The 115343-nt window shown below is 40.3% G+C and carries 92 protein-coding genes and 1 pseudogene (2 of these 93 cut by a window edge); 35 read left to right on the top strand and 58 right to left on the bottom strand.

What is annotated here, in order from left to right:
• Nucleotides 1–1569: the beginning of a SusC/RagA family TonB-linked outer membrane protein gene (locus ABEG20_RS13750; protein WP_406823896.1), read on the bottom strand. Its footprint begins 1662 nt before the window's first position; 1569 of the gene's 3231 nt are visible here — the first part of the coding sequence; its start codon is at nt 1567–1569; its stop codon lies off the left edge, out of view.
• A 584-nt stretch (nt 1570–2153) separates the two neighbouring features.
• Here ABEG20_RS13750 and ABEG20_RS13755 point away from each other — a divergent pair.
• Nucleotides 2154–3449, top strand: coding sequence for a DEAD/DEAH box helicase (locus tag ABEG20_RS13755; protein ID WP_406823897.1), 1296 nt, complete (start codon nt 2154–2156; stop codon nt 3447–3449).
• Between the two features lie 289 nt (nt 3450–3738).
• Here the strand turns inward: ABEG20_RS13755 and leuS are convergent, their stop codons facing one another.
• Both leuS and ABEG20_RS13765 read right to left on the bottom strand, forming a co-directional pair.
• On the bottom strand, nt 3739–6567 hold the full coding sequence (gene leuS / locus ABEG20_RS13760; protein WP_406823898.1) for a leucine--tRNA ligase: 2829 nt from the start codon (nt 6565–6567) through the stop codon (nt 3739–3741).
• Between the two features lie 540 nt (nt 6568–7107).
• Nucleotides 7108–7536, bottom strand: a complete 429-nt coding sequence (locus tag ABEG20_RS13765) for a hypothetical protein (RefSeq protein ID WP_406823899.1) — start codon at nt 7534–7536, stop codon at nt 7108–7110.
• Nucleotides 7537–7736: 200 nt separating this feature from the next.
• Between ABEG20_RS13765 and ABEG20_RS13770 the strand changes: the two genes are divergently transcribed.
• From ABEG20_RS13770 to ABEG20_RS13825, 12 genes are all read left to right on the top strand, one after another.
• Nucleotides 7737–8615, top strand: a complete 879-nt coding sequence (locus ABEG20_RS13770) for an ABC transporter permease (RefSeq protein ID WP_090499014.1) — start codon at nt 7737–7739, stop codon at nt 8613–8615.
• Complete coding sequence (locus ABEG20_RS13775; protein WP_406823900.1) at nt 8615–8842, top strand: DUF3098 domain-containing protein; 228 nt, start codon at nt 8615–8617, stop codon at nt 8840–8842. The genes ABEG20_RS13770 and ABEG20_RS13775 overlap by 1 nt, the downstream gene beginning before the upstream one ends.
• 39 nt (nt 8843–8881) lie before the next feature.
• Nucleotides 8882–9085, top strand: a complete 204-nt coding sequence (locus ABEG20_RS13780) for a DUF2281 domain-containing protein (RefSeq protein WP_406823901.1) — start codon at nt 8882–8884, stop codon at nt 9083–9085.
• Complete coding sequence (locus tag ABEG20_RS13785) at nt 9085–9471, top strand: type II toxin-antitoxin system VapC family toxin (protein ID WP_406823902.1); 387 nt, start codon at nt 9085–9087, stop codon at nt 9469–9471. Before ABEG20_RS13780 ends, ABEG20_RS13785 begins: the two co-directional genes overlap by 1 nt.
• Nucleotides 9472–9488: 17 nt before the next feature.
• The gene (locus tag ABEG20_RS13790; RefSeq protein ID WP_406823903.1) at nt 9489–10283 is read left to right on the top strand and encodes an undecaprenyl-diphosphate phosphatase; all 795 of its coding nucleotides are present in this window, start codon (nt 9489–9491) and stop codon (nt 10281–10283) included.
• Between the two features lie 119 nt (nt 10284–10402).
• Nucleotides 10403–11134, top strand: coding sequence for a tRNA pseudouridine(55) synthase TruB (gene truB / locus ABEG20_RS13795; protein ID WP_406823904.1), 732 nt, complete (start codon nt 10403–10405; stop codon nt 11132–11134).
• On the top strand, nt 11131–11991 hold the full coding sequence (locus ABEG20_RS13800) for a YitT family protein (RefSeq protein ID WP_406823905.1): 861 nt from the start codon (nt 11131–11133) through the stop codon (nt 11989–11991). The genes truB and ABEG20_RS13800 overlap by 4 nt, the downstream gene beginning before the upstream one ends.
• 96 nt (nt 11992–12087) lie before the next feature.
• Entirely contained in the window at nt 12088–13080 is a 993-nt protein-coding gene (locus ABEG20_RS13805) for a bifunctional riboflavin kinase/FAD synthetase (protein WP_406823906.1), read from the top strand.
• A gap of 186 nt (nt 13081–13266) precedes the next feature.
• Complete coding sequence (locus ABEG20_RS13810; RefSeq protein ID WP_406823907.1) at nt 13267–13620, top strand: hypothetical protein; 354 nt, start codon at nt 13267–13269, stop codon at nt 13618–13620.
• A gap of 92 nt (nt 13621–13712) precedes the next feature.
• Nucleotides 13713–15929: a cation:proton antiporter gene (locus ABEG20_RS13815; protein ID WP_406823908.1), complete on the top strand. Its 2217-nt coding sequence runs from the start codon at nt 13713–13715 to the stop codon at nt 15927–15929.
• A gap of 95 nt (nt 15930–16024) precedes the next feature.
• Nucleotides 16025–17059, top strand: coding sequence for a DUF2157 domain-containing protein (locus tag ABEG20_RS13820; protein WP_406823909.1), 1035 nt, complete (start codon nt 16025–16027; stop codon nt 17057–17059).
• Between the two features lie 146 nt (nt 17060–17205).
• Nucleotides 17206–17628 carry a secondary thiamine-phosphate synthase enzyme YjbQ gene (locus ABEG20_RS13825; RefSeq protein WP_406823910.1) on the top strand — a complete coding sequence of 141 codons (423 nt, stop codon included), beginning with the start codon at nt 17206–17208 and terminating at the stop codon, nt 17626–17628.
• A gap of 2 nt (nt 17629–17630) precedes the next feature.
• On the opposite strand, the gene ABEG20_RS13830 is transcribed toward ABEG20_RS13825, so the two are convergent.
• From ABEG20_RS13830 to ABEG20_RS13850, 5 genes are all read right to left on the bottom strand, one after another.
• Nucleotides 17631–18599, bottom strand: coding sequence for a YihY/virulence factor BrkB family protein (locus ABEG20_RS13830; protein WP_406823911.1), 969 nt, complete (start codon nt 18597–18599; stop codon nt 17631–17633).
• A 157-nt stretch (nt 18600–18756) separates the two neighbouring features.
• Nucleotides 18757–20076, bottom strand: coding sequence for a DUF3887 domain-containing protein (locus ABEG20_RS13835; RefSeq protein WP_406823912.1), 1320 nt, complete (start codon nt 20074–20076; stop codon nt 18757–18759).
• A 155-nt stretch (nt 20077–20231) separates the two neighbouring features.
• Nucleotides 20232–20609, bottom strand: a complete 378-nt coding sequence (locus ABEG20_RS13840; RefSeq protein WP_406823913.1) for a DoxX family protein — start codon at nt 20607–20609, stop codon at nt 20232–20234.
• 2 nt (nt 20610–20611) lie between these two features.
• Nucleotides 20612–21025, bottom strand: coding sequence for a VOC family protein (locus tag ABEG20_RS13845; protein WP_406823914.1), 414 nt, complete (start codon nt 21023–21025; stop codon nt 20612–20614).
• Nucleotides 21026–21031: 6 nt separating this feature from the next.
• On the bottom strand, nt 21032–21457 hold the full coding sequence (locus ABEG20_RS13850) for a transcriptional regulator (protein WP_406823915.1): 426 nt from the start codon (nt 21455–21457) through the stop codon (nt 21032–21034).
• Nucleotides 21458–21586: 129 nt separating this feature from the next.
• Here ABEG20_RS13850 and ABEG20_RS13855 point away from each other — a divergent pair, with 129 nt between their 5' ends.
• Entirely contained in the window at nt 21587–22573 is a 987-nt protein-coding gene (locus ABEG20_RS13855) for a GlxA family transcriptional regulator (RefSeq protein ID WP_406823916.1), read from the top strand.
• Between the two features lie 262 nt (nt 22574–22835).
• On the opposite strand, the gene ABEG20_RS13860 is transcribed toward ABEG20_RS13855, so the two are convergent.
• From ABEG20_RS13860 to surE, 14 genes are all read right to left on the bottom strand, one after another.
• Complete coding sequence (locus ABEG20_RS13860; protein ID WP_265850684.1) at nt 22836–23225, bottom strand: LiaF transmembrane domain-containing protein; 390 nt, start codon at nt 23223–23225, stop codon at nt 22836–22838.
• Between the two features lie 297 nt (nt 23226–23522).
• The gene (gene rpiA, locus ABEG20_RS13865) at nt 23523–24212 is read right to left on the bottom strand and encodes a ribose-5-phosphate isomerase RpiA (protein WP_406823917.1); all 690 of its coding nucleotides are present in this window, start codon (nt 24210–24212) and stop codon (nt 23523–23525) included.
• A gap of 929 nt (nt 24213–25141) precedes the next feature.
• Nucleotides 25142–27106 (bottom strand): hypothetical protein, encoded by a 1965-nt coding sequence (locus tag ABEG20_RS13870; RefSeq protein WP_406823918.1) that lies wholly within the window; start codon nt 27104–27106, stop codon nt 25142–25144.
• A gap of 8 nt (nt 27107–27114) precedes the next feature.
• A complete protein-coding gene (locus ABEG20_RS13875) occupies nt 27115–28518 on the bottom strand; it encodes a DUF1080 domain-containing protein (protein WP_406823919.1) in 1404 nt (467 codons plus the stop codon).
• Between the two features lie 85 nt (nt 28519–28603).
• Nucleotides 28604–30892, bottom strand: a complete 2289-nt coding sequence (locus ABEG20_RS13880) for a GH92 family glycosyl hydrolase (RefSeq protein ID WP_406823920.1) — start codon at nt 30890–30892, stop codon at nt 28604–28606.
• A 37-nt stretch (nt 30893–30929) separates the two neighbouring features.
• Nucleotides 30930–31604: a basic secretory protein-like protein gene (locus ABEG20_RS13885; protein ID WP_406823921.1), complete on the bottom strand. Its 675-nt coding sequence runs from the start codon at nt 31602–31604 to the stop codon at nt 30930–30932.
• 579 nt (nt 31605–32183) lie between these two features.
• Nucleotides 32184–33059: an ROK family protein gene (locus ABEG20_RS13890; protein ID WP_406823922.1), complete on the bottom strand. Its 876-nt coding sequence runs from the start codon at nt 33057–33059 to the stop codon at nt 32184–32186.
• A 68-nt stretch (nt 33060–33127) separates the two neighbouring features.
• Nucleotides 33128–35395 carry a GH92 family glycosyl hydrolase gene (locus tag ABEG20_RS13895; RefSeq protein ID WP_406823923.1) on the bottom strand — a complete coding sequence of 756 codons (2268 nt, stop codon included), beginning with the start codon at nt 35393–35395 and terminating at the stop codon, nt 33128–33130.
• 514 nt (nt 35396–35909) lie between these two features.
• On the bottom strand, nt 35910–37565 hold the full coding sequence (locus ABEG20_RS13900) for a RagB/SusD family nutrient uptake outer membrane protein (RefSeq protein WP_406823924.1): 1656 nt from the start codon (nt 37563–37565) through the stop codon (nt 35910–35912).
• An 11-nt stretch (nt 37566–37576) separates the two neighbouring features.
• Nucleotides 37577–40615: a SusC/RagA family TonB-linked outer membrane protein gene (locus ABEG20_RS13905; RefSeq protein WP_406823925.1), complete on the bottom strand. Its 3039-nt coding sequence runs from the start codon at nt 40613–40615 to the stop codon at nt 37577–37579.
• A gap of 345 nt (nt 40616–40960) precedes the next feature.
• The gene (locus ABEG20_RS13910) at nt 40961–41965 is read right to left on the bottom strand and encodes a LacI family DNA-binding transcriptional regulator (RefSeq protein WP_406823926.1); all 1005 of its coding nucleotides are present in this window, start codon (nt 41963–41965) and stop codon (nt 40961–40963) included.
• 221 nt (nt 41966–42186) lie between these two features.
• Complete coding sequence (gene lpxB / locus ABEG20_RS13915) at nt 42187–43290, bottom strand: lipid-A-disaccharide synthase (RefSeq protein ID WP_406823927.1); 1104 nt, start codon at nt 43288–43290, stop codon at nt 42187–42189.
• Between the two features lie 118 nt (nt 43291–43408).
• Nucleotides 43409–43678: a stationary phase survival protein SurE gene (locus ABEG20_RS13920; protein ID WP_406823928.1), complete on the bottom strand. Its 270-nt coding sequence runs from the start codon at nt 43676–43678 to the stop codon at nt 43409–43411.
• An 8-nt stretch (nt 43679–43686) separates the two neighbouring features.
• Nucleotides 43687–44526: a 5'/3'-nucleotidase SurE gene (gene surE / locus ABEG20_RS13925; RefSeq protein WP_406823929.1), complete on the bottom strand. Its 840-nt coding sequence runs from the start codon at nt 44524–44526 to the stop codon at nt 43687–43689.
• A gap of 222 nt (nt 44527–44748) precedes the next feature.
• Here surE and ABEG20_RS13930 point away from each other — a divergent pair, with 222 nt between their 5' ends.
• Complete coding sequence (locus ABEG20_RS13930; RefSeq protein ID WP_406823930.1) at nt 44749–47682, top strand: M16 family metallopeptidase; 2934 nt, start codon at nt 44749–44751, stop codon at nt 47680–47682.
• 142 nt (nt 47683–47824) lie between these two features.
• Here ABEG20_RS13930 and ABEG20_RS13935 read toward each other — a convergent pair whose 3' ends face one another.
• The 8 genes from ABEG20_RS13935 to ABEG20_RS13970 form a co-directional block, all read right to left on the bottom strand.
• Nucleotides 47825–48505, bottom strand: coding sequence for an SOS response-associated peptidase (locus ABEG20_RS13935; RefSeq protein WP_406823931.1), 681 nt, complete (start codon nt 48503–48505; stop codon nt 47825–47827).
• 20 nt (nt 48506–48525) lie between these two features.
• Nucleotides 48526–49770 carry a Y-family DNA polymerase gene (locus tag ABEG20_RS13940; protein ID WP_406823932.1) on the bottom strand — a complete coding sequence of 415 codons (1245 nt, stop codon included), beginning with the start codon at nt 49768–49770 and terminating at the stop codon, nt 48526–48528.
• Nucleotides 49754–50182 carry a LexA family protein gene (locus ABEG20_RS13945; RefSeq protein ID WP_406823933.1) on the bottom strand — a complete coding sequence of 143 codons (429 nt, stop codon included), beginning with the start codon at nt 50180–50182 and terminating at the stop codon, nt 49754–49756. Before ABEG20_RS13945 ends, ABEG20_RS13940 begins: the two co-directional genes overlap by 17 nt.
• A 308-nt stretch (nt 50183–50490) precedes the next feature.
• A complete protein-coding gene (locus tag ABEG20_RS13950; protein ID WP_406823934.1) occupies nt 50491–50979 on the bottom strand; it encodes a hypothetical protein in 489 nt (162 codons plus the stop codon).
• Nucleotides 50966–51529: a peptidoglycan-binding protein gene (locus tag ABEG20_RS13955; RefSeq protein ID WP_406823935.1), complete on the bottom strand. Its 564-nt coding sequence runs from the start codon at nt 51527–51529 to the stop codon at nt 50966–50968. The genes ABEG20_RS13950 and ABEG20_RS13955 overlap by 14 nt, the downstream gene beginning before the upstream one ends.
• Entirely contained in the window at nt 51448–51822 is a 375-nt protein-coding gene (locus ABEG20_RS13960; protein ID WP_406823936.1) for a hypothetical protein, read from the bottom strand. Before ABEG20_RS13960 ends, ABEG20_RS13955 begins: the two co-directional genes overlap by 82 nt.
• A gap of 64 nt (nt 51823–51886) precedes the next feature.
• A complete protein-coding gene (locus tag ABEG20_RS13965; RefSeq protein ID WP_406823937.1) occupies nt 51887–52525 on the bottom strand; it encodes a DUF6266 family protein in 639 nt (212 codons plus the stop codon).
• A gap of 388 nt (nt 52526–52913) precedes the next feature.
• Nucleotides 52914–53192, bottom strand: a complete 279-nt coding sequence (locus ABEG20_RS13970) for a helix-turn-helix domain-containing protein (protein WP_205056153.1) — start codon at nt 53190–53192, stop codon at nt 52914–52916.
• Between the two features lie 825 nt (nt 53193–54017).
• Between ABEG20_RS13970 and ABEG20_RS13975 the strand changes: the two genes are divergently transcribed.
• The 3 genes from ABEG20_RS13975 (at nt 54018) to ABEG20_RS13985 (ending at nt 55674) form a co-directional block, all read left to right on the top strand.
• Nucleotides 54018–54596, top strand: a complete 579-nt coding sequence (locus ABEG20_RS13975; RefSeq protein WP_406823938.1) for a Crp/Fnr family transcriptional regulator — start codon at nt 54018–54020, stop codon at nt 54594–54596.
• Between the two features lie 132 nt (nt 54597–54728).
• Nucleotides 54729–55166, top strand: a complete 438-nt coding sequence (locus tag ABEG20_RS13980) for a MauE/DoxX family redox-associated membrane protein (protein WP_406823939.1) — start codon at nt 54729–54731, stop codon at nt 55164–55166.
• A gap of 118 nt (nt 55167–55284) precedes the next feature.
• Nucleotides 55285–55674: a hypothetical protein gene (locus tag ABEG20_RS13985; RefSeq protein WP_406823940.1), complete on the top strand. Its 390-nt coding sequence runs from the start codon at nt 55285–55287 to the stop codon at nt 55672–55674.
• Between the two features lie 53 nt (nt 55675–55727).
• Here ABEG20_RS13985 and ABEG20_RS13990 read toward each other — a convergent pair whose 3' ends face one another.
• The 4 genes from ABEG20_RS13990 to ABEG20_RS14005 all read right to left on the bottom strand — a co-directional run bounded on the left by ABEG20_RS13990 (nt 55728) and on the right by ABEG20_RS14005 (nt 61471).
• The gene (locus ABEG20_RS13990; protein WP_406823941.1) at nt 55728–57095 is read right to left on the bottom strand and encodes a RagB/SusD family nutrient uptake outer membrane protein; all 1368 of its coding nucleotides are present in this window, start codon (nt 57093–57095) and stop codon (nt 55728–55730) included.
• 12 nt (nt 57096–57107) lie between these two features.
• Nucleotides 57108–60359: a SusC/RagA family TonB-linked outer membrane protein gene (locus ABEG20_RS13995; protein ID WP_406823942.1), complete on the bottom strand. Its 3252-nt coding sequence runs from the start codon at nt 60357–60359 to the stop codon at nt 57108–57110.
• 1 nt (nt 60360) lies between these two features.
• On the bottom strand, nt 60361–60990 hold the full coding sequence (locus ABEG20_RS14000) for a TlpA family protein disulfide reductase (RefSeq protein ID WP_406823943.1): 630 nt from the start codon (nt 60988–60990) through the stop codon (nt 60361–60363).
• A gap of 181 nt (nt 60991–61171) precedes the next feature.
• The gene (locus tag ABEG20_RS14005) at nt 61172–61471 is read right to left on the bottom strand and encodes a hypothetical protein (protein WP_406823944.1); all 300 of its coding nucleotides are present in this window, start codon (nt 61469–61471) and stop codon (nt 61172–61174) included.
• A 778-nt stretch (nt 61472–62249) separates the two neighbouring features.
• Here ABEG20_RS14005 and ABEG20_RS14010 point away from each other — a divergent pair.
• From ABEG20_RS14010 to ABEG20_RS14025, 4 genes are all read left to right on the top strand, one after another.
• Nucleotides 62250–62483 carry a helix-turn-helix domain-containing protein gene (locus ABEG20_RS14010; protein WP_406823945.1) on the top strand — a complete coding sequence of 78 codons (234 nt, stop codon included), beginning with the start codon at nt 62250–62252 and terminating at the stop codon, nt 62481–62483.
• A gap of 501 nt (nt 62484–62984) precedes the next feature.
• Nucleotides 62985–63863 (top strand): YDG/SRA domain-containing protein, encoded by an 879-nt coding sequence (locus tag ABEG20_RS14015; RefSeq protein WP_406823946.1) that lies wholly within the window; start codon nt 62985–62987, stop codon nt 63861–63863.
• Nucleotides 63850–64245 (top strand): (deoxy)nucleoside triphosphate pyrophosphohydrolase, encoded by a 396-nt coding sequence (locus ABEG20_RS14020; protein WP_406823947.1) that lies wholly within the window; start codon nt 63850–63852, stop codon nt 64243–64245. The genes ABEG20_RS14015 and ABEG20_RS14020 overlap by 14 nt, the downstream gene beginning before the upstream one ends.
• A 49-nt stretch (nt 64246–64294) precedes the next feature.
• Nucleotides 64295–66085, top strand: a complete 1791-nt coding sequence (locus ABEG20_RS14025) for an AAA family ATPase (protein WP_406823948.1) — start codon at nt 64295–64297, stop codon at nt 66083–66085.
• Nucleotides 66086–66227: 142 nt separating this feature from the next.
• Here the strand turns inward: ABEG20_RS14025 and ABEG20_RS14030 are convergent, their stop codons facing one another.
• Entirely contained in the window at nt 66228–67559 is a 1332-nt protein-coding gene (locus ABEG20_RS14030) for a hypothetical protein (protein WP_406823949.1), read from the bottom strand.
• 369 nt (nt 67560–67928) lie between these two features.
• Between ABEG20_RS14030 and ABEG20_RS14035 the strand changes: the two genes are divergently transcribed.
• Complete coding sequence (locus ABEG20_RS14035; protein WP_406823950.1) at nt 67929–68051, top strand: AbiH family protein; 123 nt, start codon at nt 67929–67931, stop codon at nt 68049–68051.
• Nucleotides 68052–68352: 301 nt separating this feature from the next.
• Here ABEG20_RS14035 and ABEG20_RS14040 read toward each other — a convergent pair whose 3' ends face one another.
• From ABEG20_RS14040 to ABEG20_RS14065, 6 genes are all read right to left on the bottom strand, one after another.
• The gene (locus ABEG20_RS14040) at nt 68353–70692 is read right to left on the bottom strand and encodes a DEAD/DEAH box helicase (protein ID WP_406823951.1); all 2340 of its coding nucleotides are present in this window, start codon (nt 70690–70692) and stop codon (nt 68353–68355) included.
• Nucleotides 70689–71387: a hypothetical protein gene (locus ABEG20_RS14045; RefSeq protein WP_406823952.1), complete on the bottom strand. Its 699-nt coding sequence runs from the start codon at nt 71385–71387 to the stop codon at nt 70689–70691. Before ABEG20_RS14045 ends, ABEG20_RS14040 begins: the two co-directional genes overlap by 4 nt.
• Before the next feature lie 148 nt (nt 71388–71535).
• Nucleotides 71536–72462: a hypothetical protein gene (locus ABEG20_RS14050; RefSeq protein WP_406823953.1), complete on the bottom strand. Its 927-nt coding sequence runs from the start codon at nt 72460–72462 to the stop codon at nt 71536–71538.
• Nucleotides 72459–75602 carry a hypothetical protein gene (locus tag ABEG20_RS14055; protein WP_406823954.1) on the bottom strand — a complete coding sequence of 1048 codons (3144 nt, stop codon included), beginning with the start codon at nt 75600–75602 and terminating at the stop codon, nt 72459–72461. The genes ABEG20_RS14050 and ABEG20_RS14055 overlap by 4 nt, the downstream gene beginning before the upstream one ends.
• Nucleotides 75599–76276 carry a condensin complex protein MksE gene (locus ABEG20_RS14060; RefSeq protein WP_406823955.1) on the bottom strand — a complete coding sequence of 226 codons (678 nt, stop codon included), beginning with the start codon at nt 76274–76276 and terminating at the stop codon, nt 75599–75601. Before ABEG20_RS14060 ends, ABEG20_RS14055 begins: the two co-directional genes overlap by 4 nt.
• Nucleotides 76249–77610: a hypothetical protein gene (locus ABEG20_RS14065; RefSeq protein ID WP_406823956.1), complete on the bottom strand. Its 1362-nt coding sequence runs from the start codon at nt 77608–77610 to the stop codon at nt 76249–76251. Before ABEG20_RS14065 ends, ABEG20_RS14060 begins: the two co-directional genes overlap by 28 nt.
• Nucleotides 77611–78244: 634 nt before the next feature.
• Between ABEG20_RS14065 and ABEG20_RS14070 the strand changes: the two genes are divergently transcribed.
• Both ABEG20_RS14070 and ABEG20_RS14075 read left to right on the top strand, forming a co-directional pair.
• Nucleotides 78245–78526 (top strand): DUF3892 domain-containing protein, encoded by a 282-nt coding sequence (locus tag ABEG20_RS14070; protein ID WP_406823957.1) that lies wholly within the window; start codon nt 78245–78247, stop codon nt 78524–78526.
• A 216-nt stretch (nt 78527–78742) separates the two neighbouring features.
• A complete protein-coding gene (locus ABEG20_RS14075; RefSeq protein WP_406823958.1) occupies nt 78743–79810 on the top strand; it encodes an HNH endonuclease domain-containing protein in 1068 nt (355 codons plus the stop codon).
• A gap of 217 nt (nt 79811–80027) precedes the next feature.
• Here the strand turns inward: ABEG20_RS14075 and ABEG20_RS14080 are convergent, their stop codons facing one another.
• From ABEG20_RS14080 to ABEG20_RS14095, 4 genes are all read right to left on the bottom strand, one after another.
• The gene (locus tag ABEG20_RS14080; protein WP_406823959.1) at nt 80028–83546 is read right to left on the bottom strand and encodes a P-loop NTPase fold protein; all 3519 of its coding nucleotides are present in this window, start codon (nt 83544–83546) and stop codon (nt 80028–80030) included.
• Nucleotides 83547–83603: 57 nt separating this feature from the next.
• A complete protein-coding gene (locus ABEG20_RS14085; RefSeq protein WP_406823960.1) occupies nt 83604–87584 on the bottom strand; it encodes a sacsin N-terminal ATP-binding-like domain-containing protein in 3981 nt (1326 codons plus the stop codon).
• 168 nt (nt 87585–87752) lie between these two features.
• Nucleotides 87753–89492 carry a hypothetical protein gene (locus ABEG20_RS14090; RefSeq protein WP_406823961.1) on the bottom strand — a complete coding sequence of 580 codons (1740 nt, stop codon included), beginning with the start codon at nt 89490–89492 and terminating at the stop codon, nt 87753–87755.
• Nucleotides 89489–90271, bottom strand: coding sequence for a hypothetical protein (locus ABEG20_RS14095; RefSeq protein WP_406823962.1), 783 nt, complete (start codon nt 90269–90271; stop codon nt 89489–89491). Before ABEG20_RS14095 ends, ABEG20_RS14090 begins: the two co-directional genes overlap by 4 nt.
• Nucleotides 90272–90637: 366 nt before the next feature.
• On the opposite strand from ABEG20_RS14095, the gene ABEG20_RS14100 reads away from it, so the two are divergent.
• Both ABEG20_RS14100 and ABEG20_RS14105 read left to right on the top strand, forming a co-directional pair.
• Nucleotides 90638–90952 carry a hypothetical protein gene (locus ABEG20_RS14100; RefSeq protein WP_406823963.1) on the top strand — a complete coding sequence of 105 codons (315 nt, stop codon included), beginning with the start codon at nt 90638–90640 and terminating at the stop codon, nt 90950–90952.
• Between the two features lie 696 nt (nt 90953–91648).
• Nucleotides 91649–95038: a gliding motility-associated C-terminal domain-containing protein gene (locus ABEG20_RS14105; protein WP_406823964.1), complete on the top strand. Its 3390-nt coding sequence runs from the start codon at nt 91649–91651 to the stop codon at nt 95036–95038.
• Nucleotides 95039–95468: 430 nt separating this feature from the next.
• On the opposite strand, the gene ABEG20_RS14110 is transcribed toward ABEG20_RS14105, so the two are convergent.
• A complete protein-coding gene (locus ABEG20_RS14110) occupies nt 95469–96857 on the bottom strand; it encodes a DUF4932 domain-containing protein (RefSeq protein ID WP_406823965.1) in 1389 nt (462 codons plus the stop codon).
• A 339-nt stretch (nt 96858–97196) separates the two neighbouring features.
• Here ABEG20_RS14110 and ABEG20_RS14115 point away from each other — a divergent pair, with 339 nt between their 5' ends.
• A complete protein-coding gene (locus tag ABEG20_RS14115; protein WP_406823966.1) occupies nt 97197–97709 on the top strand; it encodes a hypothetical protein in 513 nt (170 codons plus the stop codon).
• A 187-nt stretch (nt 97710–97896) separates the two neighbouring features.
• Here the strand turns inward: ABEG20_RS14115 and ABEG20_RS14120 are convergent, their stop codons facing one another.
• From ABEG20_RS14120 to ABEG20_RS14140, 5 genes and pseudogenes are all read right to left on the bottom strand, one after another.
• Nucleotides 97897–98085 (bottom strand): hypothetical protein, encoded by a 189-nt coding sequence (locus ABEG20_RS14120; RefSeq protein ID WP_406823967.1) that lies wholly within the window; start codon nt 98083–98085, stop codon nt 97897–97899.
• 131 nt (nt 98086–98216) lie between these two features.
• Nucleotides 98217–98870, bottom strand: a complete 654-nt coding sequence (locus tag ABEG20_RS14125; RefSeq protein WP_205056121.1) for a CPBP family intramembrane glutamic endopeptidase — start codon at nt 98868–98870, stop codon at nt 98217–98219.
• Between the two features lie 79 nt (nt 98871–98949).
• Nucleotides 98950–99066: pseudogene (locus ABEG20_RS14130) on the bottom strand (hypothetical protein); the annotation flags it as partial.
• Nucleotides 99067–99111: 45 nt separating this feature from the next.
• Nucleotides 99112–99282, bottom strand: a complete 171-nt coding sequence (locus ABEG20_RS14135; RefSeq protein ID WP_406823968.1) for an ATP-binding protein — start codon at nt 99280–99282, stop codon at nt 99112–99114.
• Between the two features lie 59 nt (nt 99283–99341).
• Nucleotides 99342–99479: a hypothetical protein gene (locus tag ABEG20_RS14140; protein WP_406823969.1), complete on the bottom strand. Its 138-nt coding sequence runs from the start codon at nt 99477–99479 to the stop codon at nt 99342–99344.
• A gap of 95 nt (nt 99480–99574) precedes the next feature.
• Between ABEG20_RS14140 and ABEG20_RS14145 the strand changes: the two genes are divergently transcribed.
• A complete protein-coding gene (locus ABEG20_RS14145) occupies nt 99575–101008 on the top strand; it encodes a DNA/RNA non-specific endonuclease (protein ID WP_406823970.1) in 1434 nt (477 codons plus the stop codon).
• Between the two features lie 124 nt (nt 101009–101132).
• On the opposite strand, the gene ABEG20_RS14150 is transcribed toward ABEG20_RS14145, so the two are convergent.
• The 3 genes from ABEG20_RS14150 to ABEG20_RS14160 all read right to left on the bottom strand — a co-directional run bounded on the left by ABEG20_RS14150 (nt 101133) and on the right by ABEG20_RS14160 (nt 104115).
• On the bottom strand, nt 101133–102236 hold the full coding sequence (locus tag ABEG20_RS14150; protein ID WP_406823971.1) for an FAD-dependent monooxygenase: 1104 nt from the start codon (nt 102234–102236) through the stop codon (nt 101133–101135).
• A gap of 78 nt (nt 102237–102314) precedes the next feature.
• Nucleotides 102315–103193 (bottom strand): helix-turn-helix domain-containing protein, encoded by an 879-nt coding sequence (locus ABEG20_RS14155; RefSeq protein ID WP_406823972.1) that lies wholly within the window; start codon nt 103191–103193, stop codon nt 102315–102317.
• Between the two features lie 556 nt (nt 103194–103749).
• The gene (locus ABEG20_RS14160) at nt 103750–104115 is read right to left on the bottom strand and encodes a MerR family DNA-binding protein (RefSeq protein WP_406823973.1); all 366 of its coding nucleotides are present in this window, start codon (nt 104113–104115) and stop codon (nt 103750–103752) included.
• A 116-nt stretch (nt 104116–104231) separates the two neighbouring features.
• Between ABEG20_RS14160 and ABEG20_RS14165 the strand changes: the two genes are divergently transcribed.
• Entirely contained in the window at nt 104232–105119 is an 888-nt protein-coding gene (locus ABEG20_RS14165; RefSeq protein ID WP_406823974.1) for an alpha/beta fold hydrolase, read from the top strand.
• A 176-nt stretch (nt 105120–105295) separates the two neighbouring features.
• On the opposite strand, the gene ABEG20_RS14170 is transcribed toward ABEG20_RS14165, so the two are convergent.
• Nucleotides 105296–105961 carry a DUF6624 domain-containing protein gene (locus ABEG20_RS14170; RefSeq protein WP_406823975.1) on the bottom strand — a complete coding sequence of 222 codons (666 nt, stop codon included), beginning with the start codon at nt 105959–105961 and terminating at the stop codon, nt 105296–105298.
• A gap of 649 nt (nt 105962–106610) precedes the next feature.
• Nucleotides 106611–107342: a LytR/AlgR family response regulator transcription factor gene (locus ABEG20_RS14175; RefSeq protein WP_406823976.1), complete on the bottom strand. Its 732-nt coding sequence runs from the start codon at nt 107340–107342 to the stop codon at nt 106611–106613.
• Nucleotides 107343–107528: 186 nt separating this feature from the next.
• Here ABEG20_RS14175 and ABEG20_RS14180 point away from each other — a divergent pair, with 186 nt between their 5' ends.
• Nucleotides 107529–107945, top strand: coding sequence for a hypothetical protein (locus tag ABEG20_RS14180; protein WP_406823977.1), 417 nt, complete (start codon nt 107529–107531; stop codon nt 107943–107945).
• A 216-nt stretch (nt 107946–108161) separates the two neighbouring features.
• On the opposite strand, the gene ABEG20_RS14185 is transcribed toward ABEG20_RS14180, so the two are convergent.
• A complete protein-coding gene (locus tag ABEG20_RS14185; protein WP_406823978.1) occupies nt 108162–108899 on the bottom strand; it encodes an Imm49 family immunity protein in 738 nt (245 codons plus the stop codon).
• Nucleotides 108900–108905: 6 nt separating this feature from the next.
• Nucleotides 108906–109331, bottom strand: coding sequence for a hypothetical protein (locus ABEG20_RS14190; protein WP_406823979.1), 426 nt, complete (start codon nt 109329–109331; stop codon nt 108906–108908).
• A 502-nt stretch (nt 109332–109833) separates the two neighbouring features.
• Between ABEG20_RS14190 and ABEG20_RS14195 the strand changes: the two genes are divergently transcribed.
• The 4 genes from ABEG20_RS14195 to ABEG20_RS14210 form a co-directional block, all read left to right on the top strand.
• The gene (locus tag ABEG20_RS14195; RefSeq protein ID WP_406823980.1) at nt 109834–111063 is read left to right on the top strand and encodes a glycoside hydrolase family 76 protein; all 1230 of its coding nucleotides are present in this window, start codon (nt 109834–109836) and stop codon (nt 111061–111063) included.
• 517 nt (nt 111064–111580) lie between these two features.
• Nucleotides 111581–111808 (top strand): hypothetical protein, encoded by a 228-nt coding sequence (locus ABEG20_RS14200; RefSeq protein WP_406823981.1) that lies wholly within the window; start codon nt 111581–111583, stop codon nt 111806–111808.
• A gap of 406 nt (nt 111809–112214) precedes the next feature.
• Complete coding sequence (gene uvrA / locus ABEG20_RS14205; RefSeq protein WP_406823982.1) at nt 112215–114719, top strand: excinuclease ABC subunit UvrA; 2505 nt, start codon at nt 112215–112217, stop codon at nt 114717–114719.
• A gap of 97 nt (nt 114720–114816) precedes the next feature.
• On the top strand, nt 114817–115343 hold the 5' portion of the coding sequence (locus ABEG20_RS14210; RefSeq protein ID WP_406823983.1) for a DNA/RNA non-specific endonuclease. It continues 337 nt past the right edge of the window; 527 of the gene's 864 nt are visible here — the first part of the coding sequence; the start codon lies at nt 114817–114819; the stop codon falls past the right edge of the window.

Below are 115343 nucleotides of genomic sequence, written 5' to 3' on the forward strand. Positions count from 1 at the left end.
TTCCAGGTTTGGATAACGCATAGACAGGCCGTTAAAGTTTTCATAACGCAAACCAAAATTGGTTCTTAATACCAGACCAGGAAGGATATCGCCTTCAGCAAAAACATTTCCAAAGAAGAAGTTATTTTTGTTTTTATTGTCTTTTGCACGGTAAAGGAACGCGAGGGGATTTTCAGCATTTCCCAACTGGCTACCACGGCTACCTGCAAAATTCCCGGCAATATCATACACCGGGATAATGGTAGGTATACGATAGGCCCAACCCAATGCACTACCCTGATCCTGGTAACTACCTGGTGTATTGGGATTAACACCAAAACCAAAACCTTCAGAATAACTATATTGTGCATTTTCGCCGAAACGAACGTGCTTGTTAAAAGCAGATATACTTGTATTTGATCTTAAATTGTATCTTTTAAATCCGGTGTATTTGATGGTTCCTTTCTGATCAAGGTAACCACCTGAAAAAGCGTAGGTAGCATTTTCGCCACCACCAGCAGCGCTAATCTGGTAATTCTGTACCGGTGCCGATTCTGTAATCTCATCAAACCAGTTGGTACCTTCCTTATTAGCCCTTGTAATCTGGTAGAACAGATTAGGATCGCGGCTATAATTATATTTGGAAGGATCGGCGTCAGCAGCAGTAACATCCTGGCCTAATTTTGAACCTGCCACAAGATAATCGGGCAGTACCGGGGTTGGCCCCGAACCATAATTTTTACCGGCGGCAATTGTTTTACCAGCATTTTTATAGCCATCAAATACATACTGGGCATATTGCTGAGGGTTCATCATTTCAGGAAAACTGCCCTTACGCGGAGCTTGTGTACCATAATAAGAATCAAGCGTAATTTTTGGCAATCCTGTTACACCTTTTTTAGTGGTGATGATTACTACCCCATTATTGGCACGCGATCCGTAAATTGAGGCTGAAGAAGCATCCTTTAACACTTGCATGCTTTCGATATCATTTTGGTTGAGCCAGGATAGCTTACCTTCAAAAGGAACACCATCAATTACATATAATGGTTCGTTATTATTAATGGTACTGATACCCCTGATGCGGATCTGCGGCGTAGACCCCGGTGCACCATCGTTGATGATCTGTACCCCTGTAGCTTTACCCTGTAAAGCTTCTACCGCACTGGCGGCAGGCTGGGCTTTCAGCAGTCCCATACTTACAACAGCAACAGCACCCGTTAAATCCTTTTTACGCTGGCTCGAGTAACCGGTTACCACGACTTCAGACAATTTATTGTTTTCGGCAGATAACACAATAGAAAGATTGGTCTGACCGCCCAGAGCGACTTCCTTTGATGCATAACCGATAAAGGAAACCACCAGTACATCTGTAGTTTTTGCAGCAATAGAAAATGTACCATTTGCATCAGTCGTTGTGCCCCCAGGGCCATTCTTGATTTTTATCGTTGCCCCAACGATGGGTAGTTGATCATCACCGCCAATAACTTTACCGGTAATTTTTGATTGGGCCATTGCACCAAGTGCAAATAGCATTCCCAAACACAAGAGAAGAAAGCCCCTCCTGATACAGCATAAATTTTGTTTCATAGGTTTATATTGATTAGTTAAATAATTGCGTACTTATACTCCGATGCGATTTAGCTTCACAAGCCGAACAGCATCTGTTTATTTCAATCCGCTGACGATAAGTATTGAAGTAAGTTGATCTGCCTGATTATACTAATTCTGAAAAAAAGGCAGGTATGGAAGAATAGATTTCTCCTGTAGGTAAGTAGTTTTTTTCTCATAAATAGGTTGGTTAGATTAGTTTGCTAGTTGTTTTTATTTATGGTTTACATAACGGTATTTTCCAAAGTAAATAAGGCATTAGTGTAAAATATACACTTAAATAAAAATAAATATACATATAAAAATAATTATACTACAAATTATACACCCACAAAATACTAATTAAGAATAACATAATGTAATACAATTATTAGTTACGCGTAGTATAATGATGATTAAGATCTGCTTGATCAGAAAATATGTTCGTGGTATATTTTTTTGTATCTTTGCCGCCGAAGCAGGAATAAGGGCTTGCCATTCTGAATGGCATATTCTCTCCGCAAGTTAGTCCTTCAACCATTGATTGTTCTAGCTTCTTCAATAAATATTATACAAAAACATACATGTTATTTAAAGAATTAAACCTCATTGAGCCTATTTTAAAGGCCCTTGAGACCGAAGGTTATACACAACCTACACCCATACAGGAGCAATCCATTCCAACCATATTAAAAGGCAAGGATTTATTAGGCTGCGCACAAACCGGTACCGGAAAAACTGCTGCCTTTGCCATCCCAATGCTGCAGTTACTGCACGAAAAACACATTAATACAAAGGCCAACAAAAACATTAAAGCCCTGGTTTTAACGCCAACGCGCGAACTTGCCATCCAGATTGAAGATAGTTTCAAAGCTTACGGAAGTAATTTAAATCTGCGCCGTTTGGTAATTTTTGGTGGTGTAAACCAACACGCACAGGTAGAAGCCCTGAGAAAAGGTGTTGATATTTTAGTGGCCACACCAGGCCGTTTATTAGATTTAATGAACCAGGGTTTCATCAGTCTAAATACCATCGAACTTTTCGTATTAGATGAAGCCGACCGCATGTTGGATATGGGCTTTATTCACGATGTGAAAAAAGTAGTGGCTAAATTACCAGCTAAACGCCAGACTTTATTTTTCTCGGCAACCATGCCGGATGAAATCCAGAAATTGGCCAATACCATCTTATCTAGTCCGACGAAAGTAGAAGTGACCCCAATTTCTTCTACAGCCGAAACCATTGTGCAATCGGTTTATTTTGTAGACAAACCAGATAAAAAGAAATTATTGATCCATCTTCTTGAAGATAAAAATATCCAGACAGCCCTGGTTTTTACGCGTACCAAACATGGTGCAGACCGTATTGTTAAGGATTTAGCCCATGCGGGGATCAAAGCGGCGGCTATTCATGGTAATAAATCGCAAAATGCCAGACAAAGGGCATTAACTGATTTTAAAGATAGAAAAATCCGTGTTTTGGTTGCCACCGATATTGCTGCACGTGGTATTGATATTGATCAGCTATCACATGTGTTCAATTTTGAATTGCCAAACATTCCTGAATCTTATGTACACCGGATTGGCCGTACCGGCCGTGCCGGTGCAAATGGTATTGCCATTTCGTTCTGTGATGCTGAAGAAAACGAATACCTGTTGGATATCCAGAAACTGATTAAAATTACGCTTCCGGTTGTAGACGATCATCCTTATCCATTAAGCTGGGAAAATATGCTGGCCAAAAACCAGGTTAAACGTAAACCGCAGGCACAATCTAAAGGTGGTGGCGGTAAAAAAACCGGCGATGGTAATATGAGCGGCAAACCACGTAATGCCAGCAACAACAGGAGATTTGGCGGGAATAGACGGAAGAGAGACTAGTAAGGCTGAAGGCTAGAAGGCTTAAAACCCAATCTCAAAATAACTTAATAAAACCCAAGTTTTAAAATACAGCTTGGGTTTGTTTTTTATATTAATAGTGCTTAAGTGTCGCGTCATTAATCACATCATTTTGAATGATAATGCAATACGCTTTAAGATTCCCGCCTGCGCGGGAATGACGATACCATTATATAAAAACCCGGATTACGAAACGTAACCCGGGTTTTTATATTTCTAGCTTAGGCAAGCGCAAGGAAAACCCTCTGCCCTAAACCTTCCGCCCTCTACCTTAAACCACCACATTAATAATCTTCCCTTTAACGAAAATGATTTTTTTGGTTGGTTTTCCATCTAAAAATTTCTGGAACTGCTCATCAGCCAATAAAATGGCTTCTGCTTCTGGTTGCGCTAAAGTTAAGCTCAAATTCAGGTTCATTTTCATCTTACCGTTGATGGAAACCGGATAAGCAAACTCATCTTCTACTAAATACTCCGGATTGAATTTCGGGAAAGCAGCATATGATAAAGTTCCTGCTTCATTTCCTAACAATACCCAAAGTTCTTCGCAGATATGCGGTGCATAAGGAGAAAGAATAATCACCATATCTCGCAAAACCTGGCGGTTTTTACATTTCAGATCGGTTAATTCGTTTACCGCAATCATAAAACTCGATACAGAAGTGTTGAATGAGAAACGCTCGATATCGTCCTGCACCTTTTTAATGATTTTGTGTAATGATTTCAGTTCTGCCTTGGTAGGTTCAGCATCAGAGATGGTGAATTCCCATGACTCGTTGTGGAATAACCTCCAGAATTTACGCAAGAACTTAAATACACCTTCAATACCATTGGTATTCCAGGGTTTGCTTTGCTCCAACGGACCTAAAAACATCTCGTACATACGCAAAGTATCAGCACCATAACGCTCAATCAAATCATCGGGGTTAACCACGTTGAACTTTGATTTCGACATTTTTTCTACCTCAACACCGCAGATGTATTTTCCACCTTCCAGGATAAATTCTGCATTGGCATATTCTTCCCTCCAGGCTTTGAATTTCGTAAGGTCTAAAGTATCGTTCTCTACAATATTTACGTCAACGTGCAAGGCAGAGGTTTTATATTCTTTTCTTAAACCAGCGGATACATAAGTATTGGTAGGTTTTCCATTCTCATCGTTAACGCGGTAAACAAAATTACTCCTCCCCTGGATCATTCCCTGGTTAATCAGTTTTTTGAAAGGTTCTTCTTCTTTGGTATAACCCAAATCTTTCAAAAATTTATTCCAGAAACGGCTGTACAATAAGTGGCCGGTTGCATGTTCAGAACCACCGATGTACAAATCAACATCTTTCCAGTATTCAACCGCTTCTTTTGACGCAAAATCGTTATTGTTATTGGCATCCATGTAACGGTACCAGTACCAGCTGCTTCCTGCCCAACCCGGCATGGTGCTTAATTCATAATGTCCACCGTCTTTTGGCAACCAGTTTTCTGCCCTGGCCAATGGTGGTTCGCCTGTTTCAGTAGGTAAATATTTATCAATTTCAGGAAGCAACAGTGGTAATTCTTCTTCTTTAACCAGATAAGGTAATCCATCTTTAAAATAAACCGGAATCGGTTCACCCCAATAACGCTGGCGGCCAAAAATCGCATCACGCTGACGGAAGTTTACCTTTGCCTTGCCTGCACCACGCTGTTCTAACCAGTTATTTAAAAAGGCAACGGCCTCTCTGTATTCCATTCCGTTAATGAAACCAGAATTGATATATTTTCCTTCTTTAGTTGGGTCTGCCTGTACATCAATATCTTTTTGTGCATCTAAAATCTGTACAATTGGCAAATTAAAATGTTTCGCAAATAGCCAGTCGCGTTGATCGCCACTAGGAACCCCCATTACTGCACCAGTTCCATACCCTGCCAATACGTAATCAGCAATCCACAACTGCACGCGCTCGCCACTTACCGGATTAATCACATAAGTACCCGTAAAAGCACCAGATACCGTTTTGGTATCGGCCATGCGGTCTAACTCCGATTTCTTTTTTGTTAAAGCAATATAATCTTCAACAGCCTGTTTTTGTTCAGGCGTGGTTAATTCGGCAACCCACTCATGTTCCGGAGCCAAAACCAGGTACGAAACACCAAAAATGGTATCAACACGGGTGGTGAAAACCTCAATATATTTATCAGTTTTCGGTTCCGAGTTTTCAGTTTCTTCCACTGCCAACTGCGAATTGTCAACTGCAAACTTTACAGATGCCCCTACACTCTTGCCGATCCAGTTGCGTTGCATTTCTTTAACCGGTTCCGGCCAATCTATGGTATCTAAACCTTGTAAAAGCCTGTCTGAATAAGCGGTAATCCGCATACTCCACTGCATCATTTTCTTTTGCTCAACCGGGAAACCGCCACGCTCAGAGAAACCATCTTTCACTTCATCATTGGCTAAAACCGTTCCTAACGCAGGGCACCAGTTTACGGTACTCTCCCGAAGATAGGTTAAGCGGTATTTTAGCAATTCAATCTGTCTTTCTTCTTCGGTAAAGGTTGCCCAATCACTGGGCAAAAATACCCTGGTATCTTCATCACAAACTGCTTTTACATCGGCAGTGCCTGAAGCATTAAATTTTTCGATCAGTGTGCCAATATCTTCAGCCCTATCGTTTTCGATGTTGTACCAGGAGTTGAACAACTGCATAAAAATCCATTGGGTCCACTTATAATACGATGGTTCGCTGGTACGTACTTCCCTGCTCCAATCGAAAGAAAAACCAATCTGGTCTAACTGCCTGCGGTAGGTTGCAATATTAGCCTCAGTGGTAATGGCCGGATGTTGTCCGGTCTGTATCGCATACTGCTCTGCTGGTAACCCGAACGAATCGTAACCCATAGGATGCAGTACGTTAAAGCCTTTAAGGCGCTTATATCTTGAAAAAATATCTGATGCAATGTAACCCAGCGGGTGACCAACGTGTAAACCTGCTCCTGATGGATAAGGAAACATATCTAACACATAGTATTTTGGTTTCTCAGAATTGCTTTCGGCTTTAAATGTTTGATGATCTGCCCAGAATTTCTGCCACTTTTGTTCTATTTCTTTGAATTGGTAATCCATTGCAAGTTTTAAATGTTTAAAGGGGCGAAAATACGGAAATTAAGGGGCTTAAAAAAGCAGATTCAGGATAATATTTACCAGATAGACATGCAGAATAAGAATAAGTTAAGACTAAAATCTGCAATTCTTTCGTGTAGTCAGATGTTTCCATCTGACTATCGGAGCATTCAAGATAAGTGAAATCTTAATTATGTTTTGTTAGTTGGAACAACTGAAAGCACAATAATTTAATACCTAAATATTGATTTACCCATCAAAAATGATTTTCTATTAAAAGAATGTATCATAGAATACGGAATTGTCATCCTGAGCTTGTCGAAGGACCTGACTTAAATATCTTACGAAGCGTTTCGACAGGCTCAACGTGACAAATTCAAAGTAGATTAAGATTATGATAAACCTTTGCCATCAAGGTAAATCTTTATTTGCTATTCGGTGTAAGTTCGTAAAACCCGATACCAAAGCTTCTATCCAAAACCACAAAAAAGCGCCATTGATCTAAAAACCAATGGCGCAGCAAATAATCGGGGGATTAAGTTCTTATCTTGATAAAGAATATACTTTAGTTACGTTTGTTTTATCGATTTTAGCAGTAAACTCTAATTTGTTTGCGGTAATACTATTTATCCTACAATAATTTAATCCATCGTTAATATCCATGCTAAACTGATCAGAATAGATAATCACATAAGTACCTATGGTTCTGTTTCCTGATAAACTCAACTCTACCTGATCATCATTATTCGGCTTAAAATCAATATAATCACTTGTGGTACCATAGTTAACCGTTCCGTTTACCTTTTTTGGATCTTTTAATGTTTCTTCAGCGGTGTAACCGGAAGTTACAACTTTATTTAATGTCCATCTGCCTAACATTTGCGCTTTTAAAGATGTGCTGTCTTTTTTGCATGATATAAACGTAGAGGCGATAAGTAAGAATAGGCTCAGAATGGTAATTTGTCTTTTCATAGTTAAATTTAGTTTTAAGATATCCATAATTAACGCCGTTTTATCAAATTTCGTACCGTACTTAGAAAAAGAATCCGATTTACGGAAGAATTTAATCTTCAAACTAAAAGCCGTCCGCATACGTTAGTATTCATTTAGCAATCATTAATTGGTGTTTATCAGGTATAATTTATATTTTCGCAGAAACAAAAATGAAATACATGGAAGAATTCGAAGTAAGTGATGCATCTAAAAAAACCAAAACCGTTTATATCTCTACTATCATCAGTATTGCATTGGTTTTATTAATGCTGGGATTACTTGGTTTAGTACTTGTACATGCCAAAAATCTATCTAACTACGTTAAGGAAAACATTGTTTTAAACATTATTGTTGATGAAGGCGCAAAAGAAGCCGATGTTTTGGCTTTCCAAAAAGAGCTAAATGCCAACCCGGCGGTAAAGCAGACCCAATACGTAAACAAAGAACTTGCTGCCAGAAATTTAACCCAGGATTTAGGTGAGGATTTTGTTAATTTCTTAGGATACAACCCGCTAACTTCTACCTTCGATGTATATTTAAAAGCAGAATATGCAAACAATAAAAGTATAGATGCCTTAAAAACAAGTATTTCTAAAAATCCTGTAGTTAAAGAAGTGGTTTACCAAAGCTCTTTAATTGATATGGTAAATAAAAACATCAACACCATCGGGTTAATTATCTTGGCATTTGCAGCACTATTGTTAATTATTTCTATTGCACTGATTAACAACACCATAAGGCTGGCAATCTACTCCCAGCGCTTTTTAATTAAAAGTATGCAGCTGGTTGGTGCAACGAAAAATTTTATCCGACGTCCTTTTTTACTGTATGCTGCTTTGCACGGGTTAATTGCTGCTTTTATAGCCATTATTATTTTATTGGCCACTTTAATTTATGCCCGCAAAGAGGTGCCTGAAATTATTATTTTAAATAACTACCAGGAATTTGGTTTTGTTTTTATAGGCCTTTTAATTGTGGGTATTTTTATAACAGGCATTAGTACATGGTTTGCAGTAAGCAGATATTTACGTTTAAAATCTTATCATCTTTATAGATAATGGCAGAAAAAAAAACAGGTCCGGTTGTAAAGGACGTTAAAAGCGAATTGGTTTTTACCAAAAAAAATTACCAGTTATTGTTAATCAGCATGGCAATTGTAGCAGTTGGTTTTATCCTGATGATGGGCACCACTGGTAATATTTACGATTTCAGAAGAACTTTATTGGCTCCATTGGTAGTATTGGCTGGTTTTGCTTTTGGTATTTATGCCATTTTAAAAAAATAAATGTTTTGTATTCAGTAAAGTGTTTTTTAACTTTATAATATGACAACAACAAATTTGCAGATTGAAATTAATTCGCTTCCCCTAAATCTCAGGCAGGAAGTTGCAGACTTTGTTGAATTCTTAAAAACAAAACACAAAAATAAGCCGAAATTGAAATCACGTGAGGTTGGGTATGCAAAAGGTAAGATCAAACTATCTGATGATTTTGACGAACCATTAGAAATGTTTGCTGATTATATTTAATGGCTTATCTATTAGATACCCATACCTTTTTATGGTTGGTAGCAGATGATGATCAATTACCGGTTTCAGTTAAAAAACGGCTATCTGATATTAATGTGCCCTGCTTCTTAAGCATTGCTTCTTATTGGGAAATTGCCATTAAAAAACAGATTGGAAAGCTCGATTTAAAAATTGGTTTTGAAGAGCTTTTTAGATTTTCAGAAAGAAATCAGATTGAGATTGTTTCCATTAATGAAACCCATCTTACGACATTGCTAAACCTCGAATTTATTAATAATGATCCTTTTGATCGGATTATTGTATCACAAGCCGTTTCAGAAGATTTGGTATTGATTTCAAGAGATAAAAAATTAAAAAACTACAAAGTAAAATTGCAGTGGGAATAACCCATTAACGAAATAATATGAACGCTTTTGAAGCCATTGTCCTCGCCATTGTTGAAGGATTAACTGAATTTTTACCAGTATCGAGCACTGGCCACATGATCATTGCATCATCGCTTATGGGCATTGCATCAGAACCATTTGTAAAACTTTTCACTATTGTCATCCAGCTCGGCGCAATACTTTCGGTAGTTGTACTGTATTTTAAAAGATTCTTTAAATCCATCAACTTCTATATTAAATTGCTCGTAGCCTTTATTCCCGCGGCGGTATTTGGCTTGTTATTGAGCAAAAAAATAGATGAACTATTGGAAAGCCCGATGGCGGTTGGTATTTCGCTGTTAATTGGTGGTATTATCTTATTATTTGTCGACAAATGGTTTAATAAACCAACTATTAATGAAGAGGAAGAAATAACCTATCTAACAGCGCTTAAAATAGGTTTCTTCCAATGTATTGCCATGTTGCCAGGTGTATCTCGTTCAGGCGCAACTATTGTAGGGGGTATGAGTCAGAAATTAAGCAGAAAAGTAGCGGCAGAATTCTCGTTTTTCCTGGCCGTACCAACGATGTTTGCGGCAACGGCCAAAAAGCTGTACGATTTCTATAAAGAAGGGCACACCATTACCCACGATCAAACCAATATGTTGATTATCGGAAATGTAGTGGCATTTATTGTAGCACTTCTGGCGATAAAGAGTTTTATCGGATACCTGAACAAACATGGCTTTAAAGTTTTTGGATGGTACAGGATTGCTGCAGGTTTAATCATTATCATCCTGTTGCTGAGCGGACATAACTTACAGATTATATAATCCAGGATAATATTAACCACAGATTTACACGGATGATGATCTGTGTACATCCTTTTTATCTGTGTTTAAAAAAATGAAGTAAACCACATTGAATCCGTATCTTTGCGCAAAAAAGATTTGTGAGTACCGAAAATCCTAAATTCAAAGATTTCAATTTTGCCGAAGGCGAATTGCTTTTAATTAATAAACCGTACAAATGGACTTCATTTGATGTGGTTGGCAAAATCCGTAATTCTTTAAAACCACTAAAATTAAAGGTTGGCCATGCGGGCACTTTAGATCCCCTTGCTACTGGCCTGTTGATTATCTGTACCGGCAAGCTGACTAAACAGATCGATACTTTTCAGGCTGAAGAGAAAGAATATACCGGCACCATGATTTTAGGTGCTACTACCCCATCATTCGATATGGAAACCGAGGTTGATGAAATTTTTGAGATCAGCCACATTACTGAAGAAGAAATTTATGCGGCCTGCAAACCTTTTATTGGCGATATAGAACAATATCCGCCTGCGCATTCGGCAGTGAAGGTAAATGGCGAACGTTTATATGTAAAAGCAAGATTAGGTGAAGAGGTTGAATTACGTAAACGTTTTGTAAGCGTTCCGGAATTTGAAATTACACGGATCGAACTGCCAGAAATCGATTTCCGGATTGTTTGCAGCAAAGGCACCTATATCCGTTCATTAATATCCGATTTTGGCAAAACTTTAAACAACGGCGCTTATCTTTCTAAATTAACCCGCACCAGAAGCGGAAATTTTTTACTGAAAGATGCATTTGAGGTATTAGAACTTGTTAATTATATTCGTAGCAAGAAAGAAGAAGCTAAAACTGAAGCACAAATATGAACCACATCAAAAACAGGAACACCAGGTTTATAAAAGAAATCCTTTTAATTATTGCAGGTGTAACTTCGGCATGTTTTGGGTTAAAAAGCTTTTTAATGCCTAGTCATTTCATTGATGGTGGTGTTACCGGTATCTCCCTTTTGGTAAGCACCCTAACAGGCTGGAATTTATCATACCTTATTGCCATCATCAATATTCCGTTTGTTATTCTAGGCTACAGGCAGATTGGTAAGGGTTTTGCCTTTAAAACTGCTATTGCCATTGCTGCACTCTCACTGGCGTTAATCATCCTTCCGTTTCAGCCCATTACGCACGATAAGTTGCTGATTGCATTTTTTGGCGGTTTGTTTTTAGGTGGCGGAATCGGGTTGGCCATGCGTGGTGGCTGTGTAATTGATGGCACAGAGGTGTTAGCGCTTTACATCAGTAAAAACAGCATTTTAACCGTCGGCAATATCATCCTGATTTTAAATATCATTATTTTTGCTTTCGCAGCTTATTTCTTAAACATCGAAACGGCGCTATATGCCATTCTAACCTATTTATCGGCATCGAGCACTATCGATTTCATTGTAAACGGACTGGAACAGTATACGGGCGTAACGGTAATTTCAGACCATCAGGAAGACATCAAAGCGTTCATCATTAACGAAATGAAACGTGGTGTAACCATTTATAAAGGCGAAGGAGGCTACGGAGAAAAAAACGATATCGATATTATTTTTACCGTTGTGACCAAACTAGAGATGAGCAAATTACAAACAGCCATCAGGCAGATTGATCCGGATGCCTTTGTAATCCAACAACAAATTGCCGATTTAAAAGGCGGGGTGGTTAAACGCCATGCTTTACATTAATAACAGAAATTTGGGCATGCCCCTAAGCTATGCAAAGGGTCGGGATGGAAGCCATATCCCTCATGCAAAACCCACACCAATAAATAGATTTTACCATTGAAGATATACAATAACCTTTCGGATTTTAAAAAATTAAATAATGCCATTGTTACCATTGGCACTTTTGATGGTGTGCATTTCGGACATCAAAAAATCATCAAACAACTGGTACAAAAGGCAAAGGCAGATAATGGTGAAAGTGTTATACTAACTTTTTTCCCACATCCGAGAATGATTATCGATCCTGAAAACCAGGATCTGAAAATGATTAATACCATTAATGAAAAAGCAGAAATTTTAAAGGGTTTAGGCGTAGATCATTTGATTATTACCCCTTTTACCCGCGATTTCTCCAATCAGCTACCTGAAGATTACATTAAAAATACCTTGGTTGATCATATAGGCACCAGGCACATCATTATCGGATACGATCACCGTTTTGGTAAAGACCGCTCTGGCAATTTAAACATTTTAAAAGCTGCCGGCTCGCATTTCGGTTTCACTGTTGAAGAAATTATGGAACAGGATATTCATGATGTGGCAGTAAGTTCAACCAAGATCCGGCAGGCACTTTTGGCCGGCGATGTTGGGCTCGCCAATGATTACCTGGGTTATCCCTTTTCCATCTTTGGCAGGGTAATTAAAGGCGATAAAATAGGCAGAACAATTGGCTTCCCGACCGCAAATATTTTTGTTGAGGAAACGTATAAATTAATTCCAGGCGATGGCATTTACGCGGTTACAGTTGAAATGGAGTCCGAAGTCCGGAGTCTGAAGTCCGAAATCGATATTTCCAACCTTCTACCTTCAACCCTTAGCCCTCAACCTTACAAAGGTATGGCCTATATCGGGCAGCGTCCAACCATTAATGGGATGACGAGGAATATCGAAGTAAACATTTTTGATTTTAACCAGGAAATCTATGGGCAGGACATCAAGATGAATTTCTTAAAATTTCTCCGTCACGATGTAAAATTTACCGGGTTAGCAGCGCTGACCGTTCAATTGCAAAAAGATAAAGAAGCTACGCTAGATTATTTTAATGAATAAATTATTTTCCAGTTTATCCTAGTGGGCCCTCATCTCAACTGAAACGGAGTGGCATGTTGGGATCTATTTAGTGGGTTTCTCTGCTTCGTTGTGTTCCGCTCAAAACGACGCCCTTTTTGATGCCTAACCACCTTTTTTATCCGTTTATCCTTTCAAAAAAGCCTTATTTTAGCTATATTAGCAGCAATGAGGCTTTTTTACATCATTTTATTGCTATCCATCTCGATAAATTTTGCGGGTATCGCTTCGCAACAAAAAAGAAATGATGCCGCGTTAAAAAACACTAAAATCAGTTTCTTTTCCTGCAAAAAAAACACCAAATACCATTCCGGTTTTAATCAGGATAACGAAAGCCTGCAAAGAGATTTTATTCATGTTTCCATTGTAAAAATATCTTCCGGTGCTTTTGTACTGACCAGTCTTTTGCTATTCCTTATTTTTAAGAACAAAACCATCAATACCAAAGTTGTCATCAAAAGGTTAAAGTATAACTACTGGTATTTATTCAAGATGCTTTATCCAAAACACGTTTTTTGGTAAATCAATCAATTATACGGCTGTGGGCTAACATCACAACGTGCCACTGCATCAGCCAAATTAAAATTGTTAGTTTTTAATATTTTAAAAGTAAAATGATTCATTTACCAGATTTAATTGCCGATTTAGGATTGATACTTGCCGCTGCAGGTATAACAACATTATTATTTAAAAAAATTAAACAGCCACTCGTACTGGGCTATATATTGGCTGGCTTAATGGTTGGTCCACACTTTAGTTTTCTGCCAACCGTAACCGACCAGAAAAGTGTAACCATATGGGCCGAAATAGGCGTTATATTTCTTTTATTCAGTTTAGGTTTAGAATTTAGCTTTAAAAAACTGGTCAAAGTTGGCGGCTCCTCATCAGTAACAGCCATTGTAGAAGTGCTGTTTATGCTTTTAATTGGTTATGCAGCCGGATCACTTATGGGCTGGAATACGATGGACAGTATCTTCTTAGGCGGAATCTTATCGGTATCATCCACAACGATTATCATCCGGGCTTTTGAAGAACTCGGCGTAAAACATAAGAAATTTGCAGGTTTGGTTTTCGGTGTATTGATTGTAGAAGATTTAGTTGCCATTTTATTACTGGTACTCCTTTCTACATTAGCGGTAAGTCAGCAATTTGCCGGTTCAGAAATGCTCATTTCTATATTAAAGCTTGCATTTTTCCTCATATTATGGTTTTTAGGGGGCATTTTCTTAATCCCAACCTTCTTAAAAGCTACACGAAAATTAATGAATGATGAAACCATGCTGGTTGTATCTTTAGCCCTATGCCTGGTGATGGTACTGCTGGCGGTAAAAGTTGGTTTTTCTCCAGCGCTTGGCGCATTTATTATGGGTTCAATCTTAGCTGAAACTACTCAGGCAGAAAAAATTGAGCACCTGACAAAATCTGTTAAAGATTTATTTGCTGCAGTTTTTTTTGTTTCGGTAGGTATGTTAATTGATCCTAAAGTTTTGGTTGATTACGCTTTTCCAATTGTTATCGTAACCATCGCTACAATAGCTGGCAAATTAATCAGTAGCGCTTTAGGTGCTTTATTATCCGGTCAGCCTTTAAAAACTTCTGTACAGGCAGGAATGAGCCTGGCACAAATCGGCGAATTCTCGTTTATCATTGCCACCCTTGGCTTAACGCTTAAGGTAACAAGTGAATTTCTTTATCCAATCGCTGTAGCCGCTTCGGCCATTACCACCTTTACCACTCCCTATTTAATCAAGTCTTCAGAAGGCTTTTATAACTTTTTAAACCGCGTTTTACCACAAAAATGGTTAGACGCGATTCAGCGATACAGTTCCAGTACCGCTGGAATTACTACGCTAAGCGATTGGAAAATTCTTTTGCGTGCTTACATTTTTAATACCATTATTCACTCCGTAGTTATTATTGCCATCATTTTTCTTACTTCGAGGTTTTTACAGCCTTTTATGGTAAAGAATATCACTAATGGCCTGCCTTCGATCTTAATCAGCGTAGGAATTTCTTTTATTTTAATGTCTCCCTTTCTATGGGCGCTTTCCATCCGCAGAATTCAGAAAACTGCGTATTCCCATTTATGGTTAAATAAAAAATACACGCGTGGCCCGTTAATTGCCATCGAATTTTTCAGGATCGCCTTAGGGATTTTCTTTGTAGGTTTTTTAATGTACGAATTTTTTGATACCTGGATTGCTGCTGTAATCGCACTGGGCCTGATCGTATTAGGAATGGTTATCTTTTCCAGAAAACTGCAGTCGTTTTACGATAAACTGGAACGCCGTTTTATGCGGAATTTAAATGCCCGTGAGCATCAAAAACCTGATATTCTACCTTGGGATACCCATTTAACAGAACTTACTGTTTCACCAGAATCAGAGGTGGTTGGAAAAACGCTTACCGAATTAATGATCAGGGAAAAATACGGGGTAAATATTGCCCTGATTGAGCGTGGGAGAAATAACATCCCAACACCGGGCAGAGATGAGCGGCTTTATCCACATGATAAACTGTTATTGATCGGTGCAGATGACCAGCTTGCAGCTGTTAAGGCACTTTTAGAAGTTAATGCCCCGGATATAGCCGAAGAAAATAATTTTCCGGATAAAGAAATGACCCTGCAAAAGGTTGTTGTTCATACCGAATCGCCTGTGTATGGGCTGAGCATCAGAAATGCCGGTATCCGCGAAAAAGCCCAGGCTTTAATTGTGGGTATAGAAAGAGATACGGAACGCATCTTAAACCCCTCATCAGATTTTGTGTTCGACAACGGCGATGTCATTTGGATTGTAGGAAACAATAAAAAAATCAAAGAGGTAATATAGGTTAGTCCGGAGTCCTTAGTCAGAAGTCGGGGGTCTATTGACTGAGGACTTTTGACTAAGGACTAAAAAGCATATCTTCGTGTATAACCTTCCCTATGAAAGTTGACAGAGAAAAGAGTGAGTTTCTTGATGATATGATTGAGCAATGGCAAAACGATGGCTTAATTGATCCTGAAACAGGAAATAAACTTCGTAAAAGTTACGAAGCCAAGAATTTCGATTGGTTACGCCTGGCACAATATGCTTTTTGGGTGGCTTTGGCTTGTGGGTTTATTGCACTTGGGTCGCTCCTGATTGATAATTCTATCTTAAACTATCTGAAACGGGTTTACAATACACCAAATATTGTTATTGCTATTGTATCAGGCGGGTTGGCCGCATGGCTTTACCTCTTAGGTTTTAAGCGTAAAAAGAAACTGGCACATCTAAAGTTCAGCAATGAGGCCATTGTATTCTCAGCCATTTTACTCACCGCAAATGCCATTGCTTATTTTGGAAAGGCCGTAGATAATGGTTCAGGAAATTTCTCTATACTGATATTAATATCTGTTTTCATTTATGGTATTTTGGGTTATGTCTTCAATTCTCGTTTAATCTGGATTTTTGCATTGATCTCACTGGGCGCCTGGTTTGGCACAGAAACAGGCTATTTAAGCCGCTGGAATTATTATTTCTTTGGCATGAACTATCCACTGCGTTTTGTGGTTTTTGGCGCTTTGTTAACCGCAGCATCGTTCATAATGAAGGCTTTCCCCAAAACACAGAATTTCTTTCAGGTTACCTACATCGCGGGCATGGTTTATTTGTTTGTATCGCTTTGGGCATTATCGGTATTTGGCAATTTTGCCAGCTTAGAAGAATGGTATACAGTGAGGCAGTTAAGTTTATTTTATTGGGCCTTAATTTCTGCAGCCATTTGTGTAGCCAGTACACTTTTTGGATTAAAATATCATGATGATATTGCCCGCGAATTCGGGATTACTTTTCTATTCATCAATCTCTACACCCGTTATTTCGAATATTTCTGGGATAGCTGGCATAAAGCTTTATTCTTTTCAGTGCTGGCAGCTTCTTTTTGGTTGATTGGCAGAAAAGCAGAGAAAATATGGAATGTAGAGTTTTTAAAATAGCATCCTGAGATTAATTAAAATACACTAATCGTCATCTCGAACGTAGTGGATAGATCTACGAATTGAAAAAGTCAGACACTTTCTGACGAATTTGAAAATCTTAAAATTTCAGATCAGTTTCGAAAATTTAAAATGAATTAATTCAAATGAAAATATACCAGCAAGCGTTAGCCCTCAGAGAAAGAAGAAGAGGTTTCCATATCATTACCGACGAGATTGAGGATGCCTTGCCCCAAATTGACGAGATTAACATTGGAATTTGCCAGGTTTTTATACAGCATACCTCGGCTTCACTAACGATTAACGAGAATGCAGATCCTACAGTAAGGGTAGATTTTGAAATGTTCTTTAATAAAACGGTAAAGGAAAACGATCCCGATTATGAGCACGACTATGAAGGATCGGACGATATGCCTGCACATTTAAAATCTGCAATTTTGGGCAGTTCAGTAACTATCCCGATCAGAAACGGCAGGGTGGCGCTGGGTACCTGGCAAGGCATTTACCTTTGCGAACACCGCAATCATGGCGGACAAAGAAGGTTGATTATTACTGCCTGGGGAGCATAAATTTATACTTTTTTTACTTCTTCTTTAATTTCAGGATGATTATCCTGAATAGATTTGCCCTCTGTTTCTATTTCAATTTCTTTAGTAGTTACCGCATAATGAGAAGGATATATCTCCGATCCAAAGGCAACTGCGTAAGCCTTTGTAAATTCGGCACCAAAATATAAAATGATGGAAGAATAATAGGTCCACAACAGCACCACCACCAATGAGCCCGTTGCACCATACGTACCCCCCACATTGCTTTGCCCAATATATAAGGAGATGGCAAATTTACCGATCATAAACAACACAGCAGTAACAAATGCACCGGCAATAACATCACGCCATTTAATAATTGCATCAGGCAATACCTTAAATATTACGCCAAATATCAATGTAATAACGGCTAAGGTTACAATTTGATTGATGATATAAAATACGATAACAGATACTTCAGCAAAGTGGACCTGCAAGCGATTACTAAAGGCATCGAGTACAGATGTAACCGCTAAAGAAACCAGTAATACAAAACCTAAACTTATAATGACCGAAAATGATAGGAAACGGTTTTGTAATAGTTTTACCCACCCTCTTTTTGGTTTAGGTTTTACGCCCCAAATGGTATTGATAGAATCCTGGATATCACCAAAAACGGTAGTTGCACCGATTAACAGGGTGATGATACCAATAATTAAAGCAATGGTGCTTTTCCCATCCAAATAGGCATTTTTGATTAACTGTTGTAAGGAGACTGCCGATTCCCTGCCTAAAAATCCTTCAAGTTGGGTATAAACCTGTCCCTCTGCTATTTCTCTCCCTAAAATTATACCGCATAGAGAAATAATAACCACAAGTAATGGCGCCATAGAAAACACAGTATAATAGGCCAATGATCCGCTAAGCTTCGTTACCTTATGATTATTGAATCCTGTAAACGATGCTTTCAAAATGCCCCATATTCCTTTTAAAGTGATTTTCCGCTTTTCCATAATAAACTATTCAGATGAGATACCTTTAAACTTAAACCGTCTGTTTTTCGAATTGTTTGTAAATGATCAACAAAGAAGCGAAGGAAAGAAACTAAATGCATAAAAAAAGCCCCTGATTTTGATCGGAGCTTTATTCTTTTGCGATAAGTGATTTATATTATTTGGCCTTCATCCATGATGCGATATCGTTTACCAAAGTTTCGGATACGCTTACAGCTGCCTGATATTGAGCCATAGTACCTTTTTCAGTTTGGGAACTTAACAGATGATTCAAATCCGGATAAAATTTAAGCACCACATTTTTCTTTTTACCTAAAGCATCATTCCATAAATCAAAATCTACTTTCCCTACCTGAAAATCATTGCCGCCTTGTAGTATGTAGATTTTAGGTTTCGAAAGGCTTTTAGCTACAGCAACCTGGTTGTAGCTATTTAAATCTGCCCAATACTTTGCTGGCAGCCCTAAAATGATAGAATCAGGTTTTATGGTAGTTCCCAACTGCGAAATTCTGCTTTTATCAATTTCCACAGCAGCATCTGCCAATTGTTTCTTAAAAGCAGCAGTTGTATCATTAGCCTGGTCGAACATATATTTATTCTGATCAACAATAATATCGGTCAATTTTCTTGCAGGTGTTGCCGCCAAAACAATTCCCGCCAAATCGGGTGTTATAGTTGCTATTTTAGGCGCTAACATGCCACCTAAACTATGACCGAATACATAAACCGCTTTAGGATTAGCTCCAGCAACTGTTTTTGCAAGTGTTATAGCCGCAGCTGCATCATCCAGCACTTCTTCTTTTACGGTAAAAGCCTTGTTAAATTCGTTAGGATAGATTAAAGTTCGTTTTACGTACCGAACTGAAGCAATTCCCTTAGAGGCTAAACCGCCGGCCAGATCTTTAAAAGGTTTATTGGCACCAATGGTTTCATCCATATCTGCAGGCCCTGAGCCATGCACAAAAACGACAACAGGGAAATTTTTGACATTTTTTGGAGTGGTAATAATGGCCGCCAATTGTTTTCCTGCCGGGCCAATATATACTGACTTTTCCTGGTATAAACTGGTATCTACATAAGTCGGTTTTAAATAAGAGGATGTTTTTCTGGAAGGTGCCAGAAATATTCCAACTATTTTCTGTTGTTTATTAAAACCTAAAATAAAGTTCTGATCACCGTTAGCAAATTTACCTTCAACCGTTACAGCGAAAAAACCGCCCTGGGCTTTACTTTGAATGGCGTCTAAGGATTCTGCTTTTCCATATTTGGTTCCGATATCTCCCCACAGTTTCTTTAAGTTGTCTTCCGTCAGTTTCGTTTTTAAAGTATCGTCAAAGAAAGCGTAGGCATCTTTAAATTTCTCTTCCTGTAACAGTTTGAAAAAGTCGTTTGCGCCATTGAAAAGCTGAATCACATTTTGAGAAAATGCCGAAGTAGTAAATAATAAAGCGATTATGAATAAAAGGCTCTTTTTCATTCGTATAATATTGTTTTTAGGGTGACTAAACCATGATGATTCCACATTAAACCTGGAAATCACAATCGTTTTAATGTTGTGTCTGGTTGTTTACAATACCCAAAGTTAATAATATTTGGTTCTCAAAAGCCTTTAATTAAACTACTTATTTAGTTTTAACTGTTTTTAACATTTGATTTAAGTTTTTTCCATAAAATGTAAGGAATAAACATCATAACCAAAGCAACAAGTGGTGGGATCAGCAGCGATACGCCATCGCCAGCAAATAACCTGGAAGCAAAAGCGCCGATAAAATTAATGGCAAAACCTGCATAGGCCCATTCTTTAATGGTTTCAAATTTATTTTGCAAGATGAATGCCGCTCCTGGCAGTTTTGCCATGCCAGCAATGATGAGCAGATAAATCGGGTAACCGAGGTGTTTAAGCACCTCCTGCCCTGCTTCCTGTTGAGTAATTCCTCCAACCCCATCCATAATCATCATTAATGCGAAAATAATGGTGGTAATCCAATACCAAGTTTTTAACTTCTTCATATTTATCTGTTTTTATCATAATTTATTAACCAGTTATTCCCAAATCGGTCTGTTAGATCACCAAAAAGCGCTCCCCAAAATGTTTCCTGCAGCGGATGCGAGGCCTTTCCTCCTGCTGAAAGTTTACGGTAAAAAGCCCGGGCCTCTTCTTCCGAATTACAGCTCAGCATCATAGCAATCGAATTGCCTTTAATTAATCCGCGTTCGGCCACCAGATCTGTTGCCATAATCACCAAATCATCTTTAGCCAAAACAGCATGCATAATACTCCGCTTCAAAATATCGGGCATTTTACCAGCAATAACCGATTCTCCAATGGTTTCTAGGGTCAGTTCTCCCCCCAAACAATCCTGATAAAAAGTCATTGCTTCACGGCAGTTACCATTAAAAGTGAGATATGAATTTATACTTGCCAATTGATATTATTTTTTGATGCCCACCATTAAGCGCACATCTGTTTCATTGATATACATTTCAAGGCAATAGCCTTTTGGATCTATGTTGGATTGATTGAGCAGTTTCCTGAAGATTTTTCCGATCTGGCTAACATCTTTCATAAAATCGGGCACCAGCTCACTAATAAATGTTCCTTTCTTTATGGTAAAAGTTTCGACACCAAATTTATCAGCTTCGCAATCTGTCAATTCTTCAACGGCAGCTTTATAAATAATCTCCCGCTTTTCGTTGGGCCGGCTTATTCCAAAATACCTGCGTTGCTTATCGAGGGGAAACAAGGCATGAAGTTTTTGATGTGCCGCTAAAACTCCGTTGGGGAAAGATGCTGCCGTAATACACATCACCTTAATATCCTCATTTAAAATATACTCTTCCATTGTCATTATCGGCATTACCGCTTTAAAGATTTAACTGTAATTGATTAACAACACAAACATACGGGCAGAAATCAACGGGCTAAATATGCAGAAACGACAATTGCGGGGGTTGTTTCCGACAAACAGCCTCATTATATTTGAAGTATGAAACATGTATCTATCTTAATTCCAGAGACTGCCGTAATCGAAGCCATTGCAGATCCCCGCTATCTGTTTACCGCTGTTAACGAATTTTTAGAGGCATCGGGCAAGCGCCCACTGTTTAAAGTTGAACTTGTAGGAATGACCAAAGAGGTTAGGTTAAATAACAGTCTTTTCTCTGTACATGCCGATAAACTATTGCACGAAGTTGAACAAACCGATCTCATCTTTGTGCCTGCAATAAGTGGTCATGTAGCATATGCCATAGAAGCAAACCAGGCTTTGTTACCCTGGATTATAAAACAGCATGCTAAAGGTGCAGAAGTGGCTTCACTCTGTATGGGTGCGTTTTTACTCGCTGCAACGGGTTTGTTAGATGGAAGAAAATGTTCTACGCATTGGCTGTTTGCCAATCAATTCAGAGAAATCTTTCCCAAAGTAGAACTGGTAGATGGCAGTATTATTACCGATGCCCAGGGTCTGTATTCGAGCGGCGGGGCAAACTCTTACTGGAACTTACTTTTATACCTGGTAGAGAAACATACGGATCGGGATACCGCCATTTTAGCAGCCAAATATTTTGCCATTGATATCGACCGTGAAAGTCAGCTGGCTTTTATGATGTTTCAAGGGCAAAAGGGGCATGAAGATGAAAAAATCAGAAAGGCACAGGAATTTATTGATGGCAATTATCAGGAACGGATTACGGTAGACCAACTTGCTGATATGCTGGCATTGGGCAGAAGGAGCTTTGAGCGGAGATTTAAAAGCGCAACCAAAAATACGGTGATCGAGTACATTCAGCGAGTTAAAATTGAGGCTGCAAAACGGAGTTTCGAATCGAGCAGAAAAAACATTACCGAAGTGATGTTTGATGTAGGTTATACCGATACAAAATCATTCAGAGATGTTTTCAAAAAAATTACGGGTTTAACACCAATTGAGTACCGCAACAAATACCATAAAGCTATTCCTGTTTTACAGGTTTAACCGCATTTTCTGAAAAAAAAATAAAGCTGCACACAATATATTCCATTTACAGCGTTTATGTATGTGAGAGCGTTAATTTAGATGACGGGGATACTGCCTGAGGGTGGAATCCCCGTTTCTTTTTGGCTAAAGCGCGGAGCGCTTGGTGCAGCAATTAAACGTATGCTGAGCGCCATGCTCAATACCCCTCTGCTATTAAACATAAAAAAGGGACATTGTTAGAAAATGTCCCTTTTTAAGATATATGATAGAGTTAAGAATTTTAGCTTTCTTGATCAGTAAAATCAACTGGTTTCTTCTCAAAATACTGATCGAAGTTTTGAACTTTTTTAGGTTTTAAGATTACATATAAACCTAAACCGATCAATACCATTGGTATACTAATCCTAAACAGATCAAAATCAAATATGTTTATCGCTTTAAAAGTAAATAAGCCTCCAATAATAGTTAATGCTAACCAACCACTTCCTTTAAAGTCTTTACGGTAACCCATCCACAAACCAATACCCAACATAATGGTGTGCCATCTCAAGATCCAATGTGGAACATCTATGCCCGAGTTTCTTAATAAGAATACTGAACCGATGGCGATGATTAAAATGCCCAAACCAACTTGTTTATCTGCGTGATTTTTTTTGATTAAATTTTCCATGACCGTTTTGTTTTATGATTCAAATGTATCACGAAAATGAACGCTGGAGAATGCTTTTTCGCTTAGTTATGATGTTTTATCGGTGAGTGAAATAAAACTGTCGGTAAAAAATTTTGGGAAATTTAAAAGAAGAAAGTTTATCGGTGAAATTCTCAATTTGCCACAAAAGCGCAAAGAACACAGAATTGAACCAACTCTCAACACTCATAATACTGGCTATTGATTTATCATTGCGTTTAAAAATAACACAAGGAGGGGCACAAATAAACTAATGACTATTAAACAAATGAACTGCTATCATTCAAAAATAATAATATCCTCCCCATCGCTCATGATTACTTTAGAAGTGATGTTAATGAATAAGCCATGAGCCAATAATCCGTTAATCTGATTAAGATCAGCAGATAGTTTTGCAGGATCATCGATCAGGCCGAAATCAGCGTCTATAATCAGGTTTCCATTGTCGGTAATAAATGTTTGGCCCGCTACAGTCCTCAAGATGCCCTTTCCACCAAGTTTATGCATTTGATCGAATACATATTGATAGGCCAATGGAATTACCTCAACAGGAACGGTAAAAGCACCTAATTTTTTAACCTTTTTTGAAGCATCGGCAATGATAATGGCATTTTTACTCAATGATGCAATTATTTTCTCTCTGAACAGTGCTCCGCCCCCGCCTTTAATCAGATCAAGTGAGTCTGTAAATTCGTCAGCGCCATCAATACTGATATCAAGCTGGCTTAAGCGCCCAAGGTCAAGAATTTCTATTCCTAACGATTCCGCCAGTTCTTGTGTTCGGATGGAACTTGCAGCTGCCTTTATTTGAAGTCCTTCTTTTACCCGTTTACCTAACTCTTTAATCGCAAAGGTTGTGGTAGATCCGGTACCCAGGCCTACTACATCGCCATCTTTAACAAATTTTACCGCAGCCCGGGCAGCCGAAAGTTTTTGTGCATCTTGTTGGGTTCTATCTGTAGTAGCCATAAAGTAAAAATAGGTTTAATTGATCAACATCCAAAAACGAAAAAAAATTACAGCTGATACAATAAATCATTTTTACAGCGTTTATGTATATGAGAGCGTTAATTTAGATGATGGGGATTCTGCGATAGTGGAATCCCCATTTCTTTTTTTTCCACCCCAAGCGCGCTGTCATACATAACGAAGGATCTTTTATTCAAAGACCCTGAAATAAATCTGATAGCTATCAGATCGGGGTGACAAATTCTAACGTAGATTTCTTCATTTCGCTATATTTCTGTCGAAAAGATGAATAGGAAGAGCAAACACGCACCGTACAATTAAGTTGAAAAAAAATTGCACCAAATACAATAAATCGTTTTTACAGCGTTTATGTATATGAGAGCGTTAATTTAGATGATGGGGATTCTGCGATAGTGGAATCTCAATTTCTTTTTTTTCCACCCTAAGCGCGCTGTCATCCTGAGCATAGCGAAGGATCTTTTATTCAAAGACCCTGAAATAAATCTGATAGCTATCAGATCGGGGTGACAAATTCTAACGTAGATTTCTTCATTTCGCTATATTTCTGTCGAAAAGATGAATAGGAAGAGCAAACACGCACCGCACAATCAAGTTGAAAAAAAATTGCACCAAATACAATAAATCGTTTTTACAGCGTTTATGTATATGAGAGCGTTAATTTAGATGATGGGGATTCTGCGATAGTGGAATCCCCATTTCTTTTTTTCCACCCTAAGCGCGCTGTCATCCTGAGCATAGCGAAGGATCTTTCATTTCAAAGACCCTGAAATAAATTCTCTGGGCAACGGGAGCCCTATATAGATTTCTCCATTTCGCTGCGCTTCAGTCGAAATGACGATAAGTTTTATGAAAATTTATGCCATAAAAAAACGGCTGGCATTTCTACCAACCGTTACCTAACAATCAACTTATTTATTTAAAGAGTTTATCCAGGCTGCAATTTTTAAAGCTTCAGCTTTGGTTACCTGCGGCATCGGAGGCATTTCTGTTGAATAACCCGGCCAGTTTTGTGGTTGCGGATTGTGGATCAACTGAAATATTTTCTCTGGTGAATATTTACGTTTTGCAATTTCTACGAATGGCGGGCCAATTTGCCTTTTGGTTTGATTGTGGCAGGCCAGGCAGGTATTTTTGGTTAACAAACCTTCAACCTCTTTAAAAGTAGGCGCTTTGGCGTTAGCCGCAGGCTTTGCCGGAGTTGAAGTTCCTTTAGCTTCCGGTGCTTTACCTGTTGTTGCCTTTGGCACAGCAGTTTTCCTGGCAGGGGTATTTACAGGAGTTGCTGAGTTTTTGGTACTCACCTCGCTGGCAGAAAGTTTATTTCCATCAGGAATCTGGTTTAAGGTATAGTAAGCCACCGGATGAACTAAAGAATAAAAGCCATCCTGTGATCTTAAACCATCTAACGTTAAAGTATGGATATAATATTGGCGAAGGTTTTTAACCACAATCCTGGCTTTTAAACCATCCGCAGACACTTTAACCCCAGAAATTTTTAATTTCTCCGTGTTTACAGGAGGCGAACCATACACCGGGTGGTATTTGTATATAAAACTTTCTGCATCGTATGAAGCCAGATCTTCAGCTGATTTCCGATCCACAGGCATGGTAAATTCGACTTCAAAACCATCAGGCATTGCCCTAACGGCTTTCATTTCGAAAGGGGTTTTATTGTTATAAACCAGTCTTTCCAAACCTTCGTTAGCATCACCGGCCGATCCCCAGCCACGGTTGGTTTCTCCCACAAATAGTGAACCATCGGTTCCCCATTCTAATCTTAACACACCCGAACGGAAACCTTTACGGAAAAGGAAAGCGGCACCTTGTTCTTCACCCTTCACGGTCTCCATAAAAATTCTGGAAATGATACTCATTCCCTGATCGCCAACCAAAATCTGTCCGGCAAATGGCCCAAATGTATTGGCAGGAATTTTAACAGGTTCTGCAGATGAAATACCCAGGATACCATAAGGCAACCAAACCGATGGCAAACGTAATTCAGGAAACACTTTCTTCATTTCGAATAAGGTTTTAAACGTTTCGTTTACCCTATTTTCTGGTTTAATGTATCTCCCTTGTTCATTTTTGATTCTACGCTCGTCTATTTGCGAGTAAAAGAAATCTGACTGTAGCTTAACCGGAGAGTTAGGCAGATTAGTCCACCTTAAACTAGCCGGGTGTCCCATAAAATCGCCTTTATTTACTTTCCATAAACCACCCGATCCTACCCAGTCGCCCTGGTTTTCGGTATAATAAAACTGACCATCAATACTCCCAATACCGGCTGGCGAACGGAAACCCGCAGCATAAGGGATCATTTTACCATCTTCGGCAATATTCATGGCCCAGCCACGCATCGGTACACGGCTTTCGGCACGCCACCATTCTTCGTCGCCAAAGGCCACATTTGCGGTAACCATAAAGCTGCCATCAGGCATTATTTTCGGGCCAAAACTATATTCGTGGTAGTGCCCGCTTAAAGGCCAGGCGTAAACGGTTTCGTAAATATCGGCTTTGCCATCCTGGTCTTTATCTACCAATTTGGTTAATTCGCCACGCTGTGCTACATAGATCGCACCATTTTTATAGGCAATGCCCAAAATTTCGTGCAATCCATAGGCAAATCTGCGCCAATAGGGTTTTGCACTGGTAGGGTTTTCTACGATGTAAACTTCTCCCCTACGGGTTGAAACGCCTAAATCGCCATTGGGAAGGGTAACCAGACCACCAACTTCTAAAATCGGGCCTTCGGGTACGCGTACTTTATTTATTTTGAAAAAATCTTCTTCTTTCGGTGTTTCTTGTGCAAAAACTGTAGTAAAGCTAAAACTTAGTGCCAGTATTGCTAATTTTTTAAATGTATTTCTCATCATGATCACGACTAAAACAAAATGCTATAATTCAACTTACTTCCAATGGGTGCAATGATCTCCCATTTGCCATCCACATTTCTAATAATCGGCTTTGCAGTACCTTCGCCTAGCTGTATGTAATATGCTTTATTGTCAATTAAATACAAACCTTTACCGGCCTCTTCAATGTTTGAAGCAGCAGCTAACAGGAAATACAGATCTTTTGATGGTTTATCAACAGTAATCTCCCTGCTTAAACCCTGCCCGTTATCCATCACTTTAACGGCATCGGTAACATTTGTTCCATGTATGATGTACTTAAATTCCGGACGGTCTTGTTTATCCATTACATAACCCTTTGTTCTGAAACCGGTACCAGCCGTATCGGCAATCCATTTAGCCTGGTCGTTTACTAACTTTGATATGGCCAGAACAGGTTTTTGGGTAAAACGGGTAACACTGCCCAAAGCACGGGAGGTTCCGTTTCCACGGCCATCCCACATCGGTGTAGCGTCAATAAAATCACCATGCCAACCCTGTAACAAGGTACCGTTATCCAAATCGTAGCTAAAGGCCACTTTTTCCGGCCCGCCAACTGAAATAGCATGTACAGAACGCACTCTTGGTGCTACATCTACAAAACTTCTGATCATATTGTTGCTTGCAGCTTCAATATATATGGGATCTGCACCACCGTTCTGGTTTGGTTTTGGAATTTCTGATAGTTCGGTTATCTGGATATTTCTGAAGGCTACTGAACCATGATCGCCCTGTAAGCGTAAAGGGCCTTTTGCTTTTTCAGCGCCTGCAGCCCCCCGGGTTGCGCCAAATAATTCAACGTTTTCATGAATCAGTACGCCATTAAGTTCTGCACTGACGATTTTGGCATTTTGTGTTTTTTTGCCAGCTGCATCAAACTTTGGTGCCTGGAAGATAATTTTGATGTGCTGCCATAAACCAGGTGCCTTACTTGCATTCTGACGAGGCGCAACACCACCAAATCCTTTTTCGGCTTCAGGTTTGCTATCGTCCCAACGTTGGTAAATGCCGCCGTTGTTTGATGAACTTGGGTTCTTGATTCCCCAGGCATCGTCAATCTGGATTTCATAATTACCCTGAAGATAAATTCCAGAATTTGTTGCCTTTGCCGTCAAATAATCTAATTCTAAGGCTATATCACCATACTCGTTGATGGTGTATAAATCGGACCCGGCTTTTTTTGCCGTAGAGTGGTTAACTAAAATTCCTTCACCTTTAACTGTTTTTAAAACATTTTCGGCATTAAGGTCAGCCACAACATTTTGTGCCAGCGACCATGAATTTGAAGGATTTTTAAAGGCTGAAAGATCTTTGAGATCAATACGCTGGCCAAATGCCAACAGGGTTCCGCAAAGCCAGAAAATGGCTGTAAAACCCGTCTTTGAGATGTTCATATATTTTGGTTTGTTAGTTTTAGCCTAAGGCTAAATTTGGTTTAAAATCCACCGGATAATTGCTCTACCCGATGGATAATTTTATCTATTTTTCTGTTGATAACGAATAAGGGAAATCGGCTGGATTTGAACCTCTTGTTTTATTCGGCGTTGCTGTCATATTAAAATTTAATACTGCACCTTTTTGTAAACCACTGTGGCTGATCCAGTTTTTAGCATATGGCTTACCATTCATCTGCAAAGACTGAACATAACGGTTGTTATCGCTATTGGCAGCTGCATTAATGACCACGGTTTTACCATTTTCTAAAGTGATGGTTACTTTTTTAAACAAAGGTGCTCCCAAAACATATTGGTCAACCGCTGGGGTTACCGGGTAGAAACCCATTGCCGAGAACACGTACCAGGCAGAAGTTTGCCCGTTATCTTCATCACCACAATATCCGTCTGGCGTAGCTTTATACATCCTGTTCATGGTTTCGCGCACCCAATATTGTGTTTTATAGGGCGCACCGCCATAGTTATACAGGTAAATCATATGCTGGATGGGTTGGTTCCCATGTGCGTACTGGCCCATGTTTGCGATCTGCATTTCGCGGATTTCGTGAATTACACCACCATAAGCACTTTCATCAAATACAGGGGGCATAGAAAAAACCGAATCTAACTTGGTTACAAATTTATGGTGACCGCCCATTAGTTTGGCTAAACCATCAATATCCTGGAAAACCGACCAGGTGTAATGCCAGCTGTTACCTTCAGTAAATGCGCCACCCCATTTAAAAGGACTAAACGGACTTTGGAAAGTTCCATCCTGGTTTTTACCGCGCATTAAACCCGAAGCCGGATCGAAAAGATTTTTATAGTTCATGGCTCTTTTCTTATAGATATCGATTTCTGCGACTGGTTTACCCAGAGCTCTCCCCAATTGGTAAATGGTAAAATCATCATATGCGTACTCTAGTGTTTTGGCAGCATTTTCATTCTTTTTCACATCAAAAGGTACATAACCCAATTCATTGTAATATTTAACCCCATCACGGCCAACAGCTTCCATCGGGCCTTCGTTGTTGGCACCATGTTTTACCGCCTGCCATAAGGTTTCAATGTCGTAACCGCGCATGCCTTTAATATAGGCATCAGAAACTACCGAAGCAGAGTTGTTACCCACCATAATATTGGCATAACCCGGGCTGCTCCACTCCGGCAACCAGCCACCTTCTTTATAATCGTTGATCAGACCTTGCTGCATTTCCTTGTTGATGGAAGGATAAACCAGGTTCAGGAAAGGATATAATGCCCTGAAAGTGTCCCAGAAACCTGTACCGGCGAACATATAACCCGGCAAAACCTGCCCGTTATAAGGGCTCCAGTGTACAATCTGGTTTTGTGCATCAATTTCATATAATTTATTCGGGAAAAACAAAGTGCGGTACATGGCAGAATAAAATGTACGGGTTTGGTCAATAGTACCGCCTTCAACTGCAATCTTGCTTAAGGTTTTATTCCAGGTTGCCCTGCCTTTTGCTTTTGTAGCATCAAAACCATCGTTAGCCAGCTCCCTTTTCAGGTTTAAATCGGCCTGTTCAAAGCTGATAAATGAAGAAGCCACTTTTGCAATTACCTGCTCGCCTTTTTGTGTTGCAAAACCAATAACGGCACCGGCGTGGTCTACCGTTAATTCTAAATCCTTTTCGTTCAGTTTTTTATCATCCCAGGTTTTAGCTAACTTAAAATCCTTGTTGAAGTAGATGACAAAATAATTTTTGAAATTCTTAGGCAATGGACCACGGGCATATTTGGTGGTATAACCAATAATTTTTCTTTCTGCAGGTATAATTTTAATGTATGAGCCTTTATTCTGGGCATCTATCACCACATAGGCACTATCTGTTTTAGGGAAGGTGAACCTAAACTGGGCAGCGCGCTCCGTGGGGGTAATTTCGGTGGTCACATCTGCATCTGCCAAATAAACACTATAATAATATGGCTTGGCCACTTCAGCTTTATGGCTGAACCAGCTGGCACGCTCATCTTCATTAAATTTTAATTTGCCTGTAACCGGCATGATCGAAAAAGCACCGTAATCGTTCATCCAGGGCGAAGGCTGGTGCGTTTGTTTAAAACCACGGATTTTGTCGGCATCGTAAACATAAGCCCAACCATCGCCGTTTTTACCGGTTTGTGGTGTCCACATATTCATGCCCCAAGGCAAACCGATTGCCGGGTAAGTATTTCCGTTAGATAGCGATGGCTTGGATGCCGTTCCCATTAAAGGGTTTATCCAATCTACCGGATCTGTAATTTTGCCTATTGTTTGCGCGAAGCTGGTTGATGCCGCAACACTCAATAAGGCGATAAATAATCGTTTCATTTGTTGTGTTTGTGTTTTATATGCTTGTATTTATTTTTTAAACTTCAGAATTTTTAACGTAATCTGCCCAAAGTGCATCCAAATCTTTACCTGTTAATTTGGTCCAGATCTCTTTGGTATAAGTATGGTCCCTTAAAGCAGCATCAACGGTTTTAATCATACCAGGTTTTATATTTTTCTCCATCCAGGCGAAAAAACCTGCGGTAATGCGATAACTGTTTTTGTAACTGTGTTCTGGTTTTAAAGCAGGTAGCGACCACTTGGCGCCTGCATTATCTACCCCAAATTTGTAACGGGCATAATCTGCAATGCCTTCTGTTAACCATCCCGGACCAACGCTTCGTCCGTAATCCTGCACAATGTGCATCACCTCGTGGGTAACTACATCAATATCTTCGGGATGTTTTACCATCCACATCGAACTAAAGGTTACTTTTCCATCGGCAGTTGCCGCAACGCCCCCATAAGCTGTATCAACAAAAAATTTGACTTCTTTTATGGTGGCTGGATTATATTCTTTGGCCAGTTTTGGATAAACTTCGAAAAAAGTTTTAATTAACCGTTTCTTCAATTGAGGATCTAGTTCCTTAAAATTGCTTTCGAAGGATAACGTGTAACCACCTTTTTTGATGATTTCCTGTGCTTTTAGCAGCTGTGTAGAAAGCATAGTGATCAATACTGCACAAATCGAAATGGTGAATATCTTTTTCATTAATCAGGAATTTATGGCTTTGGTTAGCATGTTTGGTTCTGCAAAATAAATATAATATGTAAAACGTTTTACTAAATGGTTGAAAATTTTACGTTAGTGATGCTATTTTTTACAAACATTGCATCATTATTCCCGGATACAGTACTGCCTGAGTGATGAATCTATTAAAGACCTTTCTCATACGTACCGGAGTTATCAAAGCACGCTATACAACTTTACTAAAACGTTTAAGTAAGCAATAATAAGCATATTACCACATAAGCAGAAATTAATTCAGTTATTTTATAATGAAATTTTGATTAAATGCACGGCATAACAGCATAGCGGCGATTGGAAATAAAAATATTACATTTTTACATCGCAATGGAAACCGATAAAGCCATGCTTTTGAGTCATATGAAGCAATCCTGTAACACTCGCCAGCAACGATGGTTACAGGATTGATTATAAAGCTGAAAAAATCTTCCGATAATGGCCGCTTTCCAGGGTAAATAAACACTGAAAAGCCCCATCTGCCTTTTATGATATTTTGCGCAAGATAATACTCCGGTTAAAAACCCGGAAAGATAAAAACTGACCTTAGGTAAGGCTTAAATCACAGCAACTTGCCGCACCGATTAATGCCGCATGTTCTTTCAGTTCTGAAATTTTGATCTCCGCATCTATACCATTTCCTTTAAGTGTTGCCGTTAATTCTGGGGCAAATGCGCTAAAAGACTGCGCAATATTCCCCCCAACAATTACGGTATTTATTTTGTATTTCTTGATCACAGGGATCAGGAACTGTGCCAGGTTATAACCAAATTCCATAAAAACCATGGTTGCAAAATGATTGCTTTCTACGATCCCTACCAATTCTTTAACGCCTTCTACATCTTCACCGCTCAATTGCTTAAAACGTTTTACGAACCAACGCGTAGATAAGTAATCTTCGGCAATTCCATCTAAAAAAGAAGAGTTCCACAAGTCTGCATCATAAGCCTTATCATTTAAACAAAGCGAAGATCCAAGTCCCGTTCCCAATGTTAAACCCAATACATTCACATTTCCTTTGGCTGCCCCTGCAAAAACTTCTCCTTGTAAAAAGCCAGCTGCATCGTTTATAAAGTGGATGTTTTCTATGGCAATATCCAATCGTTTCGCCAGCTCTTCTTTCACATTAACCTGGTAAAGCGATTTAAACTTTTCCTGATCTTTAATCAATGAAATTCCTTCTTTATAATTAAAGGGTCCGGGCATGGCTATGCCTACATTTCTATTGCCATTTTTTATATCCTGGAAAGCTTTATTGATGATATCGCACCATGCCGATAAAATCACTTCCCTATCCTCCTGTGAGTTCACAGGGCTACGTTTGATAGAATTCTTCATTAAAGTTCTCGTTTCCAAATCTACCAATGCGGCTGTAATATGCGAGCCGCCAATATCTACACCTAATGCAACAGGCTTTTCCATTCTATATATATTTCTGTTCTCTATTCTTTATTAATTTGAATAATTCGCCAAAAGTAGTCATTCAATATCTATTTACTGATTGAAAACGGCTTATCTTCTTCTAATATTCCTCTATTTAACGAAGATTTAACACTCATATCGAGTTTTAACACGCCACCTTTTAACAAATCGCTATGATTTAAATAGTTTTTAGTATAATTTTTACCATTTAAGCTTGCTGATTTTATGTAAACATGCCGAACGTCATTTGCAGGTGCTTCGATGATGAATTTTTTGCCATTTTCTAAATTAATGGTTGTTTTTTTGAATACCGGGCTCCCTAAAACATACTCTCCAGATCCCGGGGTTACACTATAAAAGCCTAAAGCGCTTAACACATACCATGAAGAGGTTTGCCCCTGATCTTCATCTCCTGGATAACCATTTTCTGTGGCATCATAAAGTTTACGCATCACCTCACGGGCATGAAATTGTGCTTTCCAGGGTTGATTGGCGTAATTGTACAAATAAACCATATGCTGTATGGGTTGATTGCCATGTGCATACTGGCCCATATTGGCCATTACCATTTCAGTCATTTCGTGGATCATCCCACCATAAGAGCCTACATTTACGGTATTGGGCTCGCTAAAAACAGAATCTAACTTTGAGATAAAATGGCTGTTTCCGCCCATCAAATTAATTAAACCTTTGGTATCGTGAAAAACCGACCATTGCCAGTGCCAGGCATTTCCTTCAGTAAACGGGCCTCCCCATTCAGTTGGATCAAAATTTGGCGACCATTTGCCCTCCGCATTTTTTCCCCGCATAAAACGTGTAGACGGATCGTAAACATTTTTATAATTGAACATCGGTTTCTCAAAAATCTTCATGTAATGCTTATTGCCGATCATTTTGGCCAAAGCATAAGCACAATAATCATCATAAGCATATTCCAATGTTTTTGCGGTAGCCTCCCTGTATTTTGGATAAGGAACATACCCCAACTGGTTATATTCGGTTACGCCATCCCTACCATTTGCAGGCCCCCAAGGCCCCTTGTTCATCGCTTCGTGGTAATAGGCCGCCAAAGCCTTTTCCGGATCAAAAGTTCTGATTCCTTTTGCCCAGGCATCGGCCAACAGCGAAATGGCATGGTTACCGATCATACTTCCGGCTTCGCTGGGAAAAGACCAGGAGGGTAACCAACCACATTGTGCATAGGCATCGAGCATGGCTTGCATATAACGCCCGTGCATTGCTGGCTGCACCAGTGTATTTAATGGAAACTGTGCACGGAAAGTGTCCCAAAAGCCCGTATCGGTAAACATATAACCATCATGTACTTTACCGTCATACGGACTAAAGTAATAGGGTTTACCTGCTTCATTAATTTCATAAAATTTTCTGGAGAATAAACTTGCCCTGAAAAAGCAGGAATAAAAAGTTTCCAGATCAGCTCTCGTTCCCCCTTCCACTTCTATTTTACCAAGCGATTTATTCCATACCGAAGCAGCCCTGGCTTTTGTATCTTCCAGCGTTTTATCGTTGCCCAACTCTTGCTTTAAATTGAGTTCGGCCTGCTGTAAACTGATATAAGAAGAAGCTGTTTTTACCTGAACCTTTGCGCCGGGTTCGAACTGCACAAAGGCACCTTTACCTAAACCTTCTGCAGAAGTCGAATCTTTTGCAATGGTATTCCGTTTGTTTTCCCAGGTACCGTACGCTTTAATCGGTTGATCGAATTGAACGATAAAATAACTTTTCCAGCCCTTTTTAAAGCCTTCACCATTATTTACCCAACCTGTTATTTTGTTTTCTTTTGGATCAATCTGAACACCGCTTAACCTGGTGTACCCGTCTAAAATTAAAAAGCTTTTTTTGCCCTTAGGATAGCTGAACCTGAGGTGTGCACCACGTTCTGATGGTGAAATCTCGGTGGTGATCTCATTTTCGAATTTAACTTTGTAATAGTTTGGTTTGGCAATCTCATCCTGGTGACTAAATTTAGTTTCGCGCTGATCCTCGTTCACCACCAGTTCATCAACCACGGGCATTAAAGAAAATACGGCATAATCTCTCGTCCACGAGCTGCATTGGTGCGCTTGCTGAAAGCCTCTGATTTTATCTTTAAAGTATTGATATTTCCAACCATCGCCATTTTTACCGGTTTGGGGCGTCCAGGTATGCATGCCAAATGGCAGCGCTGTTGTTGGATAGGTATTGCCCTGGGTGAGTTCGTGTTTGGAATTGGTGCCCTGCAGCGTGTTCACGTATTGAACCCAATCTTTTTGCTGCGCCAATGAGTCTTTGGCCGTAAGGCAGCATAAAATGGATACGATTAAATAAAGTTTCATCTGTGTATTTGCTTTTTCCGCCCAACCAATAATATGTACCCGGTACTTTTAAAAAGGATTTTCTTTCAACCCAATGTTTGGTACCAATGGCCAGGCAACTATTGAAACAGGCATTAAATAATTAATAGATACGCGGGTGCCTTATCTTGTGATTTTCTAATTAAACTAAAAAACCAGGCTTTAACTAAAGGAAAATTTTCTCATCACTAATATTTGGTCTTGATATATATAAATCGTTTTACTTTACACTATTGATCAATGCCCAGATTCCCGGAAAGAAAAACCTTTAAACTATCGCCAGTTTAATGGATTGTAATTGTTTGGTGGCTGATTTAAAGTAAAACGTTTTACCAATCCAATATTAATAAAAAAACAAACAGCTTTTGCTTTTTAAATACGTAACATATAGGTTACAATGAACATACTAAAAAACAATGATACTACTCTTCATATTAATGAAAAAGCCGCATCATAGTTGAATTATGATGCGGCTTTTTTTTACCTAAATTATTGATTAATTGTAACCCGGATTCTGTGTTAAGTTCTCATTAAGTGTACGCTGAACCTGAGGAATCGGAAACAAATTCCGGAATGTTGCAGAAGGCGTGTGATCCCACCAGCTGGCTGTAGTAAATTTACCAAAACGGATTAAATCATCGCGACGGAAACCTTCAAATACAAATTCTCTGCCTCTTTCGTTCAATAACTCATCAAGTGTTAAAGTTGCAGTGGTGTATTCATTTGCAGGCCAGTTGGCTGTTGTAAATGCACGTTTTTTGCAATCGTTAACCAACTGAACTGCCTGAGCATTTGCTGTACCGCCATTTTTACGCATTAATGCCTCGGCTTTTGCAAAATAAACCCATGTTAAGCGATATAAATTCCAGTCTGTACAGTTATAGTTAAGATCAACTGCAACAGGCACGCCGCCTACTATACCAGCAACGTTGTTGCCTAATTTATATTTATTAAAACGAACACCACTGTTTTCTTCTCCCTCACTCATATTAGAAACGGTAGAACCTACTTTGGCACGGCGAATTTCATCAACAAAATTAATCTGTTGTCCATCGTATTCATTACCACCAGAAGCAAGCGCTTGCTGCCCATTGTCAAATCTAACCTGAGGACCTTGCAACAGCCAGGTTGTTTTTCTCAAATCATCATTATTATACTTTGTGTAGTTACCCGGAACCATTACCACTCCGTTATTTCCATTTCTGGAACCGCCATAGATCCTGTCTTGCTGGAAGTGGAAAAATTCACCTGTCCATGATGGCTGTGAGTTCGCTATTCTAAATTCATAGGCAATAGCAAAAATCACTTCTTTAGATAGGTCATTTGTGCTTTTAAACTGATCGGTAATATTTGGGTCAAGTTGCATATTTCCATTCTGTCCGCCAGCTTCATTGTTAATTAATTTATCAGCAGCAGCTATACAATCATCCCAACGTGCAGTTCCTGTCCAAACTTCAGCATTTAAGTAAAGTTCAACCAACATGGCGTAACCGCCAGCTTTAGTCATTCGGCCAATCATATTTCTGGATAAGTTTGGCGCCTTATCAATATTTTCTTTGATTTCTTTTTCGACAAAGGCAAAAACCTGAGCACGCGGCATCGTCTCTGGTTTTTTAGGAGTACCCACCTGCGTTACTACCGGGATGTTTCCGAAAAGATCCATCAATTTTAGATAATGATAGGCCCTTAACAGCTTTAACTCAGCGATATAACCATCTTTTTCTGTTTGGGTGATGCCCATTTGTGCCAGGCTACGCTTTTCCAGGTTTTCGATCGGATCGTTACAGTATCCGATACCTCCGTAAATTAACGACCAGGCGTTATTCAATGGTCCATCATCAACCAACCAGCTATGATAGTGTAAACGTTTCCATTTACCACCATCTTCTCCATGCCGTCCTTTTGTTGGCCAGGCCAGTTGATCGCCGGAAAGTTCTGATGGCCTCCACCAGCCATCCTGACCTGATGGTGTTGCCCAGGCATTAGCATGAGTATATGGTCTTAAAACCGCAGATAAAACTTCGTTTTTGTTGTTGTAATAATTATCAGTAATTAGCTGACTATATATCTTCTCGTCTAAGTTAGTACATGCATTAAATAATACAGTTGTAACTAAGAGTGCAAACAGAATAATTTTTTTATATGTCTTCATTTTTCTTATTATTAAAATCCAAAATTAACACCGAACACAAAGCTTCTGGTTGATGGATAAGGACTTCTGGTATCAATACCTAAACTACGCCCGTTAATTTCCTGACCTAGGCCCGTATCCTGAATCAAATCAGGATCGTTACCTGTGTAACCCGTTAATAATGCCAGGTTCTGGCCAACGGCGTATACACGTAAGCTTCTGAATGCCTTATCTTTAAATTTGAATGTATAACCTAAAGTTACTTCATCAACTTTCAGGAAACTTCCGCTTTCCAGATAATAATCTGAGTACATATAGGTATCGTTGATTTGGGCATATTTGGTAAACGCACTGTTTAATAAGTTACCCTGTGTTCCGAATTTGTTTCCATAGGATAAAGCAACAGTATTTAATACATCAAAATCTAACTTACTTCTTAAGAAAACTCTTAAATCAAATTGCTTGTAAGTAAAAGTGTTTCCTAAAGACAGATAATATTTAGGAATGGCATTCCCAATCATTTGCAAATCCGTCTGATCGCGGAAAGGTGAGGTATTAATCTGTGAATTTGGCACGGCCTGGCCTGCACGATTGGTAAATAACCATTTACCATCCGGTGTAAAGCTGTTAAAACGTTTACCCCAGAACTCACCGATGTTACGGCCTTCGTAGGCACGGAAGGCGTTACCTAAGTCACCTGCACCACCAATACCTCCAAATTGTTCCATATCTCTTCTGAATTCGTCATTCGAAAAAGTAACCAGCTTGTTGTCAATCGTACTTCCTGCAAAATCAACATTCCATGAAAAGTCTTTGTTCTTTATTGCGGCATAACTCAACGTCAATTCAATACCCTTTGCCGAAATTGTACCTACGTTGGTATAAATCTGACTTGCAACATAAGGCGGTTGCGGAGAAGTATAAGTGTAAAGTAAATCTTCAATATCACGTTTGAAAACATCTACCGATCCACTTAATTTGTTGTTGAACATGGTAAAGTCCAAACCAAAGTTATATTCCTTTTTACGTTCCCATCTTAAATTCGGATTTGGATTACGTGAGGGACCATAAGTTTGTAACCACTGACCTCCAGGAAAAGGGTAAAGGTTACCTGTACTTAAGGTTACCAAAGATGCATAGTTTGCAAAACCTGAGTTCCCGGTTTCGCCATATCCTGCTCTGATTTTTAAGAAATTAAGCCATTTGGCATTTTCCATAAATTTCTCACGGGTAATTTCCCATGATCCGGAAATTGCCGGGAAACTTGCCCATTTATTGTTTGCTCCAAATTTAGACGATCCCTCTCTTCTCAATACAGCCTCGAAGTTAACCTTGCCATCGAAGGTGTAATGCAAACGGCCAAATAAAGCGATTAAGGTATTATCGTTTTTATTGCTGGCAATACCGATTCTGTTTACCGCAACCGGCACACTGCCCAAATTATTTTCTTCGAAAATATCGTTTGTATAGCCCCTGTTGTTTGCGCTGAAAGATTCGTTTACTTCATAACGGTAAGAATAACCGATCATACCTGTTAAACGATGTTTATCTTTAATCGTCTTGCTATATTCAATTGTCGGCTCAAAGTTGAAGTTTTCATTTAACTCAGTCCCTTTGTAAGCATAACCACCTCCTGGTGCATCACCGTTCTCTACAGAATTTTGACTTCCAAGTAAACGATATTGATTGTCAACAAACTGATTTCGCTGATAAGCCACAAATGCTGATGCTTTCAGATCCTTCAGAATGTCAATGTCGATTTTACCATCAACAGAATAAGTTTGCTGATTTCTTTTACTGGTCTCTTGTGCTAAACGCGCAATCTCATTGGTAATGTTTCTGGTAAACAAATAAGAACCATCAGGATTGTAATAAGATTCTGTAGGGTTTTTGGTTAAAACAGCTTCCCAACCACCTCCACCTAATAAATTGGCTCTGTTGAGGTTAGAAGCAACATTAAACATAGCCGTAACCTTATCTTTAAAGCCCTTTTGTGTTAAGCTCATTCTAAATTGATATTGCTCTCTGCTGTTTTCCCTTGCAAAACCATCTAACTTATTGTAAGTAAATGATCCACGGTAATTTGATTTATCGCTTCCGCCGGATACCGATAAATTTTGATAATTGGTAAGATTATCTTTATTGATCAGATCGTCGAAATAATTAAAATCACCGCCATAATCTTTAGCCGTGTATTGCCCGGCTGCAATTCTTTCCCTGAATTGAGTGGCGTTCATAAAATCAGGGCGCTTGTACAATGTTTCGTGTTTTACATAACCATTGTAATTGAATTGAGCAGCCCCTTTACGGCCCTTTTTAGTCGTAACCAAAATTACACCTGCATTAGCTCGGGTACCATAAATTGCCGCCGCAGAACCATCCTTTAATACTGTAAAAGATTCGATATCGTCTTGTTGCAATAAATCCAGATTACCCCCTGGAATTCCGTCAATTACAATAAGCGGACTTGCAGTACCTGAAATGGAAGTCACACCACGAAGCTGGATAGCCACGCCGGTATTTGGGTTTGAGCTGCTCCTGGTAATTTGTAAACCAGCAACTTTACCTTGTAATAAATCCAGGGCATTTCTGGCACCACTTTGTCTGAACTGACTGGTGTCTACTTTAGTAATGGCAGATGTTAACTCTCTTTGGCTACGGCTACCATAACCTACCACTACCACATCATCCAGCTTGGTCTCAGAAGATACAGCTAATTTAATATTTAATGCGCTTTGATTTGCTACTGTGATGTTTTGCGTGATATAGCCTACATAACTGATCCGGAGTACATCACCTTCGTTTGCTTCTATACTAAATTTTCCGTTACCATCAGTTACAGCACCCTTACCCGATGTGATATTTTTAATACCCACGCCTGGTACCGGCTGATTGTTTTCATCGAGGATTGTTCCGGAAACAACCTTTCTTGCCAAGACATGCTTGGTCAGCCTGCTCTCGCCCGATCGCCCTCCTTCTACTCCCAATTTTGTGTTCATTGAAAACGCAGAACTGTTCAGCAAAACGATTGCAGCCGACAGCCCCGTAATTTTAAGTAAATTAATTTTCATCAACGGTTTTGTTAAATTATAAAATGATTAGTTATTTTTTTCCTGGTAATATTTTATCTGTGGTTAAAATGACCGGACATGATCAGTTGCCGAACATTTTAGGTATTATATGATTTAAGGGTTTGGATTTGGTGACGACATAAACGAATGGAAAACAGGCAATTCTATTTTGTGGCTTTAATAAAGCCTCTTAAAATTTTGTCAGGAACTGCTATAATTTTCATCATAAATTGGATTGGTTAGCCTAAAACGTTTTAGCGCATCAATAATAATGATATTTTATTATAATAAAACGTTTTAGTATGTAAAAAAAATATTACAGCAAAACCATAGAAAGTTTTTAAACTAGTCTCTGATCACCAAACGGGTGGGGATAATCAGCTCTTCATCAGGCCATTTCCCTTTTGAAGAAAGGCGGTTCAAAATCAGTTTAATAATGGCTTCAGCTATTTCTTCCAAAGGTTGCTGGATGGCTGAGATGCGGGGGGTGTGCAATTCGAATGCTTCGTGGTCATCGTAGGCAATAACGGCAAAATCATCACCTATTTTTTTATCGATCTGTTTCAGCGCTTTTAAACCACTAATGGCCAGGTAATTGGTTACAAATAATACGGCATCTATTTTTTTGTTTTCGAACAGGGCTTTAATCTGTGCAATGGTTTCGTTTTCTTCCTGGTTAAAATGGATTTTTAAGACCAGGTTATCGTCATATACAATTCCGTTATCTTCCAGTGCTTTTTTATAGCCGTCATGGCGTTCTGTAACCTGCGCTACGTTTATATCGGTGGTAACCAGGGCAATGTTCTTTTTACCCTGATCGATAAAATTCTGTATGGATTGATAAGAGGCATTAAAATGATCGGCGCCCACATAACTGGTCTTAACGTCGGGCAAATTTCTATCAAAAAAGATCACCGGGTTGCCATCATCAATCAGCATCTGGATATCTTCCTCTATTCCTTTTATCGGGGAGATGATGTAGGCATCAACTTTTCGCGATTTGAACATGTTGATCAGCTCCTTTGCTTTCTCAACGTTGTTTTCTGTACTGGAGTAAATAATTTTATATCCTCTCTTATAGGCTTTATCTTCAATTAACCTGGCAATCCTGGAAAAGAAAGAATTTGAAATATCCTCAATAATTAAACCGATGATGTTTGAATTACCCGTTCTTAAACTTCTGGCAATCTGATTAGGCTTGTAACCGCTTTCTTCGATAATTTTCTTTACTTTCTCTATTACTGCTTCGCTAATCGATTTCTCTTTTGCTTTGCCATTAATAATGAATGAAACTGTTGTAATGGATACATTTGCTTTTACGGCTATATCTTTGATAGAAAGCGATTTCATTTGGTTAAGATTTCAGTAAATTAATCAATTCAAAGCTAAATAAAATTTGCAGCATTTAAATTTTGGCCTGTTATAAAAACGCAATTTAACATTTTTTGTATTAATCGTCTTAGAAACGTTTATTAAAAAGCTATCCGGGCATCAGCGGCCGAAAGAAGAAAAGGCATTAAAGCCATTAATCGCTGGTTTTGGGTGTCCTGCAACAATTCATTTCAGCGTTGTTATTTCAAATAGGCAGAAATCAATCTTGCTGTTTTTGCCGATGCACCAGGTTTTCCCATCAGTAAAAGCAGTTCATCGTACTGTTTTAACATCGTATCCCGGCCTGCTCCTTCCATAATCATGTTAAGTTCTCCGTTTACTTTTTCTGTGTTGCAATCTTCCTGGATCAGTTCGGTAACGATTTTTTTGTTTGCAATCAGGTTAACCAATGAGATGAATTTAATTTTAACCAATAGCCGCGCAATGGCAATAGAAATGGCTCCGCCTTTGTAAACCACTACCTGCGGCACTTTAAACAGCGCAGTCTCGAGCGTAGCCGTGCCCGAGGCTACAATTGCAGCATGGGCATGGTGCAATAAATTATAGGTATGGTTAAAAAGCAGTTTTACTTTTTTGTCACCCATAAACTGATGGTAATAGGCTTCGGTAAAGTTTGGGGGAGCGGCAATGGCAAATGTATAAGCAGGATAATTTTCGGTAATACTCAGCATTACCGGCAACAAACGCTCTATTTCCTGCTTCCGGCTACCAGGCAAAAGGGCAATCATTTTTTCGTCTCCCAGCTGATGGTTTCTGCGAAAATTGGCATCTGGTGTAAACTGTGCAATTTCATCCAATAGCGGGTTGCCCACATAATCGACCTCCATGCCCCATTCCCTGTAAAAACCTACTTCAAAAGGCAGAATACAGAACATATGATCAACAACCTTTTTAATTTTCAGCACCCGTTTCTGGTTCCAGGCCCAAACCTTGGGCGAGATGTAGTAACATACTTTTATGCCATTGGCCTTTGCAAATTCGGCTATTTTTATGTTAAAACCCGGAAAATCGATCAAAATCAGTACATCAGGTTTCCATTTTATCAGATCTTCCTTACAGGCCCTGAGGTTTTTAAAAATGCTGCGCAAATTTAAAACTACTTCGGTAAAACCCATAAAGGCCATATCGGCATAGTGCTTTACCAGCGTTCCGCCTTCAGCTTCCATTTTATCGCCCCCAAAATACCTGAACACCGCTGCACCATCCTCTGCTTTTAAGGCTTTCATTAAATTGGCGCCATGTAAATCGCCTGAGGCTTCGCCGGCTACGAGGTAGTATTTCATAATGTGTTAGGTATGGTGGAAGATGGACAATGTTGGATGGAAGATGGACAATGGAAGATGGAAATTAGCAACTGAATATTCCCCCTCATCCATATTACATTACCCATCTTACCTCTCTTTAAAAAACTTTATAGGCAAAAAATACAAAAGCGCATACAAATGTTGCGGCCAGTATGCCCCTGCCAATATTTTCTTTATTGTATTTAAAAAATGTTTGCATCGTATAAGCGTTTACCGCAATACCGCCAATATACAACAGGTCGGCTTTGGCCAATGATGCCACGTGGTGGATAATATACCAGGCAATAGCACAGCAGATTGCCGGTACCAGCAAACCAATGCCCAGGCCAATCCATACTGAATTATTTAATTTTCTTAAGCGCTCCATTATTGCAGCTAACCTAAATTTAGGCCATCGGGTGCACTCACCTTGCTGCCCGCAGCTTTTTCACTGCTGCCACCTAAAAAATCCCAGCTGTTTAAGGCCTGTATGGCATGGTGCGCCGTTAAATCAAACTGCACCGGCACAATCGAAACATAACCGTGCTCCAATGCCCAAACATCGGTATCTTCTCCTTTATCAAAATTTTCGAACACACCAGTCAGCCAGTAGTATGGGCGTTTGTAGGGGTCTGTCCGCTCATCAAATTCCTCCATCCATTTGGCATTGGCCTGGCGGCACACCTTAACCCCCTTTAAATTTTCGCCCTTCGGAAAATTCACGTTTAACAGCGTGCCTGCGGGCAAACCGTTGGCCAATACCTGCTCGCAAATATTTTTAATGTATTTTTTGGTATGGCTAAAATCGGCATCGGCAGCAAAATCATCCAAAGAAAAACCGATAGACGGAATTTTTTCTATCGCCCCCTCTACCGCTGCAGACATGGTACCCGAGTACAGTACATTAATGGAATTGTTTAAACCATGGTTAATGCCCGAAACACATAAATCGGGTTTTTTACCCTTAAAAATTTTATTTACGGCAATTTTAACGCAATCAACCGGGGTGCCGCTGCATTTGTACATCTCTACCCCACCGTAAAGGTCAACCTTATCAAAACGGATCGGTTTGCCTATGGTAATGGCATGCCCCATACCGCTCTGCGGGCTATCGGGTGCCACCACCACCACATTGCCCAGCTCCTGCATTACCTCCATCAGGTTCTTAATTCCTGTAGCGGTAATCCCATCGTCATTTACAACCAAAATAGTTGGTTTTATACCCTGCTTTGTCATGCCGGTAAAAATACAGATTATAATTTCAAGGCACAATAAACCACCATTTATCTGCTAAAACAATTTACCCCTAGCCTTTTAGTTCAGAAATTAAAATTATTTCTTTCCCTGCAATAAAGCCATTATATTTGAGCAAATAACTTATTAAAAATGAATACGGTATTAAAGCTTGCCCTTAAACCAGCAGGTACCTGTTCATTGTCATAAACCAAAAACAATTCAATGAAATTTAAATTATTTACTTTGGCTTGTTTTCTCATTACGGGTGCTGCAGCCATGGCGCAAACCACCTACCAATGGAAAACAGGAACCTCTGGCGGTTACAGTTACAAATATGTAACCAACGATCCAACCAAAACCCGTTTTTACACCTTAAAAAACGGTTTAACGGTTATCTTATCCCAAAACAACAAAGAACCCAACATTACCTATAAAATGGCGGTAAGGGCGGGCAGTAATACCGATCCGCGTACCAATACCGGCCTGGCGCACTACCTGGAGCACCTGTTGTTTAAAGGTACCGATAAGTTTGGCACAATGAACTATGCCAAAGAGAAACCGCTTTTGGATAAGATCGAAGCCCTTTACGAAACCTACACCAAAACTACCGATCCGGCTAAACGTAAAGAAATTTATCAGGAAATTGATAAAACCTCGGGCGAAGCTTCCAATTATTCTATCGCCAATGAATACGATAAAATGATGAAATCGATTGGCAGTAACTCTACCAATGCCCATACCTCGGTAGAAGAAACTGTTTACGAAGAAGACCTTCCGTCAAACGCCATTGATAAATTTCTGGCTGTACAGGCAGAGCGTTTCCGTGCCCCTGTTTTCCGTATTTTCCATACCGAGTTAGAAGCCGTTTACGAAGAAAAAAACATCGGTATGGATAACGATGGCCGTAAAATGTACGAGAAAATGTTGTATGCCCTGTTTCCAACGCATAACTATGGGCAACAAACCACCATTGGTACCATCGAGCATTTAAAAAACCCTTCGCTGGTCGAAATCAGAAAATATTACAACAAATATTATGTGCCTAACAACATGGCCCTGATTATGAGCGGCGATATCAATTACGATCAGCTGATCAAAAAAATCGACAAAGATTTTGCCTACATGGTGCCTAAACCGCTTGCGCTTTACAATCCCGCACCCGAGAAACCGTTAACACAGGTGCAAAAGGTTGATATTTATGGCCCAAGTGCCGAAAACCTGTACATTGCCTACAGGGGTTTTGCCCAAAATACCCGCCAAAGTTTGCTTTTGGATCTGATTGGAAGCATTTTATCTAACGGCAAAGCAGGCTTACTGGATATCAACATCAACCAAAAACAAAAAATGTTGCGTGCAGGTGCCGGTTATAACTCCATGAAAGATTACGGGATGTTCATTTTATCGGGATCGCCAAAAGCCGGACAAAGTTTGGAAGACGCGCAAAAGTTGTTGCTAGAGCAGGTAGAGCTGCTTAAAAAAGGCGAGTTTGACGAAAGTCTGATCAAAGCTACCGTAGCCAACATTAAACTGGCCGAATTACAGGGTTTTGATAATAACGATGTGCGTGCCAACGCCACCATGAATGCGTTTATTTTAAACCGGGGTACCGAGTGGGATAAAATGCTGGCCTCAACCGATGATATGGGCAAAATAACCAAAAAAGAAATTGTAGATTTTGCCAATAAGTTTTTCATCAACAATTATGTGGTCCTTTTTAAACACAAAGGTGAAGATAAAAGCATCATCAAGGTAGAAAAACCGGCCATTACTGCGGTAAAAACCAATACCAATGAAGTTTCGCCGTTTACCAAAAGCATTATTGATGCACCGGTAAAACCCATTGCCCCTAAGTTTTTAGATTATACCAAAGATCTTAATTTTGGCAAAGCAGGCATTGCCGATGTAATTGCGATCCAAAATACCGAAAATGGCATTTTCCGCATGAGTTACCGTTTTGATATGGGTTCTTACAATTATAAATTATTGCCTTATGCGGCACAATACCTATCATTCCTCAGTACCGATAAATATTCGGCTGAAGAGATCAGCAAGGCCTTTTATAACATTGCCTGCAGCTATAGCATTAATGTGGGTACCGATGTAACCACGGTTTCCATCACGGGTTTACAGGAAAATTTCGATAAAGCGGTGGCTTTGGTTGAAGATGTGCTGGCCCATTGCAAACCAAACGAAAAAGCCCTTGAAGATTTAAAAGGCCGTTTGTTAAAATCAAGGGAAAATGCCAAACTAAACAAATCGTCCATCCTGGGTGGTTTAATGAGTTATGCACAGTACGGCGCCGCTAATCCTTTCAATTACGGGTTAACGAACGATGAGATCAAAAACATGAAATCAGCAGATCTGATTTATATTTTGCACAACCTCACCAACTACAAACATACCATTACCTATTACGGCCCTAAAACGTTAGCGGCATTTTCTGCCGATATTGTAAAGGCACACCCGCTGGCCAAAGAGTTTACTGATGCCGCCCCGATCAAAAAATTCGTCTATACCAAAACCGATTCGAACAAAGTTTACTTTGCCGATTACGATATGGTACAGGCCGAAATCCGCTGGGTACGCAACAGCGGTTTATACGATCCGGCCAATGCCGCTAAAATCGCTTTGTTCAACAATTATTTTGGTGGCGGCATGGGTTCTATTGTATTCCAAACCATCCGCGAATCCAAAGCCCTGGCTTACTCAACCTTTGCGGTATATTCATCGCCAAGCAGTAAAGATAAAGAAAACACCATTGTGGCTTACGTAGGTACACAAGCCGATAAAATGAACGAGGCCGTAGCGGGCATGAACGATTTATTAACCACCTTACCAGAGTCTGATAAATCATTCGCCCTATCAAAAGCCAACTCCTTAAACGGTATCGAAACCAGCCGCATCACTAAAGATGATATCATTTATACCTACCTGGCCGATAAAAAATTAGGTTTCGACCACGATTCGCGCATCGATGAATACGCCAACCTAAAACCACTTACTTTTGCCGATATCAAATCGTTCCACCAGAGCAACCTTTCGGGCAAACCTTACAATTATTGTATCGTAGCTTCCGAAAAGAAAATCAACATGGCCGATTTAGCCAAATTTGGCCCGGTAACCAAATTAACGCTGGAGCAGATTTTTGGATACTAGGAAGGTTGAAGGTAGTAAGGTAGAGGGTTGAAGGTAAAACCCAAAGCTTAGAAATAAAAAAAGCGATTTCCGGAAACGGGGATCGCTTTTTTGTTAAAGATTCTTTAACCATTATTTATTAAATACAACGGTATGCTAAACCTTAATCAAAAAGAGTAAGGTCTGGGCCTGATGGCCTATTATTATCATCATCTTTATTACGGGCATTGTTAATCCTCTGATCAACCTGCCAGCCCTTTAATAAGGAATTATCTACAGGATGGAGCGCCTTTAACCGCTCGTTAACAGGCAACTCCCTATCTAGCCATACCGCACTTTCGCTTTGCGATAGAATACAGGGCATCCGATCATGGATTTTTCCAACATATTCATTTGCCGGTTGCATGATCATCGTGCAAGATGGAATTACAATGCCGGTTTTAGGATCTCTCCAACTGTCCCAGTAGCCAGCCAGTAAAAGTATTCCCCCATCAGTGCGCTCAAAATAATAAGGCTGCCTGCTACTCCCCGTACGGTCCCACTCATAAAACCCTTCAACCACAAATACACAATGTCTCCGCCCGATCAGATTTTTATAGCTCGGCAGTGAAAACATCGTTTCTATGCGGCAATAGGTGGTAGAAAATTTTGGTATTTCTTTTGATCCTGACGGGATAAGTCCCCATTTTACATAGTGTAACCTGCCCGGTCTTGCATCCAGTATTACCGGCATATCAGTGCCGGGCGGGCGGTTGGTATCTTTTTCACGTGTATCGCCGCCAAGCAGCAGGCCTGCCTTTGCAGCCATTGCCAAACTTTCCCCAATTAATGTTCTTCCGCACATATCTTTTATTTTAACTGTTTCTATTTTACCTTTATAATGTCGCTCCACCTGGTGGTGTAACCTTTTGAGAGGTATTCATGTTTAAGGCGCCACTTTTTCTCGTATCCTTCGGTAGCCATACGCAACGTTCCCCGGCCATAGGCCAGGTTAAGCTTATCCAGCACGGCAGATACCGTATCCTTTTTGCCATGGTCATGATCATAAAAGGCGTTGAGCTGCAGTTCACTTTGAGGCACAAGCCCCGTTGCAATTACACCTGCCTTCCTGTACTTTACCCCAGGCCTAAAAAGCCTTGCTGATACCCTTACAGCAATACTCACCAGATCGGTGGTATTATTGCTTGCAATCAACAATTTGTGGGTATGGCTGGGAAAGTGCTGGGGGTGGTCTTCCCTGTTCTTGTTCGTATAAAGAAATACCTGCAAATAAAGGCAGCGTAGTTTTTCATTGCGCAGCTTCTCTGCCAAACGGCTGGCATATAGTGTAAGCGCCTCTGCGAGTATGGCAGGGTCTTCTATATAGTTCCTAAAAGAACGGCTTACTGTAATACCTTTTTTCACTTCCCGCATCACCTCAAGCGGAATAGCGGGCCTGCCCCAAAGTTCGTTCCACATCCGTTGTCCCATGATGGTCATATTTTGCTTAAACCACATTTCAGGCATATTTCTCAATTCAGCTGCTGTACGTATGCCCAGCGCTTCAAATTTTTTGTAATGTTGCCTTCCTACGCCCCAAAGATCATGAACAGGGAATTCTTCTACTGCCGCTGTTATCTTATCATCGCTATCAAGCACCATAACACCATTTGTTTTTTTTGAAAGCTTATTGGCCAGTTTGGCCAGGGTTTTGGTGGGTGCAACACCTATTGAGACAGGAATACCTGTATTGCGTACAACCGATTTTCTAACCTCTGGTATGTAATGCTGCAGGTCCTTTACGCCACCTAACCATCCAAATGCTTCATCAATACTGTATACATCAAGCCTTGGAAACCACCTGGCTAAATTATGCATTACCCGTTCGCTCATATCCCCATAAAGAACATAGTTACTGGAGAAAACCTGAATGCCAAACTTTTTGATTAGGTCCCTAACTAAAAATTCCGGATCGCCCATTTTAATCCCACAGGCCTTTGCCTCTTCACTTCTGGCAATCACACAGCCATCATTGTTACTCAGCACAACAACTGGTTTACCATTAAGCTCCGGACGGAACAGCCGCTCGGCCGAGGCATAAAAATTGTTACAATCACAAAGTGCAAACATGGCTATACCTCCCTACCCTTAATGCATTTGGCAACAAATTTCTACATACCGCAGTTACTACGCCCCATATCTGTAACACATCAACTTCTGTTTCGGTTATGATGCCATGATCATTTTTCAGCATCATCCCATTTTTTTCCAACAGGCATACCCTACAGGTAAAACAACCTGCTGAAAATGCAATTACAAATGCACCATGAAGAGGTTCTAAGGAACGGTCGGTAATGAGGATATCGCCATCTAAAATTCCAAAAGATTGCAGTTCCATACCTTGCATCTGAAAATAAAAGGTTGAGTGCGGATCAATCACCAGCTTATCGCCGATATCCAATCTACCCTCCAAATAATCTGCCGCGGGAGACTGAAATCCTGAAATTTTCTGTTCTGCTCTTTTTTCGAATGATCTGATCATAAACCGCTTTCATTTATCAGACACAAAATTATGCTAAAAATTTTAGCAAACGAAATTCAAATCTATATAATACACAACTGGCCGGAATAACGCTGTCTTTAAGCCTATAGCCTCATTGTTACACGGGCTTTTAAATCGTGGAATAATGATTGAATGACAAATAATACTGGTCGTAATTATGCACTGTTGACTGAACCAACTGGCGCCGGCTTCCGATCTTTTGTTTTTTGTGCTGCATTACGAATTCTATTCTCATTTGAAAGATAAATGCAAATGCTCCCTAATTTTACCCAGGGAGCATTGTGTGTTCAGATCAACCGCCATTTTCTCCATATCCAGTAAGCCAGCACAAGTAATATTACCATCCCAATTAAAACAAATCCCCAACGCGGCTTAATACGCTTATCAACTTGCTGCACTTTTACCTTTAACTTTTCGTGCTCGGTATTGTTTTTTCGACGTACAAGATGGTGTTCAGTCTCCTTATGCCTGTGTACTGCCTGCCTTTTATTGGCTTTGCCCTTCACCACCAATTTCTTGGCCATGCCCTCGAAACCTTTTTCGGTACTGTAGAAAAATTTTCCCAACGGGGTAATTTGCACCACATATTCACTGTTACTGGTATCGAGCAAAAGGGTGTTATCTTTCTGCCAGCTTTGTTCGGCGCTGCTATCCTGGTTTTGGCGTACAGATTGATGTTCTTGCGTATGCAGCGTTTTTTTCTCTTTAAACACCCCACAGGCAGAAAGTAATACCGTACAAGCTAACAAATACGCTATCAGCTCAATTTTCATCATCTCCTCCTTTCCTTTTCATCCAATCGGCAAAATATTTAACGGCTTTTAAATGCCTGCGCTTGCGGTATACCCCGTCTCCTTCCCTGCTTCCTGCCCTATTGGTGTTTCCTTCAATGGTAATGAGCCAATCTCCCGTCCTCCATTCCACAAGCCCGCAGTGGGCTATTCGCTTCAAGTGGGTAAAATAAATACCGAACACTACTGCCGGCCTGATCTCTTTGGTGCGTTTGCTTAGCGGAAATAAGGCCGGGCTCCAGGCGGTGCGTGGCGCAGGGTAACCACCCTGGCTAAAAACCCAGCTTACAAAAGCTGCACACCAGGCACTGCCCTCCGGTACATTTACATAGCGCAGGTATGCGGCAACCCGTGGCCCATCATTGTTGCCCGTAAGTTCGCGTATGCCCAGTTCCTTTCCGGCAATACGCAGCAGCTTTTTCCCTTCGGCAAATGCTGCCTCCTGTTTTAGGTTTACACTATTGCTGCCAGGCAGGCTATAGCTGCCAGCAAGAGCAAAGCAAACGATGCCCAGAAAAAGCTTAACTGTTGCCATGATGTTAACTGTTTAAAGAGTGAAACCATATCTGTTAATTTAAGCAGGCCAAGGCTTTGCCAAAAACGGTATAAAAGCCACCACGACAACTGCAATAGGGCTACATAACAGAGCAGGGCAAGCAAAAACAGCTGCCAGATGCCTGCGTCGATTAAGGCAGCAGTAGGTTCGATACTTCTTAATACCTTAGGGAGTGTATGCCAGCCCAGCACTAAAATTATGGCCAGCATCAGTTTTTCGAGCATTTGCTTTTTCGGCACCAGCACCGTTAAAGCGAGTTTTAACGTTTTCATATCTTTTCTGTTTAATAGCCCAAACCTTTAGCATGGCTCGGTTTGGGCTGGTTAATAATTTATATTAAGGAATGGTGTAGGTGCCCAGGTACTGGCTGTTCGCTACACCGGTAGCATCACGGTTTACCGCGAAAGCCCAGGCGTGGAAAACATCGCCGCTAAAGTTGGTACCAATCACAGCCGTATAAGTTAGTGCAGCACGCTGCGCCTCTTCATACACCAAATACATATTTTTGGTCGCGTTAAAGAGTACAACCGTAAGCACGTCATCGGCAAATGCATTATAACGGTTTAAAATGCTCTGCCAATTCAGCAACAAGTCTGCCCCTTGCAGGCTTGCGCTCAGGCCATGCATTACCGAAAGCGAACCTTTACTCAGCACTACCTGCGAAAAATCGATCTGAAAATCCGGATAGGTGCCGGTAACCGCCTGGTTTAAGAAAATCTTTACCGCGGCGTTGTAGCCTGTAATTTTGTTCAGCTGTTTATCTTTAAAGCCGGTGTTTAAAACATCCTTAATCGGGCTCAGATACTGGGCGGCCAGGGCAAACTTGGTCCGCTGCGCCAATTGAGGTTCGGTACTGGGTTTACTGCTTTTTTTAGGAAGGCCCCTTAAGTAATCTACATTGCGCCAGTTGCTGCCAATTACACTACCTACCTTGCCTGAGAATGCGCCATTTGCGCCTTTTGAATACGTTGCCATAATTTTTGTTTTTTAAGTGAAAAAATGTTTAATTAATCGGATTTCTGTTATACCGGTATGTTCAAATCCATGATCAAACCTAGCGGTCGAAAAGCAATGGCACCTCATTTTGGACTCAATTGGGCCAAATTGAGCCAAATACAAACGATAATGAGCTAAAATGAGCCAACCCAAATCCAGGTTGGTGGCCAAAAGAAAAGCATGTACGGTTAGCCTGCCTTGGGGCAGCATTATCAAAACCACGGTAAATTTTTACCATAAAAAAACCCACTCTTTACCTTTTAGGTAACGAATGGGTAACCATAGGGTAACGAATAGGTAACCATGCGGTAACCCAGGGGTAAGCTTGGTACCAGCAAATGGTAAACAACAGGTAAAGAAGGGGTAACTAAATGCGGCCTTTTCGCTGGCTTTCCAGATAGGCACCCAGGAGATCTTTCAGGTAAAAACGATCGCCACCGGGCAGTTTTATGGGTTTCAATGTACCATCTTTCACTTTACGTTTGTAGGTACTTTCGCTGATGTTCAGGTAGTCTTTTACCTGCTGGCGTGTTAACTGCTTTTCAGGATCGCCAAAGAGATCAATGAATGTAAATTTTAATTGTTCTTTGTTGAGTACGAGGTAAATGTTGTACAAAATCTGTACAAGGGCATCAAGGTTATTCATAGGGCGTAGAGTTTAAAAACAAAACCATATTGCGGAACGCTGATGAGGCGTTCTGCAACCATATCTGGAAAAATGTTCTATGCCGTTATATGGGCAGTTACCCCCTGGTGCTGAAGCGACTAAAATTGGTTAGAAAATCCGGTTTTATCATTAAATTTTAGCGTCAAACAGCGCCAAGAGCTGTTTAACATTCCCGATAATATGTACGTTAATTATAGGTATGTAAATGATCATTAATGGAGCAGTACAAATTGACCGCGGGGTTATGGGTGCCCCCGGCTGGGGAAGAAAATCCCCAGATCAACTATGCTAGAAGCCACCCATTGAGGGCGTTTCCGGCGTACATAAACATGGACTTCATGGACTTTTAAACAAATTTTAAAAGATAGGGATGAAAAAGCAACAGACGTCATTTTTTCCATTATGCGTAAATTTAATCAGTAATCAAATTAGTATTCTTATTACACCTTATTTTCCTCAATAACGACAACTTATTTTAAATCGTATATCGTATAACGCATTGTAATGCATAACGTTAGCGCTTTAAATCATTAAAAAAAGAAATATTAAATTTTATCAGGGCCATGAAAATGGCTTATTGAGGCAAATAAAACAATTTAGCAAATACCCGCTCAGCTCCCTGGAAGGTGGTCAAGACTGCATTCCAGAACTATAAAAAAAATTTTCCATCAATTACATGGAGCAGTAAAATATTTAATGATATCAAAAACACTTTATCCTTAATCTTTACACGGGTTGCCAAAGGTTGCTGAAGCGGCAACTTGACAAAGGCTCAAAAACTTTTTTCTTTATCTAAAAAAGATCATGGAACAAAGCAACTATTTGAAAAGGATTAAAGATTATGTCACACCATCATTTGGGCTAAACAGTTATCTGAATTACATTTTACAGGATCGTCACTTCAAAAAGAAAGAAACTATTGATGTTTCCGATCCGTACTTTACTACTTTGCTTTTTATCCGAACGGGTACGCTGAGGTTGTATACTGTTCAGGATGAAGAAGAGACCACCATCCTATTCCGGCAAAGTAACCAGTTTATGTTACCACTTTACATGTTAAGCAGCTATATCGGAAAAGAAATATATGTAGAATTTCTGGAAGATTCTACCCTGACCGGATACAGAGATAAACACACCAATAACCTGTACAAGTTATTCCCGGAATACCGGGAGCTGATCAGCCAGCTTTATCAGCACCTGCTTGCAGAATTGATTATGCATGCCACAGCGCTCGCCCGGCTCAGCGCCAGTGCCCGTTTCAATCATTTGATGCAGATCTGGCCTGGACTGTTTAACCTCTGCGATTTAAAACCAATCGCAAATTACCTGGGCATACATCCAAAAGTTTTGAGCCGTTTGCGGTCGCAGGCGTTAAAAAAGTAACATCCGCTACCCCCCATTTCATGGTCAATAAGCCATTTGGCAACTTAAATAGCCTTCGCCTGGCTTGTGTTGAGCCGAACTTTACACCAGAATTTAAAAGTTGTATGGTAAATCCAACAAAATGCCCAGGCCATGAAATTAAATTTAAGTAAAAGCGCATATCAGCTCGGTTATCTCCTGCTTATTATCTTATGGGGCAACACTGCAGCAAGTAAGCTGGGTAATCTTCACGAATTTAAAGCAGCGCTGGCCAAACAGGTTTTCTCCGAAAAATTTGCTGCATTCCTGTTAGTTGCCGTACCCGCCGCAGAACTCCTTGTGGCTACCCTCCTGGCCTTTACCAAAACCAGGTTTTATGGACTCATTGCATCGCTTATCCTCATCACTGCTTTTACCGTATACATTGCATTTGTGCTGGCAGGTTATTTCAACAAAGTGCCTTGTAGTTGCGGCGGTGTATTAAAATGGCTGGGATGGAAAGCACACCTCGTATTTAATCTTGTATTTACCGCAATAACGCTCACTACTTTAATTATTCACCTAAAGCGGGAGGTTCGTGACAAAGAGTAATCAGCATAAACGGATACCGGTCCTATCCCATACCGAAATAATCAACCGATCGCCAGACCACCGAAGCAGATCGAATCATTTATCCTCCTAAACGGAGATCATTTAAAAACTAAATATCATGTTAAACAAATTAAACCTTGGCCTTGTAGCCCTCGTATTGGGGTTCGGCCTAACCATCACCACCAGTGCATTTAAATCAGCTAAAGTAAGCGAACAAAAAAGGGATCAGTATAGATTCGTCTATAACCCGCCCAGCACTTCGCCTTATAGCGTAGCAAACGTTACCAATACTTCACACTGGTCGTATGCTCCGGATAGCGAAGGTTGTTCAGGCGAAGAAAGAGCCTGCTCCATTGTTATCGACCAGGCCTATGTAGACCTGAGCGCTACTCCGGCCTTAAAGCCATCGGCAAATCTGACCGCATCTTTTAATGCGCCAACCAATACCGCTTATGTTACCGGTTCTGCAGATGGCCTGATGCAGATCGAAAATTCCGATCAGCCTTAAATCAAGCATACCAGGGAGGCCATGTACAGGAATTGCTGTGCATGGCCTCTTTTTTAGTTTTGGGCAATTCCCGTCTGTTCGATAATATCAACGGGAATCGGCAGCGCATAATAACCCGCATTTGGCGCCAGACTAACCAGTTTACCTCCGATATTTCTGGAAATCACGAGGTTTTCACCTTCCCTGTTATACCGCTTCAGGTCAATCCACCGCATACCCCTCATCAAAAGCTCCTTTCTCCTTTCGGTCCTGATCTTTTTCAGCGCATCGGCACGGTCAGTGGCCACTAAGGGTACAAATATCGTCCCGTTCTTCCAGCGCGATTTTAAAAGCAGGTTCAGATCGGCCATGGCCGGGGCAACATTCCCTAAAAAGGCATTACACTCTGCCCTGTTCAGGTAAACCTCATCATTGGCAATACCGGTAAAAAATACCGATGCACTTTCTGCATAACTTCCCTTATACTGCTGGTAGCCACTTACCGTCCTGAAAAAAGCCGTCCGGCGCAGATCGTTGGACTGGTAAGTCGAATAAAGCAGCGTATCTATCCTGGCCCTGCTGGTGGCATGCAGGGTAAAGGGAGGGGCCATTTCGGTATAAAACAACGTTTCGCCGTTAAACTTTCTAAAGGGTACGTTCGCCGCTAGATTGATCACGCCCGGATCGGAATTATAATCCATCAGCTTACTGTTGATCTTCAGGGATGCATTGGCCCATTGCAGCCCAAGGTCATACCTACCCATATAGAGGTAAGCCCGCGAGAGCAAAGCACAGGCTGCAGCTTTGGATGGCCTCATCACATGGACCGGAACATCGGGCAACAAACTTACCGCCTGCTGCGCATCCTGCAGCACCCGGTTGTAACACGCGCGCAGGCTTGCCCTGGTTCCCGGCAGGTTAAAATCAGAAGCGGTCCTGAGGATGATCCCCGGGTCGGCATCAGCCGTAACCTCATTGTAAACCCTGGCATAATTAGCGGTAAGCAGCAGGTAATAATAGGCCCTGAAAAAAAGGGCAGAGCCTTTTACATTGTCCCAGGCCGTGGCATTACCATTCGTCCGCTCGATCTTCTCCAGCAGCTCAAGGCCAATATTACAATTAAAAACGGCCTGATAAGTATAATTCCAATCATTACCAAAGCGCGAATCGAAAGACTGCCACTGGTAAAGCCCTTGGCTAATGGCGCTTTGAGCGTTATAGGTAGCAGGCAGCCAGAAATAGTCATCTCCCGAGCTCTCCGGCAAGCTTGGCGTGGTTTTAGCGTTCATGGTCGGATAATCGTCCAGCAGGGCCTGGATATCCTGCAGGCTTTGCGGCGTAACAAGCTTCGCATCCGACTTTACATCCAGGTACTTTTTGCAGGATACCAGTGATAACACCAGTAACCCGGTCAACAGAAATAAGATTTTATTTTTCATCATGCTTTCATCTAATTAAAAATTACCCCTGATCCCGAACAGGTAACTTCGGGAAGGCGGGATATTGCTGGTATAATCAGGGTCAACCCCAAACTTATTGGCACGCCATAGTATGCCGCCGTTCTGGAGTGACGAAAACACCTCGAGCGCACGGAACACTTTTTTAAGCCTGCGCAGGCCCACCTTATACGAGAGGTTGATATAATCCAGCCGGATATTGTCGGCCCTGATGATATTCACCTCCGAAGAGGTGTAAAAGAAATCCCTGTTCTCATCAACCGGATATACAAACGAAGGCACGTTTGTGGTCAGCTCATCCCTGGGATGCTTCCACCGCAGCGCAAAATCACTGTGCCCGTTACCGTTTAAAACCAGGCCGGGGTAACTTATGGTAGGTTTTGAGGCATAGTAACCGAGCTTGTAACTGATGTTTACAGACAGGCTCAGCTTACCGTAAGAAAAGGTATTGATCAGCGAACCAAAATACAACGGGCTGGCAGAACCATAGTAAACAATATTTGCCCCTGTAGCATTGGCCTCAGCCAAGATGGCCCGGTAATCTTTGCTTACCTGCCCTGCCAGGTAACCCTGCGGGTTTCCGCCGGCATCAAGACCTGCCCATTTCAGGGCGCCTACCGCGTACAAAGGTTTCCCTACAATCGGGGTAATCTGCGTGCCGGTATTGAGCAGCTGACTGAGGCCGTTCGGCGTACTGCTGTAATACTTTACCGTTTTAGATACACTGTAAGTAAAATACCCGTCAGTTCTCCAGTTAAAATCCCCGGCATGGAGGTTCAGCGTGTGCAGGTCAAGCTCAAAACCGTTGCCCCTCATATCGGCCACGTTCCGCACCAGGGTTTCGGTACGTCCCCAGCCCGTATAATCATAAGGGGCAGGTCCGTAGAGGTCAGTCCCCTTTTTAATAAAATAAGCCACCGATCCGCTCAGCCGTTTATCCTTCAAACTAAAATCAGCGCCCAGGCTCAGCTGCGAAAGCTGCTCCCACCTTAAGTCAGGATTATTGATACTCGAAATCCTGGAGGTAAGCAGCGCGGTAAGCGGGCTGGAAGCATAAGCGGCAATGGGGAGTGCCGTTTTGGTGAGGTCAACATTGCCACTGTACCCGAAAGTAGCTTTGAGCCTCAGTTCGGGCAGGAGCGCGCTTTTATAAAAGTTTTCTCCTGACAGCAGCCACCCAAGTCCTGCAGACCAGAGCGGTTTCCAGCGGTCGTTGGTATTCACACCGAAGATATTCGACCCATCCCTTCTGATGCTGCCCGATACGGTATAACGGCAATTGTAGGTGTATGCGCCGTTTGCATAAAAGCTCAGGAAACGATAACGGGTGGAGGTATAAAACTGCCCCGACCCAATTGCAGAAGTGCTTCCCCTTAAAAAATCAGGATAATTATTCACCAGGTCTACATTTACAAAAGTAAGCGGATCGGCCGTATAGCCATACTGCGTAAGCGAGGCCGACGAGGCATCAGTCTGCCTGGCCTCGCCCCCCAAAATTGCATTGAGCTGGTGTTTGCCGAAAGTGCGCATCAGGCTCAGCTGTGCCCTGGCCGTAGCAGATGACTGCTGCGCATCGCTGCTGTTCAAAACCCCTCCCCTGGGCACAATGTACCTGACTACCCCTGTAGCGCGGTTAAGCTGGCTGTAACTGTTAATCAGGTTACGGGCATCATAACTCTGCTCATCCGAAAGCAGCTCCCCATCCGAGCGCTGCCGCTGGTACTGGTAGCTTAAATCCAGGTTCAGCCCGGGTAAAAGCCTGTACTTCAGCGCAGCGGTTGCAAAAATTTCCTGCTGGGCAGTCTTGTTGGTCCGGTGCAGGTAATCATCCGCAGGGTAATATTTCCAGTCCAGCAGTTTGCCGCTGCCTGCCGTATCCGTATACAGCGATCTGTAAGCAATAGCCACCGGCAGGGCATTACCTGTCCCGTCCCTGAACTCCAGATAAGGAATTACCCTGCCGGCGGTAGTCAGCGAACCAAAAGCCGGCCGCCCCGAGGCCCTTTTATTGGCCGTAAAATAAACCTTTGTGCTCAATGAAAGCCTGTCTGTTACCTTAAAATCGTTTGACAGGCTGATATTCACCTTATCAGAAGCGGCATAAGTCTCGCCCAAAGATCTATCATAGCTTACCGAAAGCCCAAAGGCATGTTTGCTATCGCCCCCCTTTAAATTCAGCCCGTACTGCTGGGTCAATGCATGGGTATAAAATTCATCCAGGTAAGATTGCCTCGAATCAATGCCTTTCAGCCTGTTCAGCGCGTTCTCGGCTGCCCGGGCAGTGAGGGTCCCGTTTCTTTTGGCCAGTAAAACCTCCACAGCAGGCGTCAGTGCAGAAAATGGCGTACTGCTAATCTGTGCATCAAAATAACCGCTGTTGAACATCGTGCGCTCCACCTCTATATAATCGGCACTGCCCATCTGTGGCGACCTGAACAGATCTGGCAGGGCAGAAACCAGCACACTTGCCGAAAAAGCAGTTTCATAACGCTGGTTAAACTTTCCTTTTTTGGTGGTGATGACAATCACCCCGTTGCCCGCCCTGGCACCCCAGATCGAGGCTGCTGAGGCATCCTTCAGGATAGATACATTTTCGATATCCAGTGGGTTCAGGTTGGAGATATCGCCGTCGTAAATAAACCCGTCAAGCACAATCAAAGGGTCAAGCGGGCCGTTAATGGTTCCCAGTCCCCTGATGGAGATATTGGTCTTGTTCTGCGGATTGTTGGGATTGGTCTTGCCGATATTCAGCAGCAGCCCCGAGCTCTGCCCAACCAGCCTGTCCAGCAGGTTTGATCCACCCCTGGCATTCAGCTGATCGCTGTTGATCACGGCCACCGTGCCGTTGGTTTCATTGGGCCGCAGCAGCTGATAACCCGTATTTACCTGCACATCAGCCAGGTGGAACGCCGCGGAAGCTAACTCCACATTAATTACCTGATCAATAGTACGTACAACCAGGCGCCGCGTTTGGTAACCGACTGCAGAAAAAATAAGCGTATCGGGCAGTGCCGAAAGCATCATAGTAAACCTGCCATCCTGATCGGTTTGGGCCTGACCTCCTTTGGTTCCCCTCACACTCAAGATCACCCCTGCCGCATCAACTGCCCTGGCCCGGCCCGATATTTTAAAGCCCGTTCTATCCTGCGCAACAACAGATAATACCGAAAACAAGAGTATCAGCACAGCTGAGAAGATGAGCAAAAGGTTCCACTTAAAGCTATGCGAATTAGATTTTAAACCACCCATGTCAAATCCCCTCCTTTCCCATCAAAAGCTGCCCACCCGCTAAAAACCGACGGACGTTTTCCTCATGGAGTGTACCATATCCGGTAACGGCCTTTATCAATCCATCACTGCCCACCCATACATAACATGGCAACCTGCTGATCTTAAAATACCTCGAAAACAGCTCGTGCTGCGCGATAAACGGAACTGAAAAACCCGGATGGTCTTTCAAAAAAGTATCAACGAACCGGGCCAGTTTTTCTGCATCCCGGTCACGGGCTGATGAATTCACCAGTACAATCCCTAATGCCTGCCCGTTCGCCTTTAGCAGGCTATCTGCATGTGGCAGGCTTTTGATACAGCTTCCGCACCAGCTTGCCCAAAAATCAAGAATAAAGGGCTTGCCCTTAAAACCAGCCAGTTTGAAAGCAGTGCCCGCCCCGGCACCTAGTACATTCAGTTCTGCATGTAATAAAGAGTCAGGAACGGCCCCGCCAACGGCAATCCCGCTGGCCGGCCTGGCTTCCTGTGCTGCAGCCCTGTTTGCGGTTAGGGCCATTATCAGCATCAAAACGGTAAATATTTTTAAAACGCTATGGTAAATAGGAGGGCATAGCTTCCCCTTTGAGATAGCCATTGTAGATGGGTTCATAAGTTTGGGTTAAGTTGACAAGAAAAAATCCCGGTCTTTCGAAAAAAAGACAGTGACTAAAGCAAATGCAGGGGACGGAATTATTACATCATTAAAAAACCTATATAAAGCCCCCTGCACCGCCAAAACCTATACGGGGTTTTTCGGCTTCAAGGCATACAGCCGATCGAAAGGGTAACAGCTACTGATCTCCATGGCCAACTCCCTCCTGCTCCGTTAAATAGTAAGACACCAAAAAATTGAGGTTACAATTAAAACCCCAGGCTTTATTTCCATAAAAAGTACAGAAACAGGTCAAATCATCAGGCACTGGCTTCCCGCCTTGTGGATGCCGCGACACCTTTTCAACCCGGTTTCTCTCCGCCACAACCTGTTGATGCCCGCCAGCACTTGCCAGCCAAATGCTCCATACGGCAAAGGGGCTGTATAAAAATGCCCAGGAGAGGAAAAAAAGCGGTAGGTATCGGTTATTGGTGGTCATGGCAAATGGTTAGCTCGGGTAAAATGGATAGATTGAAAGCAGAAAGCCCCTGTATTTTATTAAAAAAAGACAAAAACCAGCCCCCCCGCCCAAAAACAGGCAGATACGGGAAACCGTATTGCAAATGAGCAAAAAGTTACTTACCTTGGGAATGCGAATAACCATAGTAATGCACCTTGCCTAAAAGCAATAAAGGGCTGGCACCAGGCTAAATTAACCCACAGGGAATACGTGCGCACTCTCACACCAACCCCCTGTTTTTATCGGGCTATTTTATACCTGTAATTCCGGCACTAGCATTACGATGGAGAACAGATCACGTTCTTTAACAAGAGTTGCAGGGAATACGCTTTGATCACCTCCTTGAAGTAATAAAAGTTGATGGCGGTTAATTGGTTCGTTTTCATAAACGGTAGTTTTATGTAAAACGATGCTTACTCAAAAAAGCAGAAGAAAACCAGATTGGAAAACCAATAGGGCGAACTTTACTGCTTTCGAAACTGGTACCGCTAAGAACCACTTGGAAATTAATCCAAGTTCCCCGAAAGGCTCACGCAAAGTCCGCCCTATTGAATATAAGATATCACGAAGATAGCAAAACTCAATAGTATTGGCGAACTCACGGTCGGCTCATGGGGAAATTAGCGGTTTCGTTTCATGAGAGACATCGTTAAAGCAAGGCTAAACCCTGCTCTGTTTGTCGCTATAAATAACTGATAACAAATATAATAATAAATATTAAACGTGGCAATAAAACCACAAAATATTTTAAATAAAATTGAAAAAACATACAGATATATTTAAAATCATTGGTTTGAATGTAAAAGCTTACAGAAAAAAGGCTGGTTTAACCCAACAGGAGTTAGCAGATAAATTTTTTGGTGATCGTTCAAAAATAAGTGACATTGAACACGGAAAGGAAGATTTTATGCTGTCAACCCTATTGGATATTGCAGATGGTTTAAATGTGGAGGTAAAAAAGTTTTTTATGCCAATAAAGAAAACTGAATAAATCTTTATACGGCGATAGAAGCAAGAAAACAAGCTGAAAGGAAGATTAATAAAATTAACATACCAATAGCAATTTCTCCCCATGAGTAATACTGATGATTTTCTTTTGGGATAATGAGAGACAGCATGTTCGAAAGGCCTTTTCTTAAGTTTTCCATACCTGGATAGATTCGGTTATTATAAATATAAATAATATTATTTATTGTGTACAAATAATTGTAGCGGAAGCGGGGGTTGAGGTATTTAAAAAGCAATAAAACTAAAAGGCTTAAAGAATAGGGAGTTTGTTTTACTAGATGAGCAAGTGCAATGGCAGAACAAGCTTCCCCCTATTCGAAATTGGTGTTATAGGTATGCCACTACCATGAGGCTTAAGATTGCTGCGTTGGGGTATTTAGATAACACTTAAACAATCCAGATTTGCTAGATACCATTTGATGGCATTACAGTCAAATAGGGTCTGATTTAAATAAATAACGACATTACTAAGTGCTAATTTTTCATGACTAAGCCAATAATATTCGGAGAGATAAAAGGTATTCCAGAAGGTTATCAATTCGAAGATAGAAGAATAATGATGAAAGATAGTTTCCATAGAAACTGGGCAGGAGGAATAGATGGCACAGGTAAAACAGGCGTTGCGGCAATTGTTCTTTCGGGAGGCTATGCAGATGACGACGACCTCGGCGATACGATCATCTATACAGGCGCGGGCGGTAACGATGGCGAAAGCAAAAAGCAAACCAAAGACCAAGACTGGAATAACAGAGGCAACGCTGGATTATTAAAAAGCATGGACGAAGGATTACCTGTGAGAGTAATAAGAGGTGCAAACCACAAAAACCCATTATCTCCAAAAAAAGGCTATAAATATGCAGGTCTTTACAGTGTAATTGACGCGTGGCAGGAGATTGGTAAAAGCGGTTTTAAAATCTGCAGATATAAGCTTGAATATGCAGGCACTAATCCTCAGCGTAAAACCACAGAAGATATTGAACTTAATTACGATACAAAGGAAAAAAAGAGGGTTGAAAGCGTTGTTTTAAGAATAGTTCGCGATACCAAAATAGCGAGAGAGGTGAAACAACTCTACAATTACCAATGCCAGGTTTGTGATCATACTATCGTCACCAAAGTAGGCCGCTATGCGGAAGGCGCACACATTAAACCGCTAGGCAAACCACATAACGGAGATGACAACTCAAACAACCTCATATGTTTGTGTCCTAACCATCATGTAATGTTTGACAAAGGTCTATTCTCTATCTCAGATGAATTTAACTTTTTAGGCGATATAAATGGTAAGTTAATTTTAAAGGAAAAGCATAAACTAAATTTATTAAATCTTGCCTATCACCGCTTTGCGCATGGATACAATTAGAGTTGTTTGTGGCATTATTTTCAAGGAAGATAAGATACTTCTTTGCAGAAGAAAACCTGAAAAACCCCTTGGTGGTTATTGGGAATTCCCGGGCGGAAAAGTCGAATTTGGGGAATCGGAAAGCAAAGCCCTCATTAGAGAACTTAAAGAAGAGCTTGCCATGCAGGTTGAAATTGGCGATCATTTTAAAACCATTATTCATCAATACGAAATACAAATAGAACTTATTGCTTATACCTGTAAATTTATCCAAGCTGATTTCATCTTGACCGATCATGATGCAATCCAATGGGTAGAAAAAAGGCACCTCCTTAGTGTTAATTTGGCACCAGCAGACATACCGATTGCAGAGGTCCTCATATCAAATGATAACATCAGTTGAATTTGAATAAATTTGCACATTACACTATACAAATAATTAACCCTCGAATATGAAATTTACTTATTTTCTCTTTGAAAATTTTAAAGGGATCGATTCTCAAAAACTAGAACTAAATAAAAGTTCGGACGGCAAAATTTTCACTTTGGTTGGCCTTAATGAAAGTGGGAAGACAACGGTGCTGGAAGCTATTAATTACTTCGCTTATAAGCCAGAAACTTTAAACGCATTGAAATTGGATAATTATGAGGTTTCTGATATCCACAATCTTATTCCAATTAACAAAAGAGACAATTTCAATGGGAAAATAAGTATTGAAGCCGGTTTAGAATTAGATGATGATGATATTAGTGAAATAACTAAAAAATTTAAAAAGCATAACATTGCATTGAAAAAATGGACAAGGTCTATTGTTTATACACAGAATTATCACTTTGTAAATTCTGAATACAAAAAAGAAAAGACAGAATTTCATTGGAGATATAGTTTCGAAGGAGTAGTAGGTAAAGGAAGGAAAACAGTATCACTTAACAACGAACAAGCGCTTCTAGCTAATGAGGTTATTCAACAACGTTTGCCAAGTATTTTGTACTTTCCTAATTTTCTTTTTGAGTTTCCTGAGAAAATTTATCTGGGTAGCGATATAGATGATGCGAAACATAAATATTATCAAACTATAATTCAAGATGTCCTGGATTCGCTTGACAACGGCCTAAATTTGCAGGATCATTTGATTAAAAGGATCGAATCGACAGATGAAAAAGATAAAAGAAATTTAAATAGTTTGCTGGGAAAAATGCAAAAACAGCTTACTGAATTAATTTTTAAAAAATGGAATCAAATCTTTAAAAAGGAAATTTCCAAGACGGAAATTGTACTTTTCACTGGTGCCGATAGTTCCGGAGCATACATTGAATTTAACATAAAAGATGATGTTGATACATATAGACTTGTTGAGAGGTCTTTAGGATTCCGTTGGTTTTTTGTATACATTTTATTAACCCAATTCCGAAGTTTTAGGAAACAAAGTAAAAATGCACTTTTTTTATTTGACGAACCCGCGTCTAACCTACATCCATCTGCCCAAATGGAATTACTAAAGAGTTTTGAAAAACTTCCGAACGTAATTTATACTACTCACAGTCATTATCTTATAAATCCAAGATGGTTGGAAAACACATTTGTCATTAAAAACGAAGCTATTGACTATGATAATGAAGTAACTTATAATTCTAAAAATACTAAGGTTAAAATATATAAATACAGGCAATTTGCGGTCAACCACCCTAATCAAAGTAACTATTTTCAGCCAATATTAGAAGTATTAGATTATAGACCAACAAATCTCGAATTAGTACCTCAAGTTGTTATAACCGAAGGAAAAAACGACTTTTACACGCTTAACTATATGCAAGAAGTCATAATTGCAAACACCAAATCTTTAAAAATTATACCCGGAACTAGCTCCAGCAACCTTGAATCGCTAATATCACTATATTTAGGTTGGGGTAGGAAATTTGTAGTTTTACTAGACTCTGACAAGGAAGGGAAAAAACAAAAGGAAAGATATATAGAGTTATTTGGTATTTACGCCAAGGATCTATTCGTGACTTTTGAAGATATTGATGTTCAGTGGCAAAATTTTGAAACTGAAGATCTTTTCTCGATTGGAGATCGACTGAAAATTCAAAATGCCCACTATCCTGACGAAGCAAGGTATCATAAGAAAATATTTAATAGGAGTATTCAGGAACTTTATATCAATGAAGAAAAAATCGACTTGGAATCCGCTACTCTCAATAATTTCAAAAAAGCAATAAAATTCTTGAAATCTAAATTGTAATTCTCATTCAAGAATTATTATTATTTGCGAAAGTGAATCCCTCTCATCACTGTAAATTTGTGAACATTATATATAGTAACTTCTATAACCATTAATATAGAAGGCGTCTAGTTAAAGATTAGCCGCTTATCTGGCCTTGCTTTTAAAAATGATATGGTTCTTCATAAAGATCCGTGAAAATTTTAATAGCACCATCTTGGGAGATTTTGATAGACACACCGTTTGAGCAGAGTATGGATGCAGCCGTCTCACCTGTACCTGCGATTCCTTTAACTTTGCCTTTACCTATATCAACGATCACTCCCATGTATTCAAGGTTACCCCGCTTATCAAAAACAGAAACACCATCACTTGATAAACATCTAAAGAGATGATTTATTGCACTCCTTTCAGTAATATTTATTTTGTCATTTAGAAAACTATTTTTAGTGTCTGGATTAATATACTGGTCGATGTCGCCCAAATCATCTGGAAACCACAAAATACTACTCATTTGTTTTTTTGAGCAATTCAAAATATAAAAAAGTATTGAATCAATAATTAACACATCTGTGCTAATTTTCTCCTGTAATAATTTTTTCAGTCCTTTAAAATTTCTTAATTTCCATCGATTTTCATAAAATAAAAACTCGATGCCATCCGCCGTAATTATAGACATGCTTTTTTCATTTTCAATTTTTATAAGGAAATCTCCCCCCTTTAATGTTAAAGCGAGTGAATAAACAGCTAAGAAGTTATTCTTGGCATAATCATCATTTAAGATAAATAGATCCCTAAAGAGCAAATTTTTACTGCCAAGCAAGAAAGATGTCTTTCCGTCGACCAAATACCAAAGACGTTTGTTTATGGAATTGGTTCCTAAGATGGAAATAAAGTTGGTGAGCCTTTTTGACATACCAAATCTCTTACGATCAAAGGTTCCGTTAAAAAAATCTCCAGATTTACTGATGATAGCCCCAGTTGAGAAATAGCTCCCTTCAAATGAAGTAGTTCTAAGTTTAAAAAAGTACTCTAGAATGTGTCTAACATTTCCAGGATTATATTTTCCTTTTGCGATGAATGTACAAATTATTCTTTTTATCAAATCATCACCAAATGTTATAAGCGAGCGTCTAAAGTTGTTTTCGATTTCAGAGGTCAACGAAAATGAAAAAGTACGCTCAATAATTCCTAATATCCTCGAGGAACTTCTGAAATCAACTCCTATTAAAAGAAATCCAATTGCAGATCTTAATTGGCCGTTTTCATTAGTTATTCGCCCAATTATTATAGCTGATGATGAATCAATTTCATAGACTCCTCTCTCAGGATTTGCTAAAATATCAATTCCATACTTTTCCAAAAAGGAATTATATGGATCATGATATATCTTTATCCGACATCCTAAGAAGCTCGTGAGTGACTCGACAAATAAATCGATGATATTTACTTTTAATGATTTAAGTGATATAATTTCTTGAATATGCTGATACATACAGTTTAATTAGAATGCCAATCTAGAAAGACTTCCGTCAAGATAAACAATATTAGCAAGTAGGCAACTAAGAAGTATACTTTCTGAAAAACTTTTCTTGTAACTAGATGTCACCGAATAATATTAAGAATATGTATTAATTTAGCCAAGCAAAGACACCGCCTATCAAAATCAGTCCTTTATAATTTCAGATCCGTCAATTATGAGCCAGGGGTTCGAATCCCTTCCGGGGTACAAATAAAAATTACCGCTCTTCACATCTCCAATTTTATTGTTCATATCGGATTTCGATTTAAACCAGGTAACGGATATTAGATGAACAGACGGATTTTAACGCAATCCGAACTCATGAAAAGTACCTAGATAAAAATGAACCGACTGATCCTTATTGGGAACGGGTTCGACCTTGCCCACCAACTAAAGACCAGCTATAATGATTTCATAGTATGGTATCTCATCCAAGGGATGGAATGCGCTAATATCCACAGTTAATCTATCGATAAATTAATTACATTACCAGAACAGACTATTAGGCGCTAAGCAACCTTCATTACCATGGACTTGACAAGGTGCTAGCACTTGTAGACTATTATTATAGAACCGGCTTTACAAATACGATTGTCAATGAGTGTCTGAAAATCCCTGGTTATCAGCCTGATCATATCAATCCATTTAAATTTAAGTGGAAAGCGGCTTGAGCTTCATCGGGTAGCTGCTCCTTAATTGCCCAGAGTCATCCACAGCTTGTGTTTAAACCTGCAATAAAATGTAACAATGTTTTTAATCCAGGCGTTTAGTTCACAAATCGTTCAATTATTTCAAGTTCTTCGGGAGATAATTGGCTGATATTCTGCGAAAAATTGATTTCCTGATCGTCGATGTCAATCACATAAGCTGCAATCCATTCGACATCTTCAAAGCTGAAACCATATCTGAGCAACCAAATTTCTTTTTTATCATTTGTTCCATATTTAATATAGTTCTTTATCGTCAGCGCTCTGTCATCTCCCGTTTTTTCAAAAAATAGCTGCAATGCGGCACAAATTGGATCGGAAAGTGAAAGGCTGATCACTTTGTCCAAATAATCATAGGTATCGTACACTAGCTTATCGTAATCTAAATCATCAACAGGAATTTCCTCAAAAAGACTAGGTGCCTTAACTTTTATATTAGGAAGAGGAGAGGCCATCGGAGATCTTTTAACCTTGATTTGCGCCCTCAGCCTTACGCCTTCAGCTCCAGTAATCTCTTTCTTTTTTACTCTTGCTAGAATACTGCGCAACTCTGTCCTGCTAGTTAGATAGGCATGCCGGAGAGAAACGATTTCAGCAAATGATTTGCCCTGAATTTGCCATAGCATAATTGGGATAGATGCACTAAGAATGGCTTTTTCCGACCTGGTAAGTTCTTGCCGCCTTAAGTGGGAAATAAATATGTTTTGAAATGCGGTCTTGATCTTGGCCCTATAGTGCTGCGATAGATTGTAATACTGCCTACCATTCAACGGTAAATTATCAATTAACAGATTATCCAGTATGTAAAATATATCCTGGTCAGAATCAGCCTTTCGAATCCTTTCTACTTGCGTATTTGTAAGCTGAAGTTCGTCGTTGAAGGAATCATTTTGTATCGCTTGTACAATATCCACCATGTCTTCGCTTACATTAGCCACATTTTCATCCAGTAATGATGTACTTTTTATCGTTGAAGCTTCTAAAATGCGCTTTCTGAAAAGGTTAAGATTTTTATTTTCAATGATTACGAAACCATAGTCAAAAGTATCTTTTAGATGCGTGCTTCTTCCAGCTCTGCCGATGAGATTTTTCAGGTCCAGATTTTTTTGCTGGTCTGACCCGGTAAACTTAAAATTATTAATCCAAACAATATCAAAAGGCATATTGATACCCTGTATCAATGTGGATGTTGAAAAACAGAGCTTCGCAAAATTATTATTTACGAAGGATTCAATGATAAGTCTCGCCTTGAGGGGAATAGATCCATGATGTATTACGATACCTTTTTCCATCATATCTATCAGTGTAGAGTGTTTTTCAGGACCTCGAGTGGAGGCGCCTATAAACTGTCTCAATTCTTCGACATATTCCAAAGCCGTTGGATTTGTGAGTTTCGGGCATAGGGTGATATATTTGTCAAAATCTAACAAAAAGGAACCATCATAGATTTTGTTCTTCGATGTATAAATCAATACCGTACCATTAGCTTCGAGCGTACTTTTGATTATATCGTCATCGGTGGGTACCGTCTCTATCTTTGTACCAACAACAAAGGGAGAAAAATATTCGAATTTCTGGTCCTTCAGCACCAGATGGATTTTCCCCACAGAGTGCTGGCGGTAACAATAATGGTCTGAAAGCTGATCGAAATTGTGCTTGGAGAGCTGCGCCTCTGGATTTAGGATAAATGGATGGGTGAAAACCTTTTTTGCAACCGGAACAAGCCGGTCGACCCTTCTAACAAAGGAATCGAACCTCATTCCCCTGACCTCCTCGTCGGAAATCTGGGCCTCATCGAAAAGGAAAAGCTCAATATTTAACTTACCTAAATTCTTGAAGAGTTCAACTCCCCTTTCTGGAGTGATAACATAAATTCTCCTACGGGTATGCAGTACATTAACGATTTCAATGAACTGAAGTATGAGCACATCCTTATCAACAAGACTCTCAAGGATGTACATGTATTCGGCGATTAGTGCTCTTGACGGAACAACAATAACAATGTCACCTGCCGATTTGCTGATAATTTCACGGAACAGAAATGATTTGCCAGCACTTGTAGGAGCAGAGAAAGAAAAATATACATTACTGCTGATTTTCTTAAAAGCATCGGCTTGGACCGGAGTAAACTTGTTGCCTGTCTCAGATTCGATGCTGTCTGCAAATATGGAATATAGCTCTTCCATAAGACTATTAGCAGGTGAAAGCTTGTAGAACAGACCTATGAAATTAAGTAGCGTTTTTTCATAGTTGACAAATACCTTTGGATGAAACTTTTTCGCGTAAGCAAGAAACTCGAATTCTCCAACTTCTATCGGCCCTCTGGTATGTATTTTGGTCAGGATGTCCCGAAGCCTCGCTTCTAGATTTTCGCCATTTATGAGGTCATTTACACTCATATCTCAACGCCGATCAAATAAAGTTCCTTATGACACAAAAGCTTTTGGGCTGCATCAGATTTAAGAGCCTTTTCAAATATTGACACATGGTTTATGGCATTCAAAGAAAAGGCGGCAATATATCCCTTGATATTAGCGACGGCATTGGAGACCGCATTCGAACTTACCAGCCTTTGAAGGTCCGCAAGTTCCATTTCATCCTTTTTTAATTGCACAAAGTCAACAATCTGTTCAAGTGCTATAGTGTATGGACTACCTGATGTTTTGAATTTCGCCTCCCCAAAGAGGATTATCTCGTTTGGACCTTCAGTGTGGAAGTCAAACCCAGGGTTACCTGTCTTTTGTTCTTTCCATAGTTCTGCCAAAACTACCTTAACATGCTTATGGGTATCTCTTAATGCATTTCCAGCAGAATCCGACACAAGGTATTCCCCAAAATCTTCGGTCACCTTACTATCTACCTTCGTCAGTATATCTTCAACAATTTTTTTAATAGTCTGTTCTGCTCTTGCTTCATATGACTTACGATCGACGACACCTAACTTATGAATCCAGCTTCTGTCAGTCAGCATATTTATAATTTCTTTAGCCCTAGAATTGATATCCAGTACTTTTAGGTGGATTAAATAGACACCACAAGATGTATTAACCCCGAATTTTGACATATCCACTTTTTGCGCATCGATTATTTGCATGGATATGGATATTTTCTGATATAATTTAACATGGAGAGCGGTTTAAATTTTAAATCTAGTTATAAAATATTGCATTATGTAGATATGAAAAAAAGAAAATGGAGAACAACATATAGAATTTGAGCATTTCGAAAAAATATCACGTGGTCTATAACAGGTTCATCAAATTTTCTTTCATCATTTCAATAATATCGTTCGACTCTTCGATAATCCAACAATCCTCTTCAATTAGCTCCTTGATAAGTCGATGTTCTTTTTCTGTAAACATACTGTTATCCACCAGCCGTGAACCTTTCCATTTGCTTTTATGCTCCGTTTTAACGACACTTTTGTGCGCGCCATTTGGATAAAGCAAACCGATGCCCGGAATTTTCTCCTTTACCAGGGGATATATTATATAAAGACCATCGTAATCCCAATCGCAAGAGTAGTATATTGGCAATCCCCTCGTGGATGAGAAATCAAGTTTTGGCACATTTTTACCTCCTGCATACCATAATTCTATATGATGATTTCTTGGTCTATCGGGCTTGGTTAAAAAATCGAGGTTTTCACAAAGTACAATTGCCTTTGGAGCGTAACATTCCAATTTATAGATATACTGTTGGTCTTTTTCATAAGAGAAATGTTCAACTTTAAGTATTTTCTTTAGCGCGTCAATTAGACTGCCCTTATGTTTCAGGTATTTTTCGTTTTTAAAGAACATGAGTGATACGCCCTTGACAGATTCATCTGAGGCTATGATCTGTTTACGCAATTCGTCCAGATCCCCTTTGACCATCTTTTGATGGATATCCATTAGAATATTGATATCTGTTTCCTCTAGTCTAGTGTGCGGAGTGAGTATCTCCAGTTGCATTAAAAATTCGCTATATTTTAGATAATGATTCAAATAATCTCTCTGGTAAAGGGCATTAAAATCAGAGGTTGCCCTTATTTCCTTTCGATCACGTTCCAGAACACCAAGAGAATTTACCAGGTATCCTACTTCGCCACTTTGTGCCAGCGTTTCTGTCATCTTAACTTTTCCATTTTCGTAGAGCTGATTTAATGCCCGTAATTCTACCCAGTTCATTGCGCTAATTTTTCTATGTATAGATTTAGATCCTCGTTAAACTCATTGGTCTTGAAATATGAGGCAGATGGTGCATAGTTGATATCCCCATTTCCCTTTCCCTTAATAAGGTGATGGGCATACCATTCCTCAGCGAATCCAATATTGAACGTATGAGGAGCCATAGTGATGATCTGATACTTGAACTCTTCTGCAATAGCCGGAAAGGTATTGAAGTTAACCTCATCCAAACTACCAAGCTCTTCCAGGATAATAAACCTAAGCCCCTTTCTTTCTTCACGCTGGACGGCAGAGAGCCTGGCTACCCCAAGTAACGCAATCGCAGAATAAGTTTCTCCCGTACTTCCCGGCACCTCTACTCCATATTGGTCATCCAAACGCGCAGCCAATTCGAAATAGGTTCTCGGGTCTAACAGCTTTTCTATCGGCATCTTTTCTTTCATTCGGGCAATACTCTTAAAAAAGTCTTCGATGAACTCTGTTATTGGTTTTCCAAATTGCAATTCTCCTGTAGTAGCCACCTCTCTAACCTTATAGGCCATATCTTCTACATAACTGATACTTACCTGTGTGTTTTCTTTGAACTCAAGCTTGAAGAAGAATTTGCCACTGATCTTTCGATTCACAAAAAAAGTATTGATTCGCTGGGTCTGCAGTTTGTATTTCTGGAATCTCTCAGCTGTCTTACCAAAGATCTTGATCATACTGTCCCTGATTCCATCAGCTATCTTGGTACGCTCTTGATTGGCTTCCTGAAGCACCACAGTAATATCGTCCTTTGATTTGATTTTGTCTAGCAGCGCCCTTTCTAATACAGCAAATGAAAATGTTTTTTTATCGATTTCCATCTTGACATGTTGGTTCTTATTCTCGCTGGTCTCAGCGAAAAAGTGTACGATAGCCTGATAAGCATTTCGATATAGCTCAAACGCCTGCTCAGCATTTTCGACTGCAGTATTGGCGGGAATCGGATGCTCACCAAAGTCATCGATATTTTCTGAGAACTCTTTATAGTATTCATTGATCATGTCTTCAAACTCTTTCTGTTCAATCAGGATTTGAGCAGTAATTGCGGCGATTTCTTTTTTTGTTCTAATGATCGACAACATCAATCCTTTAAGTTCTTCACTGATCGCCCCCTTTTTTTCTGCACATCTCCTTACCCTCTTTTCCCATCTAGACCGATCGATTTGCAACAATTTCTTAAGCGCTGAGGCCTCACTGATATCAATCTTAAATTCGGAGCGGATATTAAGCAACTCCTCGTCGATTATTTTTTTCTCTGTTTTTAACTGACTTATTTTTTCTCCTGTTTTCAGGATTAATGAGACAGATGACTTCAACCGCTCGATCCTGCTACTTTCGCTAAGTTGATGGTCAAATTGAATTTGGAACTGCCTAATATCGTATTCTTTTCCGTCCTGAACATCATCCAAAACTGAAAGATCACTGTTGATCTGACTCAACTCTACTTTTAGGTTTTCAATGATCAAAGTGATCGATTCATCAAGACTTTGCCCATCTTCTAATAAATCTGCCTGGGGGTTATGGGCAATAAATTCATGCAAGGCACCTAGTTTAACCCAGATTCCTTTTTTAGAACTTTTAAACTCGAAATTTGTGAAAAGCTCTTTTGGATCCAGATATCTTGGATGCTCTGGATTATCGAGATCCTCCCGCTGTGGTGTAATAGCAAAATACAAGACAGCTTGTAAGGCCTGTTTGCTTAAAGTAGGTTTACTTTTGATAAACCAGCTCATAATACCGTCGCTAATGCCGCTTTCCAGCAATTCAAGGAGACTACTTTTCCTAGTCTTTTGCTCAGTCAGTTTGAGCCTCATTTCCATGATTTTTTCGTTTTGCTCCTTTCTCGATTGTTCCACTTTTTCTAAGGTGTTGTATTTATCAAGATAGTGCTTGGCAAAGCCGATTGCATTTTTAAAATCCTGAACCTTTCTTATACCAAGGTCGATCGTACCTGTTTCAATTGCCCAACTTTCATCAATTTCAGGAACAGCAACTGCCTCGAGATCCGCGATCTGCTCTTCCAATTCCGCAGAACGGCTATATAGGTTCTCATAATCGCCAAATGCCAATAGGTGTTCGTCGGCCTTTTTATAATTTCTATCGATCCGCTCTTGGAAAGCAGGCAATCTTTGCATAATGCTCTTAACTGTTTCCTCTCTTTTGATGTGAACCTTCTGTTCAGCCAATCCCTGTTTTTCTAATTGCCTATGTGATCTTAACCTGTGATGAGCCTCACACACCTGAGCTTTGCGTGCGATCTTGAATAATTTATCGTATTCTTCACTGAGATCAGACAATTTAATTAACCTTGACTGTTTCTCCCCGAGCTGGCATATCATGCTGTTTAGGGAGTCGTAGTCCCTGATGATCTTTTCGAGCTCAATTTGTTCTTTATTGTAGTTAGTTAATATATCCTCATCGGAATCTTCAAAAAGAAAATCCTTTAAGTTCTTGGATGCCTGACTTCCACTAAGGTTGAGCGACTTCGCCTTTGAAAAGGATTGGATTACCTTTGCAAAGGCCTTTAGACTTTTTTCTTGCGTAAGATTGAGCGGCGTAATGTGTTTCTCGTAGAGAAAACGGTAATATTCTTGAATATCATCCTTGCTTCGATAGAAATTCAACCTTAGGTTCATCTCTTCATGAAAATATTTGGACAGCTCCTGGAGATCTGGTAATGCACCCTGATTGACAAAATCTTTGGCCAATAGCATCTCCGATTGGCCAAAGGCCAAGTGTTCGATAGCTTGATTGGTATCCGCAGTCTTGGTAACCAGAAATGGGGTAATTCTTTTATTTTTTTGGTTTTGGATTTGGATGCCCATAAGAATAAATTTCCCCTGATCAACCTCTACATTTAAAAAGCAGTAGGCGAATTTCATTTTATATGGGAGTGTGTTGATGTGCCTTTCTTCTTTTTTGAGCCCATCTGTACCGAATCTGATCAGGTCCTTATCGAATATAAACATCATCTGTAATATATCTGCAATAATGGATTTTCCAACACCGTTAGAACCGACAAAATCTGTTCTTTTATGATGGAAGAGATAATCATGAATATAGTGTTTAATTACCCCAACCGTAGAGAGGGAATATATGCTGGGATAATTCATGACTGCTCTCCCCGGCTTTTTATTATTTTTGAGAAAGTATCGAAATCTTCAAGCTCTGCGGCGTACAATTTCGCGAGCCGGTGTATAGCCGGATGGATTTCGAACAGAAGTTCTTCATGTTGCGACGAGTGTTTTGAAACCCAGCCTAATTTATCAAAGCTTGTGATGGCTGACTTGAATTTGCTCTCGGCACTGGCCCATTCTTTCTCATCAAAATCTCCTCTTATATCTCCAAATAAGATTCGTTTGTATGCTTCTTGCTGATCGCTCTCCATAATCTGATTTTTAATCTCTGCCCAGCTAACCATCTTCCTCTCCTCAAAATAACGAAGATAGTACATATCAAGAAGCATCAGCCCGATGATGGTCTGCGTTTCACTAAGTTCTCTATATCTACTTTGATCACTCAATCCGCCTTTTCCATTCTCAAAGAAATCAAGATAATAGTAAGTACGCCCATCGAAATTATCTGTGATAAGATTTATCCTATACAGCCTTTCATAAAAGTGCTTCCACTCGCCCTCGAACTTCTGGATCGCAGAAAATATCAAGTATTCCGACTGATCAATATGTTTGCCCTGTAAAAGGGTAATATTTAGATTGGCAAAAACTTTTTCGACCTCTTCTTCCAATAAAAAGGAATAATCTATGTTTTTGAAACTTTGGTCTTCCATAGTGAGAAATTGTGGTTTGAGAGTGTTATTAATTTTTGGCTGATTTCAACCTCTATATCTGTGTCGGAGGAGGCGAAGGAGATTACATTTGCAGCAACCTGGTAGGCAAGAGAAATATCGCCTTCTGCAAGGGTAACAGTTTCCATAAGTTCACTGATCTCGATATTTATCCCGTCTTTGATATTGCGTTTAACTTTTTCTGACCAATCGTATATGATCTGCTGGCGCCTAATCTCCTTTTCGATCCTTTCCCGTTCCAATTTTTCGTACGCATTATCTTCGTGTTGCGGAATCAATCTATTTTCGACCTTAAGACCAAATTCATAGTGCTTAGGATAAAGTATTCTTGTTTTCTCGTGCACAAGTTTTTTTAACGGAAAATTTTCATTTAAACCGATCTGGTCTCCGGCGAAATGTGCACTATCCAACGCCAGGTGGAAAAATTTTTTAAGCATCAGCCGAAGATGCGCTCTTGCAGAAAACTGCTCCTGAAGTTCGGTGAGTTTGTTACTGGCATTTTTGATCTGGCGCCTAATCAGGTCGATTTTCTGATCAATGCTATTGAAGAATACTGTAATATCCAAGTAAATCTCTCTCGCTTGTTCCCAATTTGCCCTTCTTTGCAACTTTTCAGCCTCGTCTAATATGTTACCATCAACTGCAGAAGCATAGAAATCATCCACAATAAACTGCAGATCTCTGAGGAATTTATCCTTTGACAATATAGCATTGGTAATATCTAATGCGCGATCCCCAAATTTACCGAAGATCACCGTAAAATTCCTGACCATACTTGCTGCATCTCTAAGCTCTTCGTTTCGTAAGATTTCATTTAACTGTTCATAAGCGATTTTAAGTTCATCTTCCAATGCTTCTAAGTGATCGGTGACTACACTCTTTGGTCCTTGGATGAATATCCGTCCAAATTTCCTTTCTAACTCAAATATGTTATTAATCTCGCCGATCCTTATACTAAAGGAATCCTCAAAACTTTTGCGAAGTGGGTGCTCCCTGTATGGATTATTGAGTTTATTAAACATAAGCTCAATGACATTCTTTGCGTAATCTGTAAGATAGTACTTCCACGGTTCATCGGGATGGTTACGGATATAATAATGAAACAAGGGGCCCTTAATTTTGCTCCATTGCCTAACCGAACCTTCGCCATAGTCATATGCAATCTTTTGCAGAATATCCGTAATCTCTTTTGCTGTAAAATATTGTCCGATTTCCTCGTCCCTGATTTTTTTATAAAGCGATAAAATAAGGTATCCTCCATCAAACTTTGATGGCAATAACAAATCGTATTTATGAAATATGGACTCCCCTTTCATACATCTCTTGAATTTAACTTTCGAAGGGTTTATAAGTAACATCTATTTTATGGTCTACTGTCCCGGCAGAAAAGCCATGCCCGTACCCAAGCATAAAACATATGAGGAGATATGAAATTGAATGAGGCATAATTTAGTGTTAAACAAGCAATTTAGTAATTAAAACTGAGTTTTAAGACAACTCGCAAGCAACATTTATAACAATCTTATTATTGTCCTTTGCGCTCTCATATTTCAATGATCTTCGGTATGGTAACATTTTGTGTACCGAAACCAGCTGGCCACATAATCGTTATAAGTATCTACCACAACGGTATTGTCGCTCCATATCTGCCCTTTAAGGTCCTCCTGATACTATTTTGCCTATTCCCTAACCCACCCTTGCATTTGCCGATAGGACAAAGCTGTTTAATATTTCCAATTTAGACTCCGGCGGCCTGTCCAGTTATCATGTGGACAAAGTTATATCAGCCACCTCACCTGTGCATACGGGAAACCGTAAAGAACCAGTTGCCCAATCCGTTAACTTGGCCTTGGTAACTGTTAATGGAGGAAAACAGGTTCAATTCAGATATCTGGATCAAAAGAAGAATCCGTGGACCCGCACAGAGCGGAGAACAATAGAAAATAAATTATGGCTACTAGTGTTCAGATTTCATGCATTAATAAAGACGATCGTTATAATGCATATGAACGGATTACGCATGTGGGTGGCATTCATAGTAATCAGCGGTGGAAACTTACCTTGGACGATGCTATCAAGAGTATCGAAAACGGAACTTATTCGTTTTATACTTCGGTAAACGGCCATGTCAGGAAAGTGGTTGTAGCAACACGTTCGGGTAAAAAATACCTTAAAACGGAAGCTGACAGTGACACGCCCGACAACCTACTTAGCTTACCGGAATGCCCTTAACTTAAACGACTGCCCTGCAAATGGGCAGTCAATTATCTTTGGATATTATCCTTTGAAAATAGGAATGTTAAAATGTTTTGATAAATTTAACCTAAATGACTTTTGAATCAGTGCTCTTTTTAGGAAAGATCATAGGAATTTGCCAATCATAGCCAGAAGTAGACGAGAATCGATCTGGCAATAAATATGCGCCCAGCTAAATCAAAAACGATACAAATGACTTTGCCCCTTCCCCAATGCCCCGGACTTCCCATCGCCCTACTGGCAGCGAGTTTTAACAACACTTCAGCAACCTATAAGTATTACTGGCTGCTGTCCATCTTATCAGAACTGGAAGGAGGAAACACAGTAATACCAAAGCACCGTCTTTTTGCAGGCATGGTATCACGCGCCTGGTATACCGTTAATTATTTCCATGTTTCTTTTGGCAAACAGGATCAGTTACAGCGGGCCATTAACCAGATACGTGAACTGGAGGGCATCACCATTGATGAAAAAGAGGATATTGCTAAACATAAGATCATTAAAAGCCTAAATCCCGCTACCGCTAAAACGCTCCGTTATTTTGATAGCGAAGTGCCACACCGATACTTAAGCCCATGGTTTCCGCAATTAAGAGGTAACCGTACTGAAATATACTGCCGTTCTGCAGATTTTGAAAACGATTGCCCCTATGCCCTTGATGAGCAAAACCTCACCATAAACCCGCGGTGGCATGGTTACCTGGTTGAGCATGCCGGTATTTTAAAGGCATTTTGTTACTGGCACCTGAGCCTTTACCTGCAAAAACATAACCCCAACGTTCCTGATATCCCGAATAAACTGATTAAACCCGCGCGCAGGAACAGCCTGTTAAACCAGCGCAAATTCTGGAACAGGGTTTTAGACCATACCGGCCCGCTGGAATGTATATATACACAAAAAAAACTTACCCATGGCAGCTTCGCCGTTGAACACTTTATCCCTTACGCTTTTGTATCGCATGATCTGATCTGGAACCTGATCCCGGCCGATCCATCATTCAACAGCCGGAAGAACGACAAACTACCCAGGATGGAAGATTATTTTGACGGGTATTACCTGCTGCAAAAAACAGCTATCGAAGTGATGGCGGAAAACTACCCCAACGAACCCATAATGGAAGATTACCTAAGCCTGTCACCAAATTCCAATGCGCAGCTATTACCTGAAGCGGATTTAAGAGATAGGTTTTTACAAAATATACAGCCCTTGCTTACCATTGCGAATAATAATGGGTTTGAATATTTAAGAAAAATAGATTAACTACACAGCTAGTTTCCGCAGTTTGACTTGTGTAAGGCATTGCTTCTAATACCTTATCATATTACGCCCCCATCTTCTAATTTGAAGATGTTCCAGTTCCGTTCCGGCTAGTGCACGTTAAAAGAGTTTCAGTAGGGCCATTCATAGATTAAAAAAATTAATTAAAGAGCATATCCATATGAAAAACAAAAGATTTAGGGCGCGCCAAAATTCACTTTTAAAGCTTGATTTCCCTAAATGAAAAACGGGAAACTTCCGGTATCCACTTGAGCAGTAATGCTGAGGTATCCCGAAACCATAAATCGTCAATGATCCTTCTTATTTTGACAGGGAATCCCATGATTTCCTGTGCAATTTCCTCGTTTAAAATCTGATCCAGGCCTTGCGCGATATTGCGTCCTTGCAATGCCTCCTTATAAAGATTGGCCAGTAGATTTGGTGCTTCATTAGGGCATCCAACAATAATTGCGAGGAGTAACATTGGACACTGAAAGTCCCCAGGGTTTCCTGATACACCCTCAAATTCTGTCAACTCATTTTTGGAGATACCGACCTTCATCAAGCGGTAAATATTCACGAAGCGCTTGGCAGCCCTTGGCGTAGAAATAAATTCAAATAGTTTTCCTGCAAATTCCGATTCCCAGTCCTTGATTTCCAAGGCAGCCTCTTCAATGTGAAAGTTTTTGGTCACTTCCCGCGAACGCTTTTCCTTTTCTTCTGCTGCTATAGATTCATAATTAGAATGTGAAGTTGTAATCTCAGCTTGGGTAGTATCTTGTTTTTGGTTTTCAGACTTAGCATCTATTGATGCTTCTCGATATTCTATTGCTGTAGCTATATGATTAATCCCTGGATCATTTTCTTTTTCGCTAAAATCTTTATTTTCTTGCTGCTGTAAGGTGGGGGTACTTTCCTGCATTCTAATGCCTTTCTTTAAAGGTGGGGTAAACAAACCTTTGAGGAGATTAGGGAAGCTATTGACTGATAAGGGTTTCAGATTATATGGGATCTGAAAAATTTTTTCGATAAAATTCAAAGGACTTATCTTTTCGCCATTATTTTCATGGAGCTGCTCTAACGTAACTGATAGCGATTTAGTCATCCAGGCGGTGTCCACGCCTACTACGACAACAAAAAGTTCATAGGCCAATAGCAGATTCACGGCCTGAAGGACTTCAAATACTTTTGCAGGTGGGCAACGGTCTAAATCATCGATATAAAGGATGATCCTCTCGACTTTTTTGCCCTTGATCAGATGCTGAGAGTTCTGGATCTTATCAATCAGGTATTGAAAATCTTTTCTGATTCTGGTGACTATGCCCAGATGCTCCAGATAATCAGAAGAGATCGCTCTGTCTGCAATAAATGATGATAGGCTTATTTTGGTGATGAACTCCGCTTTGCTTTTTTTGCTAGCTTCTGCTTTCAGTTGTAATGCTCCTGCCATTTTCTCATTGGTATCTTTTTGATCTTTCAATTGAGTAATTTCTTGCGACAGTTCAGTTTCCTGTACTGTAGGCGTTTCCCTTTTGCTTTTAATTACAGCATCGATATTGGTCTTCATTTCTTCTATTACCGAAAGACTACTATTAATATGCTTAAGTGCTGTTTTGATCAAAAGTACCAAACCACCTATGGCGCCAGCTGACCAAACAAAGAAACCAACTACTGATGTCCAAATGTTTGGATGATACTCCCTGATGATAAAGCATGCTACCGGGATGATAACCAAAATCATAGCGAAGATGAATCCTTTTAACAACCAGTGATCTTTGCTGAAAAACCAGGAAGCCACATTTAGAATTCTTCCCTTTGTTGTTTCAGCTTCTTTTAATGCGTTTTCCAGATCTGTTACCGAAGAGTTAAGCTCGGTGAGGCCCAAATCATCTACAATTTTTTTAGCTGCCTGTTTTTGCTCGACGGTAAGTATTTTTTCGTAATCATCTCTGGAGAGTTCGGAGAAAGCAATATTTCTTTTTTCCCGCTCCTGAGATAGTTTACCAAGCTGTTCCGTTTTTTCATCGATCTTCTTTTTTTCATCTTCAATGAGTTTTTCATATTTGCGCTGCTCGGCTTCATTGTCTGCAACTTCCAAGGTGAGTTGTTTGAGTTTTTGTTCTTGCGTTTCTGCGGGATTAAGAAAGTAAGAAAGCGATTCAAAGATATGATGAACCAAGCTGGCCCATAGGTTTGAATCAGAATAGTTCCACGCATTAAAAGTGATCTGTACAATATTGGTATGAAATGCAGTTTTTTTGTTTTTTTTCTGCTCAAGGATTAAGGTTTTGCACCTGGACTGGAGTGATTCCATAAAAAACGATTTACCTGTTCCCCATCCTCCAAATAACCCGATGGCTAGTGGCGGAGATACCTGCCTAGAAAGCATAAGTGCAGAAAGGGTTGAAACATCTTTATCGATTCCAAGATAATCTAGAGCTACATCTGATCGATCAGAGGTGTATCCGGAGCCGATATAAGCGTTTTCTTCTTCATTACGATTTTCAAAACATCCTTTGATCAGATCTACAAAATCCCGGGCCTCTTCGTCTTGTGGTAATTTATTTTTGGCATCTTCTATATATTCATCAGGATAGAGCGTTAACAGTCTAATTACTGAGTTCAGGTCAATATCGGGTGAAACTAAATATGATTGATAAAAGAGCCCTAGGAGATCGGTCACCGAGAATAAATCCAGTACATGATCACTATATTCATCTAACTCTAAGTTAGCTAAAGCCCTTAAAACATCCGGAATTAATTTCACTTGATGAAAAAGCTTGAGCATCGCGGGAAATAGGTATGGGATAGCATAAATCTCTAAAATATCCAAGACACCTTTAATCTGTTCCTGGTCTTCTCCACGAAGAATTAAGTCAAATTCATTTATCAATTCTTCATCCGGTCCAAGGATCGCTTTTGCTAAATACCTTACATCACCCGATTTTCGCCTTAAAGCTGCTTCGGCAGCTTGATTAAGATAAGGGACATTACTGTGATAAAGCTCGGCTAAAATCCAGACCGCTACATTGTGGCTATGGGCAACATTATACGATAAATGATTAATAATTAACTCCTTTGCCTTATAGGAGTGGGGATCTGATGCAATTAGGAGGCTAAAGAGTCCACACCAGATGACATGTCTGCCCAGCCGAGTTTCATCTGACTCTGGCAGTTCATCAGATTCAAGGTCTTTTAACCTCAGTATCACATTACTAGACAAAATCCGTTTTTCATTACTGCCAAGTTTACTGACACTGGCCAATGAAATATCTTGCTCTTTATCACTGGCCCGTAAAAACTTTTCAATGAATTTATCAAAAGACTCTATAGAAACATTTTTTACTCGTGGTCCTAAACGTTCAAATAGCTTTAGATAGTCCTTTCTTTTGGGAATGGACATCTCCACATACCGCTTTTCCAGAAATAGGCCACTAGCCTCCAGGTCATCTCCGTCAGGAAAATCACCGATCTTAATGGGAATGACATTAGATTCTGTTTTGATTGCTTCTTCTGTTAATGCAAGGTGGTTTGGTCCCCAGCCAAAACTTCCCAGAAAAACCAGTACTGATTTTGTGTTTTCTAGCACATAGTGCTCTCTACCCGTAAAATGCTCACCAATCTCTACATCAGTTCTCCAAAAAAAGGTTTTATACCCCCGAAGTTTTATTGCTTCAACAATCTCGTTAACGCGGATCTCGTTTTCATTATATATGCAAAGTATATCGTATGTTTCCATAGATGAAGGTATTGGTGTTGTTTTTTTATCCTGCTTTTTGTTGTGTATATTAGGTGCTTATCTCGGCGCGTTAGTTTTAGCTTCTAGGAACTTCAATTGCCCTGCAAGAAATTGTGCATAGGGGTTTTGTATGATTACTGAAGATAATTTTCCTTCTATCAGGTGCTTGACAATAATCAGAAAATATCGTTCTCCCAACGCGCGCATGCTATCGAATTCGGGGCCGGTAATGGTAATAAAAGCTGAGTGATTGACCATGCCTTTGACTTCGATTGCTATATCCAGATCTTCATGATAAAAATCATGACCTGCTCCCATACTACCATCGGGCAAGTTAAAGTCTTCAAGCCTATGCACGTTGTACCATTTAAAACTGAGTGCCTGCTTCAGGTCTATTCCTATTCTCTCCAGCGTTTCCTGGTTACCTGTTTGCAGTCTTTGATAAATATAGTATTCAGCCATAAAACCTACTTCTTTCTTCATCTTCTCACCTAGTTCTATTCTCGCTGGTCTCATGCCCTGGTTTAAAACTGGATAAGTTCCAAATTCCTTGGTTTCTGGGCGACTAATGAAGGCATACGACTGTTCAAGCTCTGTGAAAGGAATGTCCAAGTGACCGTTTAAATAATGAAGATGATCCTGTAAGGATGATTCTCCATAACTTTCTATTACGCTGATCTCTTCAAGTACAATGGTTGTTTTTGGTTTGGCTTCTGGCCTGATTGTTCGGATTGGTTGGGGCACAGTCCTCTCTACCGAAACTTTCTCGCTAACATAATAGTCTTTTTTCAAGATTGCTGCGATCTCATCAATTCTGAGGCTATCGAGTTCCTGGGCTTCAGCATAGGCCATCTTTGATTTTCGCTGACCGGCCGAAAGGAGGTATTCAAATATAATGTTTAGCCTTTTCAGGTCTTCATTCACGAAAAGCTCAAAATATCCTTGCAAGGCTACTGAAAGCAGGACTTTATCTGCCATGGCCTTTTGATCAATATGGAGTAGTATTTTATCTTTTGTTCCGGTGAGATAATAGTCTTGTTGAACTAAAACATGGCTACCTTCAACAGTATAGGCAACAGTGAGGCTGTTGTGAGCATAAACATCCATCTCTTTAAACTCTAGGATTATGTCATCGCTAAAATTCGCCGGAAGATCGTTTTCCACATAAGCTAGTACAAAGTCCAGTGGACTAACTAAAGAAGTCAATTTAAATGGGGTGCTGCTCGTGCTGATCTCTCCCTGGATCAATTTGCTCAAGGGCCGTCCGATCCTGTTTGCGAACTTTCCCCATTCATTTTTATCACGTTTTGTAAAGCTATAAGGGCTGGCAAGGCCTGAAAGGATATCTGTGCCAGCAAACCTGTCCAGCGTGTTTTTATCATCGATGTGCAGGCAATCTGCACCTTTAGTCCAGCTGTATTCTCTAGATAATATTCCTCTTGAGAGAAAAAGCTGCTCTTTAAAAGAAATTACGTCTGCATCATAATTGCGACTGTTTAAGAAATTATAAAGAAAGCTGAGTATACGGTTAAAAAATTTTTCGAAGTTGCTTATCTCAGCTATTTTATCAAGGTCAGCATACCGGGTTGAGATATAGGAGAGTATCGATTCAAAGTTTCCCCTTGTGAAAACCCCAATATGCTTGATGCTAAAATCGGTGATGAATTTCTCATACAGGTGGTAGTCTACTTCCCAGACCGGTATAAATGTGGAAATGACTTGGCTAGCGGTCTTTCTGTTTTCTTCGGGGGAAATGCCTAGTATTTCTGTGGGCGCGTGCCACGCTCCTTGCCCTCCATTTTTGGTTCTTATCCAAGCTGAGTCTAGCAAAGTTTTGTAAAGAGAAGATTCTAGCAGCTTTGAGTTTACATGCCTCCCGGTGACATCCATTCTTAGTGAAAAACGGGAGGTCACGAAGCGTTCATAGATCGTCCAATTCTCGATGATAAGTTTAGAAAACCGCTCGTCGATTGCTTTTGGCATATGGAGTATTCGATCAAATTCGATTTCTTCATTTTCTGAATTGAGGTTTTTCTCAATGATATATGCCGCTGGAATATTCCATATTCCAATACTGTATAAAAATTCACTCCAGTCTTCATCACTCTGGTTGAGGAGCGATAAATCTATGACATCAATTTGCCCATAAAGATCCTCTAGCTGAAAACCCTCCATGTAAACAGGAGAAAATATGGGCTGTACCCATTTTTTTTTATCGCTTTGGGCATCTCTTACCGGTAACCAGCAGGCCTGATAGATCTGATCACAATCATCAGTAGATAATTTGAGTTGCTTTAGAAAACTGAGAATGGCCAGGATTTTCTCCTGGTCTGAAGTGATTTCTGCATTTGTTTTTTTGAGTAGGCGGATAGCAGCTGTAATGAGGGCTGGTTCGTTATATTCCCTGATGCCTAGAAGGTCTTTAGATTCTTTTCTCCAGCTAAAGGAAAGGTTATCATGTATAAAGGAAAACTCGCTTTCTAACACTGCCGGAACCACAAAGTCATTCTTGCGCTGCATGTAAACTTCGGAAGTATTCCCTGAAACCAGGATGTTGTTTTGGCTTAGGAGAATATGTTTGTCCCTTAGATATAGTTTTTTGCTATATACCAGATTATAAAGATCTTGAAAAAACGATGGATCATTGCTAAACTGACTGCATTTCTCATCAATATGGCTTTTGAGAAAGTGATCAGGCAGCGAGCTAACCCCACACTCCTCTTTCAAGAAAACTGCGGTTTCGGTGTCAACCAGTAATAGCGCCATATCTCCAAGCCTACCGTCCCGGAATACTTTATATTCCTCCTTGTTTACCAAATAAACCTGACCTGGCTTTAGATATTTTTCGGTATCGTTGTGATAAATAAAATCAGTCTCTGCCCATCGCTTTTTCAGCTGGTTATAGAAAACATCGACGTTATGATCAGGCTTTCTGGAGTAGCTTAATATTTCAAGTTCCTTTTTAGGAAAATCCCTTTTTATGAGTTCTACAAATTCGGTGCAGTAAAACTCGGCAATTCTGATAAATATAGCATCGTTCAAAAGCCCTTTAGCTAATTTCTTGCGGTCAAAGGAAACCGAGAATAAGCTGTGAATTGCAAACTTGAATCCGGAATTAAAATCCATTCCATAATAAAGGTGCAATTTGGATAAGCGGTCGGGAATGAAGTTCTGATCATCATCTACTGGTAATAAAAATTCACATACAACTTCGTTACTATCTTTGAACTGTTCCTTTTCATTCTTTTTAAAAGTTTCGATCAATTCTTCATCAAAGGTGAAGCTGTGTTTGTAGGATCTGAAATAACGATCCTCTTTTTCTGCCTCGGCTACCATTATCAACGGAGCGTTATCATCGATAGTGATCTGGCCTGAAGGCAGATCAAGTTCCTTAATCGCACTCAAGAAGATGAGATCCAGGGCCGTTGGATCATCTGAACCATCAAGCCCGTTTATGCCGATAAATTCTGGTTTTAATGGAAAGCGAAAGACAACTGTAAAGCCTTGCGCTGATAGCTCGGGGTCAAGGTCTGTTATAGTCGATTTACTAAACATGGGAAACTGGAACATCGGCAGTTCCTGTCCTTCCTTCCCCATGAGACTAGCGGCCTGCTGGGTGGAAAAATAAAAAGTTCCAACTTCGGTAATGATCTCTGGGGTATCGGTAATTTCCAGCATTGCTGAAAACCCAACGCCTTTATGCCCCACGAATTCTCTTGATTCTTTCGTACTAATTGCGGGGTAACAGATGCTGTAAACACCTTCTTCGCTGAATGCTAGGCCGTTGTTGGCAAAATAGAGTACGTCGTCCCTAATCCAGGATTTAACTTTTCCTCGTTTGACATTACCTGCAACGATGGCGTCTCTGGAATTCTGTAAGAGCTCCAAAAAGTACCTGGCTTGGTAAGAATTTGAAAAGTGTCCCTGAACGTTTACATCAGAGCGAAGTGCGTAATCGTTTTTGTTGGAATTTTCTGAAAAAATTTTATCCGTAATGGACTTTAAGGTGTCTGCTGTTAGGGCTGAAGAAATCGACATAAATTGAGCTGCGTTAATTGTGTAACTTTCTTAAGGCAATAATACCAAAAAACTACAAATCCTTATTGAATCAGCCATTCAAAATGTGATAAAATGGGTATTTCGCTAAAAGTGTACACCAGTTCCAGGCATACAATTTACGTGTTTTGGTCATTCCAAACTTTTCTTTTAGTGTTCAATAACGTGCGACAGCTCCCTTTCGTAGATCAGAAAATCTTCTGCGAGAGTGAATTTGGCTTTTTTGTTCAATAGATTCAAGATACCCCACTCCTGTTGATGTGCAACCCTAAAGTCCTGAATCTTTTTCAAAGTCTGCTTGGGAAGTTTTGGGAAATACCTAGGAAAATTGAAAGCGAAATTCTGAGAATCAAGAATAAGTTTATATTGTTCATTTACCATTATAGGCAAGTTATTAAACCCACCCTCAATTTGATCGAGCCTCTCTAGGATGATTTTATTTTGGCTCTGAAATAATTTGAAGTCACGATCTTTAAGGAGATTCGACATTCTTTGATCAAAAATTCTAACAGACTGCTGGAAGTCGAATTCCAATTTACCGATCATCTTTACTAGATTGATTTTTTTGCTCAATTCCCGATAAACAAAATTACTAGCCATATCTGAAATTGAATCAAGCCTGTCTTGAGAATTAACCATATCAAGTAGGGTTATAAAATAAGCAAAATCACCGATGTGATTGAATTTTTCATGGCCTGCTTTGATGATTTTTGACAATTTGCTTAATGGGGCATCGAAATCCATAAAAACACTCAACAAATACTTGATATCTAGCAGTAGGTGAAAACATTTTATCTTCGGATTTTCAACTTTACCGGAATGTGAAAAGCTATTTCTTAAGTCTGCTAGCGTAAATTCATAATAGTCAAAGGTATAGTGCGCAAATTCATAATATTGCCTTACACTATTAACTTTTTCAGTTAATGAACCTTTCGTCTTTTTTTTTGCAATCATTTCCAGCATCTCAGAGAATATTCCCTCGACCTGAGGAAGTGCAAGTGCATAGAGGGAATACCATTTACCCTCTTCAAATAGGAATTCCATTTCCTTAAAAATTTCCCAGCGTTTGCCGATAACCGGAAGCTCAGCTAGGTCATTCAAAAGCGAAGGAAAAAATAGCTTGGGTCTAATCCTTTTTTCAAAACCATCATTTATTGCTTTTGTATACCTACCTAATTTATAAGCATCTTGCTCCATGTATCCGAATTTATTGAGCAGCGGATTAATGAGCCGATAATCCAACTTTTCCATATTCAAATGATAATTGAAATCAAATACATATGGTTGCTCTAAATAAGGAAAATCATCATGCTCCTCAAACTGCCTGCTTAGCTCTTCTAATCCTTCGCCCCAATCTCTTTTATATCCTGGAGCAGATTTTTCTAGTGCGCGAACGAGAATTCCGTTCAAGAGATACTCGACGATCTCCTCCTTTTTATCAACAGTTCGTCGATAAAATGTAAGCAATTTTCTTTCCAGGTTATTTCTAGGAGTCGTCGGTTTAGATCTGTACTCCATAATAAATGGCTGTTGATAATAATGCTCCAACAAGCTCTGAATTTGCTGTAAATGTCCTTTTGCTTTCGATTCAAGATTATTTTTCACCTCTAACAATCTTTCTCCTTTATCAAGAAACACCCTAACAAAAGCTAATACCGGATCTGAAACATTTTTGAGAAAGCCAGTTGCAGCCAGCACCTTTTGCGCATATTTCTCTACGGAAGTTTTATTATATTCTAATTTTTTGAAATTAAATGTCGATAAGGATCGAAATGTGAGCTCATAATTGGAATACATAAAAATATCTTCAATTGATATGGCCTCGCGAATCAATCTTGCAACTTCATTGGTTTTAATTTTCCCGTTTTGAAATTCACTGAACTTAATCATTGTCTACCCTCTCTGATGTAATCTATGAAATGTCTTCCAAAAACCGTAATTCCCATATCATGAAATGGTATATGACTGATGCTGCCTAATCCCAGATCAGTCATGAGCGCTCGGCTGGCAAGTATTTGTTTCAAGTAAAGAAAATCGTCTATCGAGAGTCCGTAAAATTCAGCTGTACGATATTTCCCAATTACTTCTAATTCCGTTTCTATTTCATTTTTAGTTTTGTTCAGAGATTCCATCTTCTCTACAATTGTAATATAGTTGTTGGCGTAACCAAGTTCCTTTGTCTTACGTTCACTTTCTAGTTCATCAGCTGCCCGGGCGATCTCCGAACTATTTCGGTTTAATTGTTCTTCTATTTTCTGAAATTCTACATCAAAAAGGTAATGATGTCGAAGAATCTGAATGCTATGATCGTTGAGTACATTCACAAGTTCTAAAAATGTATCGGAATGATCCATTACAGGGTTTGCCGATTCAAGATATCCGATGATGATTTCCTTGAATCTTTTATGTTTCTCTTTGGATCCCGTATGTACTACTTTAAGAATGACAGATTCAAATAAATCGCTAAATTCCACTATATTAAGTTCATTGTAATCAACAGCTGTCTGCCCGTCGAAATACTGTTTAAGTAACTCGGTGAAATCATTAATCCGTTGTTGTTTTACCCTTCCTCTAAAATCGTAAAAAAGTTCATTTAAGGGTTGTCCAGCAAAAGGAATTGATGCAAACACTGCTTTTATAATTGATTCAGTTACCTGTCTATTATCCATATTATCAGTGGAAAAGTTGCGTATCTTCATTTATCGTCTAAAGGAATTCTCCAATCTTTTCTATCTTTTATTTAAAGTTAAACTTTCTTAACACAACTCTAAATGCTCCCGATAAATAATAAAGAATTTAATGCTATATCCATTGAGATTTCCGATCGACAATATTGATCCTTACATGAATACATTTGCTATGATCAAGTTTGGTGGAAGTTCGCAAAGTTACATCCAGCAACTAAAGTAGCTTCGCTGGCATGATGTAAATATCAAAGAAGACGGCACAATCGTATAAATAAACTTAGAAAAGAGTAAGCATATGCTAAGTTATAGTGCTGCTTGTAAGTCAAATAGAGAATAAATGAAAAGGAGATGAGGGTTTATCCCCAGAATATCTGGAACCTGATCCCGGCCGATCCATCATTCAACAGCCGGAAGAATGACAAATTACCCAGGATGGACGATTATTTTGACGGATATTACCTGCTGCAAAAAACAGCTATAGAAGTGATGACGGAGAACTATCCAAATGAACCCATGATGGAAGATTACCTGAGCCTGTTACCAAATTCCAATGCGCACCTATTTCCTGAAAAAGACTTGAAGAAAAGGTTTTCAGAGAATATACAGCCTTTGCTTACCATTGCGAGTAATAATGGGTTTGAATACATGAGGAGGGTTTTGTAGCTGTAGCGTGGATAAATGCAAGTCTATTTTCTCTGATAGAGGATTAACCTGATCCGATAAGTTACGGCCTTAAATATCATATTCAGATCAGCATGTACCGCATCAGCTACGCAAAGCGTATGCTGGTTGAGAGAGTCAAAGTATTTCAGAACCAGATATCCTATATAACCTACAAACACTAAGCTTTAACTACCTTTGTTCACCTTCGCAATACGCTTCTTATTCTTAAAATATATAATAAGGTTTACACCACTAAGTAAACACACAAAAACTACTGACAATTCGAGCAGCTCACATTTTTTGAATGATTCTTTCCATTCCACTACTTTGGGGCCCCACTTGCGGAAATATTCCTCTTTGTTGATCGAGTGGCTTTTCAGTTCAGTCCAAAGTTGAAGTCTATAAACATCAATTTCGCTATTCTTTTTATAATAATGGTAGTAAAAGCCACATAGCGGCAAGCACAAGGCTATTAAACATAGCTGTATTTTAAGATGTCCTGCTTTTGTCATCTTAGATGGTTGATTTTTGCAAAGGTAACAATTGTGGTTTATCTCCCCGTCATCAACCATCCTTGCTCCATTGCCTGGCCGGTTCCTCTGCATAACCCACAAAAAAGGGCCTTTAACACATTTCTTCTGGTAAAAAAGGTTAAATTCTGCTACATTTGCTTTATTAACAAACTGCGCCCTCACCATGTTCCGATTACTGTTCTTGTTGTTATTCTTATCAACCTTTGGTGTGGTCCATGCGGAGATATTTACGGTGAGCAGTCAACTCGACGGCGGGCCGGGCACGTTTAGAGAAGCTTTAGAAAAAGCGGGTGCCAATGGAAGTGCTGAAACTGACTATATACATTTTGCGGCTACAGCCAGGCTCGTTAGTTTGAAATCGCCACTAATACTTTCTTCTCATCTTGTTATTGACGGGACTACCCTGCCGGGTGCGGCGTTTGGTTTATCTGATGCCAAAGTAACGATCGAAACCGTGATTCCCTATACCGATTATACGGAACGAACGGCGCTGAAAGGGACTGCTATTAACCATCTTGAAATTTATGGTTTAAGTTTTTCAAATTTTTCGGCTGCAGGCCGTGGCGCTAGCCCGATCTATATTGCACAAGGTACCAATATTACCATTGGAGCTGTTGGAAAGGGTAATATTTTCTTAACCTGCGATTATGATGTTTACTTGTTTAAATGTAAAACCATTAAAGTTTCGGCCAATTGGTTTGGTATTGCAGCAGATAAAAAAACAGCGGCTGGCCCTGCCTTTGGTGGTACACTTAATTTTAGGTTATGTGATGATATAATGGTTGGAGGCGATACGAAGGAGGAAGGAAACCTCTGGGGTTTTAGAGATTATGGGGTGATGATATCGGGTATTAACCCGACTACACAAGCTGTAGAGGCTACCGGCGAGAAGTGTATTGTTAAAAACAACAGTTTTGGGGTAGAGAGTGTAGGTGTAGGTATTGGTGCCCGCGGATATATTCAGGATTTTAGAAATGTAGCACTCATCAATAATACCTTTTTGGGGAGTGGTGGTTTCGATTTCAAAAATATCTACCATTCTGGAAAGATACAGGGAAACCGGATGGGGATACGAAGTGATGGAAGCAAATCGTATGTTTACAGTACAATAGGCTTGGAAAACTGCTCCAATATGATTATTGGCGGGAAAAATCCTGGTGAAGAAAATGTAATGGCCAACCGGGTAAGCTTTGGCCCGGGAACACCTGGCGTAAGTGCTAGTAACTGCGGCGACATATTATTGCAACGAAATGCGATTTATTGTATTTCATCCATGCCCATTACCTATAAATCAGAAAAATCGAAAGTTGAAATACCGGTTATTAAAATTGATGAATACGATAATGGTACTTTAAAGGGAACCGCTACGCCTGATGCAGAGATTGAAGTGTTTTCGGATGGAGAATGTTACCAGTGTGATGCAAAGAAATATTTAGGGAGTACTTTTGCTGATGCGCAGGGAAACTGGAAGATGACCATTCCACCCAATGTAGGCTTTACGGCATCGGCTACGTTAAATAACCGTACCTCAGAGTTTTTAGGGATGAGTTTACAAATGGGCAACTACATTATTAAACAGCCTACCTGTGGGCAGGCAAATGGTTCAATTACCGGAATTGTGGTACAGGGTGCTACAGCCATTGAATGGCGGAACGCAGAAAAAAAGTTAGTGGGTACCAATGCCGATTTAAAAGGCCTGCTGCCTGGAACCTATTCTTTTACTGCATTTTTGGGTACGGCCTGTAAAACACAAACTTCTACCTGGGAGCTAAAAGATATTACGCCACAGTTGTATACCGATTTGATGAAAATACAACCTGCTACCTGTAGCCTGGAAAACGGTGGAATTAGCAATGTTTTTTTATCAAATCTGGAAACCGCAAAAACGAAGTCTGTTAGCTGGTTAAATGATGCAGATGAGGTTAAGGGAACTGCGCTTGCTTTACAAAATGTAAAAGGGGGTAATTACAGGCTGAAAGTGGTTACCACCGATGATTGTACAGTTGTTTTTGGCCCCTTTAATATCCCTGCGGAAGGCGCTCCGGTTGCAGACCTTAGAAAAATGCTGACTGAACATGCAGATTGTGATCGCAAAAATGGCAGCATAACAGGTTTAATTGCTTCGGGAAAAGGAGCCATAACCTTTATATGGAGAAATGAAAAGCAGGATATTGTGGGTGCTGAGGCAGATTTACATGGAGTACCTGCTGGTAAATATACCGTTGAAGTTAAAGATCAGGGTACTTGCGGATCACTTTTTTATTCCTTTATCATCGAGGAAAAAAATGGAATAACGGTTGATGATTCGGCATACGATTTAAGAAATGCAGGATGTACAACCAATGATGGCTGGATAAAAAACCTGAAGATTAGTTCTTCTGATCGGTTAACCTACAGGTGGACAAATGATGCTGGATTGGATGTTGGCCATCAGCTAGACGTTGTAAACCTTCCGCCAGGTAAGTATAAATTAACCGTTGCAAATACTTACTGTATCAAAACGCTGGAGTATAACATCATCAGGCAAAGTGCAAAGATTTTTCCGGAACTGACTTACAAGATTACAGATGCCGCATGTGGTGAAGATTCTGGTATGATCACGGTTCAAACTTCGGGTATTGATGCAGGAACAAAACTGCGGTGGACGGATGCAACAGGCGCTACCATTGGCCGTACAAATACGATAATGGGATTGAAAACCGGTAAATACAGTTTGTTTTTAACGGATGAAAAAGAGTGTGAACAACATTATAAAGACTACACAGTTTTGCGTATTGAACCCTTGGTGATGGATTTAGCTGAGGTAAATAACCAGGCCGACCATTGCGCCATGGGCCTTGGAGCGATTAGTAATATTATGATTAAGGGCGGGGTTGCACCTTACCAGTACGAGTGGCTGAACGACCGAGAAGAGGTTGTGGGCAGGCTGCCAATATTAGCAAATGTACCATACGGATTTTATAAACTCAGGGTAACTGATAACAGCGGTAGCAGCTGTAATTTTGTAGAAAAAGGATTTGTAATAAACAATATTGGAGAGGAGATTGAAGCACCAGCAGTAGCTGATGTTAAGCTGTGTAGCGAGGGCGAGGGAACTATCAGGGTGTTAAACCCTGTTGCAGGCAACTATAAACTTTATCAGTTTGAAACTGGCGGCCAGGCATTGATGGAAAACAATACGGGTTTATTTACATTGGAAATGGTAAAATCTAAATCGTATTTCCTGAGTTTGGCTAATGGAAATTGTGAAAGCAAACGTACTGCAGTGCCGGTTACTTTTGCCGAGAAAGCGGTAGATGTTCCTTCATCGTTTTCACCAAATGGTGATGGGGCAAATGATACCTGGATAATTAAGAATATTGAACAGTATCCTCAAGCCATAATAAAGGTTTTTAACCGTTTAGGCAATATGGTATTTAATAGCGGGGGTTATGGAATCCCATTTGATGGGCAAAGTAATGGTAAAATCCTTCCTGTGGGGGTATATTACTATACTATTCAGCTGGCTACAAACTGTAAAAGTATTTCTGGTAGTTTGATGTTGATGAGGTAGGCCCTACGAGTAATTCGATTGTTGTGAACTCTTCAAAAGGCTTGCTGTCAACAGCGAGCTCCAGATTGAGCTAGATATACTGCTTAAATTTTTTTGAAAATTGCCCGGCAACGGTCGTTTTACCTACCTGTCTGGCAGCTCATATCAACTAATGGCTTACGATTTGATTAGGTAAGCCATTTTTCTAATTCTGTAGATATTATCTTATTTCGTCACAGAATTAGGGTAAATATTCCTTGTAATTGTAATAGAATTAGGGTAAATGGATGTGTTATTGTGACTAAAGAAACGGAGTAGTCAAAAATAAATCATGGCCGCACTACTGTTTATACTTAGAAGATAGCGGGTTTATACACCTGCTTAGCTGCTAAACCCCTAATCATTTCTATTTACCATCCGGTAACCAGACCTTTATCGTACCCATAATGATCTATTTTGCCTTTAATGCTGTAATGATCTCGGCAGCTTTTTGTGCGTAGGATTTGTCAAGGAACTCGTTGTTATACCAGCACTCCAGCTGATCTACTATTTGAGGCAGGTAGCGGTAAAAACGTTTGTCTACATTGTCTTTTAAGATTTCGTCTGCTTTTAGCCTATCGCCTAACAATCTCGCAATCATCACTTCATTTGCCCGGTTAAAATGTTCATACAAGCAAATTTTCCATTGGTTATAACCCTGCTCACTCATCTGCTTTTTAATGGGCTCAAATAAAGGAGCACTGGCACTAATGATTTTTTCATCAACCAGATCTATTGCCGGATTAACAAAGGCATGTCCAAATTCATGGACGGCTATGGTGCGTAGAGATAAACTATTGTCAAAACCAAGTTTCAGCTGATTGATATCATCAACTTCTTTCGGCTGGTTAGTGCTTGCAAATATATTTCCTATTGTATTTTGACTTCCTACCGCAAAACCGGAACTGAAGGGCATGGTTAAACTTGGGTAAAGCACATAATGTTCTACCTCTTTTCCAAAAAGATTCTCCAGCTCTGCAATGAAGTTTGAGGCGGGCATGTTCGTCGTAATTTCTTTCTGGACAGTTTCATAATAAGGCTTAAAATCCACCAAAAATTTCTGAAAATTTATTTCCAGGAAAAAGCTGTTAAATGCAGCTGTAAATCTTTGTGCATCTGACAAACTGGAAAAGGATTTCAAAAAACGGTTATCTTTTTCTACTGTGGCATTCGGAAAATCCGGTAGGCTCATCACAAAGTTTGCATAATGCGCATAAAAATCTTTATCGAAATAGGTTTTGATTACCTTAAGATTTTCTGATTTTAAAAATGATTTAAAGGTGTTGGCTATTTTGGTAGTTAAGGCATAAAGCGCTTTAACTTTTACGGGTTGACCATTTATTTCAAATGACTGGTCATCAGAAAAGCCTGTAAAATCATCATAGTTTGCTAAAACATAACTCAGTGCCAATAATTCGATGTTGGAATTATAGCGAACCTCAATATTTTTTTTTGTAAATTGAGGATAATTTAACCGAAAAGAGCCTTTGGCGTGGTTTCCTGCCAATTTTATCAGCAGTTTATTTTTTAAATCCAGCTTATGATGGCTAACCGGATTGGGATGACTTAACCTCTTCTCATTAGCAAAAAGCTGTAATGATCCCGAAGTTGTAGCCAGTTTAGCATTAAGATATAATATATGATCTTTATGAGCGGGAAATTTTAGCTTTTCATTCCCGCTAAAATCCTGAAACGTTGCCTCCCAGGATTGTTGGGTTTGCTTGCTATTCCACTGCTTGCTTACCGTACAAGCAGTGAACAATAATAAACCTGATAATAAGGTTAAAACTTTTTTTAACATGGTTTGATCATCTTTTACACAAAAATCAATGTTATAACCTTCCAGGCCACTACACTTTAGTGTAAATTTACATTAACACGAACATAGACCTGAATGAACATCGGGGCAGCAGCTGTTAACAACATACAAACTTAAAATCTTATTGAATATTTTAATTGCGCATTAACTGAATGCAGTTACTAAAACATACAAGGGAAACTCACCGGCCCAGCTTTAAATGAACGCTGTACCTGGTGCATAACAGATCTATAAAGGTAATATATCAGTGATTGAATATCTCCGTAGCTTCAACCGATTTTATGGAATGCTTGATCTTCTTGTTGCGGAATCAATCTATTTTTGAGTCTAAGGCGGATTAACTCCGGCTCCCGTGTAGCCTTTCAATGGCAAAATGATTATGACTTCGTTTGGTCTGAAACAGGTATTAGCCCGAGTAATGTATTTGATGCAAAGCAGATTTTAAGCGCAAATCCGCCGTATCAAAATACGGTTACCTTTGCCCGGATTAACTCCGGTCATAACTTTACCCAAGCGGTAGGCGGCCAGTTTAACAACCTGCTGACGATAAAAGCGGAGGACGTTCTTTTTGAGGAAGGGGCGGGCTCGCCCAGTATTGGCATTGCTAATTCAGGCGCGCCCCTATTTGCCCGTCCGGCCAGGCCGCATACAATTTACAACTTTCTTATCCCGCCACAACAACAATACCGTATTGCCCATGGTAGTTATGAGCAAGGGCAGGTTTTAGACATTGATGCAATCACGGATTTTGTGGAGCTGATATTTTTAAGGGATCAGTTTAACATGACCGTAACACTAAATGCAGATATGAGCTGGACGGTTAAGCCCGGCTAAGAGGCTGTACTGCGCTTACCTTACCGATAATAAAAAGCTGACAAACGCTATTTGATATAAATTTAATGCTACACCGGCTTACCGCTCAACTTTGTTTTTAGGGTGAAGAACCTCATTTATTTATTCGGCTGTATTTGTTTATTCGGTTGTAGAGAGAAATCAGCAACAGTTTCGTACCCATGATGATCTATTTTGCCTTTAATTCTGTAATGATCTCGGCAGCTTTTTGTGCGTAGGATTTGTCAAGAAACTCATTGTTATACCAGCACTCCAGTTGATCTACTATTTGAGGCAGGTAGCGGTAATAACGGTTGTCTGCATTGTCTTTTAAGATTTCCTCTGCTTTTTGGTTGTCGCCTAATAATCCCGCAATCATCACTTCATTTGCCTGGTTGAGATGTTCATATAAGCAAATTTTCCATTAATTATAACCCTGTTATTACCGGACCAGAATTTTGTTTGATAATTACTTATCATTTGCATTTCCTTTTTTATAGATAAACTTTTTTACCATATGAATTGATAAAATTCAATATATCCCAAATAGCTTAAAGTAAGGAAAAGGGTATCTATCAAACCATGAACGATAATATTAATCCAGATATTCTGGAATTTCATGTACAGCAGTGCAAAAGCGATCCCGAAAACAAAAGTCATTATCAACCCGGCAACGCCCTGATACAAATGCGGCAAACAGAACATCAATGCTGAAAGGATAGCGATAAGTACCTTCTTATTTCCAAAAATATTTTTCAGCTGAGCAAAAGCAAATGCCCGGAACAATAGTTCCTCTCCTATTGCTGCACTGATCCACATGCGGTATAACCACTTAAAATACTGCGGAGTGTCACCTTTAATATGCTCAAACGAAGAATAATCAGGCGGCTCGTGGCAAAGCCAATTAACCAATGGTTGAACAATAAAATCTACACCCAGTTCTAAAATCACATAAGAGATTAGCATTATTTTTACCTCTCTAAAACGGAGATGCTTAAAATTGAGGGATTTAAGATCTCGGTTCTGCAGATAGGTTGCAAGCAAAATAAATACAATGATAACACAGAAAGTATAGGGGAACCTGGTCAATGGATTGTAGATCAGTAAAAAAGCGATCGAAAGCAGAAAGAGCGATACCCATTTATTCCGAAGTTCTAATTTCATTTGGGAAATAATTTGTGCAAATATAAATTAATGCAAACGCACCAGCCTTAAAACTTCCAGAAACTTATTTTCTTTATTTTCACAAACCCAATTTCTGACATAGCCTGATGGCATTAAAATTAGTATCGGCGACGTGCAGGAAAGGAATTTTAGATGCTTCAAACATCTTATCGCTTGCGTGGACAATCAGCTGTTTTACATAACCTTTTTCCTATATGTTCAGGATGGGTAACTATAGCGCTTAATTCAGTATAGCCATCCATTTACCGGCATCTTTTACCACAATAACAATGTGGCCGTTTTCCGTCCGTTTAAAATCTACCGCAATACTACTGGAAGGGATGCTAAATTTAATGGCGTTGCTTAAAAGGTTGCTAATAACAAAATCTAAGTGGTCCTCATCGGCATTCAATTAACGAAGGTGCTTGCTCATGTAACTTTCCCTGGGAACTGGCAATGCTTAAAGCCTGCTTATGGTATGCTACGGCTTTTTGGGTATTTCGTCATCATAGGGTACACTTTACCACGCTCTCTCAGGAAGTTCAGATGATGGAGCAGGTGGACAGTAGCATCTGAAAAAGATTTTAACCTTTCGAAGGTTTTATTCATATTAATTTAACATCACCGCTGTTTTTTTTTTGATACCTTCGCCCCTCATTTTAAAATGATCTGATTAGCGCCACTCTTTAGACATTTAAAAAACAATGAAATTTAAAAACATCCTTATCTATTCAGGATTGATTGGAGTCCTGTCCCTGTCTGCCTGTTCGAAAAAAATTGCTGTTGAGGGAGAAACTCCGGTAGCCCCACCAAAAGCGGCAACGGCATACACCATTACTGAAACCTTTGAATCTGGCACCAAAGCGAGTTATGCATTAGATAGTGTACAACTCTTAACCGGTAAATGGACGTTGAGCGATGCACTTTTAGTTAACCTTGCCGCAGATGCAAAGAATGGTGCAAAGGCTGTGAGGCTGAGAACCGGATACCTTTCCATGAATTTTGATATTGCAGGAACCAAAATGATTTATGTATCGCATGCTAAATACGGCACAGATGCCAGTTCTACCTGGCAGCTGTTGGCTTCAACAGATGGTGGAAAGACCTATGCCCAGCTGGGTACAGATATTAATGAGACCAGTAACATACTCGTAACAGATTCGTTTAAGGTGAGCACTACCGGGAAAATCCGCTTTCAGATTAAAAAAGCCGGTACCACCAGAATCAATATTGATGATATCATTTTTAAAGGTACAGGTGATCCCGGTATAACGGTAGGTACCCCAGATACTGACCCAACAGATAATGGCAATACCGGAACTGCGGCGCCGGGAAGAGGCACCCCCGAAGCCGGTGCAGATGCACCACCGGCAGGCGGCGACAATTCTAACCTGTTATTTGGCAATCCTTCTGGTGCACAGGCCAATATTGTTTCAGCAGAAAATTACCTGATTGATCAAAAATACTATGTAGAGAGCTATAGTATGACCCGCGGCATACCGAATTGGGTAAGCTGGCACCTAGATCCAAACAATTTTAATGGAGCCGTAACCAGGAAAGACGATTTCGCTTCTTTTACGGGCCTGCCATCCAACTGGTACCAGGTACAGAGCAACAGCTATTCGGGTTCTGGTTTTGACAGGGGCCATAATTGCCCTAGTGGCGACCGAACCAGCTCAAGCAATGCCAACTCAGCTACGTTTCTGATGACCAATATGATCCCTCAGGCGCCGAACAATAATCAGAAAACCTGGGAATCGTTTGAAAGTTACCTGCGTGCGCAGGCCTTAAACGGTTATGAGGTTTATGTAATTATGGGTAGCTACGGCACGGGCGGCATTGGCTCTGCAAGTGCTTCGGTAATCAATACCATCAATAATGGGAAGGTAACCGTTCCATCCAATGTATGGAAAGTGGCCGTACTGTTAAAAACAGGAGATAATGATTTAAGCCGCGTAACGGCTTCAACAAGGGTAATTGCCATTAATACCCCTAACGTGAATTCTATTGGTGCCAATTGGAAAGATTATATTGTAACGGTAAGGGATATTGAAAGCGCAACCGGATATAACCTGCTTGCTAACCTGCCACAAAATATACAGGATGTAGTAGAGAAAGCTAAAGACCCTGGTAACTAATTTAAGCCAGATAGGCACCCAGGCACAAGCCCATTTAATACCATAACAGCCGTATCACAAAAAATGATTCGGCTGTTGTTATTTTTGGTAGCTTAACAGTGTAGGATTTAGAAAATGTTTACCGTTAAAACTCAAAACCATTGGTATTTCTCTGGTTAATTTCCGCTTGCGTAGCTGGTAGCAACTTACCCAACATCAATACTGCAGTTTGCTGCACTTCTTCAATAAAAGGGCTCAGATCTTTGTTATACATTTTGAAAGCCTGCTGGAAATCATCACGGTTTTTTCTGATAGCGTCCGCCAATGCAGTGGCTCCGATAATGGCCAGTGAGCCGCCCATTCCGGCAGCCGGCGAAGCACAATATCCGGCATCACCCGCCAGGGCTACCCTACCTTTAGTCCAGGATGGCATTTTAATCTGGCAGAACTGATCAAAGTAGAATGAACCGGAATTTAGCAGTTCTTCTTTCAATTCGGCAGCCCTCCATCCTACCTCTTGGATTTGGGTACGCACAATTTCCTTTATCTGATCCAGGTTACGGAAATCATATAAGACATCCTCTTGTTGCCGGAACATAAAAATGATGTCGGTTTTATTATGGTATGCATACATAGAAAGGCTTTTATTTGGCTCGGCATACAATTGATAGGCCCCCTCCTCAATTAATAACCTGTTGGCAGTGGCGATGCAAAAATAAGACCCTAAATGATAGGCAAATTCAGCTTCCTTTCCAAACCATATTTTGCGTACCACGGAGTGAACCCCATCGCAACCGAATACAAATTGATACTTACTTTCGTTGCCGTCGCTGAAGCAGACTTTCATGCCATCTTCTTCATCCACCAAGGCCAGAATTGTACTGTTAAATATAAAATTAACGGCATCTTTTACGAGATCAAACAGCATATGGAGTAAAACATCTCTTTCTATCTCAAACTCGTTTTCCGGAAGTTCGTCCAACGAAACGGTGTGTTCGCTTTCATCAGCAGCATTTTTAAACTCCCATTTTTGAGGTCCGATCCTGTGGGCCTTCAGTTGATCAAGAAGTCCCATCCTTTCCATAATCCCTACCGTTTCATCTTTGATATCAACTGGTGTACCACCGGTTTTAAGATGGCTGCCCAGTTCTACTACCGTCACTTCGTATCCCATTTCTCTCATCCAATACGCCATAGTAAGGCCGGCAAAGCTTGCGCCGCATACCAGTACCTTGTTATTACATTCCATTTTGTCTTATTTAAATTAAGATGTAAAATTCTTTAATCAGACAAAAAACGAAAAGCATTAAAAGAGGTAAACATTAGACTAACCGTGGTTTTTGTTCCGGAATGTAAGGGCCGAAACCCCGGCTGCCCTTTTGAACAACCTTACAAAATAAGGATAGTCATCAAAGCCCAGTTGATGAGCAATTTCTTTCACTGATTGATCTGTATGGTACAAGCATCGTTTAGCTTCGAGAATGATACGGTCCTGAATATTTTGAGAAACTGATAAACCTGTAGTATGCTTTACACACTCGTTTAGGTAAGCAGTAGAAATATTTAACTGAAGGGCGTAGTCACCCGGCCTTTTGGCCACGCGGTATTGTTTCTCCAAAAGCTTTCTGAATGCCCTCGTCACAGTTTCAGCTCTTGACAACGATGTTTCAACGCCATGCCGATCTAAAAATTGTGAAATGACAAAGGTGATCAGGGTATTGCAGCTGTGCTTTAATAAAAGATAATGAAGCTTATTGCCTTTTTGAAGGGAAAACCCCAGGCAGAGTTGAAAAATGGTGGAGAGCATATGTTCTTTTTCTGCAGTAAGCGATAAAGGTACTGCAGGCACAATGCCCTCAAGCAATTTGATTGAATCAGCATCCATCACTTCGTCCTTAACCGATAAAGAGCAGATAGTAATATCTTCGAAATGAATGATGCGGTGAACCTGGGCAGGGTGCATGTATACTACGGCAGGCGCACAAACCCGATACTGTTTAAAATCGATTTCTATATCAACGGTTCCTTTCTCCAGGATATGAAAAGTATGTCCTTCATCTCTATGCGAACTTCGGAAATCGTTTTTTTGGAAACTCATTCTATCAATGGATACCCCGTGTACATTATAGTGATCCATCGTATTAAAATATATATAATTCTCTTTTATCCTGTCTGATAAATCAGTAATCAAATTTTCATCATCCATTTCTTAATTTATAAATATTAACTATGTGAGCATATCCTATAATTGCGGAGCATAAAATTGCAGTTAAAAATCTAAAGGCCATGTACAAAACTATTTATTTCGATTCTTATTTAATTTCAAATGCGCTTTTAAAAAAGTAGAAAAGGTTGTTTACACTAACTGATTATGGCTCGGTGGTACCCTCATGCCTACAGGAGGAATTTCCTGCTGCAAAAAACAGCTATCGAAATAACGACAGATAATTACCTAAACGAACCCATGATGGATGATTACCTCAGCATGTCCCGAATGCCGATGGACAGCAATTGCCTGAAAAGGAATTAAGGGTAAGGTTTTTAGAGAATATACAGCCCTTGCTTACCATTGCGAATAATAATGGGTTTGAATACATGAGGAGGCTTTGATAGCTGTAGCGTTGATAAAATACAGCTCTGTTTCTTCCTGTAAAACGTTAATCTTTTCCAATAGGCACTGGTCCTAATATGAAACTCAGGTCAGCATGTAGCGCATCAGCGTTAATGTTATGAAAGGTATATGCAGGCTATACACCAGGATTTTATAAATTTCTATTTTCAATATTCTCCTTACATATTTTAATCTGCTTTTTCATGGCATTCAGTTCTGCAATTTTCTCATCAATTTGCAACAACCTTTTGTCCAGCACTTCAAATTGTGCCTTTTGGGTGATTTCCTTTTTGTACCATAGATCAACAACCTCCTTAATTTCATTTAATGTAAAACCTACTGCTTTGGCCATCTGTATAAAATTAAGTTTATCAATGGCTTCCTGCTCGTAAAACTGGTAGTTATTGGTGTTCACTCCGGTTTTCCGCCGCCCGCTAATCAGCCCGCTCTTTTCGTAGAACCTCAATGTCGGGATCGGAATACCGGTTTCTTTAGCTAGCTGGTGAATAAGTTTCATGATGTGGAAAAATAAAGTTGAACTATGAAGTATACTGCATACTTGTGCCCTACAAATTTAGTGTCTAAGTTCGCATTTGAAAATAAAGAAGCTTTAAATTATAACAGAAAACGATCATGCACAATCCCTTTAGCAGCACCACACTCCTGAAAAGCCTTCCCGGCTTTGAAAGCCACTTTGTACAAGTGAACGGCACCCAGCTACATTATATTGAAGGCGGGCATGGACAGGCTTTGATCCTTCTTCCCGGTTATCCTGAAACCTGGTGGAGTTGCCATCAGATTATGCCGCTACTCGCATCAGAATTCCGGCTTTTTGTTGTTGAAATGCGGGGAATGGGCGATTCCGATAAGCCAGCGGATGGCTATGATAAACGGAATATGGCAAAAGACCTTTACGAACTGACCAGACTGCTTCATCTTGAAAAAGTATTTATTGCCGGACAGGATATCGGGGCACACGTAGCCTACAGTTTTGCAGCGAATTTTCCGGGTGCAACCGAAAAAGTAATCTTGATTGATACACCGCATCCCGAAGAGGGAATGTACCAGCTCCCGATGCTGCCTATCCCAGGTGCAAAACATATCTATCCCTGGTGGCTGGCCTTCAACCAGATAAAAGAGTTGCCTGAAGAAATTATGGAAGGAAGGATGAATATCGTCATTGACTGGATGTTTGATCAACTATTGGTAAATCTACAGGCGGTAACGGGCTTTGACCGGTCAGTTTATGCATTTTTCTATAATAGTAAGGACGCCATACGGGCTTCAAACGGCTGGTATCAGGCATTTAACAAAGATATCGCGGACTTTAAAGCGTACAGAAAAATTGAACTTCCGCTACTGGCTATCGGTGGCAGTGGCTACGAAATACTGGAGAATGGAATAAAAGAAAATGCCACAGCTGTTAAACTGGTGAAAATCGAAGACTGCGGACACTTCCTGCTTTCAGAGAAGCCACAAGAATGTGCGGCCCATATGATCAGTTTCTTAAACACTCCTTAACACTGGCTTGGATTAAGCCTGGTGATCATGGCAAAAGTAATGCAGAGGAGATACCTCAGTTAACTTAATAACCATACCGATTCGGCCCTGCCGGCAGTATTGCTGTACCAAACCTAAAACCAATTGTTATTACGCATCAACGGATAAAGTTTTATGAGATAACCCTTGATCTGTTGCTATCGTATGCCCTGTGCTGTGAATATCCGTTCAATGATGGGAAGATCCTGTTTATAGCTTTCCACAGTCCAATCTTGAAGGTAGGTTTGCATTGGAGGCATTCCCATAGCTGTGCGGCGTTTATCCAGATTATCTACGTCAGCAATTGGGTAAGGATATTGCTTCCCGGATGTCCTATCTGTAAATAACTGGCTACCATAACTTTGTGTTTTCCCCTGCCGGATATTGATCCGGTCTTCCAGAATAGCCAGGTTGCTGGATAATATTTCACCCTTTTTTTCTACATCCCTTATCAGCGGCAAGTACTCAAGCTGGGTTTGCAAGTCAGCATGTTGTATGACCAAAAACAACCCCTGGGCTGCAGTCATACCAACCTGCTGAGGGCTTTGCCAACCTTTATCTTTAATGATATTTTTTACGCGTATTAAATTCATGTTATCCGTTTGGCGCATCACCCCTCTCAGACTGTCTACATATTCTTTTGGTTTTTTAGCTTTCAGGGCTTCGGAAACCGCATTTCTAACAGACTGGTCGGATTTATATATGGATTCCAATGAATCTTTTAAAGGTTTGTTCAATTTATCATCATTAATGATGAAGGAGGTCACCTGACTGTAAGCACATAGAGAGATCAGGCAAAAGAAAGTTAATAAAGAAATTTTCACAATGGAAAGTTACAAAAGTTTTAACAATGTCGACATCAGACATTAATTAAAATGGAGGCGGTTATCCGCTCGTTTGGTAAGGCTGTCTTTAAAAGGCACCAGAAATCCAAAATTAATTAAAAATGGAATACCCGGATCTCCATCCGCTGCGCTAACCGTGATGCAACAATAGCTGAGCCCTTGATTTCGGCAATTAAAAGGAAATCATGCTAAAATATACGGCGTTTCTCTTCTGTAGGTAAATCAAATTTATTCGTAAGCGCGTTTTGTAAAATATTCGTTGCGGCTGCCATTATTGTATGTTGTTCATTACAAGTGTGCATATTCATATAATCTAAAATTTATCATCAAACCGCTAACCAAATACATCACCTCTATAAACATTAGTGTTAACTATGAAAAAGAAAATTACCATTGAGCCAGTGGGGTTACATTCCTACGGACTACAGACTACGGATCACAGTTCATAAATATGCGATAGTTTAATATAGGCGATATTGCTGTCAATCAGTTTGACGTTAACTTGGTCGCGATTCATTTCCCGCAAGATGAAAAAGAGGCAAATTGTTGTTTTCCCAATTCCAAACTGTCATTGAGCGCTATAAAGATGGTGTTAGGTTTTAGTTATTTCGCATACCTTTCCTTACCTTCAATGATTGATATGTTGTGTATTTCTACCATTTAACCTTTCCATCAGCCCTACTCTATAGACATCGCCAATAGGTACCCTAAAATCCCCCTGTAGTTTTATCTGGGAACCGGAAATTGATTTGATTGCATTCAAATTTATGATAAAGGATTTATGCACACGTGAAAAAATCTGGGATGAAAGATCTTTACCGATATCCTTAATACCAAGATGGGTCTTGAATATTTCATCGTAAGTCTGGATAAGAACATAATGCCCTACTGCCTCAATAAAAATAATATCACTGAGTCTAACCTGAGCAAATTTACCCTTAACCCCAGTATTAATATAGATCGATTTATTGGTATCCGGGTGCGTTATCGATCCCATGTGTTTCCGTAACCTTTGGACACTCTTTTCAAACCTTTCAAATGAAATGGGTTTCAGCAGAAAATCAAGGGCAGCTTTTTCAAATGCATCAACCGCGTAACTTACATAAGCAGTAATAAATATAATATCGATATCCTCATCCACCAATTCAGCTATCTCCAAGCCAGAAAGCATAGGCATATTGATATCCAAAAAAAGCACATCAGGTTTGGGACCCTGCCGGATCTCGTTCAAAGCCTCTATAGGGTCAATATTTGTTCCAATCAGGCACAGGTTTGGACACCTCATAATGTGCATGGAGAGATTTTCTATAGAATGGAATTCATCGTCGATAATGTAACAGTTCAATATATCCGGCATCATGCATTCACGTCAAGTTAATAGAAGCCCACAAAGATAGCATGGGAATGTAACTAGAATACTACAATCAAAACGGATTTGGTGTATAGAATAAGCCTGTTTGTGTCAACAATCACCGAAGACACAGCTGACAATTGGTTTCTGGGAATACCTGATCACGTATTTTATTGAAACTCTCAAAACGAAGAAATGAAGCCGCACCTGTTTCAAATTCAGCGCCGCAGACCGAAAGTGATATCACTAGCAGCAGGTCATGGCAACTTTGCCGTTGAATATTTTATCCCCTACGCCTTCGTATCTTATGATCCGATCTGGAACCGCCCCCCTGCTGATGCGTCATCAAGTAGCCGTAAGAATGATAAACTACCCGGAATAGAAGATTATGTTGAAGGGTATTACCGGCTGCAAAAAACAGCTATTGAAGTGATGACGGTAAACCACCCCAACGAACCCATGAGGGAAGATTACCTAAGCCTGTTGCCAAATGCCGATGCGAAGCAATTGCCTGAAACAGATTTAAGAAGAAGATTTTTAGAAAACACTCAGCCGCTGCTTACCATTGCGAGTAATAATGGTTTTGAATACATGAGAACTCCGATTTCTTAATAGAAGTTTCCGCGCCTTCTTTTTATTTCTTTCTGTATATGAATACTAAACCGTCATCCATTTCCAAATAAATCGCAAGCTGAAAGACGGTATCGCTATGATATTGCCGACGTGTAGGTGCCTCTTTTGAAACAGTCGGTTGCACGAAACATGAATAAAAAAGTGGCCACCTTCATCAAAAACAGGTAACCACATCTGCGAAAACTGGCGCTACAGTTAACTATTTAAAAAATCATACTTACCATCATATTCATCAAGTGGATGATATGGTAGCAGTTCCTTTGCAATTAAGGGATGGTCAATCTGTATTTCAAAGCCTTTCAACCAGGCAAGCTTGAGGTAGGTTAAGGCAGGTATTGATACATACTGTTCACTGATACCCATGTACCGATTCCGCTTTTTATGATCTTTAAGCAATTGTTTTATTGCCAAACACATTTTAGATTCATCTTTGTCAATCATTCCTTCAAAAAAAAGTATATCAGACAAAATTCCTTTTTGGAGTTTTGGATTTTTAGTATTCATAATTTCAATGCTCCATTTTACTCTTTCCCAATCACCCTTCATGATCTGTTGAATGCAATACAAAAGTGTGCTATAGCCCTGCTCAACCATCCAATTATAATTTGAGTGTGCAAGATCAGCAAAACGATCAATTAGTCGTTTATTGTCGCTTAACAACACATAAGTAAGGTTTTTAACGCCAGAATCCAGAATTTTTGAGTTGTAACGGGTAATTAGAAATTCATCTATGCAACCACACCGGTACGCGTTTAATTTAGCACCATGATAATCTTTATTGTGCAAATGGTATAAGAAAAACGTCTCATTGTAGTACCAGAGACCAGTAATCTGACCTTCTAAGTTATTTTTTAACCTGATTTGTTCGAGTGTTTCTCCTTCTCTAGCAGAATCTGTTTGATATAGTGATTGGATCGAAATGTAATTTGACATATAGTTCTAGTATTGCGCTAATTTAACCATTATAATTTCTCCGGAGGACCTGTCGACACCTGTAACCGTCTTTGTAAATAAATTCCTATTATTTTGAAACAAGGTCTCTAAAGTGTTTCCTAACGTCGAAGTATTCGAGTCTGCTTTAAGTTTAGCTATTACGTCTCTTACCCATCCGTCGCTCATCTGAGCTCTCAAACCCGTTCTGGGATTTGCAGCATTCAGTTTAATATTGCCCATAACACTAACCTGTTTCGCTTCGATAATTAAAACCTCTTGGAAATTACCTGCTGCATCTTTTTTGATATATAATCCATCAAAGGGCTCAACAAATTCTTCGGGAAACCCTAAGCTACATTCAAACTCAATAGTGATCATGAAAAGATTAGCCACATAGATGGGAAACCGGTCCATCTGATCCCTTTCTGCCAAATAACAAGATAAAGACAAACAATAGCATTATCTACTAAAGCCTAAAATAGAGCAGTGGTATCCACAGTTTATAAATAGTTTGCAGGCTATAACAAGATCCCGGGATGGAGCCGAAACGCAAAGAAAAGGTATTCCGATTAATATCAAAGTAAAATACACAATCAGGGATATCATACAACATAGAGATTCTGTACTCAATAGGGCAATTGCATATGCGAACCAGAAACGAAATTTCGCATTCTTTCTTTCCAAAAAACGTATCTTCTAAGCCCTAATCCCTTTGGTGGTGTATTTCTATTTTTTATTGACGGTCCATCTTTTATTTTGCCTTAACCGAAAAATTGATGTTTTATAGCCATTCCTAAATCGTTTTTGTAAAATATTCGTTGCGCCTGCCATTATTGTATTTTGTTCATTACAAGTGTGTATATTCATATCATCAAACATTAAATCGTTTTACCGCTAACCAAATACATCACCTCTATAAACATTAGTGTTAACTATGAAAAAGAGAATTACCATTGAGCCAGTGGAATTACATTCCTACGGACTAAAATTGAGCAACAAAAAAAAACTTTTAGCAAGCATTTTCGCTTTCAGCTGTTTGTTTACTGCCTGTAAAAAAGAGCAACCAGACATCGCACTGTTATCACCTGAAAAAAGTGCTCTCAATGCAACATCCAATACGGTGGCAACCCTTTCCATACCTGCTAAAAGTGAGGCCTTATTGGCCATGCAGGTTTATAACAATCATTTTTATCATCAGTACGGCACATATGGTCCTTCATATAAGGCATATTACTGGAAAGATGATAACCATACCGGCAGAATGGATTTCTGGACCCAGCAGGAAGCGATTGAAATGCTGATAGATGCCTATAATATCAATCCCGGCACCGATTTAAAAAATAAGATTTCTTACTTATACAATGGCGTAAGAGATGGTTATGGTTTACTGTGGTCTGACAATAAATTTAATGATGATATTGTTTGGGGAGCACTAATGTGTGTAAGGGCTTTTAAAATAACCAATGACGGCGGCATGTTGGATATGGCAAAAAATAATTTTAACATGATGTGGAACCGCGCCTGGGATACGCAATCGTTAGGTGGTGGCTTATGGTGGACTACCGATAATCAAACTAAAAATACCTGTGTAAATGCGCCGGCAGTGATATGTGCGATGCTGTTATACCAGGCAACAGGCGATGTAAGTTATAAAAACAAGGCTAAACTCATTATGGATTGGATGGTGAACAGACTTTACGACTCATCAAGCGGTGAAGTTAAAGGGGCAATTAACAAGGCCGGTACCATTACCGAGGGGGCGCTTTCTTATACGCAGGGAACTTTTATTGGCGCTTGTGATTTATTACGTGCTGATTTTCCGGCCATAAACTACCTGTTAATGGGTACCAAAGCGATGGATTATGCACGCAATAGCCTTTGTAATTCGCCCGGAGGAATTTTAAAAGATGAGAATGGCATTGCTGATACACAGGGCATGAAAAGTATCTTTGCACGCTGGGCCTGCCTTTTTGTAAAAAATACGGGTACAGCAAGTAATTACGGGCCCTGGCTTGATGCCAATGCAGCACAGGCATGGTCTATTCGCAATAACCAGGGCCTGATGTGGAATATATGGGGAACCCGCACGCCGGAAAGCACACGTAATGCTTTTGAAACTACCTGCGGCGTTGCGATGGTTAACGGTATTTACTATTATCGTTAATGATAAGGCGGAATAAATAAAATTTAACCTTAAGTATTTTGATGTTTTGGCCACTGAGCTTCCGGATATTATATTAGTCCGCCGATAACGGATGTAGCCAAATAGAAGAATTTCTGCATAGCCAGCTGGCTGTAAAGTTAAAGCGAAACCACCATCGTAAGCATTAGCTGGCGTATGGTTAACCTGAAAATGCTCTTTACTTCATTTTACCAGGCGTTGATCTTTTTTGCACCCCTGCAATGATCAGTATGAAACAATAAATATAACAATTAGGGTAGCGGAATTAGAATGGATTAAAGACCCTGGGAATTAATTAAAAAAACAGACACTTAAGCATAAGCGTATTTAACAAGATAACAGGCGTATCACTAAAAATGATACGCCTGTTATCATTCTGGTAAGGTAAGAGCGCCACTTTGGTGCTCTTTTGTAGCGCAAATGACAGTAGCCTTCCATCAAAAACTAAATCCCGGCCGATCCATCATTCAACAGCAGGAAGAATGACAAACTCGCCAGGATGGAAGATTATTTTGATGACTATTATCGGCTGCAAAAAACAGCTATCGAAGTGATGGCGGAAAACTACCCCAACGAACCCATTAGGGAAGATTACCTGAGCCTGTTGCTAACTGCGGATGCACATCATTTGGCTGAAATAGATTTAAGAAGAAGATTTTTAGAAAACACTCAGCCGCTGCTTACCATTGCGAAAAATAATGGTTTTGAATATATGGGGAGGTTATAATATCATCTAAAAAATATGATGATGAAAATCTTTTGTAACAATGATAAATGGCTTAAATTTTTTCAACGGAAGAAACACTGAGTAAGGTGGCAAATAGTGACAGAAGGTAATTGACCATTTTTTTATTGTTGCGAATCGATGATTATATTGCTATCTGTTACGCTGCGTTTATAGCGGTTTCATCTTTTAAGGTAAATAGCGTTGCCGCTTTGTATACCCCTCACCCATTCAACTGAACCTTTGGTCAGCGTTAATCTTCTTAGCTTAAGTATTTTCTATTATTTCACTTCCGAACTAAATTTGCATTCCAAATGTTTGCTCAAATGGGTGTGTATAGAAGTGATTTCAGGTTTTGCCAAACCTACTTGGCTAATTGCTGTTGCTAATGGTATACAATGGCTAAGTAATGGAGAAAAAGAACAATACCAATACGATACGGGTAAAGGGTGCGCGGGAACATAACCTGAAAGATATTTCTGTTGAGATACCCCGGGATAAACTGGTGGTATTTACCGGCGTTTCGGGATCCGGAAAATCATCGCTTGCATTTGGTACACTTTATGCCGAGGCGCAACGGCGTTACCTGGAATCTGTTTCGCCTTATGCCCGCAGGCTTTTTAACCAGATGGATGTACCGGAAGTAGACGCTATAGAGGGATTGCCTCCCGCAGTTGCCTTACAGCAGCAGCGTTCAGGAACCTCCACCAGATCGTCAGTTGGCAGCGTAACCACTTTATCGAACCTGCTCAGGATGCTTTTCTCCCGGGCCGGAGACTATCCTCCCGGTCAATCCATCATTTATGCCGAGGGCTTTTCTCCGAATACCCCTGAAGGTGCCTGCAGCGAGTGCCACGGTATGGGCAGTGTATTTGAGGTGACCGAGCAAACCATGGTACCTAACGATACGCTGAGCATCAGGGCAGGCGCCATCGCCTCCTGGCCGCGGGCATGGCAGGGCCAAAACCTGCGCGACATCCTGGTATCGATGGGTTTCGATGTGGATACGCCATGGAAAAAATTGCCAAAAAAGCAAAGGGATTGGATATTGTTTACTGAAGAAACGCCTACAGCGCCCGTTTATCCTGGCCTTTCGCCTGAAGAAACCGCTGCAGCGGTTGCCAAAAAGCAATCGCCTGATTATATGGGTACCTTTATTGGTGCCCGCGCCTACGTATTAAAAACCTTTGCATCAAGCCCGTCTGAACTGATGAAAAAAAGGGTTTCGAAATATATGATCAGCAAGACATGCCCCGTTTGTGAGGGCAAGCGGCTCAAAAAAGAAGCATTGTCTGTAAAATTTAAGGGCAAAGATATTGCAGAAACTGCAGGATTAACATTAGCTGAACTTTCGAAGCTTTTTAGTGAACCCGCCGCGAATAAAAAGGAGGTTAAACCGGAAGAAAAACAGCTGGTGATACAAAGAATTGCTGCCGACATCCGTGCCAGGATTAGTGTGATGCTGGAGCTGGGCTTGGGCTACCTTACCCTTGACAGAAGTACCCCTACCCTTTCGCCGGGCGAGTTACAGCGCCTGCGTTTATCTACCCAGGTACACTCCAATCTTTTCGGTGTGGTTTATGTGCTTGATGAGCCCTCGGCCGGATTACACCCGGCAGATACCGAAGCTTTGTTAAGCATACTGGAGAAATTAAAAAGCGCAGGGAACAGCATATTTGTAGTGGAACACGAAATAGAGGTAATTAGGCGCGCAGACTGGATTATTGATGTAGGGCCGGGTGCAGGCGCGCAGGGCGGGCAGATTATGTACAGCGGCACAGTTGCCGGGCTGAAAAAAAATACCGCCTCTGTTACCGCAAGGTTTCTTAACGGCGCTAACAATCGTACCGAGCACCAGCCCAGAACACCCAATGGGCAGCTCTGCTTGCGGGGTGCTGACAAACACAATTTAAAGAATGTGGACGTTGACTTTCCCCTGGGTGTGATGACTGCTGTAACAGGAATTTCGGGTTCGGGAAAAAGCAGTTTGGTGAGCCAGGTACTGGTAGCCTTACTTGCAAAGCAATTAGGAATGGCGACTGAAATACTGAGCGAGCCTACAGATGAAGGTGCGTTAGCAGACAGCGCAAAGCCGGCCGGAGGCAAAATAACCGGCGGGGCCGGGCAGCTAACCAGATTGGTGGTGGTAGATCAACGCCCCATCGGCAGAACCCCCAGATCGAACCTGGCTACCTATACCGGAATTTTTGACCATATACGCAAACGCTTTGCCGACACACCTGCGGCCAGAAAAAAACGGTACGATGCCGGGCGCTTTTCTTTTAACCTGGCCAAGGGCCGTTGTTCCAATTGCCAGGGTGAAGGCTTTGTAATGGTAGAACTGCTGTTTTTACCGAGTGTATATACCCCCTGCCCGGCCTGCGGAGGTACCCGGTACAACCCCGAAACTTTACAAATAACCTATAGCGATAAAAACATTGCGCAGGTTTTGGAAATGACGGTTGAGGAAGCCTGCCACTTTTTTGATGAAGACCAACAGATTTACCAGGGCCTGAATGTGGTACGGGAGGTAGGCCTTGGTTACCTCAGGCTCGGCCAGTCGGCCACTGAACTATCTGGCGGGGAGGCGCAGCGCATTAAATTAGCAACCGAACTGCAAAAAAATAATAAAGGCTCCTCACTGTACATCCTTGATGAACCCACAACGGGCCTCCACCCGGCTGATGTGGAGCGGCTGCTCTTACAGCTGAACAGGCTTGTAGATACCGGAAACACCGTAATTGTGGTGGAGCATGATATGCAGCTGATTGCGCAAAGCGACTGGGTAATTGATATTGGCCCCGGGGCCGGAAACGAAGGCGGAAAGGTGGTGTTTGCAGGCCTTCCCGAATCGCTATGCGAAAACCCGGATAGTAAAACCGCCAGGTACCTGAAGGCGTACAAAAACCAGTAATCCCGGAAAAATCCGTTTTCAGATTAAAAAAGCGGGTACCACCAGAATTAATATCGATGATATTGTTTTTAAAGGCACAGGTGACCCGGGTATTACGGTGGGCGCACCGGATACCGATCCAACAGACAATGGCAATACCGGCACTGCTGCACCAGGCAGAGGTACGCCTGATGCCGGTGCAGATGCACCACCAGCAGGCGGCGACAATTCTAACCTGTTGTTTGGCAATCCTTCTGGTGCACAGGCCAATATTGTCTCAGCAGAAAATTACCTGATTGATCAAAAATATTATGTAGAGAGCTATAGTATGACCCGCGGCATACCGAATTGGGTAAGCTGGCACCTAGATCCAAACAATTTTAATGGAGCCGTAACCAGGAAAGACGATTTCGCTTCTTTTACCGGCCTGCCATCCAACTGGTACCAGGTACAGAGCTACAGCTACTCGGGTTCGGGTTTTGACAGGGGGCATAACTGCCCAAGCGGCGACCGTACCAGTTCAAGCGGCGCCAACTCCGCTACATTCCTGATGACCAACATGATTCCGCAGGCACCAAACCATAACCAGAAAACCTGGGAATCGTTTGAAAGTTACCTCCGTGCGCAGGCCTTAAACGGGTATGA

Source organism: Pedobacter sp. KACC 23697, from assembly GCF_045348445.1.
Classification (GTDB): Bacteria; Bacteroidota; Bacteroidia; order Sphingobacteriales; family Sphingobacteriaceae; genus Pedobacter.

Excerpts from the sequence above, each read along its gene's own strand:
- ABEG20_RS13755 (WP_406823897.1), top strand. The coding sequence starts at position 2,154 with ATGTTATTTAAAGAATTAAACCTCATTGAGCCTATTTTAAAGGCCCTT.
- leuS (WP_406823898.1), bottom strand. The coding sequence starts at position 6,567 with ATGGATTACCAATTCAAAGAAATAGAACAAAAGTGGCAGAAATTCTGG.
- ABEG20_RS13765 (WP_406823899.1), bottom strand. The coding sequence starts at position 7,536 with ATGAAAAGACAAATTACCATTCTGAGCCTATTCTTACTTATCGCCTCT.
- ABEG20_RS13770 (WP_090499014.1), top strand. The coding sequence starts at position 7,737 with ATGGAAGAATTCGAAGTAAGTGATGCATCTAAAAAAACCAAAACCGTT.
- ABEG20_RS13775 (WP_406823900.1), top strand. The coding sequence starts at position 8,615 with ATGGCAGAAAAAAAAACAGGTCCGGTTGTAAAGGACGTTAAAAGCGAA.
- ABEG20_RS13780 (WP_406823901.1), top strand. The coding sequence starts at position 8,882 with ATGACAACAACAAATTTGCAGATTGAAATTAATTCGCTTCCCCTAAAT.
- ABEG20_RS13785 (WP_406823902.1), top strand. The coding sequence starts at position 9,085 with ATGGCTTATCTATTAGATACCCATACCTTTTTATGGTTGGTAGCAGAT.
- ABEG20_RS13790 (WP_406823903.1), top strand. The coding sequence starts at position 9,489 with ATGAACGCTTTTGAAGCCATTGTCCTCGCCATTGTTGAAGGATTAACT.
- ABEG20_RS13800 (WP_406823905.1), top strand. The coding sequence starts at position 11,131 with ATGAACCACATCAAAAACAGGAACACCAGGTTTATAAAAGAAATCCTT.
- ABEG20_RS13810 (WP_406823907.1), top strand. The coding sequence starts at position 13,267 with ATGAGGCTTTTTTACATCATTTTATTGCTATCCATCTCGATAAATTTT.
- ABEG20_RS13815 (WP_406823908.1), top strand. The coding sequence starts at position 13,713 with ATGATTCATTTACCAGATTTAATTGCCGATTTAGGATTGATACTTGCC.
- ABEG20_RS13820 (WP_406823909.1), top strand. The coding sequence starts at position 16,025 with ATGAAAGTTGACAGAGAAAAGAGTGAGTTTCTTGATGATATGATTGAG.
- ABEG20_RS13825 (WP_406823910.1), top strand. The coding sequence starts at position 17,206 with ATGAAAATATACCAGCAAGCGTTAGCCCTCAGAGAAAGAAGAAGAGGT.
- ABEG20_RS13830 (WP_406823911.1), bottom strand. The coding sequence starts at position 18,599 with ATGGAAAAGCGGAAAATCACTTTAAAAGGAATATGGGGCATTTTGAAA.
- ABEG20_RS13835 (WP_406823912.1), bottom strand. The coding sequence starts at position 20,076 with ATGAAAAAGAGCCTTTTATTCATAATCGCTTTATTATTTACTACTTCG.
- ABEG20_RS13840 (WP_406823913.1), bottom strand. The coding sequence starts at position 20,609 with ATGAAGAAGTTAAAAACTTGGTATTGGATTACCACCATTATTTTCGCA.
- ABEG20_RS13850 (WP_406823915.1), bottom strand. The coding sequence starts at position 21,457 with ATGCCGATAATGACAATGGAAGAGTATATTTTAAATGAGGATATTAAG.
- ABEG20_RS13855 (WP_406823916.1), top strand. The coding sequence starts at position 21,587 with ATGAAACATGTATCTATCTTAATTCCAGAGACTGCCGTAATCGAAGCC.
- ABEG20_RS13860 (WP_265850684.1), bottom strand. The coding sequence starts at position 23,225 with ATGGAAAATTTAATCAAAAAAAATCACGCAGATAAACAAGTTGGTTTG.
- rpiA (WP_406823917.1), bottom strand. The coding sequence starts at position 24,212 with ATGGCTACTACAGATAGAACCCAACAAGATGCACAAAAACTTTCGGCT.
- ABEG20_RS13870 (WP_406823918.1), bottom strand. The coding sequence starts at position 27,106 with ATGATGAGAAATACATTTAAAAAATTAGCAATACTGGCACTAAGTTTT.
- ABEG20_RS13875 (WP_406823919.1), bottom strand. The coding sequence starts at position 28,518 with ATGAACATCTCAAAGACGGGTTTTACAGCCATTTTCTGGCTTTGCGGA.
- ABEG20_RS13880 (WP_406823920.1), bottom strand. The coding sequence starts at position 30,892 with ATGAAACGATTATTTATCGCCTTATTGAGTGTTGCGGCATCAACCAGC.
- ABEG20_RS13885 (WP_406823921.1), bottom strand. The coding sequence starts at position 31,604 with ATGAAAAAGATATTCACCATTTCGATTTGTGCAGTATTGATCACTATG.
- ABEG20_RS13890 (WP_406823922.1), bottom strand. The coding sequence starts at position 33,059 with ATGGAAAAGCCTGTTGCATTAGGTGTAGATATTGGCGGCTCGCATATT.
- ABEG20_RS13895 (WP_406823923.1), bottom strand. The coding sequence starts at position 35,395 with ATGAAACTTTATTTAATCGTATCCATTTTATGCTGCCTTACGGCCAAA.
- ABEG20_RS13900 (WP_406823924.1), bottom strand. The coding sequence starts at position 37,565 with ATGAAGACATATAAAAAAATTATTCTGTTTGCACTCTTAGTTACAACT.
- ABEG20_RS13905 (WP_406823925.1), bottom strand. The coding sequence starts at position 40,615 with ATGAAAATTAATTTACTTAAAATTACGGGGCTGTCGGCTGCAATCGTT.
- ABEG20_RS13910 (WP_406823926.1), bottom strand. The coding sequence starts at position 41,965 with ATGAAATCGCTTTCTATCAAAGATATAGCCGTAAAAGCAAATGTATCC.
- lpxB (WP_406823927.1), bottom strand. The coding sequence starts at position 43,290 with ATGAAATACTACCTCGTAGCCGGCGAAGCCTCAGGCGATTTACATGGC.
- ABEG20_RS13920 (WP_406823928.1), bottom strand. The coding sequence starts at position 43,678 with ATGGAGCGCTTAAGAAAATTAAATAATTCAGTATGGATTGGCCTGGGC.
- surE (WP_406823929.1), bottom strand. The coding sequence starts at position 44,526 with ATGACAAAGCAGGGTATAAAACCAACTATTTTGGTTGTAAATGACGAT.
- ABEG20_RS13930 (WP_406823930.1), top strand. The coding sequence starts at position 44,749 with ATGAAATTTAAATTATTTACTTTGGCTTGTTTTCTCATTACGGGTGCT.
- ABEG20_RS13935 (WP_406823931.1), bottom strand. The coding sequence starts at position 48,505 with ATGTGCGGAAGAACATTAATTGGGGAAAGTTTGGCAATGGCTGCAAAG.
- ABEG20_RS13940 (WP_406823932.1), bottom strand. The coding sequence starts at position 49,770 with ATGTTTGCACTTTGTGATTGTAACAATTTTTATGCCTCGGCCGAGCGG.
- ABEG20_RS13945 (WP_406823933.1), bottom strand. The coding sequence starts at position 50,182 with ATGATCAGATCATTCGAAAAAAGAGCAGAACAGAAAATTTCAGGATTT.
- ABEG20_RS13950 (WP_406823934.1), bottom strand. The coding sequence starts at position 50,979 with ATGATGAAAATTGAGCTGATAGCGTATTTGTTAGCTTGTACGGTATTA.
- ABEG20_RS13955 (WP_406823935.1), bottom strand. The coding sequence starts at position 51,529 with ATGGCAACAGTTAAGCTTTTTCTGGGCATCGTTTGCTTTGCTCTTGCT.
- ABEG20_RS13960 (WP_406823936.1), bottom strand. The coding sequence starts at position 51,822 with ATGAAAACGTTAAAACTCGCTTTAACGGTGCTGGTGCCGAAAAAGCAA.
- ABEG20_RS13965 (WP_406823937.1), bottom strand. The coding sequence starts at position 52,525 with ATGGCAACGTATTCAAAAGGCGCAAATGGCGCATTCTCAGGCAAGGTA.
- ABEG20_RS13970 (WP_205056153.1), bottom strand. The coding sequence starts at position 53,192 with ATGAATAACCTTGATGCCCTTGTACAGATTTTGTACAACATTTACCTC.
- ABEG20_RS13975 (WP_406823938.1), top strand. The coding sequence starts at position 54,018 with ATGGAACAAAGCAACTATTTGAAAAGGATTAAAGATTATGTCACACCA.
- ABEG20_RS13980 (WP_406823939.1), top strand. The coding sequence starts at position 54,729 with ATGAAATTAAATTTAAGTAAAAGCGCATATCAGCTCGGTTATCTCCTG.
- ABEG20_RS13985 (WP_406823940.1), top strand. The coding sequence starts at position 55,285 with ATGTTAAACAAATTAAACCTTGGCCTTGTAGCCCTCGTATTGGGGTTC.
- ABEG20_RS13990 (WP_406823941.1), bottom strand. The coding sequence starts at position 57,095 with ATGATGAAAAATAAAATCTTATTTCTGTTGACCGGGTTACTGGTGTTA.
- ABEG20_RS13995 (WP_406823942.1), bottom strand. The coding sequence starts at position 60,359 with ATGGGTGGTTTAAAATCTAATTCGCATAGCTTTAAGTGGAACCTTTTG.
- ABEG20_RS14000 (WP_406823943.1), bottom strand. The coding sequence starts at position 60,990 with ATGAACCCATCTACAATGGCTATCTCAAAGGGGAAGCTATGCCCTCCT.
- ABEG20_RS14005 (WP_406823944.1), bottom strand. The coding sequence starts at position 61,471 with ATGACCACCAATAACCGATACCTACCGCTTTTTTTCCTCTCCTGGGCA.
- ABEG20_RS14015 (WP_406823946.1), top strand. The coding sequence starts at position 62,985 with ATGACTAAGCCAATAATATTCGGAGAGATAAAAGGTATTCCAGAAGGT.
- ABEG20_RS14020 (WP_406823947.1), top strand. The coding sequence starts at position 63,850 with ATGGATACAATTAGAGTTGTTTGTGGCATTATTTTCAAGGAAGATAAG.
- ABEG20_RS14025 (WP_406823948.1), top strand. The coding sequence starts at position 64,295 with ATGAAATTTACTTATTTTCTCTTTGAAAATTTTAAAGGGATCGATTCT.
- ABEG20_RS14030 (WP_406823949.1), bottom strand. The coding sequence starts at position 67,559 with ATGTATCAGCATATTCAAGAAATTATATCACTTAAATCATTAAAAGTA.
- ABEG20_RS14035 (WP_406823950.1), top strand. The coding sequence starts at position 67,929 with ATGAACCGACTGATCCTTATTGGGAACGGGTTCGACCTTGCCCACCAA.
- ABEG20_RS14040 (WP_406823951.1), bottom strand. The coding sequence starts at position 70,692 with ATGAGTGTAAATGACCTCATAAATGGCGAAAATCTAGAAGCGAGGCTT.
- ABEG20_RS14045 (WP_406823952.1), bottom strand. The coding sequence starts at position 71,387 with ATGCAAATAATCGATGCGCAAAAAGTGGATATGTCAAAATTCGGGGTT.
- ABEG20_RS14050 (WP_406823953.1), bottom strand. The coding sequence starts at position 72,462 with ATGAACTGGGTAGAATTACGGGCATTAAATCAGCTCTACGAAAATGGA.
- ABEG20_RS14055 (WP_406823954.1), bottom strand. The coding sequence starts at position 75,602 with ATGAATTATCCCAGCATATATTCCCTCTCTACGGTTGGGGTAATTAAA.
- ABEG20_RS14060 (WP_406823955.1), bottom strand. The coding sequence starts at position 76,276 with ATGGAAGACCAAAGTTTCAAAAACATAGATTATTCCTTTTTATTGGAA.
- ABEG20_RS14065 (WP_406823956.1), bottom strand. The coding sequence starts at position 77,610 with ATGAAAGGGGAGTCCATATTTCATAAATACGATTTGTTATTGCCATCA.
- ABEG20_RS14070 (WP_406823957.1), top strand. The coding sequence starts at position 78,245 with ATGGCTACTAGTGTTCAGATTTCATGCATTAATAAAGACGATCGTTAT.
- ABEG20_RS14075 (WP_406823958.1), top strand. The coding sequence starts at position 78,743 with ATGACTTTGCCCCTTCCCCAATGCCCCGGACTTCCCATCGCCCTACTG.
- ABEG20_RS14080 (WP_406823959.1), bottom strand. The coding sequence starts at position 83,546 with ATGGAAACATACGATATACTTTGCATATATAATGAAAACGAGATCCGC.
- ABEG20_RS14085 (WP_406823960.1), bottom strand. The coding sequence starts at position 87,584 with ATGTCGATTTCTTCAGCCCTAACAGCAGACACCTTAAAGTCCATTACG.
- ABEG20_RS14090 (WP_406823961.1), bottom strand. The coding sequence starts at position 89,492 with ATGATTAAGTTCAGTGAATTTCAAAACGGGAAAATTAAAACCAATGAA.
- ABEG20_RS14095 (WP_406823962.1), bottom strand. The coding sequence starts at position 90,271 with ATGGATAATAGACAGGTAACTGAATCAATTATAAAAGCAGTGTTTGCA.
- ABEG20_RS14100 (WP_406823963.1), top strand. The coding sequence starts at position 90,638 with ATGAGGGTTTATCCCCAGAATATCTGGAACCTGATCCCGGCCGATCCA.
- ABEG20_RS14105 (WP_406823964.1), top strand. The coding sequence starts at position 91,649 with ATGTTCCGATTACTGTTCTTGTTGTTATTCTTATCAACCTTTGGTGTG.
- ABEG20_RS14110 (WP_406823965.1), bottom strand. The coding sequence starts at position 96,857 with ATGTTAAAAAAAGTTTTAACCTTATTATCAGGTTTATTATTGTTCACT.
- ABEG20_RS14120 (WP_406823967.1), bottom strand. The coding sequence starts at position 98,085 with ATGATTGCGGGATTATTAGGCGACAACCAAAAAGCAGAGGAAATCTTA.
- ABEG20_RS14125 (WP_205056121.1), bottom strand. The coding sequence starts at position 98,870 with ATGAAATTAGAACTTCGGAATAAATGGGTATCGCTCTTTCTGCTTTCG.
- ABEG20_RS14140 (WP_406823969.1), bottom strand. The coding sequence starts at position 99,479 with ATGAATAAAACCTTCGAAAGGTTAAAATCTTTTTCAGATGCTACTGTC.
- ABEG20_RS14145 (WP_406823970.1), top strand. The coding sequence starts at position 99,575 with ATGAAATTTAAAAACATCCTTATCTATTCAGGATTGATTGGAGTCCTG.
- ABEG20_RS14150 (WP_406823971.1), bottom strand. The coding sequence starts at position 102,236 with ATGGAATGTAATAACAAGGTACTGGTATGCGGCGCAAGCTTTGCCGGC.
- ABEG20_RS14155 (WP_406823972.1), bottom strand. The coding sequence starts at position 103,193 with ATGGATGATGAAAATTTGATTACTGATTTATCAGACAGGATAAAAGAG.
- ABEG20_RS14160 (WP_406823973.1), bottom strand. The coding sequence starts at position 104,115 with ATGAAACTTATTCACCAGCTAGCTAAAGAAACCGGTATTCCGATCCCG.
- ABEG20_RS14165 (WP_406823974.1), top strand. The coding sequence starts at position 104,232 with ATGCACAATCCCTTTAGCAGCACCACACTCCTGAAAAGCCTTCCCGGC.
- ABEG20_RS14175 (WP_406823976.1), bottom strand. The coding sequence starts at position 107,342 with ATGATGCCGGATATATTGAACTGTTACATTATCGACGATGAATTCCAT.
- ABEG20_RS14180 (WP_406823977.1), top strand. The coding sequence starts at position 107,529 with ATGAAGCCGCACCTGTTTCAAATTCAGCGCCGCAGACCGAAAGTGATA.
- ABEG20_RS14185 (WP_406823978.1), bottom strand. The coding sequence starts at position 108,899 with ATGTCAAATTACATTTCGATCCAATCACTATATCAAACAGATTCTGCT.
- ABEG20_RS14195 (WP_406823980.1), top strand. The coding sequence starts at position 109,834 with ATGAAAAAGAGAATTACCATTGAGCCAGTGGAATTACATTCCTACGGA.
- ABEG20_RS14200 (WP_406823981.1), top strand. The coding sequence starts at position 111,581 with ATGGAAGATTATTTTGATGACTATTATCGGCTGCAAAAAACAGCTATC.
- uvrA (WP_406823982.1), top strand. The coding sequence starts at position 112,215 with ATGGAGAAAAAGAACAATACCAATACGATACGGGTAAAGGGTGCGCGG.